The following is a 115,343-nucleotide window of genomic DNA, read 5'->3' as shown; positions in this document are numbered from 1 at the left end:
AGGTTATCGAAGCCTATTTGGGACAGGAGGCGTAAGGCTATGCTGAAGGTACAAGGAATCAACGTTTATTATGGGGCCATTCACGCGCTGAAGGAGCTTAGCATCGAAGTCCGGCAAGGAGAAATTGTGACGCTGATCGGTGCCAATGGTGCCGGCAAATCTACGCTGCTTAAGACACTTTCGGGGCTGCTTAAGCCGAAGACGGGCAGCATCAACTTTCTGGACAAATCAATCACCGGCCAAAGTGTTCAGGCGATTGTCAAGGAGGGCTTGATTCATTGTCCCGAAGGCCGGCGCGTATTCGCTAATATGTCGGTGGAGGAGAACCTGGAGCTTGGCGCTTACTTGCAGGATTCCACAAGCCTCCCGGCTGATTTTGAAAAAGTCTACACGACCTTCCCGAAGCTTTTGGAGCGTAAAAAGCAGCAGGCCGGCACCTTATCCGGCGGCGAGCAGCAAATGCTGGCTATGGGGCGGGCGCTTATGGGCCACCCTAAGCTGCTGCTTCTGGATGAACCATCCATGGGCCTGGCCCCGCTTCTGGTGCAGGATATTTTTAACATCATCAAGGAAGTAAATGCTGCCGGCACGACAGTGCTGCTGGTTGAGCAAAATGCGCATCAGGCACTAAAAATCGCCCACCGCGCTTATGTGCTGGAGACCGGGAGAGTCGTACTGGAAGGCGACGCCAAGGAATTGGCCGATTCGGAGGAAATCAAAATGGCGTATCTCGGACATTAGGGCAGCCTACATGAATCATCACAGAAACAACATATATAAAATTTAATTATTCGGGAGGCTGGGAGAAACTATGAAGAAAATTGGGGCCATTATTTTGTCGACGGTATTGATCGCGGTATTAGCTTCGGGCTGCGGCAACAACACAGAGAAGAGCGGAAACTCTGCAAGCGGCGGCAATGCCGGCGGGGACACCATCAAAATCGGTGCTGACCTTGAGCTTACAGGCGGGCAGGCTTCTTTTGGCGACTCCGCATCAAAGGGCGCGAAGCTGGCGGTGCAGCAAATCAATGACGCAGGCGGTATCCTTGGCAAGAAGCTGGAGCTCATTGTATCCGATAACGCCTCGAAATCCGAGGAAGCCACTCAGATTGCCCAAAAGCTGATCACCAATGATAAAGTGGTTACGATCATCGGAGCCTCCACATCGACGAATACTTTGGGTATCGTTCCTGTAGCCACAGAAAAGAAAATTCCGCTTGTTGCAGTGGGGGCTACCAACCCTAAGGTTACGGTTGACGAACGCACCAATAAAGTGAACGATTGGGTGTTCCGCGCGGCCTTTATCGACCCTTTCCAAGGGCAGGTTATGGCAAACTTTGCAATAGACTCCCTGAAAGCCAAAACAGCGGTAATCTACACCGATACTTCGAGTGACTATTCCAAAGGTCTGCAGAAGTTTTTTGAAGAAACCTTCAAGTCAAAGGGCGGAGAAATCCTGAGCCAGGAGTCTTACCAGCAAAAGGATTCCGACTTCAAAGCTGTGCTCACACGGATCAAAGCCGCAAACCCGGATGTTATTTATCTGCCCGGCTATTATGAAGAGGTTGGTAAAATCCTGAAGCAGGCCCGCGAGATGGGCATCACGGCTCCATTCCTGGGCGGCGATGGCTGGGATTCTCCACAGCTTGCAGAAATTGCTGGCGCAGATGCTTTGAAGGACACTTACATGTCCAATCACTATTCGCCGGAGGATACCGCTACTGAAGTCACATCCTTCGTTGACGCCTACAAAGCAGCCAATGGCGGCGCGGTGCCGGACGGTATGGCGGCCCTGGGTTATGATGCCCTGAAGCTGGTTGCCGATGCGATTTCCCGTGCGGGTGAGGCTGATCCTGCCAAGATTAAAGACGCTTTGGCAGCGACTAAGGATTTGCAGCTTGCTACCGGCAAAATTACGCTGAACGAGTCCCATGACCCGGTAAAAGCGGCTGTTGTTCTGAAATTTGTCGACGGCAAGCAAACTTTCGAAACCAAGGTTAATCCTTAAGCATTAAGCTGTGGTCTGGTTAATCTATATGCGGAGGGCTTAATGCCCTCCGTATTCCTTTGTATTGCCAACAAAAAAATCTTCAATAAAACATCTTGTCAAAATACTCAGAGTTTGATATACTCATTTTTGTTGTGACAAAGACATAATTGTTAATAAGGCTCGTTGGTCAAGGGGTTAAGACACCTCCCTTTCACGGAGGTAACATGGGTTCGAATCCCATACGAGTCACCATTTCTTCTTCGAGTTTGGGATGAGAATCCATAGGGTTCGTTGAAGCATATGCGGTAGTGGTGGAATGGCAGACACGCTATCTTGAGGGGGTAGTGGGTGTATACCCGTGGAGGTTCGAGTCCTCTCTACCGCATCCAATGACACAAAGCCACTCCTAATCAGAGTATTCCATCTGATAGGGGTGGCTTTTTTGGTATGTAGCAGGGATGGATAAGCTGGAGCCCGCTTAATGCTCCAGCGCTGCGGCGTATTTGGGGTATAATTGCCGGATGCAGTCCGGGCAGATATCATGGGTGAATTGCAGGGAGAGCTGGTGCTGCAGGAAATGCTCAAGCGTGATCCATTCCTCTTGGGCGCTCCGGACCGACTTGCAGGAAGCGCAGATTGGTATGAGAGGATGATACGTTGTGCTCAGGCGGGTGCCGGCGGCGGCTCTAACCGGTTGAATATGGCCTCTTCCGGCGGCAGGACCGGCATCATGGAGGGAGAGGACAAGGTTCCTGCCTTGTGCGGGCTGCTCTGTCAGAAGCGGAAATATGTCCAGCCGGACTGCCCTGCTGCCTTTATTGGCCGTCCTAACCACCAGCTCGGAGCTGGAAATCAAGCGCTCGCCCTCTACAATGTCCTGAAGCGTCTCACTCAGCGCCGCAGTCATACCCGGATAGGCAATAAGCTCTTGAAACACCTCTAAGATATTGCCGCCAATCCATTCAGTGTCAGGGGAAAGGCCATAGAACTGGCTGTATTCGAGCCAACTGGCGCTGGCATACAGAATAACTCCATTGCTGTCCGTAACGAGTAGGTTACCCGGCAGCGATAGAAGGGAATGGGTTGGGGTAAAGGACAAAAGTAATCGCTCCTTGAGATCACACAGGATGAGAAGCTAGGATGGAGGCAAACCCAGAAGTTCCGAAACCTGGCGCCTGTACCGTTCTGCTTTGCGTGTGCCGTGAATCAGGTTGGAGAGGCGATAAGGCGGGATTCCGTAAATCTCGCAAAATTTTTTCTGATCCAGATGCAGTTCCGTCAGCCGCTGTTTGACTGCCCAGCCGTAGGGGGTAATAGGACGTTTGCTGTTCACAAGGGCTCACCTCTTATCGACTATCCAGCCGTATGTTATAATGGGATAAGGAATAATAATAGTTAATTATATACTTTTTTACGTCATTTTTCAATAATAATTACGCAAATAAGTGTTTTTTAATTAAGTGGAGGGGTGGTTGACCGATGAAGTCCATATATGAGCGAATTGAATACCTGATTAAGCAAAAGGGAATAACCAAGAAATCCTTTTGTGAGCAACTGAATATCAGCACTGGAAATATGGGAGATTGGAAGCGGGGCAAGTCTACACCGGGAACACACAAGCTGATCGAGATCGGGGCTTTTTTCCATGTGAGTCTGGACTGGCTGATCTTGGGCAAGAAGACACCTGATATGGTGCGTGAAGGCTCGGAAGATTATTTTTTTGGTCAAATGCGGCAATTGAATTGCCAAACTGAAGACTTGCTGACTGAAGAGCAGAATTTCATTAAGGAATATATCGCTTTTACCCAATACCGCAAGCAAAAAGAATCAGAAGAAAATTCTTAAACGGGCCGCTTTACTTTTGGCGGCAAACGTTTTATAATATTGAATGTTGGACTCAAACAATGCTTCAATGAAATTAAACACCGCGCGGTAGTGGTGGAATGGCAGACACGCTATCTTGAGGGGGTAGTGGGTGTATACCCGTGGAGGTTCGAGTCCTCTCTACCGCATCATATGCAAAAAGCAAAAACCCTTGATGATTCAAGGGTTTTTGCTTTTTTTATTAGACGATGCTGATGAAATGTTGGCGGGAAGCAAATTAAGGCGGAATTCACAGCGATTTTGGCCACATAGCTTGTACGCTGCTAACCTTTACGCACCTTCACTAATCTGTAAAGCATAAGCGAAAGAACACCTTAAACTATCGAACTTATAGGTCATCATATGTGATTAACTCAACACTAGACTGCTTAAGCCACGCTCTGGTGTGGAGATCGCACAGCATATCAACTTCCAGAGGTCTCGGGATCGTAAGCGACGAATTTTTCAATATATAGCCGTCTAAATAACCTGGATGGCAGATAAACATGATGTAATCATAATTGTCTGTATCCGCCAGCCCTTTTTTCAATGCTTCGAAAGGTTCGTAGTCTGGCTTCATGGAATCCATACTGACTTTCACTTGTTTATTATTGATCTTTATCGAGCCTTCCAGTGAGAAAGGAGAATATTTCAGCCCATATTTGCCGGAGACGATTTCTAAGCCCCGAAAAAAATTTTTACTGGCAACAGCATGTCCTTCGAAATATCGCGGCTTATGCCCAGTAAGCTCAATAAATTTTTTATATTGAGCTTCGATCTCCAAAATAACCTCATCGAGAACAACAAAATCCTCCTTTGCCTCCCGATATTCCTTTGAAGATTTGAACTCACCGTTCTCATTAATAAGACTTTTAATCCGCGAAGGATCTGTCAAGGGTTTTCCTATACATATATTGGTATGCTGGCCTAAGCAAACTTTCGTGCCTTTCAAAAGACTCAATCCATGTTCAACTGTGGGCATGTTGGTCATGACCCCTACACTTCCGATAATTCCTTCTAGTACACTTTTAGCAATACCGTAATTTACGCCTTCTGAGTAGCCCAAATCATCAGCCCGAGCTAGTAATTTTTTCATAAAACCCCTCCTTGAATGATTGTGCGGACGTTATGGGTGTTATTACAAATCCATAATCTTCTCTGGAGGATTCTTAACGCCCAGATTTATGACAGGATCGTTTGGATAGTTATCAGAGTTTGTTACAATAATGGCTGTATTGGATGAGTAACCTGCGGCTTCTATTTCATCAAGAGAGAATTTTATGTCAGTATGGGTTATGTCTTACGTTGAGAAGTTTTTTAAGAAATACTTGCCGAGTGTTCTCAAAACTATTTTTGCACCATCACTCACAATTTTTGGTTATGCTGCCTATTTCGCTTATTGTATTAGGGCCTGCGGGTTCTTTTATCGGCAATTACATTTCTAAGGCTCTTCTAGGGCTTGGGAATATTGGCGCAGGATTTATTGCTGTAGCTATTATTGCAGCACTTTGGCAGTTCCTGGTTATGAGCGGAATGCACATTGTTAAGTTCGGTTTCCTTTGGATATAGTTGTTCAATATCATAAGAGAATAGCATCTGCATCTTCTTAAACTTCCTAAGTCGGATTACGGCGAAGTTAATATGATCTGAAAGACCAACTAGAATATTGGGATTTAGCGGAGACATTAAGCATTTACGAGCCTGATCGACAATAAGTGCTGTTACTTCAAGAATATTTTCCGGGATGTCCCCAATAAGGTCGTAAAACCTCTGGTCCACCCGATAGAATGTCATGTTAATTACACTTAAATCGGTAATTTCATAAGGTGTCGCCGGAAACCCGATTCCTTTGCCAAAAGCAATTAGCTCTTTATTGTTACCATCCAGACAAATTGCTACATTGTTATTGATTTTTTTAGTCACCTTCATGAGATTAACCCCTAAAATGTAATAATAAAACAAAAAAATCCCTTTAAGGCATACCTAATAATTCAGGTAATGCCTCAAAAAGACTTATCTCAGTGAGTAACAATCCTTATAAGGATTTATATGTTAACGCTTTCTTCATAGTATCATAAGTACTTTGACCGGGCAAGACGTATTATTATGAATTATTCCAATAACAGGAGTGATAGTAGAAAAGATAAGCCTCCCCGATTTGTCTTTATCAAACTTAATGAGCAATTGCCCTTATTAACAGTGTTTCTGCTGCTCACGTATGCGTCAAACCCGTCTCCGTAGCGCTAGGCGTATAGTTTGCAAAAAAAGATACCCTTCGCAATCGGCAAAGCACCGTGCGTGAAGAGTATCTTTTGGCATATTGTGGCCCGAGGTCAGCCCAGCAGCTTGGCGATATCTGCTTCAATCTGATCCGGGGTGGTTTGCGGGGCAAAACGCTTCAGCACTCGGCCCTCCTGGTCCACCAGAAACTTGGTGAAGTTCCATTTGACGCTTTTCGAGCCCAGGACGCCCGGCGCTTCCTTGGACAGATATTTGAAGAGCGGATGCGCTTCGTCGCCTTTGACATCAATTTTTTCATACATAGGAAAGGTTACACCGTAGTTGATCTCGCAGAATTCGGCGATGTCCTCACTGTCCCCAGGCTCCTGTCCGGCAAACTGATTGCTCGGAAAGCCCAGCACTTCAAAACCGCGGTCCTTGAATTTATCGTACACTTCTTGAAGACCTTTATACTGGGGTGTAAATCCGCACTTGCTGGCTGTATTCACGACGAGCAGCACTTTGCCTTTGTACTTAGATAGTGTTTCTTCCTGGCCCCGCAGGGTGTTTACTTCAAAATCATAAATACTCATGAATAATACCTCCCGAACATATATTTATAACAATTTAATTGTACACCATTTATTCCAAGAATCAAGCCGCTGACTTATGAAAATATTGAAGCCTGACGAAGGCTATAGGGGGATGTTCCTGGGAATAATGTCTAAATAGAGACAGGGAAATAAGGAAGAATAATAAATAGCTGGCAGGAGAGCGTGCTTTGGTTGACATCACCCCTAAAATTCTTTACTATGTCTAAGTATCTGTTAATGTCGGGTGTGCTATTTACTACCAAAAATTTAAATAATGGGTGATGAAGATGTCTTATAGACCGAATATTACGAATGTGACCAAGGCCAGCAGCAATGATAAGGAAGGATTATACGAGTTCATTGTTAAGCTCGCTGACGGAACGGAGTGCCGCGCGTTCTACAATCGGTTTCCGGAATGGAAAATGACGAACATCAGCCGCCTGCTCAAGACGCCTTGTCCGGTTTGCCGCAAAGATTTTATCTGTAAATGCATGGAAGCCTTCACCGCTGATTTCGAAGGGCAAATGATCGGGAATGAATGGATTGACAAGGCGATTGCCGAATAATTAAATGGACGGACTACGATGGCGCGGGGGCTTATCCCGCGTTTTTGTTTTTTTAAGAGGGCGCTCAGGGATATACTATGATTATCGGAAAGGGGTGGGACAGTGGAGGAAGAACGGATTACAGCTATAGAGGGCAAGTCCGTTGTGCTGATTGATGGGGTGTGTCATCTGTGCCAGGGGCTGGTCCGGTTCATACTTCCGCGTGATCCCAAGGGCAGATTCCTGTTCGCCCCTTTGCAAAGTCAGATTTCCCGTGAGCTGATGCTTGAAAATGGGCTTGTGCCCGGGGGACTGAGTACGGTAGTGCTGCTGGAGAACGGAGTGTGCTATACGGAGTCTGCTGCAGTGCTGCGGATAGCCCGCGGGCTGCGTTTTCCGTGGCCGGCTGTGTATGTGTTCATCATTGTACCCCGCCCGCTGCGTGACTCCCTGTACAGGTTCGTTGCCAGGAACCGTTACCGCTGGTTTGGCCGTGATGAGCAGTGCCTGGTGCCGACACCGGAGATCCGGCGGAGGTTTCTGTGAGAAGCATGAATGAAAAAACAGCAGCAGACCCCGGTTTGGGGCCTGCTGCTTGTTTTTTGGCGGGAAAAAGATAAGTCTGTTTTACTTGGTCAATGCTTCAGCATTGAGGGTATAGGTCTGTACCAGCTTCCACTTGCCGTCCGCTGATTTTTTCAGCGTTGTGACGGTTTCGGAACGGTAATCGTTGAACTGCGGCCCTTTTAGCTTTTTAACTGTGAGGACAGCATATATTGCGGCTTCATCGGCCGAATAGCTAATGATCTTGGGGGATTCTACCTTCGTCTCTAGATCATAGGTTTGGAAGATTTGCTTATAGATCTGTTTGCTCTGCTCGTAGGCTGGGGAGGTTTCGTCAATGGTGGACAGCATGCCGTCCAGGTCTTCTTTGTTGGTATAATCCGTGTTGGCTTGCAGCACAGCCTTGATTTGATCCTCATCCGCTTTTGGAACTGTAATATCCGCTTTCAGCATAGCATCCGGGAGGATATATTGGGTTCCCTTGATTTGTATGCTGCTGATCAGCCAGCCGGAGTTGTCTGCATTCCTGGTAAGCGAGTATACATATTCCGATTTCGAGTTCAGCATGAAGGGGCCGCTGACTTTATCTGTTGTTTCAATGGTATGTACGGTCGCTTCCTTGGCTTGCACATCAATAATGTCCATCTGGACAATCGCTGTGGTAGTACTGAAGGTACTCATCTGCTGCTTGAGCTGTGGACCGGCTGCGGCAAGCGGTGATTTCGGATCAATGAGGCTGATGAAGCCTTCGGAATCGCCCTTGTTGGAGTAGGTGACGTATTTGTCAAAAAGCTCGGCAATCCCCTTGGTGTCCGCGCTGCTCTGATTGCTTTTGATTTCAACGGTGTTCGCTGCCGCATTCCAGGTGACGCTGTTTCCTGTCGCTTCGCTGACAAAACGCAGAGGCACGTAAGTGACATTGTTGATCATTTTGGGAGCGGTTGCGAGTTGCTTAACGGTTCCGTTCACGCTCGCTTTTTTGCTGCCAAGCTGTAGTGTGATCGTCAGGCCTTCCTTTGCTGCTGTAATGGTGTTTGTTTTGGCGTTCCACACCAGGTTCAGCCCCAGTTTCTCAAAAATGGGCCGCATCGGAATGAGGATGGAGTCGTGATCTTTAACCGGTGCATTGGTAGTAAGGTTCAGCTTCTGCTGATCAATCTGGACTGTGATGGGCCGTTCTGCGGCGGCTGCCGAAAGACTGATGACACCGGACAAGGTGAGGACGGCAAGAAAACCAGGTACTAGCTTCATGATGAGATGCTCCTTTATTATGATCTTGTTCCAGGAAAATAATGGACTTATGAATTATACAGGGAAGTGACGGATAATGGAAGCTGCGTACGGATATATTACTGGGTGGAACGAAGCTCCGAAAATAACAATTTGAAAAAAGCTATTGCTGTGCTCTTATATATATGCTACTATAGCTGTAAATTATAGGAATAGTAACGGAAGCACCGTTCAATGACCGTATCTCACGGTTATTGGCGGTGCTTTTTTGCTGTCTTTTTATGGAGAAAGGAGAGGATTACATGGCGGCAAGGATCGTGCTCGCGGTGCGGGAGAGTCAATATATTGAGCCATTACTGCATTACATCCACCATAACGAGTATGGCAGAATGCTGCGGATCACGGCGTTTAGCCGGATGGATACCTTTGTGGAATTTATGAAGGGAGAGGAGATTCCCGATGCGGTTGTAGGCGACTCCGCTTTTATCGAGGCTTGGCTCGTGGAAGGTAGAAGCACGGTTCCGTGGGCGGTTCTGAGCGAAGCGGGAGAGGTTCCCGGCAAGCAGGACGGGAGCCTGGCGGGCGGTCAGGTTATTGCCAAATACCAATCGCTGCCGTCACTGCTGGAGTCCATACTCCGGCTATGCGATGTGAAGCGGAGCAGGACGGCTTCCATTCCCAAGGAAGAGACGCTGCTCCTCGGGGTGGTCTCGGCCAGCGGAGGCAGCGGCAAAACCACACTTGCGCTGAATCTGGCCAAGCAGCTTGGAGGGCTGGGATTGTCTGTTTTTTATCTGAATCTGGAAAGTGTGGACAGCAGCGGATTGGTAATGCGGATGCCGCCTGGGGATTCACCCGGGCTGGAACGTCTGCTGTATGAGCTGAAGGCAAGCGTGGGAGAGGAGGGTGAGGCCCGGCCGGACAGGCTTGCACTGGAAAGATATGCTGTGCGGCAGGACAGCCTGCGGAGCGATTCCTTCAGGCCTGTAGAGAATTTCAAGGAAATGCTCCAGATGTCGCTTGCGGATACGCTGGATCTATTAGAACGGTTGTCTGCAGGAGGACGTTATGATGTCGTAATTGTGGATACCGGTAGCATTGAGGAGGAGCGGGCTCAGGCTGTTTTGCAAAGATGCGGTATTCTGCTGTGGGTGCTCAGGAATGATGAGGCCAGCCTGTATAAGACGGCTAGGTGGCTCGGACATTGCGGCAATCCGAATTCGGGCAAGCTGCAGGAGGTGCCGGACAAGAGCAGGTTTGTTATGAATTTTGCAGCAGACTCAGCCTATGACAGAGCACTGCCTGCGGGAATCAGGATTGATGCCGTCCTGCCTTACATCCCATCCTGGTCGCTGCCGCACCACGGGGAGCTAAGTCTGAATTCACCGCAATTCGTGGCTGGGGTGTTGCAGCTCTGCGCGGAAATCATTGAGCCGGCGCTGCCGCGTGTTTTTACCGGGGAGTCTGTATGAATGAAGAAATCTTCAGAGCGCTGCGCAGCGATATCCGGTCAGGGCTTGATGTTACCTCTGCCGTGGGGAACCGCGAGCTTACCGCTCATATTGAGCGGACGATTCTGGAGCGCGACAGTCTGCGGTATTTAACTGCCCAGGAGAAGCATGAACTGGTCAAGAAGCTGTTCGATTCCTTCCGTGGACTGGATGTGCTGCAGCCGCTGGTGGATAATCCGGCCATCACCGAGATTATGATCAACAGTCATGAGGAGATTTTTGTCGAGGAGGACGGACATATCCGCCGGTTGCCGCTGGCTTTCGAGTCCAGAAGCAGGCTGGAGGATATTATACAGTCCGTGGTCTCCGGTGTGAACCGTGTGGTGAACGACTCTTCGCCAATCGTGGATGCCCGGCTGAAGGACGGCTCCCGCGTCAATATCGTGCTGCCGCCGGTTGCACTTAAAGGGCCGGCGATGACGATCCGCAAATTTCCCGAAACGCCGATGACGATGAGTGAGCTGATCCGCCGTGAGGCGTTAAGCGGGGAAGCGGCGGAGCTGCTGCAAATATTGGTGGCGGCCAAATATAACATTTTTATCAGCGGGGGCACCGGCTCGGGTAAGACAACCTTTCTGAACGCCTTGTCCCAGTTCATTCCGCCGCAGGAGCGGGTCATTACCGTAGAGGACTCCGCCGAGCTGCAGATTGTCACCGTGCCGAACCTCGTCTCGCTGGAGACGAGAAATGCCAATACGGAAGGACGAGGCGAGATTACCATCCGGGACCTGATTCGCTCCTCGCTGCGCATGCGCCCCAACCGCATTGTGGTCGGGGAAGTCAGGGGGGCGGAATGCCTTGATATGCTTCAGGCGATGAATACCGGACATGATGGGAGCTTATCGACAGGCCATTCTAATAGTGCACGGGATATGCTCAGCCGTCTGGAAACGATGGTGCTGAGTGCAGCCGATTTGCCGGTTGCGGTGGTCCGCCAGCAGATTGGCTCGGCGATAGATATTTTCGTGCATTTGTCGCGGTTGCGGGACCGTTCACGACGGGTGATGGAAATCTGTGAGGTCATAGGTTTGCAGGACGGGGAGGTGGCGCTGAGTCCGCTGTATGAGTTCCGGGAAACGGGGGAGCGGGAAGGGCGGGTACAGGGCGGTCTTGTCACCTGCGGGAATCCGCTGATGCATGACGGCAAGCTAAAGATGGCCGGGGTTCACGGCTATCCGTTGTCCCAATTTAATACCGGACTTCAGATGAAGGAGGAGGGGGTGATCTGATTATCTTGAACAAGAAAACGCAGCGTTCGCGGAAAGCTAAAGGAGGATTTTTTGCTCGTAAGGGCAGGCACGAAGGCGCCCAAGCAGCGGAGGCTGCCCGTACTATTGGGGGTCAGGTGCAATTGCCGGACTATACAGTGTATACGTTAACCTCGATACAAAGCATCCTATCATTGCTGGCAGGCGGGGTACTGCTCTGGGGGATTGGTTATCTTTTCTACCATAATGTTCTACTATCTCTGCTGCTGGTCCCGGGCGGGGCCTATGCGCCGCGATTGCTGCGCGACTATCTGCTCCGCAGGCGCCGTGCCGCACTCAATCTGCAATTTAAGATGACTTTGTTCTCACTTTCTTCTTCGCTGTCTGCCGGCCGTTCCGTCGAGAATGCTTTTCGTGAAGCGGTACAGGACCTGCTCATGCTCGACCCTGAAGGGGGCAGCGATATGATCTTTGAGCTGAATATTATCTGCGCACGCATGGAGTACGGTCAGCCGGTGGAAGAAGCGCTGCATGATTTCAGCAAACGGGCCGGCATGGACGATGTTGAACGGTTCGCGGACGTATTCTCTGTCTGCAAGCGGACAGGAGGCGACCTGGTGGAAATCGTGCGCCGGACCTCGGCAATTATCGGGGAGAAGCTAGATATTCAGCAGGACATCGCCGTCAGTATCGCCCAGAAGAAATTCGAAGCCAAGGCTCTGCTGGTCTCGCCGCTTGTTATGGTAGCTTTTATGAGTCTGACGGCAGGGGATTACATGCAACCGATGTATACCGGTGCGGGAATTGCAATCTCCACGCTGGCACTCGGCAGCTTGTTTCTATGTTACCGCTGGACCTCCAAGATCATGGACATACCACTGTGAAGGAGGTGACAAGATGATATGGGTATGCGGCGCCATCACGCTGGCGCTCACACTCGGCTGGGTGCTCCTGCGTCTGAAATGTGGCAACCGGTATGCCGGGCTGCGGGAACTCCGGGTGGAAGGGCTGCGGCTTCGCAGGCTTGGCGAGCCTATTCTCTTGCTGATAGAGAGAGGGAAGCTCGGCAATTATGTTCCATCGGTAATGTTCAGAATTCAGCGCTCGCTGCAGCGGACTTATGGAAACCGCCACAGCGCAGAGAGGACGCTCCTTTTCATGGGGGAGATGTTCAGCTACAGTTGGCTGTTGCTGGTGGCTGGCAGCACACTCACAATGTTCAGCGGGGAGAAGGCCGGGATTCTCCTTGGCGCCGTGCTGGCGGCAATTCTTCCGGTTGCGCTGGTCAACGATTTGCATAAGAAGGTGAGGCTGCGGGAGCAGAATATCTTGCTGGAGCTGCCGGAGCTGTTGAACAGCATTGTGCTGCTGGTGGGTGCGGGAGAGACGGTGCAGCGGGCGATTGTCCGCTGTGTGGACAGCCGCAAAGAAGACAGCCCACATCCGCTGTATAAGGAGCTGCGAACAATGACCGGTGAATGGGAGAGCGGCTATTCGTTTCAGCAGGCGTTTGAGAATTTCAGCAAGCGCTGTGCGGTGCAGGAGGTGTCGCTGTTCACGACTACAGTACTCCTTAATTACCGCAGGGGTGGTGCAGACTTTGTGTTATCGCTGCGCGATCTTTCACGGATGCTGTGGGAGAAACGGAAGGCGATCAGCCGGACGCGCGGGGAGCAGGCTTCCTCGAAGCTGGTTTTCCCGATGGTGGTTATCTTTTTAATTGTAATAGTGCTGGTGGGAACACCGGCGTTCATGATGCTAAAAATGTAGGAGGATGAAACTGATGATGAATTCAATGGTTGTAGAAGCTGCAAAGGGCTTTTGGAAGGATGAAGAAGGGCTGGGTACGCTGGAGATGATCCTGATTATTGCGGTGTTGATTGCGGTAGTGCTGGTATTCCGTGAGGAGATTGTAAAGGTAGTCAAATCCTTGATCAGCACTGCGGGAGACAAGAGTCAGGAAGTATTTGAGTGATTTCACTTCAAAAGGATGAAGGCAGCTTTACCATTGAAGCCTCTATGCTGCTGCCGATCATCATGTTCATCACTATGCTGCTGCTGTTCTTCTGTCTGTACAGCTATCAGAGGTCGATGCTGCTGCAGGTGGCTTCAGCCGCCACTGAACGCGCAGCCTACAACTGGGATAACAGCAACAAGGCGCAAGAGGGCTCTTTTGCCATGGGACAATATGATTCCCTTTACTGGCGGATTGGCGAGGATGGCTTGCTGTCTTCCTTGTTCGGTGTGGGTGCGGATAACGGTAGCGTGACAGTAACACTGCCTGCTGCCGCAGATGAAGGTGCATTGCCCGCAGTTAAGCTTCAGCGTTCTTCCGGGATGGTTTCGGCCAATATGCCTGGGGAGATGAAGTACACCTACAGTCTCACAGGCCGGAAGGTAAGCGCGGAGCTGAAGAAGGTTCTGAAGTTACCTGTTCTGGACGATCTGCTGGCGGACAAGGCTGTTCCTGAGGTGACTGCCCAGTCTGTGGTTGCCGAGCCAGTGGAATTCATTCGTACCGTAGACCTGATGCGTTATTATGGCGCCAAATTCAAGGGCGGTGCGCAGGACGCCAAGTCAGGGACAGGTATGGAGAAGAAAAATGCCGCTATGATGATGACCAAGCTGAAGTAATCAAATGAAACTGCATACGGCAGATGGGAAGAGTCGCGGGGTAGAAGAATTGCAGCGGGAAACTGCGAGGAAAGGAGGTGGATGTGGTGTGAAGCTAGAGGGGAGCTATGACGGACCGGGAAGACGCAAGAAAAAAGGGAGTTTGACTATTATAGGTCGGGTTAGCAAAAGACAACTTGGCAGAAGGCAGGGGAACGGAAACCTGATCAACAGGATCTGGAATTATCGCTGGGATCATTGCTGGATTCATAGTTGGATGTACAAGACAGAAGGCTCAGTCTCTATATTTCTGATTATGGTACTAGCTTTTGTATTTCTGTTCAGTGCTGTGCTGATTGATTATGCGCGGATTGCCGCTGTGAATGTGCAGGAGGAGCGATTGGCGAGGGCTGGTGTCCGTTCAGTGCTGTCTTCATACGATATTGAACTCAAGGACAAGTATGGCCTGTTTGCCTTCGGTGGCAATGACGGCGACCAGCTATTGGCCGGAGTGCTGAATGACAATCTTTATGAGGGCGGGCGCGGCGATGCTTTTAATCTGCTGCCGTTGAAGCTGGATTCCTCATCGCTTAGCTGGAGCCGTCCGCTTGGCAGCTATGATATCTTTCGCCGGCAAATCGTTGAGGAGATGAAATACAAGGCGCCGATTGATTTTGCCCTGGAGCTGGCCGGGAAGTTCAAGCCGCTGTCTGCGGCTATGGGAGAGGCTTCACGGACAACGAAGCTGCTTAGTAAGCTCCAGCCCTTATATGATGAGCGCGAGGAAGCGCTGGATCTGATGCTGAAGCGGCGGAAGCAGGCTGCGGAGAGCGGAAAAGCGCTGCAGGAGCTGATCATGAATCCTTCCGGCGACAGCATTGGGTCTATCGCGGTGGGAGATATCGCTTCGGCTGCGGATATCCCGGCTATGTACAACGATTATGTCGGCAAATATTATGCCGATTTGTATCGTGATGAAGACGAGTCTGCACAGTATGGAAGTATTCTGGCACTTTTTTCACAGCAATCCGCTGAGCTGATTTCGCGGATTCCCGCTGCTCTGTCTGATTTTCAAGAAGAACACGGCCAACTCATTGAGGATGCAGGGGCTGCGCTTGAGCAGGTCAAAATCTTGAATGCTCAAATGAAGAGCTTATTAGAGCAGTCTAGGAACAACGGACCGGATGATGCGAGGGATGCCGCGCGGGACTGGGATATCCCGGACCGTACAGATGAGCTGAGCGCCGATCCCATTAAGAAGCTGCGGGAACAGGAGGATTCACTTATTCTCACGGACAGTGATATCAGTACGATGGAGAATAACTTATCTGCACAGAAGGGAGCTGCGCAGGCGGTGGGGCCGGCGGTGTCCGGGCTGCCTGGGAGCTTGGGGGCAGCAACGGGTTATAATGCGGAGCGTTCTCTTATGGTTAGCGGTGTTCTGGCCGCTTCGCAAGCTATAAGCAGCTACATACGGAATTATTGGAACAATGGGACGGTCATTGCGGCCGAAGCCGCTCAGATCGAAGCGCATCGCACATCGGACAGCCAGCGTAAACAGATTGAGCAGGAGGCCAAGGGGAAGCTCGGCGATGCCATGAAGCTGCTGGACCAAATCCGCGGGCTGAGCGACAGCGCCGGAGAAGCCATGAAGCGGTATCAGACGCTGCGCCAATATTATGAGGAGAACCTTGCTTTTAACAGTGGATTGGACCAGAAAGCAGCCGCAGAACCCGCAAGCACAAATCCATATACTGCAGGAAGTTCATCTATGAGCAAAATGGACGGTCTCTACGCTGCAATGGGTGATGTGCTGGAGGGGGCCAGGGACAGGCTGTTTCAGACCGAATATTCGGCGCTGTATTTTCCCGCCTTTGATCCATTGCGATTAAGCGGCTTAGCTACAGGCTCAATAAATGAAGCAGTAAGCATGCTCGCAGATCAGCTTGATCCGAATGCCCAGGAGCTGGAGTACATCCTGTATGGTTTCTATAATCCCGGCGGAAATATAGCGGCAGCTTATGGGGAGATTTTTGCCACGCGTCTGGCTATACGAACTATGGAGGGTCTTTCAGAAAAGGCTGCACTGGGCAATCCGCTGTTAATCTTGGCTGCGGCGCTGCTATACGGAGTCGAGCAGGCGGTACAGGATATGCTGCTGTTATGCAAGGATGGCGAGATTCCAATCTCTAAATACATACCCGTCAAGCTGAGCTATCGGGATTACCTGCGACTGTTCCTGGTGCTGCATGGAGACGGCGATGTGCAGTTGTCGCGGATGCTGGCCTTGATCCGGCTGAATACCGGCAGCAATCCGAATGAGAAGTTCACCTATGCGGCAGCAGATATCAGAATGGCAACTTCGTTATGGTTTTTGCCGGGCGTGGTGAAGCTGCTCGATTACAGTGCAGGTCTTCCCGGTGATGTGCAGGGCAAGCTGTATTACCGGGCAGTGAAAGCCGATTTCTCTTATTAGCATGGGGGTGAACGCAGTGGGGAACCGGTACCGGAAGCGAAAGAAGGCAAAAGATGAAGGCAGCATGGTAGTGGAAGCTGCTATGGTTCTCCCCATGTTCCTGCTGTTTGTACTGTTTCTAATCTTCATCGTACAGATGACCTTATATTCCACCGCTTTGCAGAGCACCGCTTCGGATACGGTTAAAGTGATCTCCACTCACATGTACCCTGCTGCACTTGCTGCACAGAAATGGGGAGCAAAGGGGGATGGAGGCGATGATGGGAAGGCTGCGCCAGGTGGGATGGGGGACGGTACCGCCGCTGGAACTTCGGGTATTGCCGGGAGCGGAGGTTCTGGCGGAAATAAGGATACTGAGGCTGCTGGAGGTGCAGGTCCGGGTTCAGGCAGTTGGAGCATTCCAAGGCTGTCGATTGAGCAGTGGAGTGAGAGCTACGTGGCAGACCTCCCGAAGCCTCTGGATGAATGGGTCAAGTCTGCCGTACAGAAGGGCGAGGCTCCATTGCAGAAGCTGCAGGCGGAAGCGTCACAGTCCGCGCTGGATTTAGCGCTGAAGCCTGTAATGAAGCCTTATCTTGCATCGGACTGGCTGCAATATGACCGCATTCATGTCTCCAATGTGATGATACCGGAGCTGAAGGAGGGCTCCCGTCCATATTTTGGGCTGGTGGTGAGCTATGAGCTGCCGATGAAGGTGCCTTTTCTGAATCAGAGTATTGTGCTGGAGGCTAGTGCGGTTGAACGTTTGTGGATTGGAAATACCAACGCGACAGGTAATGAAGGCGGGGATGGAGGAGCTCAGGAGGAGAACAGTTCCATTGTCATTCTGGAGAAGCCGAATCCGGGGGTGGCCAATCATCAGGGCAGGATTCGGGTCAAAATCCCGCCGAATGCTTCCGCCAATCTGTCGATCTTCTATAAGAGCGGCCAGAGTACGGCCAAATATTTGGGCTGGAAGCAGGCAGATGCGAACGGATATATCGAATGGGAATGGAAAATCGGAGTGAACACTACGCCGGGCTCATGGCCATTTGTGATTCGCCTGGACGACGGGACCACGCTTGAAGCAACTTTTACAGTAGTGAAATGAATTTGGCGGAAGAAGGGGCATGTTAATGGCGGTATGGGCATTTTGGGGCTGCCTGCCGTTCCTGGCAGTGGCGTTAATTACGGATATCCGCTATATGCGGATACCGAACTGGATCACTCTGACCGCGCTGCTTGCCGGAGTGCTTGTGCAGGGCCTGATGAAAGGGTGGCACGGCGTACTATTTTCCCTCTGCGGCGCAATTGCGGGGTTCCTGCTGCTGCTGATCATGCATCTTATCGGTGCGGTTGGGGCTGGGGATGTTAAGCTTTTTGCGGGAATCGGGGCCTGGACGGGAATATTGTTTACACTGCAGGTTACGGTATATTCTGTGTTATTTGGTGCAGTGATCGGCTGGATCATTGTTCTGACCAGGCGGGAAACCGGAAGACGCATAAGGGGGATCATCAGCCGGACAGCAGGATTTCTGTTGCTTCGCGATCTTCGTTTATTTAAGCAGGGAAACGGCAGTGAGCTGTTGAGGTTTCCTTTTATGCTGGCGGTTGTTCCAGGGTTTATCTGTGCTTATTTGTATCTATAAGGGAGGTGATGGTTATTGTTCGGATTGAGCCGTGATTTTGTGCAGCAGGACGGGTTCTCGTTGCTGCTTAGCAAATCTGAAGGATTGCGTGCGGAGGACCTCAATATGGTTCAGGCCCGCATGCTGATGAATACCGGCATTCCGCATCATCTGCGGCTGCTGCTCAGAGAAATTGACTTGCAGGTAACCTTGGAGTATTCGCTGTCCCGCCGGAAAATGCTCAGCCATCTTTTGAAAAGTGAAAAGCTTAGCCTGACGGATCTCTTCGGACTGCTGCTGCAAATTGCTGTAGGGATGGAAGAGGGACAGCTATATATGCTTCGGGCGGAGCAGTATGCGCTGCATGAGGACTACATTTTTATTGAAGGACCTCTTCGCGGCGGCAAGGTATTTCTCACTTATCTCCCTCTACTGTCTGCCGAATCTGCCGTGCGTCCTGGAGATTCACTGAAGTCATTGATTATGGTGCTTATGTCGTCCGTAAGTGAACTCTCCGGTGATGGTGTGCAGAGGCTGCTGCAATACTGTGGTGGAGAGGAGTTCACTCCGACAGGGTTAAAGGAGCTGTTGGCGGAGCTGCTGACAGACGGTGACGGAGCACCAAGGTATAGGGGGGCTGTTGAGCCTGCGTCAAACCTCCCCATGCCGTCAGTGTCTTTGTCAACAGAAGGGGGAGTCCGGGAGCGGAACAATTTATCCGCAGGGAGTGAACCGGCTAACCCAGAGAGGGGGAAATTAGAGCTGGGCAACGGAAACGCGGCTGGTGAAGCTCAGAGTCAGGCTTCTTGGATGAACAGTTATCCGAGACTGAGGTTAAGAGAAGAGGAGCCGCAGCCGCAAGCGGACGAACTAGGTTCCGAGAGCCCTGTCTCCACTGAACCGTCTGGGAACAGAACCTATGTTGTGCTTGGTGGTGTTCTGGTTGACGCGTTATTATGGAAGTTTCTTTATTTGAACAATCCTAAGCCGCTTTGGCTGGTGGTCTGTGGAGCAGTGACGCTGGCGCTCGCAGTTCTCTGCTGGCTGGTATGGAGCGGACGAATGGTGTTTGGAAGCGTCAAAGCTGAAGAAGACGCAGAAGGTGAGGCGGAGGATAAGAGATGGGTGAATCATAGGGCGCTGGAATGGGATTTTGGCCGGAATGTCGCAGCTCCTGCTAGTGCAACTAGTACCGTAGCTGGTACTCTAGCTGGCACTCCGATTGCGCCAAGAGCCGCTCAGAAACCTGATGCTCTGGTTACCGGCGGTGCTCAAGCCATACGTTCTAAAGGTGATGCAGAAGTACGCAGCCAGCCTGCAAAAGCATCTATGCCAGTCCCTGTAGAGGCAACGACGCTGCTGACACGGAATCAGCCCTCCGAGAATGAGCGGGATAAGGAGAAAACATGCCGGGCGGGTCCATACCTTGAAAGGGTCCAGAAAGACGAAGACGGCAGTCCGGAAAAAATCGAATTGAACCGCCCCAGCTTTCTCATTGGCCGCTCACCTGAGGTAGCGCAGTATGTTGAAAAATCCGAGGGGGCATCCAGAGTGCATGCCGAAATCCTCAAGGGTCCAGGGGGATATATCCTGAAGGATCTGGACTCCAGAAACGGAACACTTTTTCAGGGAGAGGCAATGATTCCATACAAGGAGTATCCGCTGACGGAAGGGGCCGAATTCACCATTGTAAAAGGCAGCTACACGTTCCATTCAGCCTAAGATTTGGTGTTACTTCGCTCTCAAATGCTCCAGCGCCGGCTGGAGGGTTGAATAGGTGAAAGTAAAGCCGTGGTCCAGCGCTTTGGCAGGGAGCACACGCTGACCCTTCAGCAGGATTTCCGACAGCTCGCCTACGGCTGCTGTAAGCAGAAAGCCTGGTAGTGGGAACCAATGTGGACGATGGTATACTTTGCCGATCATTCTGCCGAATTCCTCATTGGTCACGGGCTGCGGAGCCGTTGCATTAACCGGGCCCTCGATTCCGGGAGTTTGCACACAGAAATCAATCAGCCGGACTATATCGGCGATGTCAATCCAGGACAGCCACTGCTTCCCGGTTCCGATGTTACCGCCAAAGCCGAGCATGTAGGGCAGCTTCATTTTGGGCAAAGCGCCGCTCTCGTTGCCAAGCACCACTCCGGTGCGCAGCTTGACCAGCCTTACTCCCGTGTAAGCTTCGTCAGCAGCGTTCTCCCATGCCTGCACGACCCCGGAAGGGAAATCCATAACATGTGCCGGAGAGCTTTCATCAAAGGCATCTGTCAGCGATGTGCCGTAAATGGCGACAGCGGAGGCCTGAATGACCACTGCGGGTTTATGCTGCAGTGCATTCAGCAGCTTGGCAGCCGCAGAAACGGTCTCAAGCCGGGATTGCATAATCGCCTTCTTGCCTTTTGGGCTCCAGCGTTGGCTGAGCGAGGCCCCGGCAAGGTTGACGATTGCATCAGCGCCTTCGGCGAGCTTCGGATTCGACGCCAGATTGTCCCATGTGAGGCAGCTAAGGCCTGGATGGGGAGAGTGGGCCTCAGGCAGCTTGCGGCCAACAACGAGGACTTGATGTCCGCCCTGCAGCCAGTATTCTGTGAGCTTGCGCCCGATAAAGCCGCTGCCGCCGCAAATTACGTATTTCATATGGTTTGCTCCTTCGGTTCAGGCCGGTCCTGAAATGATGTTGTGAGAAGTGGAATGTTTACTTGATCAGGTGCTGGTATGGAGAGTAGTCGATGCCTTTTTTTCAAGGAAGCTGACCAACTGATCCAGAAAGGCCTTCATCTCGTCGCTCCAGAGCGGACGGCTGCGCTCCACCCAGTAATTCTGCCAGTCGAGCTTCGATTTGCCATCGGCCTTCGGCAGCACCTTGAGAAATTTGCGGAACATGAAATAGCCGCCGATGGACATGCAGCCCAGCAGCAGGAAAGTCCAAAATGCGATGGAGTTCATAAACCAATGGCTCGGTGCTGTGGACAGCAGGCTTAAGCTTGATTAAATGACATGTATACACCGCCTTTGACAATGATGATTATCACAAATTTCATTCTCAGATAAAGTATAGCGCATATCCAAAGTTTTGCGAAGCGAGAGACGGCGGCAGCAGCTTGCCTAGATTTATTTTCCCGATCACGGTAGAATAGGGGTTAATTCGTGAAGGAAAGAGGGAAAAGGCATGCTGAAAATAGGTTCACATGTGTCCTGCGCGGACAAGGGTCTCCTGAGCGCGGCCAATGAAGCAAATGAATATGGTTCTACCTCATTTATGATATATACGGGGGCGCCGCAGAATACGCGCCGTAAGCCGATTGAATCCATGTACCCCGCTGAAGGAAAGCAAGCGATGAAGGAGAATGGTGTGGATGAGATTATTGTCCATGCTCCGTACATCATCAACCTGGGTTCCTATAAGGAAAGTACGTATCAATTGGCGGTTGATTTCCTGCAGGAGGAAATCCGCCGTACGCATGCGCTTGAGGTGAAGCATATTGTGCTCCATCCGGGAGCCTACACGGACAAGGATGCCGAATACGGAGTGCAGCGGATTGCGGATGGTCTGAATGAGGTGCTTGGCGGTACAGATGAAACCGAAGTGCATATTGCTCTGGAGACTATGGCCGGCAAAGGGACTGAGATCGGACGCAGCTTCGAGGAGATTGCCTCGATCATCGACAAGGTCGAGCACAACGAACGGCTGTCCATTTGCCTCGATACCTGCCACATTCATGATGCCGGATATGATATCGTCGGTGATCTCGATGGTGTGCTGCAGCAGTTCGATCAGATCATTGGCCTTAAGCGGCTGGGTGTTGTCCATGTCAACGACAGCAAAAACCCGCGCGGAGCGGGTAAAGACCGCCATACCCCAATTGGCTCAGGGTACATTGGTTTTGAGGCCATCAACAAGGTAGTTCACCACGAAGCACTGGCAGGTCTGCCATTTATTCTGGAGACTCCTTGGATTGGGAAGGATGCGAAGACGGTACGCCCGATGTACGAGGTGGAGATTGCCCTGCTGCGCGGCAATGTGGCGGAACGGTTTGGAGCAGAGTTTCTCCAGCAGGTTGAGGAGCTGCAGGCCTTTTTTGCCAAGCAGGAGCTTGATCCCCGCCGGTATGTGCTGGATGTATGGGAACTGCTCAAGAACGATGCCAAGGCCAAAAAGGCAGATCCGCGTGAACCGCTGGAACGTCTGTACGATAACGTTGCTGCTGCACAGCTTTTCCCGCAGCTTAGTGAGGAAGCGATCAATCACCGGCTTATCGCATGGCTGGCAGGCAAAGAGCTGCTCCTGAACGCTTAAGCTTAACCACAGATTGCGCTAGCAGATGAGAGGATGGACAGAGGATTATGGAATTACATGTAAAGAGAGATCATTCGTCAAACGGACAATACCCGAACCGGGCACGCATGCTCATTTCCTGTCCGGACGGACCGGGAATCGTCGCCGCTGTATCACACTTTCTGTACCAGCACGGCGCTAACATTGTGCAGTCGGATCAATACACTATGGACCCGGATGGCGGAATGTTTTTTATGAGAGTAGAGTTTGACCTGCCTAATCTGGATGAGCGGATTGATGAAGTGCGCTCTATCTTTGGCGGCGTGGCTGAGCGGTTTAAGATGAACTGGCAAATTTATAGTGTAAGCCACAAGAAACGGCTGGCAATCTTTGTCTCCAAAGAGGATCACTGTCTGGTTGAATTGCTCTGGCAATGGCAGGCCGGCGATCTGGATGCGGATATTGCCCTTGTTGTCAGCAATCATACCGATATGCAGGCGTATGTTGAATCCTTCGGCATTCCGTTCCATCATATCCCGGTTACAGCGGATACGAAGGCGGAAGCGGAGCGACGCCAGCTTGAGGTTATCGGGGCTGACATCGACGTTATTATTTTGGCGCGGTACATGCAGATTATTTCACCAGCGTTCATAGAGCATTACCGCCACCGGATCATTAATATTCATCATTCGTTCCTCCCGGCATTTGTAGGCGGCAAGCCGTATGCCCAGGCCTACCAGCGCGGGGTGAAAATTATCGGCGCCACCGCCCACTATGTGACGGAAGAGCTGGACGGCGGACCGATCATCGAGCAGGATGTGCAGCGGGTCAGCCACAGTGATGATGTGAATGAGCTGAAGCGCATCGGCCGCACGATTGAACGGGTTGTACTGGCCCGGGCGGTCAAATGGCATATTGAGGACAGAATTCTTGTCCATCACAACAAAACTGTTGTGTTTAATTAAATAGGACTATTCTCCGGTGAACATCGGCAGCCGTGCCATATCCGGCACTGTGCCTGCTGTTCACCGGAACCCTTCTCCAGCCGGGAGCCTGCTCCCTCAGTTATCCTCAAGCTGCACCGCCTCATTGATAATCTAATAATTTTCTCAACTACTACAGGTAAAAAAGCATTTTACCGGCATTTTGGCACTTTGGGCCAAGGTGTATTTTGTCATGGGTAAAAACGACATTTCAAAGGGGGTAAAAGGCTTGGCATCACAGCGGGGACATTTGTTAAGACGCAATTATTTGTTTGCTTTTCTCATTCTGATCGTCGGCTTTGGCGGATTGCTCGGCTATGATCTTTACTTCAAACCGTACGTGTTATCGCAGACTGTGGTCAAGATTAAAGCGGCTGAAGGCAGTTTTTTACCAAAAAATTATGAATTGAAGCCAAGTGACCTCTATCTGGATTCCGTTCAGACCAAGGACATCCCCTCCGGGGTGATCACGGACATCAGCCAGGTGGAGCATAAGATTACAAATGTAAATCTGACAAACGGCAGTATTTTGACGGCATCTCTTGTAGATGTCAGTGATCTGGAGCCGCAGCAGGACGAAGGAATCTTTCCTATTCCAAAGGACGCTATCTATGCGATCAACGGTTCCCTGCGCAGCAGAGACAAGGTGGATATTTATCTGGTTGACGCTGAATTGGCGAATCAGGCGCGGACTGGCGGCTACGGTTCTGCAGGTGCAGGCGGCCGATCTCCCGGTGCTGCGGGATCAACAACGGGAAGTGGTGCTGCTGGAGATGGTCCTAAGGAGCCTGCCCGCAAGGTATTCCTCACTGGTGTCACCGTGAATTATGTAAGGACCGAGGACAACAATGATGTGCTGGATTCGGAGAACGGCAACAATAACAACCGTTTCACCTCAACCGGCAAAGTGGCCGCACCCGAGCTGAAGCTGAAGAAAAGCGACGGCGAACGGCTGGGGCAATATCTGGAGCAGGGCAAGAAGCTCTGGATTGTGCGGGTCGAGTAAAAATGAAGGGAGGCGAATGATATGAAAATATTCAGTTTTGGCATGGATCAGTTGACGGTTAATGAGCTCAAGCTTGCCGGGTTCACGGTAGTTACGCAAAATGTACTGCCCGAACCTTCCCAGACACAGGGGCAGATGCTGATGGTTACGAGCGAGCAGGTTCCGGTGTCGGGACTCAGCGAACTGCGGCGTGGTTATCCGAACTCATCGTTATTGTATGTCTACCGGCAAAAGGGAGTCCGCAGCTATCAGTCCATTCATATGTTATGTGAGAGTCTGGGAATCTTCTTTATCCCACCGCGTTCGACTTCGTCGGCAATTGTGGACAAGCTGCGCTATATTCTGGAGGAGGAACGGGAGGAACGGAGCAATCTCGTCGGTTTTTTCGGTTCCGGTCCGGGGATCGGCTGTACAAGCATGGCCAAGCTGTTCGCCCGGCGGATGGCGGCGGCAGGAATGCAGGTGATTCTGCTCGGTTTAAATCTGTACGATCCCGGATACGACCGCAAGACGGCAATCAGTCTAGACAGGCTGCGCCCCCGGCTGACCGGTAAAATGCTGCAGGCTGGGGATTTTGAGGGATTGGTTAGGCAGGAGGGCTACGCCTATTTGCCGGGCAACTTCGACTATCTGAGTGTCCAGGATTATCAGGAGGAAGAGATTGAATATCTGCTTGCCAAGGCAGCCGAAGCCGCCGATGTGGTGGTTGCCGACTTCGGATCTGTTCCCGAAAGCGCAGCGTGGTATGTGGGCATGCAGAAATCGGCACTGCGTATGATTGTTACACATCCCAAGCATGAATACCGTCTTCAATCTTTAATGGAGCTTGCCGGTCATATGGATTTGCATCCGCAGGATTTTCAGTGGCTCATTAACCGCGGCAATGTGGAGGAACTAAGCTCACCCAAGAATCTGGCGCTTCGCTTCGGCAGTGAGATTTTACTTGAGCTTCCCTATTATCAGCCTTTTCAGGACAGCCTTCCACTCGGCAAAAGAGAGCTTCAGCATGTGGATGATAAGGTCCACGCACTGCTGGTAGCACTGGGCCTGGCGCCGGAAGCTCGAAAGAAGGGGATTTTCCAGTGATTGAATACCAGGAAGAAGTATGGCGCAATAGGCCGAACGCAGCGCAAGACCAGCGGGAAGGAGCTGTGCAGGAAGCTGATCTGGAGCCGTTAAGGCTGCCTGGTCCTAACGATAGCTCCCTTCTGTTCTCGCTTAAGCAAAGCGTACTGCGGACCAGCAGGCCGGGTAAGGATGATTTTTACGGCTTTCTGCAAAAAATGAAAAATGATATGAACGCCGAGCTGGAGCGGGAGGACGAAGGGTACTTCGAGCTTAATGCCAAAGCATTGATCGGCGATCCGCAGTCAGTCAGTTTTTTTATGAACGAGATCGAGAAGTATTTGCGCAAAACACCGTTTACCGGCAAGGTGCCGGAGGCGTATGGTACAGCGGCGGAGGCGCTTTTCCACGAATGGAAGGGCTTTGGGCCTGCCTACCGCTGGTTCACCGACCGTGCTTACAGTGAGTCTACCGGGCTGCAGATGATCGGACGGCAGATTTTTTACAACCATCGCGGCAAATTTGTAGTTTATCCCTACGAAATGCCTTCGCTGGACCGGGTGGAGCAGCTCAAACGCTCCTTACTCAAAAGCGATCCCAATAAGAAGCTCAACAAGGACAATCCTTCCGTAGAATTCAAAATGGATGATCCGCTCTGGCCGGGCCGCTTCATCCGTCTCGCAATTTGGGTTTCCCCCAGGGTCTGGGAAGGCTTCACGACAATCTCGCTGCGGCGGCAGGTGGTGGAATTTCTCGATCTGGAGGATCAAGCCGGTACGGAGTGCATCCCTGCAGAAGCTATTGAGCTGATCCGCGCACTGTCGGGTACATTCCGCAATACGATTATTGCCGGGGCAGTCGGCTCGGGCAAGACTACCTTTGCCAACACGGTTGTCGGTGAACAGCTTCTCGGCTCCTCTTCCTGCATGGGTGTGGTGATGATTGAGAAGCATCCGGAGTCGATTTTGCCATATCAGATCAAGGGCCATCGAATTATCCCGATTCAGGCTGCCAACGAAGAGCTGATGGAGGTTGGGGTGGAGTCGCTGCGGCATGATCCGAACATTCTTTATATGACAGAAATGCGTTACAACGAATGGGAGTTCTATTTGTGGAGCGGTGAAAAGGGCTATGACGGTATTACGGGAACCTTTCACACGGTGGATTCGGAGGATATTCCTTATCAGGGGGCTTTTGCGGTATCGACACGGATCGGCGGCAGTCTGAAGGGGCATCTGATCTCTGCACTCAAATCCTGTGAGCTGGTGTTTATTCTTGAAAGTGTCGCAGACGGGAAAAAGCGGCTGGCGCGGATCTCCGAGGTGTATTATGACGAAGCTGCAAACTCGGTATTTGCCAATGATCTGATGCGCTGGGAGGAAGAACAATCCGCTTGGACCTATAATGACAAGCTGACAGCCGGACTCATGCGGAAGATGAACAAGAAAAATCCCCGGTCCTCACGCGTGCTGCTACAGGAGCTTGGGCATTTGGCTGCGCTGAAGCCGATGGTAGAGCCGCTCAAGGAGAGTCTCAAATCAAAGATTGTACTGAATGAATGAAGGGGGAGAAGGGATGGAGCTGTTATTTTATATGCTTCGGGTTGCCTTTCATTTATTGATTGCGGGTGGCCTGTGGCTGCTGGTGAAGCCGCTGATTGAAAGGCACTTGCGGCAGCTTGGGCAGAAGATCGACCTGGGGATGAGCCTCAGGATCAGTCTTTTTGGCAAAAAGGTCAGCAGCAATAAGAAAAGGAGGTGGCTGTACCGGCACTTGGATGATTTGCTGTATTTCGTCCACCGTAAATATGAACCGGGCATCAGCGTGATGCGCTTTTCCATTCGCACCCTATTTTTGTTCAGCGCTATTTTTATCTCAGGACTGCTGACCTTAAGAGAGCTGCCGGGGCATTTGAGCTTCAGTAATCCTTTTTTGGAAGGAATCAGCTTCGATGACCGGCTTCCGGTTCAGGGCGCTTGGCGGTTCCCGCTCTTTGTGGCAATGATTGCGGCGAGTGTCCCTTATCTTCGGCTGAGGTATGGCTATACACAGAGGAAGGTACGCGGAAGCTATGATTTGCTGGATGTAATTAAAATAGCGGCCAAATTCACGCATCTGTCGGTGGATTCGATTTTGTCCAAAACTGCTGACCTTTTGACGGAGGAAAATGTGCTGAAGACTGCTCTCAGGCTAATGGGGGCGGCGTTTGCTAATTACAGCAATGAACGGGAGCTTACCTATGAGGCGGAGCGCTTTGCGCGGGCAATCGGGACTACCTTTGCCGTGGAGTTCGTGTCAGATTTGTTGTACTGCGAGAAAGAAGGCACACGTTACCTGAAGAATACCCTCATGATGCTGAGCCGCTCAATGGAGCAGCAGCGGGAGACAATTCTGACGGTAAAGGCAGGAAGCAGGGATGCTATCAGCCTGGGGTTATACGGTAACCTGGTCGTGCTGGTGTCGTCAGTCGGAACATTTATTTATATGCTGAAGCCCGATGTCTATTTCAAGCTGCAGTTTCAGACAAGTGTCGGCTTAACTTTTTTGATGGTAATTATTTCAGGGCTGTTCATCTCTTTCATGATCAGTACCATACTCGCCAGGCCAAAACTGGACTACCACTAAGGTGATGAATTATGGATAGACTTTTACTTTTGATTGCCGTTCTGGGACTTGTGTATCTCTCATTACTGGTTTTTGTGAGCAGCAGCACCAGACAGGAGCGTTATATGCTTCGGCTGGGGGCAAGGTGGAAAATACTCGGAGAACGTATGCATAATGAACGGCTCCAGCAATTGCTACATAACAGCGGCCTAACCATTTCTGCCGGTAAAATCACTTTGTTCCGTTATTCCGCAGCGCTCATTTATGTAATGATTCAGGCTATAGGAGACTTCCTGCGTTCCGCACCTTTTTCTATCTACGATCTGCTTGTGGGTGTTCTGATTCTGATCCTCACCAGTCCGCTGAAATATCTCCCGCTGGGCTGGCTGCTGGCCTGGCTGCATCAGAAAACGCTCATTCAAAAAGACGGCGAGCTAATCTCCTTCATCCGGCTCTACGAGAACAATCGGCTGCGCAAGCGGGGATATATGCAGTTTGGCGCTTTCTGTGCGGGAACGGCCAGTCATTTCAGCTACATCCGCCAGGATCTGTACGAGCTGTCTGAACGGGCGGTGGATGAAGGGAACGAGCGGGCAATTGAATGGTTCTGCGGCAAATTTCCGGACGATCATGCCTTCATAAATGACATCCGCTCGATTCTGCTGGCCACGGAGGGCATGGACGATGATACGGAAGCGGCGAATTATTTGCGGGAGCAGGGCAAAATCATCACCAAAATTTCCAGTGACCAGTATCTGAAAAAATGGTCCTTTATCGGCGACGTGTCGACGATTATCAACGTCATTCCTTCTATTGCCACCTTCCTGATGATCGTATCGCTGGCGATGCAGTACATTTTGCTGATTAAAGGAAATTTTAACGGTGTGGGAATGTTCCAATGAGTGTTGGTAAATGCATTGTCTGAAATTTTTGTTGTATTCAAGAATCAAATAAAAATATAAAATGAAAAGGGAGAAATTAACAATGAAAAAAGACGCTATTTCTGCTGGATTGTTCATCGCTATCGGGTTCCTGTGTGTTGCCATCGTAATTGCCATTTTGATTCCGCTCGTACGGGATGTCATTAACGCCGCAGATGACAACAAACCGACTATACCTGGAGTGAGTATGATTCAGCCACTGGAGTCTGGCACATCGACTGTATCCGTTCAAACGTTGTCCCATACAGCGGGCTAATCGCCATGAAAAAAGATTCAATCTCAGTTGCCCTGTTTCTGGCTATTGGTTTTGTGATTGCCGGGATATTCATCGCGGCGGCAACCCATATTATCGGCAGCAGCCAGGATGATATTATCACACATACCAAACAAGTCGAGCAGTACTAAAAGGAGGATTCTGCTAGTGAAAGCTACTGTCCTCCGGGCATTATTTATGTGGCTCGTCTTGTTCATTATCCTGCAGCCGATTTTTACTTATATTGATTATTTGCTCGATCTGCAGGTCAAAGCCAACACATCGTATATCACGCAAAAAGCGGCAACAGAGGGGATGGTCACAGCTTCAATGAGAAGTGAGGTGATCTCTAACCTGAAGGCTGTAGGATTTCCTGAGGCGTCCATTCAAATCACGAGCAGTACGGAAACGGTACAAGAACGCAAGCAGCGGATGGATGTATATATCTCAGCACCGCGCTTGAATCTGTTTCCTTACAATTTCTCGGGTGTGACCCAGCCGGCGCGTTATTACGGACACGGATCTATCATGAGCGAGTATCTCGACTGACTAAGGGATGAACCATCTATGGATTATATTATTAAGCTAGGGTTTGTGCTATTGATCTTCGTCTACTCCTGGTTTTTTCAGATTCAAAATCAGGAGTGGGACACGCTGCGCAGCATGCTGAAGGATGCCAATAACATTGCTGTACACGATGCATCGCAGGCGCTTAATGAGGCCGCCCGGACACAAGGCCGTCTGATCATTGACCCCGCTGAAGCTTTTGCCACCTTCCGGCAATCCCTTCAGGCGAATCTGGGACTGGACGACGGCCTGTCCCCCCTGGCGGGCAGCAGACTCCAAACTCAAGTTAAAATCATTAAGTTCGATATTGTCGATCAATCCAGCGGAGTTGCTTTTCCTTTTCTCTATGAAGACAGCAAGTATGGCATCACCAAATACATACAAGGCCCTTCCGTTATTGCCGTCATCGAGACGGCCCACCCCGTACTGATTGCACGCGCAAAGGTGCAAGAGGCTATTATCGTGCCTGCCGTGCAAGAGTATAAAATGAATGATTAAGAGAATGAGAAGTTAAATACTAACTACTAGGGAGAATTCGAACATGAAAAAAACAATAATGATGAAGTCAATTCTGGCAGCAACGATGTTACTTAGTGTAGTGGTGGGACAGGGGAGTATCTCGCACGCAACCGCGGCTTCTCCTTCGGCGACCGCCGCGCCGGTTATGCGGGATAATCTCTCGAAGTACGGTCTAAAAAAAGACATAGAGCTGCCAGTGACGGTAACAGCCGGGGGGCTGAGTTATACGCTGGAGAAGATTCTGATCTATGATACGAAGTCTTCGACGGCTCAGGGGCTGATTAAGAAGTATGGGTACAAAGGTACAGAGCAGTCTAAATATTTTATTTGGACAAAAATCACTATCGTCAATCAAAGCGGAAAAACTGTACAGCAAAATGTAAAAGATTTAAGCGATAAGTGGAGAATTAATTTTGGAGAAGATGCATGGACGAGCACGCCATATAAATTCTTCGAAAAAACAAATAGTACGGAGGCATTATGGGACTGGAGTCTTTTACCTGGAAAACAGCTAACTACTTATCAGGGGTATGCGTATAATGGCGAATTTAAATGGTTTGTGATTTGGGTAGACAATAAGAATACTTCCGGAGAAAAGTATGTTGTGAACAAGAAGGAACAGCAATGAAGAAGGGTGTTTTGCTAACATTTCTAATAACTGCAATACTCGTTGGCACATTGATTCCTTCTTTAGCTTACTCGGCGCAAAACCCAAGTATAAAATCCATATCAGCAGCAGTTCCTATTACCATGGGACTGACTGGATCAGGAAATGCGGCCAAGAGTTTTCTTATGGACTTGCCAAATGGAGTTTCCGCTTCATCAATAAAAACCAATACATTGAAGTACTCAGGTAACAACACTGTGATAGATGCTATCACTATTGAAAGTGGAAAGATTAAACTCAATTTGAAGGGGAATGAAAAGACCGAAAATTTTATTGTTAAAGGAACGGATGGATCTATTGATAAAGATTTCATTACTGTTCCCGGAAACTCTATTTGGAGGTATGCAGATGGCCGCCGATGGCAAATTAATGATTATGATCAGAACAAGGATATCAATACATCTAAAGATAAACCTGCTACAGATTGGAATACTCCTTCCGAGGTTCCACCTAAAGTAGTTGTCACTACCAAAGCATTGCCCGATGACCCTAGCACTGCAAATTGGTACAGAAATGACGGTAACGGAAGCTACCAAGTGGACTACAGTGATGTAATTCAATCCAGTATAAAACCTATCCCTGGAAAATTACAGGGTGATACAGGGGAGGCGAAAGTAAAAAACGGGAAGTTCGTTGTGACATACACGGTCCCTTCAATTCATGTTAGACCTGAAGAAATACCTGACTATTTTAAAGGTGGATGGGCAACAGGACGTTTGTATTTTATTTCACTACCTTATCATTTCACTGGAAGCGCAAAAGTAACCTCCTATAGCTACGCCGGCACGGTAACCTTTGACTATACACTTCCGACTGAACCGACCTTAACTGGAAGTGTGGCTGTGCTGGAACCAAACCCCAATCCGGCAAAGTTCGAGGGAAAGGACGTTGCCGTGAAGCTCTCCTTAAAAGGCGAGCTTGAGGCTTATCAAAATTCATCTAACATCGAAGAATGGATATTTTATGCGAAGGAGAAAGGTGTAGACAGTACACTGCAGCAAAAGAAAAATTATAGTAAAACGCTTAGCAGCAATACACAGTTTGATTTCACAATCCCCAAGGGACGATTGGAAAATACCGAGAGCTACAAACAAAATTATACTTTGACTGTTACAGTACGCTTTACAAAGCCGGTAGCGACAAAGAATGGTACGATAACCTCTCTGCAGGAGTCGTTCAATGCTGTTGTGGAAGTCTACAAAAAAGAACCAACGATAATAAATCCGCCAAATCCTACACCTCCCGCGATTGAAGGAAAGCCTCCTGTAGCCGTAATCATGGCTCCGACGACCGTGAAGGCGGGGGAAGAGTTTATGATCAGCGGCGGCGGATCTTATGACCCTGACCCGGGGGGGAAGATTGTGACCTATAATTGGGATACTCCACGGGCAGTGGAACCTATTAAAGGCTCTTCGGGCATGACCTGGTATCAAACTAATGTGCTAGGAACGAACGGCATCAGCCTGCAGGTTGTCGATAATGACGGCATGACGGACTCCACGGGGGCGTTCATTGAAGTCATCGAGCCACTTCCCGTAGCGGGACTTAGACTTACTGGCAGCACTAAACAGAACCGCAAAGTCACATTGACCAGCATCAGTAAAAGTCCGAAATATTATCCATTAGTCGACTCCAAAACGAAGATCACCATTTCAGCAGTTTCTGGAGGAGCAAACAGTGACATTAAATATTCAGGAACCTTAAGCGGCATTACGACCAAAGATGTGCTATTCCGGCAACCTGGCGTCTATAAGGCAACGATTTATGTAGAGAACACCGAAGGGTACTCGGATACCTCGTCGGTTACTTTTACCATTATTCCTGACGAACCGCCAACTATTCTGTTCTCGATGCAGTCCACCGCCTATCGTGATCCCCAAAATGGAAACAAGGCATCCATTTACATCGAAGACCTATCGTTTACGCCTGACATTGATCTGATCGCCCGCAGATTATGGCAATACCGTTATGACTCGGATAGTGACGGAAGCTTTGAAGATGAATCCTGGGTAACATTTAGTGACGGAAATCTGGATCATCTCAATCTGGTGGTCAGTGAGGTTGGGAGATACGAGGTTCGTGTGACAGAAACTGAAGAGTTTGGCCAGCCGACGATCGACCCATTTGTTACGGCTGCGGACCGCAGGTCTGCAGATTCCTATAGCAGCGCAGCTCAGCCTGTTTCCGAACGAATCGTAGAGGTGCTCAATCGGGGACCTCAAGGCGACTGGACATGGTAAGGGGAGGGGCAAAAAGAATCATGAAGATCATGCGTAAAAGTCTGCAAGTGTTTCTGTGCTTGACGTTGTTATTATCTCTTGAATTGAATTTTTTAAAAGTTGAAAAAGTTCAAGCGCTCGATACTAACATCGTAGAGTTTATGGATATTGAGGTTCCTGCACTTGATGCATGGGGGGCTTTTGACAAGACAGACCCTACGTGGTGGATGGTGGCACAGTGGATGGAGCTTAGTGATTTCTCTTTGCACGTAAAAAGAGAGCCATATACTATCCAAAACATTCGCTTTAATAAAGTGACTCAAACTATGAGCTATGACATTCCGAAGGTTCCAAATTACGAAGTGACAGTAACTCGGAGTTTCGCTAGGTTGGCTGCCGCAGACCCTTCGTATGCAAGTCAGCCTTATGAAGTGTATTCTGTTTCCGGTATGCATGACCCGACCTTTTACGGTCCCGGAAAGTATGGTGAAGAGTCAAGAGATGCTGTGCCGGACTATAATGAAGCGCGTTATACTATCGACTCTTATTATCCAGATATGAATGTATACCCTTGGAAACTTGGACCTAATATGTGGTATGGGCATTATACCGGAACAACAAACATCACTGGCCGTTCGGTTAATGTGGCGCCGTATGACCAATATTCCATAGGTATTATCGGGGTACCCACTTATTTGGAATTCAATGATGTTTATTCTGCGCCTATGGGGTTCGCAGTCAGTTGGTGGAGAGAATTTAAGGCGGTGGACTATCATAAATGGCCCCTGATTCAGAACTCTGCGCCTACGCTTTCATTAACTACACAGAATAATGCGACCATTCAAAATGAAGAGGGAGCTAATGTTCTGAATGTTGAAGGATACGCACAGGACCCCAATAACGACGACCTTAACGTCATCGTAGAAGTGCCAAATGTCTATTACCGGAAAGTAAAAGTAACCAGTACCTTATCGCCACATTATTTTTCCATTCCGATTGATGCGATAGCGGATTCATTGTCGCCCGGAACTTATCCGGTTAAGGTTTCGGTGGTTGATCCATACAACAAAAAAGCAGAGGGCAGTTTAACCTTTAATGTCGTGATAAGGCTCAAGAACAAGGCTTTTGTGCTGGTCAATGATCCTGTACAACTGGCTAACACGTATACGGATTACGAAAATGATCCGATGTATGCTATCCGTTACCGCTATGAACATGATCCATACTTTTTTGACAACTCCATGGGGATTATTTCGGACAGCGGGCTTTGGCGTTCAGGGCTCTATCCGTCTTTTCCGTACAGTGGTTTATATAGCGCCTATTTTCAACTCAAAGATAGTCCTAAGAACGATAACCGTTTTGACAAGTACCGCGTCTGGGGGCCGGATAACATGTCCTCCATGGTATTTAATGTCCATCGGAAACCGATAGCTCTCTTTATGGCTAAGCTCGTAAACGGCAGTCTGCAGCTTACCGACAGTTCGTATGATCTGGACCATGCCTCAAGTCCAACCAAAGGGATTTCTACTTGGCAGTGGCAATACAAAAAAACGGAATCTGAAGTATGGACGGAGGGACGGCCGCCTGCGCATCTGCCGACCAATGACCAATACACTATACGTCTACGTGTGAGGGACGTGGATGGAGTAAATGGTCTTGGAGTGTGGAGTGATTGGTGTCAGCGTACCGTAGGCAGCGCCGGCAATCTGCCGCCAGTGGCTATGTTTACCGCCGATCCAAACATTGTATCCTACCGCAAAGCGACGACAATTACAGATAAATCCTTTGATCCGGATAATGATCCTCTGGATATTTACAATTGGAGAATCATTAAAAATGGAACACAGCAGGTTTGGTCCTCATATGGCGGAACTGTAGCACCACCGAATATTGCCGCCTATGGCGTGGGCACTTATGTAGTCACGCTGCAAGTACATGATAACCGGGGGTTGTGGTCAACACCGTACAGTCAGTCGGTACAGGTCATGAATCATCCGCCGGCGGCTGCTTTTAATATGCCTAGCGAAGTGTACAGGGACACGGTGATTACTATGGATAACCAAACGCCTGATCCGGATGAAGATGGAGATGGCCTGTCGTATACCTGGAATGCGCGGCTTAATGGGGGCGTTTACTATTACAACGGAAGCAACCGGAATCAGGTTATGACAATCACCGATCTGATCCAGCGCAGTGGAATAAGCCCAACAACAGCGGTATCCACCGGTTGGGAAATGCGGCTGACGGCTTCCGATGGTGCTCTAAGCTCTAATGCAACCCATACCTTTACAGTACTGAATCATATTCCTGTCGCTGCAATTAGCGGTCCATCAGAGGTTGCCCAGTATAATATCGTTCCGTACAACTCTGCCGATATGGACGATGATCCTTCCGATATATCCAGTCTGCGATATTACTGGAGAGTAACGGACAGTGAGGGACTGATCCATTTGTACAATACACAAAACATAAAGATGGAGTTTATTGAACCTGGAGTGTATACCATTGAACACTGGGTTGTGGATCAGGTTGGCGGCAAGTCAAATGTTGCTGTAGTCAATGTTAACGTTACCAAGAATCTGGGTCCTTCCCTGATGCTGACTGCACCTGCAGGTACTCAGGCAGAGCCTACCGTACTGGATGCTGAACGCCAAGGCGACCCACTGATTCGTTGGGGCTACACAGATCCGGAGAATGATCCGCAAGAAAAATATCGTTTGGAGTTTTTTGACTCGAACGGCCTACTTGTTAAATCAGTAGAGAATCCCGACCCAACTGGATTACTGCGCCAGTATCAAGTTCCAAACGGAACCTTTGAACGCTTCAAAACCTTTACGCTTTACGGCCGGGCCTTTTCCAAACAATCCTGGTCCGACATCTCCAACGACAAAGCTTTCATCATCGACAATCCACCGAAACCAGGTTTTACCCTGATCACCGATACCGGCCGCAATGCCGCAGCGGTACCGATCTACCGGACGGATGTATTGCAGATCCAGAGCACCGCATCGGATGCCGATGTGCCGAAAGGCGACAGCATCACCCATCAATATTTTCTGAAGCCTTCAAATGGGACGGAGGGACTCATCAGCACGTTGAGTGCATTTACCAAGCAATTCAATACAAATGGGACTTTTACCCTGCGGCAGGTGGTCACGGATTCATTGGGACTGTACCGTGAGCTTACCCAAACCATTACGGTAGTGAACCGCATTCCAACAGTGAATATCACGTATCCAACCAGCACCAGTCAGTCGAACCCGACAATCGCCAGCACCTTGACTCCGGTCATTAAGTGGGATTATCAGGATGAAGACGGAGATCAGCAGCAGCGGTATAAAGTGCGGATCATCAACCTGACAACTGGAGCGGTTACGGTACAGTCCGGCGAGCAGACCTCGAGCGTCAAGCAATGGCAGATTCCGGTCAGTGCCCTGGTGGAGAACCAAAAGTATGCAGTGGAAGTAGAGGTGTACGACGGCTTCGATTGGAGCAGTGTGTCACCGCGTAAATATTTCATGGTGAATCTGCTCTCGGTGAAGGGGGGAGTTCAGCATACGGCAGAATGGAACGGAAACCGTCAGGCCTACAATTTGAACAAAAGCGGGAATGCTGAGAGCCCGCGGGGCTACAACGTGTATTGGGCGGGCGAACGATTTGTGCTTCAAGCGAATGCAACAGGTCTGCCGGATACGATTGAAGTGGCGATGGACGGAGGGTACACTACAAAGCTAAGTCCAACGGACAGCAAGAAGACGGTTTGGACCGGCGAGCTGTATGATTCCTCTTTTGACAAGCTGCCTGATGGTCCTGTTACATTTACTTTTACCGCGAGGAATGAATACAACGTCAAAACAGACGCGGTGAAGGTGACTATTTTGGGAGATTGGACCGAATATTTTCAGAGCCACCGGGTGAAATAAAAGAATTCAAGATAGGCGGAAGGAGGCTTGTCTCTCAGACGACTTCTTCTGTCCTTTCTTTGTTCAATCCCTTCATCCCGTGGGTTCTGTGCATGTAGTAGGAGAGCTTGCCGCTGAAGATTTTATGAGCATACAGGGAGGATGCAAAATCTTCCGGCGTTACGAAGCAAGAGGGCTTGGCTACCGGATGAACGGCGGACTTTTCGAATACCGAAGCGACAAAATGGGAGCAGAAATAAGCGTCCTCCCGGTCGATTTTCACATTCAGCAAAACTCCGATTAAGCCTAACAGATGGTACTTGTAGCGGTCCTGATGCTGCATCATGCCCTTCACGTGATTATACATCTTCTCGTATTCCGGTTTACTCACTCTGAGCTGATAGATTGCGCAGTCTGCACTGCTGTAAAACGGATGAACAAAGTCCTCACGGATCAGACCGGCTAAGAAAGGATTGTAAGCTTTTTTGCGCCCGAAGCTGTATACTTCACGCAGTTCGTTGTCAAAGGCAATAGAGGCGTGATTGAGTTCAGCTTTGGTGAACCATTTTATGAGTCCGCTAAAGGCAGTTCCCGTTCCGGTAAGAACGATGTAGATATTTTGATTTGGAGTCATCGGTAAAATTCCTTTCTTCACTAAAGTAATCCCATTTTACTGTATATTCCAGCGCTGCAAAACAAACTTTAGTCTTATCCGGCAACTGGACCAAAGGCTAAGTTAGTGCCTGGACCTATGTAGATATTTTTCTGGAATAAATATGTATAAATCGGGTGCAAGACGCAAAATATAAGCTGTTCGAACGTCAGGTTTACAAAAACAATTGATAATGCTTCCACATTAGTGATACAATAATAGTCAAAATGACATTCTTGATTTAGAGGAGGCTTATTTTAATGACTGAACAGGCAAAAGATCAAGCAATCCACAAAGAAGAAAACTCTACGGTGGACAATCTGGCCATTACCACGATCCGCACACTAGCAATTGATGCCATTGAAAAAGCGAATTCCGGACATCCAGGAATGCCGATGGGTTCAGCGCCGATGGGCTACCAGTTGTTTGCTAAGACGATGATTCATAACCCGGATCACCCTACGTGGGTCAACCGTGACCGTTTTGTGCTATCCGCAGGACATGGCTCGATGCTTCTGTACGGCTTGCTGCACCTTAGCGGCTATGATCTGCCAATGGAAGAATTGAAGCAATTCCGCCAATGGGGAAGTCTGACACCGGGTCATCCGGAGGTCGGTCACACCGCAGGTGTTGATGCTACCACAGGTCCGCTTGGACAAGGGATTGGTATGGCGGTAGGGATGGCTATGGCTGAGGCTCAGCTTGGCGCTACCTACAATAAAGGTGGACATAACGTAATTGACCACTATACGTACGCCATCTGCGGCGACGGCGATTTAATGGAAGGAATTTCTTCCGAATCCGCTTCGCTTGCGGGTCATTTAAAGCTCGGCAAACTGATTGTAATGTACGATTCGAATGATATTTCCCTGGACGGCAAGCTGAATCTGGCTTTCTCCGAGAATGTAGCCAAACGTTTTGAAGCTTATGGCTGGCAGGTTCTGCGTGTAGAAGACGGCAACGATCTTCCTGCACTGGGCAAAGCTATTGCCGAAGCACAAGCTGAGAGCGGCAAACCGACACTGATCGAAGTGAAGACAGTCATCGGCTACGGCAGCCCGAACAAACAGGGTAAAGGCGGTCATGGCGGTACTCACGGTTCCCCTCTGGGAGCTGAGGAAGCCAAGCTGACGAAGAATTTCTACAAATGGGTATACGAGGAAAACTTCTACGTGCCTGATGAAGTCCGCGCTCTTTTTGCTGACGTGAAGGAAAAAGGCATTGCGGCGAACAAAGCTTGGGACGAACAATTTGCTGCTTATAAAAAGGCTTATCCTGAGCTTGCCGCACAGCTCGAAACAGCATTGAACGGCGGGCTTCCTGCAGGCTGGGATGCTAATCTCCCATTCTATAAAGTTGAAGACAAGGCGCTGTCCACACGTGTTGCCTCCGGTAATGCCCTGAACGGCCTTACTGCCGGCGTTCCACAATTGGTGGGCGGTTCCGCCGACCTGGAAAGCTCCACAATGACGCATCTGAATGGCTTGGAACAGTTCACACCGGATTCTTATGACGGCCGCAACATTTATTTTGGCGTTCGTGAATTTGGTATGGCTGCGGCTATGAACGGGATTGCCCTCCACAGCGGTCTCAAAGTATTCGGCGGTACCTTCTTCGTATTCACGGACTACCTGCGTCCAGCGGTTCGCCTGGCTTCTATCATGAAGCTGCCGGTAACCTATGTGCTTACGCATGACAGTATCGCTGTCGGTGAAGACGGCCCTACCCATGAGCCGATTGAACAGCTTGCTTCCCTGCGCATCATTCCGGGTCTTACGGTTATCCGTCCGGCTGACGGCAACGAAACCTCTGCAGCCTGGGCCTACGCGATGGAAAATACAGCAAATCCGGTAGCACTGGTGCTGACCCGCCAAAACCTGCCGATCCTGGCAGGAACCGTAGACGGTGTGCGTGAGAACATCAAACGCGGCGGTTACGTGGTTTCCGATTCCAAGAACGGAACACCGCAAGCGCAAATCATTGCTACAGGCTCCGAGGTTCAACTGGCTGTGAAAGCTCAAGCTGCCCTTGCCGAAGAAGGTATTGATGTCCGTGTTATCAGCTTGCCAAGCTGGGATCTGTTCGAGAAACAGGATAAAGCTTACCGTGATTCCGTCATCCTGCCTGAAGTCAAAGCACGTCTGGCTATTGAAATGGCGCAAACCTTCGGTTGGGAACGTTACACAGGCGATCAAGGCGATATCCTTGGCATCACCACGTTCGGCGCTTCCGCACCTGGCGATACTGTAATTAAAGAATATGGCTTCACTGTAGAAAATGTAGTCAGCCGTGTGAAAGCCCTGCTATAATAGACGAATTAAAGACAAGGGGGAGAAATAAGCACATGAGTCAGTTCACCAACGCGACAATTCAAAAAGCAGCTAACATTTACTACGATGGAAAAGTTACCAGCCGTACGGTTTTTTTGCAGGACGGTACCAAGGTGACGCTTGGCATTATGCTGCCTGGAGTGTATGAATTCGGCACGGAAGGCCCCGAGACTATGGAAATTCTGTCCGGTGATCTTAAGGTGCTGCTTCCCGGTACAGACGTGTGGAAAGAAATTAAAGGAACAGAAACCTTCCACGTTCCCGGCAACTCCAAGTTTGCGCTGGAAGTATTCGCTTTAACTGATTATTGCTGTTCTTACCCGGTTTTGTAATTCAAGCAAAGAGATGTCCCGGCAGCTTCGGCAGTCGGGACATTTTTTATATTTACTTAAACTTCCATTATTAAGTCGGAATACCTAACGATACTATAAAAAAATGAATCTGCTATATAATATCATTGACGATAATAGGCACATTTTCATATACTTCCACTATCTGATTGAGAGGCTGGCATGCCTCAAGCAGATAGAATGGGAGATGGAAGATGATAAAGTCACCGTTTAGCAAGGAAATACATAAGCACTATCTATTCTTTTTAAGTATTATGCTGCTAGTATCTTTATTTGTGACTACGGGATCTGTACAGGCATCGGCAAACATTGTGAACCCCAATCAGGTATATTCCTACAATGTAATGCAAAGGGATATTGAGAGATTAGCGAAGGAATATCCCGACCTGGTATCTTATCAATCTTTGGGGCAGACCGCATATGGACGGCAACTGTGGGCGGTGAAGCTGGGCAGAGGAGAATCCGTGCTGTTTCTGAACGGTTCTCATCATGCCAGAGAGTGGATGACCAGTTCATTGCTGATGAAAATGATTGATTCGTATGCTCAGACCTACTACAGCAATGGAAAAATCGCTGACTACAACGTACGCAGTTTACTGGATGAAGTCAGCATTTGGATCGTTCCGATGGTAAACCCGGACGGTGTAACCTTGTCCCAACAAGGCACGGCAGGATTGCCGGCGAACCTGGCCAAAACACTGCGTCAATATAATGGGAACAGCACAAACTTTTCCCGTTGGAAAGCAAATATGCAGGGAATTGACCTTAACCGTCAATATCCGGCGAAATGGGACACAATTAAGTATGCCACTACATATCCTTGGTACCAGAATTATAAGGGCAAGCAGCCGGGGCAAGCTGCTGAAGTGCAGATGATGATGGATTTTACGCGTAAGATTGATCCGGAGGTTACAATTTCCTACCACAGCTCCGGCGAAATTATCTTTTGGCACTTTAATACTTTGAACAGCAATCTGACCCGCGATAAATCCATGGCCCGGGCAATTGGCTACCTGACGGGCTACTCTCTTGTGAATCCGGAGAAAAACCCTTCGGGAGGCGGATATAAGGATTGGTTCATTCAAGAGTATGGCCGTCCCGGGTTTACTATTGAAATCGCAAACTATGCCGGGGAGAGCAGTGTTCCGTTAAGACAGTTCAACCGGATCTGGTCTGAGAACAAGGAGGTAGGGCTTTACTCCGCGAAGCAATCCTATTCCTTGTGGCTGAACAAGCAGAAGCTTCAGTATCTTCAACAATCCATGAGTCTGCTGGCTGGAACGGATCTCTATACGAAAGTAGGGGCTACAGCCGGGGGGGCGAATCTACAGCCGCAGAAGCTTCAAGTTATTGCACAAAAGGGTGACTGGTATCAGGTTCAAGCAGATAAAGGACTGGGGTGGATTCATCCGTCACCGGGAAAGCTGGCAACAGTCGAGGATATCACGGCGACTGCTGAATTGAAGGGAAGCACACCCGCCTATAAATATCCGGATGCTTTCGCTCCTAAGGTGACCGTGCTCGCTCCGCAAACCGTCAAGGTATCGGGAAAGTGGGGAACCTGGCTGCTGGCCTCCACTCCAAACGGCAATTGGTGGATCGACGGACGAAAGATAGAGCTTAAGTGGCCGATAGAGGAAACAGTGCCAAGTACAACAACAGATGCTGAAACAACCGGAGCGACACAGCCTGAACCTGCCAATACTACAAATAATAATGCCAATACTACCAATACTCCGTAATAAGCAATACAACCAGCTAATGGATTACTTTAAGAAGGTACTGGAAGTGCTATTGCAGCTCTTCCCCTGTTGGAATTCATTAGCATGGCTTAAAGAGGTCCCGCCTTATGGCGGGGCTTCTTTGTGTTGTGAAACGTTGTGTGCCAAAAAGAGCTTGCCCTTTCATGAGTTGTTTGCTATTCTGAATAAGAACAAACGTTTGTTAATTGGATTTATAAGTAAGTGTAGTGTTGTTTGGATGCCCTCGGCGGATAGCTCTGAGAGGAGTGGAATTGTGCTGTATTCTGATTCATACATTACCTTTAATTACGAAGTGGCCGGAGAGGGAAGGCCAATACTGATTATACACGGAAACGGTCCGGATCATCGGATGATGAGGGGCTGTATGGAGCCTTTGTTTTTGCCGCAAGACCGATATAGAAGAATATATGTTGACTTGCCGGGAATGGGGAAATCACCTGCTCCTGATTGGATTACCTCGTCAGATGATATGCTGCGGGCCGTGGAGATGATGATTGAAGCACTGATTCCGGGTGAACGATTCATTCTTATAGGGCAATCCTATGGCGGCTACCTGGTAAGAGGGCTAATGAGGAACTATGCCGGATTAATAGATGGCGTATTTCTGCTGTGTCCTTGCGTCATTGCCGAACCTTCGCAGAGAGAGCTGCCGCCGCACCAAGTGATGGAGTGCGATGCTGAATTGCTGAAAGAGCTGAGTGCAGCGGACAGGGAGGAATTCACCTCAATTGCGGTGGTACAGAACAGAAGGATCTGGGAACGGTACAGCCGTGAGATCATTAGGGGTTTGCAACTTGCCGATGAAGATTTCATGCAGCGGGTACGAGCGGACGGCGGGTATGCCTTCAGCTTTGCTGTGGATGCGTTGCCTCCCTTTGACAAGCCCAGCCTAATTTTGACGGGACGGCAGGATTCAATGACAGGATTTAAGGACGCCTGGAAGCTGCTTGATACATACACGCACGCGACTTTTGCCGTATTGGACCGTGCCGGACACAATCTTCATTTGGAGCAGGAAGGTCATCTGGGCGTGATGGCAAGAGAGTGGCTCGACAGAGTGGGCCTGGTGACTTAAGGGCGCGCCTCTTCAGTTATTCGTTCATATTGAATGAGTGCTTCGCCGCTCTGGGCATCATGAACCTCCGCAATTTGGACAAAACCCTGCTTTTTATAAAAGTGGTGGTTTCTCACCGCCCATGACGGTGTATCTAGCGTCCATTTCTGCGCGCTGGAGAAGGTGCTGAACAGGAAAAGGAAGGCCTCCTGCCCGTAGCCGCGGTTCTGATAGTTAGGGTCGATGTAGATGCGGCCCAGATGGCATTCTTCCTTGTTCTCAGAAGGAAAGAGAATCATTCCACCGATAATAACATCATTCTCAAGCAACTTGTAATACTGCCCTGACATCATCATTTCACTCTGCCAGGAACTTGATCCGTATCCCGGAGGGCCGTCTTCGAGTTTGTTCTGATACTGCTGGGCGTCGTGATCAAAAGTTCTTTTTTGTACCTCTGCCAACCTGGAGGCATCCTGCGGATTGGCTAGCTGAATGGATAACATGCGTATTTCCTCCTTGGTATTCTGTGGTATTTTATGTAATTGAACCACTATTAGTTGTTCGGAAAAGAACGGCGAAATCCTGCATGAGCCAATGCCTGTATTCACAATAAAAGACGCAGCCGGAAGCTTCGGCCGCGCCTATATCAGTTGAACGTAAGATAATACAATACGGCTCAGCAGCATCTATTCCTTGCTTGTGTTCTTCCCGATCTTCTGGCCAATCCAGTCTTCATAGGTTTTGACTACCGCAGACAGGTCTTCGTCGCCGTAGCCATGGTTAAAGCCGGTTTGGAACATGCTTTTGGCCAGGCCAAGCATTGGTGAAGGTACGCCTGTAGAATCGCTGAGCGAGGAGGCCAGCTTCAGATCCTTCAGCATCAGCGCCAGGGAGAACTGGTTGCTGAAATCATCGTCGATAATTTTACGGCCTTTGAGCTCGGCCTGTTTGCTTCCGGCAGAGCCGTTCTGCACCAGCTCCAGGAACTTGTCTGCCGGAACACCGGATTTCACGGCAATGGAGAAGCCTTCGGCCAGAGCGACGTTATGAATGCCGACCATGGCGTTATGAGCAAGCTTGGCAACGGCTCCGCTGCCGTTTTCGCCCATATGCAGCAACAATCTGCCCATAGCGTCGAAGATATCGCGGTGTTCCTCAATGACAGAGGCATTGCCGCCGACCATGAATACCAGTGTACCGTCAATGGCCGCCGGTTTGCTGCCGGTAACAGGAGCGTCCAGGAATTTGCCGCCGCGTTCCTCTACGGCCGCCGCAATTTCCCGTACTAAGCCGGGAGAAATGGTGCTGGAATCAATAATGACTGCCCCCGGCTTCATAGCGTTCAGGATACCGTTATCGCCGTAGAATACTTCACGGATTGAATCATCATTGCTGATCATGGTAATAATAACATCCTTGTCTTCAGCAGCACTTTGTGGAGTTGCGGCGACCAGCGCGCCTTCCGCTGCCAGCGGCTCGCTTTTTGACGCCGTGCGGTTGTACACCGTAACCTGAAATCCGCTGTGCAGCAGGTTGGAAGCCATTGGCGCTCCCATTGTTCCGAGTCCGATAAAGCCGATCTGTTTCATTCTATTTCCACCTTCGCTCTTTGAGATACCTAATAGAATTTGAACCTTAGATTGTCTGAGTCCAGCTTCTTCAGGGATGCTTTTCTACATTCTATCACGGCACCCGGGCATGTTCCACAGAAGCGGACTTTTGTTCTCACAGCAAACGCTTCCAAGAAACTTCCGAAAACATGGTCCTAAAGCCCGGGATATGCGCTAAGACCTTGCCAGTCAAGGAAAATTAAAGTATCCTAGATTATAAAGTTGTAACAAACGGTGTCAAATCTAAAGAGATACACAGGAGGTTACCATTACCGATGTCCAAAAAGATTAATTTTGACTACACCAAAGCCCTTTCCTTCTTCAGCCAGCATGAGATTGATTATCTGGCCGCTCCGGTGAAGCTGGCTCACGAGCAGCTCCACAACAAGAGTGGCGCAGGCTCCGATTACCTTGGCTGGATTGATCTGCCAACCGCGTATGACAAGGAAGAGTTCGCCCGCATCCAGCAGGCCGCCAAGAAGATCCAGAGCGATTCCGATGTGCTTATCGTTATCGGTATCGGAGGCTCTTATCTGGGAGCACGCGCAGCGATTGAGGCGCTCTCGCATTCCTTCTACAATAACCTTACTAAGGACCAGCGCAAGACACCGGAAATTTATTTTGCCGGCAACAATATCAGCTCGACGTACATCACGCATTTGCTTGATCTGGTAGAGGGCAAGGATTTCTCCGTGAATGTGATCTCCAAATCGGGAACAACCACCGAACCTGCCATTGCCTTCCGTATCTTCCGCGCAGCGCTGGAGAAGAAATACGGCAAGGAAGAAGCACGCAAGCGTATTTACGCTACTACGGACAAGGAGAAGGGCGCTCTCAAGAAGCTGGCAAATGAAGAAGGCTATGAGTCGTTCATTATTCCTGACGATGTAGGCGGACGTTATTCTGTGCTGACTCCGGTAGGACTTCTGCCAATCGCCGTAGCGGGAATTAACATTGAAGAAATGATGCAAGGGGCTGCAGCCGCAGCCGATGAGTTCAACAATCCTGATGTGGCTACGAACCAAAGCTATCAATATGCTGCTGTTCGTAACGCTTTGTACCGCAAAGGCAAAACAACGGAAATTCTCGTCAACTACGAGCCTTCCCTGCACTTTGTATCCGAATGGTGGAAGCAATTGTACGGCGAAAGCGAAGGCAAAGATTTCAAAGGCATCTACCCTGCCTCCGTTGATTTCTCCACAGATCTTCACTCCATGGGTCAATTTATCCAGGAGGGCAACCGTAACATCTTCGAAACGGTTATCCAGGTGGATCAAGTACAGCATCATGTGTCCATTGAGAATGATCCGGACGATCTGGACGGTCTGAACTTCTTGACCGGTAAGACAATGGATTTTGTCAACAAAAAGGCTTTCCAGGGGACAATGCTGGCACACACAGACGGACAGGTGCCGAACCTGATCGTCACGATTCCAGACCAAACACCTTATACCTTCGGTTACCTGGTTTATTTCTTTGAAAAAGCCTGCGGTATCAGCGGATACCTGATGGGCGTTAACCCGTTCGACCAACCGGGCGTAGAAGCATACAAGAAAAACATGTTCGCACTGCTTGGCAAACCGGGCTACGAAAAAGAAAAAGCAGAACTGGAAGCCAGACTTAACGAGTAGCATAGCAAACATCGCAGATCATTCATACTAATACTAATGTAACTCACCAGGGAGCAGTCCATAGGTAATCCAATACCGCGGGCTGCTCCTAATATATATCAAGTTATTATATGGAAATAAGGACTGGAATAATGATGCTGGAACAATACCGGACGGTGCGTTCTCCCGGTTCCCGGGAAGTCGTAATCCGTAAGTCACGCTTCATTGGGCATGTCATGCCGGTGGAGAACGAAGAAGAAGCGGTGCAATTTATCGAAGACATCAAGAAGCAGCATTGGAACGCCACGCATAACTGCTCTGCTTATATGATTGGTGAGCGGGATGAGATCCAGAGACAGTCGGATGACGGGGAACCGAGTGGAACGGCCGGTAAACCGATCTTGGAGGTAATCCGCAGCCAGAACGTTAAAAATGTCGCAATTGTCGTCACCCGTTATTTTGGTGGCATTATGCTGGGCGCAGGCGGTCTGATCCGGGCGTATACGGATGGCGCTGTACTGGCACTTGAGGCTGGAGAAGTAATCACCCGTGTGCTTAGGCGAGAGGTATTTGTGGAGCTTGACTATACCTGGCTGGGCAAGGTTGAGAACGAGCTAAGGGGAAGAGGCATAAAGACCGGTGAAACTTTGTTTACAGATAAAGTTACGCTGCTGTGTCTCCCGCGTAATGAGGAAGGCGACACATTTATGGCATGGATAACGGATCTTACCCAGGGGCAAGCGCTGGTTACAGAAGGGCGGCGGCTTTACTACAGCGAAGGGGAATAAGATATGGCAAGAAGAGCAGTGGAGCAGGAGTTGTCGAGGGAAAGAATATTGGAAGCGGCCAGGCATCTCTTTATAACCAAAGGATACCGGGCGATTTCGATGCGCAGCATTGGTCAGCATTTGGGATACAGCCATGGCTCGCTCTATTATCATTTCAAGGAAAAGGCGGAGTTGTTCTACGCCATTGTAGTCGAGGATTTCAATCATGTAGCCGCACTGCTTAATCAAGTTATGAATACTCCCCCTGAACAGGGAATGACCCGGGTAGAGCAGCTAATTATGGAGTTTATCCGCTTTGGGCTGGATCATCCTTATCAGTATGAAATTATGTTCATGATCCGCGATGAAGAACTGCTTGCTTACTGTCGTGCGGAACAGGGACGATGTTTTGAGTTGTTCGCAAGTATTGTGCGTTCTCACATGAAGGATGAGGGTTATGTATCAGAGGACTGGCAGAGCATACCGTTAACGTTGTTCTTGTCGGCTCACGGATTTATCTCTTATTATATCCAGGATAAAGTTTCGTTCGAGGATGTTAAGCAGGCTGCAGTAATGCATGTCAAAGTACTAAGCCGCAGTTTATAATTTCGGTGTTTTTTTATCGTTTCTCGGTTTAGCGCGTTGCATTGGTATAACTTTGAACGGTGAAAGTATGAAAGAGACTATAATTTTGTATAGTATGCGGCTCTGCTGGAATTGGCAGGGCCGCAATTGTTTGTGGCATTTACCCCTGAATAATCTTCAGATAACATTGACGGCGTCTTGGCCCGTCGAATTCACAGAAGTATATGCCCTGCCAGCGGCCCAGCAGCAGGGCGCCCTCATGAATGATGATGCTTTGGGAAGGACCGGCGGTGATGGATTTCAAATGTGCTGCAGTATTGCCTTCGGCATGGCGGTATTTGGGATGCTCCCACGGATAGACCTCGTCCAGTCGCATCAGCACATCATGCTTCACGTCGGGATCAGCATTTTCGTTGATGGCTATTCCTGCAGTGGTATGCGGACAATAGACGACGAGGATGCCATTCTGTACCCCGCACTTTTTAACATAGGAAATGACTTCGCGGGTGATGTCCCGCAGCTCATCCCGTTTGCTGGTAGTAATCTCCATAGTATGCAGCATAATGTATTCCCCTCTCTGTACAGTAAATATACCATAAGTTTATCCCAAATCGAACGAAAGTAATTGACGGAAGTAAGCGGCTTTGGTAAAGTAGTGATAACTTTAAACCAAGTATATTAATAGGAATAATTATGGCTGTAAAGGCGAGTATACCGACCGGTAAGCCGGAGGTGGGGGGATTGATTCTTGAATACGCTGCTTAGACACAAGGGCTGGACCTGGGGATTCCGCACGACGATCCTGCTTTATTTTGTACTATTGATCGTTCTGCCGATACTTGGCGTCTATTACAACTCATTTTCGCTTGGCTTTGGCAGCTTTGTCGAGAGCATTAGCGACCCGATTGCCTGGAAATCGGTAGTGCTTACTTTGAAGCTGGCGGTTATGGCTACAGTCATTAATGTGCTGCTTGGCACGATGATTGCCTGGGTGCTTATCCGGTATCGGTTTCCCGGCAAGGCACTGCTGAACAGCTTGGTGGACCTGCCTTTTGCGTTGCCGACGGCGGTGGGCGGGCTGATGATTCTGCTGCTGCTTGGTCCGGGCAGTCTGATCGGCAGTCTGGCGGAATCCTTGGGTTTCGAAATTGTGTTCCACCAGCCGGCGATTGTGATTGCGATGATCTTTGTAACCTTTCCTTTTGTCATACGGGCGGTGCAGCCACTGCTTGAAGAGCTCGATCCTTCCGAGGAAGAAGCGGCTTATACGATGGGAGCGGGGCGCAGCCGGGTATTCCGGCAGATAATTTTGCCTTCTATGGCACCTGGGATGATTAGCGGCGGTATGCTGGCATTCTCACGGGCGCTGGCTGAATTCGGAGCTGTTGTGCTGGTAGCCGGGAACATTCCTGGCCGCACGCTTGTATCCTCTGTTTTTATTTTCGGTGAAGTTGAAAGTGACAATCCGGTGGGGGCTGCGGGGGTCTCCATTATTCTGTTAACCTTGTCCTTTGTCATTCTCTGGCTGATTAATATGCTGCAGATGCGGGGGAGAAGAGCATGAGAAGATTATGGATTGGACTCACTTACCTTGTATTTTTCCTTCTGATCGCCGCACCGCTGGGGAAAATGACGATTGGCGCATTCAGCGAAGGCCTTGGCGGGTTCTGGGATGCCTTGACCCGGCCGGAGGCGCTGCACGCACTGATGATGACCGGATTCGTTGTGGTAGTGGTGACACTGCTGAACACGTTGTTCGGCATTATGCTGGCACTGTATCTGGTGCGGGCAAATTGGCTGGGCAGCCGGGTCAAAAGCCTGCTGAACAGCATCGTTGATTTGCCTTATGCCGTATCGCCGGTTATTGGCGGGCTGATGATCGTTCTGCTGCTCGGTCCGGACAGTGCGCTGGGTGCTGTGTTCGAGCAAATCGGGCTGAAGATTGTGTATGCTTTTCCGGGAATGGTCATTGCCACACTCTTTGTGACTTTCCCGCTGATGGTGCGCGAGGTGATGCCGGTGCTGCAGGAAATCGGCTCGCAGCAGGAGGAGGCGGCCTCGACGCTGGGGGCGTACGGCTGGACTACCTTTTGGAAGGTAACCTGGCCTTCAATCCGCTGGGCAGTGATTTACGGTGTGATCCTGACGGTTGCGCGCTCGCTGGGTGAATTCGGGGCGGTGCTGGTCGTCTCGGGCAACATCATGAACAAAACCCAGACTGCAACCACGCTGGTGTATCAGGATGTCGAGAATTTCAATGTAACGGCTGCGGGCGGTGTAGCGCTGGTGCTGGCTGCATTCTCCGCAGGTCTGCTGCTGCTTATGGAATGGAGCAAAAGAAGAAAGGAAGTGCACTGATATGCATGTGGAAGTCCGGGGACTCGATAAGCATTTTGGAGATTTTCATGCGGTGAAGGACGTTAATTTCGGCATTACCAAAGGCCATCTCATTGGACTGCTTGGCCCAAGCGGCGGCGGCAAAACCTCGATTCTGCGCATGCTGGCGGGGCTGGAGACACCGGACAGCGGGGAGATTATTTTTCATGGCAAGACGGTGAATCATCTTCCGCCGCAGGAGCGCGAGATCGGCTTTGTGTTCCAGAACTATGCGCTCTTTAAGCACATGACTGTATATGAGAATATTGCGTTTGGACTGAAGATCAAAAAAGCCAATAAAAGCACAATCCAGAACCGTGTAGCGGAGCTTGTGGAGCTTACGGGACTGAAGGGCTTTGAGAAGCGTTATCCGCATCAGCTCTCGGGTGGGCAGCGGCAGCGGGTTGCTTTTGCCCGGGCGCTTGCACCACAGCCGCAGCTTCTGCTGCTGGATGAGCCGTTCGCGGCGATTGATGCCAAGATCCGCCAGGAGCTGCGTTCCTGGCTGCGCGAGCTGATTGAACGCGTGGGGATCACCTCTATTTTCGTAACCCATGACCAGGATGAAGCGATTGAGGTAGCCGATGAGATCATGATCATTAATCAGGGACGCCTGGAGCAGAAGGGCACACCTTGGGACATCTATAAAGAGCCGAAGACGCCGTTCGTGGCCACCTTCATCGGGGAGTCGACTCTGATCGAGAGCGCCTCGGAGCTGAAGGGCTTTAAGAATGCAGGCGGCGGCAAGCCGACCAAAGCACTGATCCGGCCGGAATATATCGAGGTAGGACATTTGCACGAATTCAAAATGGCGTCAGCAACGGAGCAGGGCATCGTGAAGCATCTGCATTTCCGCGGCAGCGAATGGCTGGTAGAGGTGGAAGTGAACGGACATAAGCTGGTGACCTACCGCTCTCTGGAGAAGGAGACTCTTACACCGGGTCAGGAAATCGCTGTGCTTGTTCACCGTGCTTATCTGTTCAACGATGAACGGAGCTGGATTCAAGAGAACGGCTTGAAGGAAGATCCAATGCCAGTATTTATTTAATAATAGAGGATGTGTGTCCGGGATGAGGCTTTTCAAAAGGAGCAGACAACTGCACGGCTGGCTGGCTGTCCTAATGCTGGCAATGCTCGCGCTGGCTGTGGCCGGTTGCGGGAATGGGAGTGACAACGCAGCGGCGGCCAAGAGTCCGCAGCAAGGCGATCTGACGCTTGTCATTGGAGCCTACAGTGTGGCGAAGGACGCCATGGGTGAAATTCTGCCCCTGTTCGCGGCGGACTGGAAGGCCAAAACCGGACAGAGCATCTCGTTTCAGCAGTCCTATGAGGCTTCGGGTACCCAGGCGCGGGCGATTGCCGGCGGATTTGAAGCGGATGTAACCTTACTGGCGATGGAAGGCGATGTCGATAAGCTGGTTAAGGCGGGGCTTGTAGACAAAACCTGGAGAGACCGGGGCCAGAACGGGATGGTCACCCGCTCGGTGGTGGCGCTGGGCACACGGGAAGGCAATCCGAAGAACATTCATGATTTCGCCGATCTGGCGAAGCCGGGAGTGAAGGTGCTCTATCCCAATCCGAAGACCTCCGGCGGAGCGCAATGGGACATCAACGCCATTTATGGAGCGGGTCTGAAGCTGTCCAAGGAGCAGAAGGGGGAGAAGGACCCTGCTGCTGCCAAAGCTTTTTTGGAGAGCGTGCATGCCAATGTGGAGTCACTGGACAAAAGCGGGCGGGCTTCAATGGCGGCTTTTGAATACGGTGTGGGCGATGTCATTGTTACCTATGAGAATGAGCTGCTGGCTCGGATCACCAAAGGGGTGAAGTATGAGGTCATTATCCCGAAGGATACGATCCTGATTGAGAATCCGGCGGCGGTGGTGGATAAATATGCTGATGAGCATGGAACCCGCCAGGCAGCAGAGGCGCTGGTTAATTTCCTGACTACGCCGCAGGCGCAGGAGGTTTTCGCTAAATACGGGTTCCGTCCTGTAGATAAGAGGGTCTATGCGGAGCATAAGGACCGTTATCCCGTTCCTGCGGGGCTGTTCGATATCAATTACCTCGGCGGCTGGGATAAGGTGCGCTCCACACTGTATTCCAAGCGGGGAATCTGGTATCAGGTGCTGGCCGGGATTAATTGAAGGATGGGGCATGTGTAGCTGTAGCGGAATGAAATGAAATTGCCATCGGTAAAAGAGTTGCTTCATCGGCAGGTATTACTGCGGACGGGGCAGCTCTCTATTGTTTGTCTGCGTTCGCGGACCTGATCTATAATGAAAAGGTATATCTATATATGTTGAACTAAAGAAAATAATAAAGGGCCGAAGTTACGGCTAGGCCCAAATATGAAAAACTAAAGTTCAACTTATATACATCCGCAACGGCAAAAGGGAGAGCTTGCTTATGGACACATTGGTGTTTTTGGGGACTGGGGATGCTATGGGCGTACCCCGGGTGTACTGTAGCTGTGAGACTTGTATGGAGGCAAGAAGCGGCGGGCAAAATATTCGGCTGCGCTCCTCTGTGCTCATAGATAACGGCAGCGATTTCTGGGCGATTGACTGCGGTCCCGACTGGCGGCGGCAGATGGAAATGCAGGGACGGCGCAGCATGCGCAGGCTGCTGGTGACGCATGCCCATTTCGATCATATCGGCGGACTGCCGGAATGGGCGGATAGCTGCCGCTGGCTGGGGTGTAGGGGCGAGCTGTACGCACCAGCGGAGGTAATTCCTGTTATACAGCGGCAATATCCGTGGCTTGTCAGCCACATGGATATGATTCCTTGCGATGACGGACTTGTTCTTGACGGCTGGGAGATTAACACCTGGCGGGTCAACCACGGCAAGAACGGATATTCTTACGCCTACCGGCTGGAGAAGAATGGCTACGCCTGGGTCTATTGCCCGGACTCCATTTCCCTGGGACCGGAGGAGACGAAGCACATGCACGGAGCGGAGCTGCTGGTGCTGGGGACGAGCTTTTACTATGAATCGGCAGAGCTGTCCACCCGTTCTGTCTATGATATGACGGAGGCGGCGGAGCTGCTGAAGGTTGTACGTCCGCACCGGGCCGTGTACACGCATATGTCGCATGATGTGGATTTGCGAAAAGACTACATTTTGCCGGGAAATGTTACGCTCGCGGTAACGGGGATGCAGCTTCAGCTTGGTCATGAGGCACCTTAGACAGGAGTCGTCAAAAGAAATCCTAATCCGAACAGGAGGCTTAATACTACTATGAAATCCGAATCCATTATCCCGCTTATGCTTGATTTTCCCGAGAGCTTCGAGACTGAACGTTTGCTGGTGCGTGCTCCGCTGTGGGGAGATGGGGCAGCGGTGAACGAGGCGATCGGGGAGAGTCTGGAGGAGCTGAAGCCGTGGATGCCTTTTGCCCAAAGTATGCCGTCCCTTACGGACTCCGAGCAATTCGTCAGGGAGTCGCGGCTGAATTTCCTCAAGCGCACACAGTTGAACATGCTTATCTTTCACAAAACAGACGGGAAGTTTATCGGATGCAGCGGTCTGCATCATGTGGACTGGGACGCCCGCTGTTTTGAGACCGGATATTGGATCAGAACCTCTTGCGCAGGCAAGGGATACATAACCGAGGCGGTGAACGGGGTTGTGGAGTTTGCCATCCGGGAGCTTGAAGCGAACCGGATCGAGATCCGCTGCAGCGGGCGTAATGCCAAAAGCGCTGCCGTTGCCGAGCGCGCGGGCTTTACGCTGGATGGCATCCTGCGGCTCAGCACCCGCGGTATGGACGGGGAATTGCATGACTCGAAGGTGTATGCGAAGGTGCGGGGAATTGAATTTTAGAGGAGAATGATGTTTTAACAGAATTCCCAAGCTTGACAGCGGGTTTCCGGTTAGTGGAGACCCGCTGTTTTTTTTGCACTTTTTGGAAAATTTGCAAGAACCCAAAAATGATCGGATCAAGCCGTCATTTAACCCATAACCCCAGCATAGTGTATAGTAATTCATTCAGCCATAGGGGATGGAGGAATATGTCCGATGGGAGATTTGCTTGGCAAATTATTTGAGCAGCATGAGCTGACTAAGGAAGAAATGATTTATTTCCTTAAGCATTTGACTCCTGATCTCAAGTATCGGTTGTTTGATTTGGCGGTGCAAACCCGGAAAAAGTTTTATAATGAAAGCGTTTTTATGCGGGGGTTGATTGAATTTTCAAACTTCTGCAAACAAGATTGCCTGTACTGCGGCCTGCGCAGATCGAACTCCAGAGCGGAGCGTTACCGGCTGACGGAGGAAGAGATTCTGGAGTGTGCGGCAGAGGGGTACCGTCTCGGCTATCGTTCGTTTGTTTTACAGAGCGGAGAGGATTGTTATTTCACGGAAGAACGGATGATCTCCTTAGTCAAGAACATGAAGGCACAGTATCCTGATGCGGCAATTACCTTGTCGATTGGTGAGCGAAGCGAAGCCTTTTATCGTGCGCTTTTTGATGCAGGGACTGACCGTTACTTGCTTCGGCATGAGGCGGCTTCACGTTCGCTGTACCAAGCTTTGCATCCGGGGATGTCGTATGACAACCGTGTGAACTGCCTGTGGACGCTCAAAAAAATGGGCTATCAGGTGGGAGCCGGGTTCATGGTAGGACTTCCGGGTCAGACCTGTGAGCATCTTGCAGAGGATCTGCTGTTTCTGAAGGAGCTCCACCCGGAGATGATCGGCATCGGACCCTTCATCCCGCATAGCGCAACTCCTCTAAAGGCTGCTCAAGGCGGAACCGTTGAAGACACGCTCGTGATGATTGCTATGGCAAGACTGCTTATTCCGGATGCGTTGATGCCTGCTACCACGGCAATGGGGTCTCTTGATAGAGAAGGTAGAGAGAAGGCGCTTTTGGCGGGAAGCAATGTAGTTATGCCTATTCTATCCCCCTTGAAGGTCCGCGAGAAATATGCCCTCTATGAGAACAAGATTTGTATGGGAGACGAAGCTGCACGCTGCAGGAGCTGTATCGAAATGAGAATCGCAGCCGCCGGATTTAAGATTGAACTCAGCAGAGGGGATCACTGCAGCTTCATTACGCACACCTGATAAAAGCGAATGCTGCGGATATCATTTTTTAGTATTGCAAGTGAATAATTTCACGTTTTATTGTCTGACAAAGCTTTAAGGAGGAGATTTAATGTCTACTTTGCCGAAAATGAATGCGCTTGGCTTTTACGAAATCCGTCTTGAATCCATCGGCGGACTTGGAGCCAACCTTGCAGGTAAAATGCTTGCCGAGACCGGCGCACTTGAGCTTGGATTCAATGCAGCCAACTTCTCGTCTTACGGCTCGGAGAAAAAGGGCACGCCCATCAAAACCTTTGTCCGCTTCTGCGACCCGGAGGTTGAGATAAGGGACCACAGTCCAATCGAAGAGCCGCATCTGGTGGCGGTTTTTCATGAAGCCCTCTATAAGACGGTTAACGTGGTTAGCGGCATGCAGCCGGATGGAGTTGTTCTGGTTAATACCACGCGGGACTTCGACGATGTGCGGGCAGACCTGAAGCTTGAATACGGTACGGTTGCTTTGGTGGATGCCATGGGGATCGCCGTTGAAGAGAAAACGAAAGTAAATACCTCGATGCTTGGCGCGATGTTCCGTATCTGCGGCTTCCTTGATCCCGAAGCCATGCGCAAGGTAATCCGCAGAACCTTTGAGAAGAAATATCCGCATCTGGTGGAGCCGAACATCCGCACCTTCGACCGCGGCTACAATGAAGTGAAATTTAAAACATACGAGGTGCCGGCAGGCACTGAAGCGGCTCCTTTTATCCGCGCGAAATCTCCGTTTGGTTATGCGACACAGCTCCCAGGCGGCGTGATTATGGCTCAGGGCAACAGTACGCTCAAGGATTTGAGCGGCTCGCGTGCAGGCCTGCTGCCTGTGCTGGATACTGAATCATGCATTAGCTGCGCGGCCTGCGACAATGTGTGCCCTGACAATTGTTTTGTCTGGGAGGAAGGCGAAGACAAGCGTGGACGGCCACAGCAATTCCTGCTCGGCATCGACTATCAATACTGTAAAGGCTGCCTGAAATGCATCGAAGTATGCCCGACAGAAGCCCTCACCAGTATCCGGGAAGAGGTTGGTTTTGCCGAACAGCATCGTGTAGCCCAAGTGTTCAAGTAATGGAAAGGGAGGATATGACCATGTCGATTAGTGAAAATACACAAGCAAAGACAGTACCGGCTGAGCAGGTTACCTGCTTCGAATCCGGCAATGAAATGGCGGCTACCGCTGCCGCTCAGATCAATTACCACATCATGGGTTACTTTCCGATAACGCCTTCTACGGAAGTGGCCCAATACCTGGACCAGATGAAAGCCAGGGGGCAGCACGATATTGAGCTGATCGCAGCGGATGGCGAGCATGGTTCTGCCGGGATATGCTACGGTGCCGCTATGGCGGGTGCGCGCGTCATCAATGCAACCAGCTCCCAAGGTTTCCTGTATATGCTGGAGCAGCTCCCCACCCAGTCTGGAACACGTTTCCCGATGGTGCTGAACCTCGTTACCCGTGCTGTCAGCGGACCGCTGGATATTCGCGGAGACCACTCTGACTTGTACTATGGTCTTAATACCGGGTGGGTCATCCTGACGGCCAGTACACCGCAAGCGGTATATGACATGAACATCCTGGCACTCAAAATTGCCGAGCATTCTAAGGTGCGTCTGCCCGTGATCGTTGCTTATGACGGCTTCTTCACCTCCCACCAAAAACGCAAGGTTCAATACTTCAAAGAGAACGGGGTCGTTCAGAATTTCGTCGGTCCAAATCCCAACCACAATTATCCGAATGTCTCAGATCCTTCACGTCCGGTAACCATTGGTGCGCATATGGGCGGCGATGACCTCCTGAATAACCACTATCAGTTATCCGAAGCGCTGGAAAAAGCGGGTGAAGTCTATGAGGAAGTCGCGCGGGAGTATGCTCTATTGTCCGGGCGCGAGTATCCGGTTCTCGACCTGTATCGCATGGAGGATGCTGAAGTAGCAGTGTTCCTGCTGAACTCGGCAGGGGAATCCGCCAAGGATACCGTTGACGCCCTTCGTGCCAAAGGGATCAAAGCAGGGCTGGTTCGTCCGAACATTATCCGTCCGTTCCCGGCGGAACAATTGCGCCAAGCTCTTAAGAACGTCAAGGCGCTGCTTGTCGGTGAACGTGCGGACTCCTATGGCGCCAAGGGCGGCAATCTCACCCACGAAATCCGCTCGGCACTTCAAGTAGATCCGGATAATAAGACGATCATTCTTTCCCGCATCTTTGGTCTCGGCGGCAAGGATTTCTATGCGGATGATGCAGAAGCATTCTTTAAATTGGCTATAGATGCGGCAGAAAAGGGGTATGCCGCGAAGCCTTTTGACTATCATGGCCACTACCCCGGGGACGCCAAGGATGCGCTTGCTCCGGTTCATGAACCGCTGCATGGCGGTGCTTACAAGAGCGGCCTCATCCAAGTCACGCCAAGTGAAGATACCGGTCTGCTGAAGGTTAAGCTTCCGCCGCTCCGGCAACTGACTGCCAAGCCGCATCGGCTGGCTCCCGGACATGGCGCCTGCCCCGGCTGCGGCGCACTCTCTGCACTGGAGCTGTTCTTCAAAGGAATCGAAGGCGACATGGTGGTCCTGTTCCAAACGGGCTGTGCGTATGTTGTAACCGCAAGCTATCCGTATTCCTCGCACAACCAGACCTTCGTACACAACCTGTTCCAGAACGGCGCAGCTACCTTGGCCGGTATGGTTGATGCCTTCTATGAATTGAAGCGCCGCGGCGAAGTTCAGGTGAGCGACGATGTTACCTTCATCATGGTCTCCGGCGACGGGGGAATGGATATCGGGATGGGCGCAACTATAGGTGCGGCACTTCGCAACCACAAGATGATCATCCTTGAATACGATAACGAGGGTTACATGAACACCGGATCACAATTGTCTTACTCCACGCCAGTAGGTCACTTGACCAGCACCTCGGGGGTGGGGAAAACGCAAAAGGGCAAGAAGGGCCATCACAAGGATACAGCGCAAATTCTGGCGGCCTGCAACATTCCCTATGTGTTCACCGCTGCTGAATCGAGCCCGCAGGATATGCTGCAAAAAGCAGCCAAAGCCCAGTGGTACGCCAATAACGTGGGTACGGCTTACGGCAAGCTTCTCTGCGCCTGCCCGCTGAACTGGAGAACCTCTGACCATAGCGGCCATGACCTGGTGAAGGCGGCTGTTGATTCCTGCTTCTTCCCGCTGTATGAAATTGAGCAGGGCATCACGAGTATCACCTACAACCCGGAACTGAAGGGTAAACGCATCCCGGCAGTGGAATGGCTGAAGGGAATGGGTAAAACCAAACATTTGCTCAAGGATGAAGAGCTGCTGCAAAGCTTCGAAGCCGAAATCGAGCGCCGCTGGAGCAGGCTGAAGCTCAAACACGAGAATTCATTGCTCTAAGATTCTGTGGAGGCCGACAGGTAAAGGCTTCGGCCTCTTCCCCCTAACTGAAAATCATTCTCAATACATTATATTGGAATTTCCGCAAAAGATGCTGCATTCTTCAATACTAAGCCCAAATCTTTACTTTGAGTGGAGGGAGCGTTCTTAATGGAACATCAACAGGTCAAGAGCTGCGGAGGCGTAGCCGAAGCTGACGAGAAGCTGATGAAGGTACAGTCGGCAATCACGCAGTTCAAAATGCTCAAGGGGGCGCTGATTCCAGTGCTCCACGAAATTCAGGATATCTACGGCTATCTGCCGGAGCATGTGCTCCAGATCGTGTCCACAGAGCTTAACTTGCCCATGAGTGAAATCTATGGGGTGGCGTCGTTTTATCATTTCTTCTCACTTACTCCTAAAGGGGAGAATGTAATCCATGTGTGCCTCGGGACAGCTTGTTATATCAAAGGCGCACAAGGTGTGCTTGACCGTCTGAGCACCGAGCTTAAAGTGCCTGTACAGGGAACCACAGAGAACAACAAATTCACACTTGAAGCGACCCGCTGCCTGGGGGCCTGCGGCCTTGCGCCTGTCATGACCATTGGCGAGAAGGTGCATGGACGGCTGGCTCCTAACAGCATTCCAAAAATTCTGAAGGAATATAAATGATGATCTTGCGCCTTATGCGCATTTGATACGGGAGGTATGGGCATGAAGCTGTTAACGGATCTTGATGCAATCAAAACACTCACGCAAGGTCGTCTCAGCAACCGGAAAATCACGGGAGAAACCGCTGATTCCATCAAGTTCAGATCCGTAATGGTGTGTGGGGGGACGGGGTGCACATCGTCGGATTCCAATACAATCATCGCTGAATTGAACCAGGAAATAGCAAAACACGGCATTCAGGAACAGGTGGAGGTCGTGCGTACAGGCTGCTTCGGCCTATGCGAGCTTGGCCCGGTTGTCATCGTATACCCGGAAGGGATTTTTTACAGCCGCGTCGAGGTTAAGGATATTGCGAAGCTGGTCGAAGAGCATCTGCTTCAAGGCAAACCGTATGAGAAGAAAATTTACGAGAAGACCAGACAGGGCGGCGGACTCCTGAACTTTGAAGAAACTGAATTTTACAAAAAACAAGTACGGATTGCCCTGCACAACTGCGGTGTCATTGACCCGGAAAATATTGATGAGTATATCGGAAGCAGCGGCTATAAAGCGCTGGACCAGGTGCTGAAGACCATGAGCCGCCAAGAGGTCATTGATACGGTTAAGCAGTCCGGTCTCCGGGGGCGAGGCGGCGGCGGCTTCAACACGGGGCTGAAGTGGGAATTCGCGGCGAAGCAGGATAAGAAGCAGAAGTACGTCATTTGTAATGCGGACGAAGGCGACCCGGGGGCTTTTATGGACCGCTCAATTCTCGAAGGCAACCCGCATTCTGTAATTGAAGCGATGGCTATTGCCGGTTATGCCATTGGTTCAAATCAAGGTTTTATCTACGTTCGTGCAGAGTATCCCATCGCTGTCCAGCGTTTTATGAAAGCGCTTGACCAAGCCCGTGAGTATGGGCTGCTCGGTGATAATATCCTTGGAACCGGCTTTGCCTTCAACATTGATGTGCGGCTGGGGGCCGGAGCTTTTGTCTGCGGTGAGGAAACAGCTTTGATCCACTCGATTGAAGGCCACCGGGGGATGCCGACGCCCAAACCGCCTTTCCCGGCCGTAGAAGGCCTGTGGGGTCAGCCGACGATTATCAACAATGTGGAGACGCTGGCTAATGTCGCTCAAATTATTCTTCACGGTGCCCGGTGGTATGCAAGCATCGGAACCGAGAAGTCTAAAGGCACTAAAGTATTTGCTCTGGGCGGAAAGGTCGTGAACACCGGCCTGGTTGAAGTGCCCATGGGCATAACTCTGCGTGAGGTTATTTTTGAGATTGGCGGCGGGATTCCGGGCGGCAAAAAATTCAAGGCGGTCCAAACCGGTGGTCCATCCGGCGGCTGTCTGACGGAAGAGCATCTGGACTGCACGATAGATTTTGACACACTGACCAGTCTGGGGTCGATGATGGGCTCCGGCGGCATGATCATCATGGACGAAGATACCTGTATGGTTGACGTTGCAAGGTTCTACCTGGATTTCACACGCGATGAATCCTGCGGTAAATGTACGCCCTGCCGCATAGGTACGAAACGTCTGCTTGAATTGCTCGATAAGATCACGGGAGGCAAAGGTTGTATTGAGGATCTGGAGAAGCTTGAGGACCTCTCGGTCCAGATCAAGAATGCATCTCTGTGTGCGTTAGGCCAGACTGCGCCCAACCCGGTATTGTCTACGATTAAATATTTTCGTGAAGAGTACATGGCCCATATTGCCGACAACAAATGTCCGGCTGGCGTCTGTAAATCCCTGATTTCTTATCAAATTGATCCTGAGCTATGCCGGGGCTGCAGCCTCTGCGCGAAAAAATGCCCGAACGATGCGATCTCCGGCGAAATGAAGGAACCGTTTGTCATCGACACGGCGGCCTGCATCAAGTGTGGTGTCTGCTTCGATGTATGCAAATTCAAAGCCGTAGCGATAGTCTGACGAGGGGAGTGATCAAGTTGGATACCATTAAAATCATGATTGACGGCATCGAGGCGGAGGTTGCCAAAGGGACAACGGTTCTCGAAGCAGCCCGTGATCAGGGCATTCATATTCCAACTCTGTGTTATTTGAAAGGGATCAACCATTCTTCAAGCTGCCGGGTATGCGTGGTTGAAGCCGGCCCAAGGCTTATTGCTTCCTGTACGCTGATCGCGGAGGAGGGCATGAACATTCGGACGAACACCAGGAAGGTCCGGGATGCCCGGAGAACTTCCGTCGAGCTGCTATTGTCCGACCATAACCAGGAATGTCTCAGTTGCTCCCGCAGCGGGGGCTGTGAGCTGCAAGCCGTCTCCAGTGATCTCAATATCCGCAAAGTGACTTACACCGGTGAAAAATCGAGCCAGGAGAAGGACTACACTTCCCCGGCCATTCTTCGTGACGCATCCAAATGTATTCTTTGCGGCCGCTGTGTCGGGGCTTGCAGTACTGTGCAGACGGTGGGGGCGATCAGCTTCGCCAGGCGCGGTTTTGATACGATGATCTCGACCGCCTTCGGCCGCCCGCTTGCGGATTCAACCTGTGTCAACTGCGGCCAGTGCATTATGACTTGTCCCGTAGGCGCGCTTAGCGAGCACGAGAGCATCAATGAGGTGTGGAATGATCTCGCAGATCCAGGCAAATATGTGGTGGTACAGACAGCGCCTGCTGTACGTGTTGCCCTTGGCGAGGAATTCGGGATGCCCGTGGGGACACGCCTGACCGGTAAAATGGTTGCTGCCCTGCGGAAGCTGGGCTTCGATAAAGTGTTCGACACGAACTTTGCCGCGGACCTGACGATTATGGAAGAAGGCACGGAGCTGATCTCCCGCCTTACCAGCGGACAGAACCTGCCGCTTATGACATCCTGCTGTCCAGGCTGGGTTAAATTTATGGAGCATAATTTCCCGGATATGCTGGATAACCTGTCCACCTGCAAATCCCCGCATGAAATGGAAGGGGCAATGGTGAAGTCCTTTTTTGCCAATAAAATGGGAATTGATCCGCACAATATTGTCGTTGTCTCGATCATGCCTTGTACCGCCAAGAAGTTCGAGGGTGCGCGGGAAGAGCTGTCGCATGAAGGACTGCAGGATGTTGACCGGGTACTGACGACCCGCGAGCTTGCGGGAATGATCAAAGAAGCGGGGATTGACTTTGTTAACCTGAAGGATGAAGCGTTCGACAATCCGATTGGCGAGGGCTCCGGTGCGGGCGTTATTTTCGGGGCGACCGGCGGTGTCGCAGAAGCTGCGCTTCGTACGGTGTTCGAGGTCCTCTCGGGCAAGGAGCTGGATACCATCGAATACACGGCTGTCCGGGGCATGGATGGAATCAGGGAAAATATAATTGAGCTGCCTAACGGCCGGAAGATTCGGACGGCTGTCGCTCATGGTCTCGGCAATGCGCGCACACTGATGGAAGCGATTAAACGCGGAGAACAAAGCTATGAATTCATCGAAGTAATGGCCTGCCCCGGCGGCTGCATTACGGGGGGCGGTCAGCCGATTGTGGATGCAAGGACCTCTGAACGGATTGATATTAAGGCGGAACGGGCCAAGGCCATTTACACGGAGGATGAGGCCCAAACGGTCCGCAAATCACACCACAATCCTTATATAAAAGCCCTTTATGAAGAGTTCCTGGGTGCGCCGAACAGTCACCTTGCACATGAACTGCTGCACACACATTATGTGACGCGCTCCAGGTTCTAAACCTATGCTTCCGTACCACAAAACATTGAGGAGGCTGACGAAGTTGCGGAAAGATTGGGAACCCGCTGATTTTATCAATGACGAGGAGATCCTGTTCAGTCTGGCAGAAGCCAAGGTGAAGGCAGGCGACGAGACCTATGTCCAGTCCATTTTAGAAAAAGCAAGGGCGTGCAAGGGACTTACCCACCGGGAAGCAGCCGTGCTTCTTGAGGTTACAGATACAGACGTGCTTGATAGCATTAACCGCTCTGCGAAGGTCATTAAAGAGAAAATTTACGGCAACCGTATTGTATTGTTCGCTCCATTATATATAAGCAACTACTGCGTCAATAATTGCGAGTACTGCGGCTATAAACACAGCAACAAGGATTTCCAGCGGCGGAAGCTCAGTATGGATGAATTAGCGGATGAAGTCTGCGTGCTGCAGGAATTAGGCCACAAGCGGCTTGTTGTTGAAGCGGGAGAAGATCCGCTAGCCTGTGACATTGATTATGTCGTGGAGTCGATCAAGACGATTTATTCCGTAAAAGTGGATAATGGCAGCATCCGCCGCGTGAACATTAACATTGCAGCTACTACAATCGAGGATTACACGAAGCTTAGGGATGCGGAGATCGGAACCTATATTTTATTTCAGGAGACGTATCACAGACCCACCTATGCTGCGCTGCATCACGAGGGACCCAAGCGGGATTACGACTGGCATACTACGGCCATGGACCGCGCTCAAATGGGCGGAATTGATGATGTGGGCGTTGGCGTTCTCTACGGCCTGTATGACTACAAGTACGATACAGTCGCTATGCTGATGCATGCCGAGCACCTGGAGGAGAGGTTTGGTGTTGGTCCCCATACGGTATCTGTTCCCAGGCTGCGTGAGGCGGCAGGTGTAAATTTGGAAACGTACCCGCATTTGGTGAAGGATGAGGATTTCAAGAAGCTGGTTGCCGTTCTGCGGTTGGCGGTTCCCTATGCCGGAATGATTCTCTCCACCCGCGAAGAGCCGTCATTCCGTGACGAGGTGATCAAGCTGGGGATTTCCCAGGTGAGTGCAGGCTCCAGTACGGGGGTCGGCGGATACATGGAGACCAGGAAGGGAACCGCAGGCCAGCCAAAAGAGAAGCCTCAGTTCGAAGTAAGCGATCATCGTTCGCCGGAGGAGATTATCCGTGGACTGTGCCAGGATGGGTATGTTCCCAGCTATTGCACAGCCTGCTACCGGGAAGGGCGTACAGGCGACCGCTTCATGAGACTTGCCAAATCCGGGCAAATTCATAATGTGTGCCAGCCGAACTCTCTTTTAACATTTAAGGAGTACTTGCTTGATTATGCGGACGAAGAGACCCGTATCTTGGGGGAAGAGATCATTCGCAGGGGCCTTGATGATATTCCGAAGGAAGCTGCGAGAAAAGCGACCATTATTCGGCTCCAGCGCATTGAAAATGGCGAACGGGATTTACGTTTCTAAAATCGTATCATAAGGAGAGAAACGTTATGCAATTTACACCACAATCCAACAAAATGCATATCGCTGTGTTGGGCAGAAGAAATGCCGGGAAATCCAGTCTGATTAACGCGCTCACAGCGAAAAAAACCTTGCTCGTCAGCGATGAGCCGGGAACGACAACCGAACCGGTCTTTCAATATCTGGAGATCAAAAATATAGGGACTGCTATCATCGTAGATACGGCCGGAATTGATGACCCGGACCTCTTCCGGGTGCAAAAGACGAGAGAGGTTATGGATTTAACCGATCTGGGGATGATGATTTTCTCCGATGAGCCGGGCGACTACAAGCTGGAGAAGGAATGGGTCCGCGAGCTGGCTAACCGGAATATTCCTGTCATCGGGGTCATTGCCAAAACCGACGATCATTATGCAGATATTGACTCGCTGAAGACAGAGCTTAACATCCCCTTCGTGAAGCTAAGCGTCAAGCGGAACTCCAACCTGGGAAGCCTGCGCCATGCTATGAGCGCCTATGCTCCTGCCGAGTTTGAACGCAACAGCATTGTGGGAGACTTGATCAACCCTGGCGATCTGGTGGTCATGGTGATGCCTGAGATGATCCCTGCGCCTAAATACCGGCTGGTCGCCTCGCAGCAGCAAATTCTCCGCGATCTGCTGGATCATCACGCTATGGCAGTATCTGTCACCGAAGAAGAGCTGCCGGAGCTGCTCGCGCGTTTGAACAAGTCGCCTAATCTTGTGATTACAGATTCGCAGGTATTTGACAAAGTGAACGAGATTATCCCGGCGGGTGTGCCATTGACCACCTTTGCGATTCTGATGGCGCGGTTTAAGGGCGATTTGGAAACCTTTGTAGCCGGGGCCGGGATGATATCCACCCTGAAGCCTGGAGACAAGGTCCTTCTGTCGGAGGCCTGCATCCATCACCCGCATAACGGAGAAATCGACCGGATGCTGGTTAAGGCCAAGCTTCAGGAAATGGCTGGCGGCGTTCTGGATATCACGACAAGTGTGGGTCCTGATTTCCCTGAAGACATCTCCAGGTATAAGCTGATCGTACACTGCGGAGGCTGTATCTTTAATCGCAAGCAGCTAATGATGCGGCTGCAGAGCTCGGGCGTGCAGGGCGTGCCGATTACCAACTATGGCATCGCTTTTGCCTATTTCCGCGGCATTCTGCCGCGTGTGCTGGAAGTGCTGCAGGTTAAAGCTTGAGTGGGAGAGATGGAACAATCGCGGAAATCCCCCCGTATTGAACGGGATGCATTGGGCGCAAGGGAGGTACCGGCGGCTGCTTATTATGGTATTCATACGGCGCGGGCGATGGACAATTTTCCGGTAAGCGGCAGAACGGTTAACCCTCATTTGCTCCATAGCATGATAACAGTGAAGAAAGCAGCGGCGCTGGCTCATTTGAAGCTGAATACCTATCCGGCGGCCATTGCCCTGGCGATTGTGCAGGCCTGTGATGAGCTTCTGGCAGGGGCCTATAAAGAGCAATTTACGGTAGATGCTCTGCAGGGCGGCGCCGGGACATCCACGAACATGAATGTGAACGAGGTTATCGCGAACCGTGCGATTGAGCTTTTGGGTGGAGAACGCGGGGACTACTCGCGGGTACATCCGCTGGATCACGTCAACTGCTGCCAATCCACCAATGATGTCTATCCATCAGCACTAAGAATGGCTGCGATCGGTCTGGTCCGGCGGTTAAGCCAAGCTTTTGCGTCCTTGCAGGAAGCGTTGCAGGAGAAAGAACAGGCCTTCGCAGATGTGCTCAAGCTGGGCCGTACGGAGCTTATGGATGCTTTGCCGATGATGGCAGGGCAAGGCTTCGGTGCCTACGCCAAAGCAATCGCCCGGGACCGGTGGCGGCTGTACAAGGCGGAGGAACGGCTTAGGGAGATCAACATTGGGGGCACAGCAATTGGAACAGGGCTCAATGCCCCGGTGAAATATACGTTTTATATCACCGATATTTTGCAGGATTTAACCGGATATGGTCTGGCGCGAAGCGAATATCCGATGGACCTCACGCAGAATATGGATGTTCTCGCTGAAGTGTCCGGACTGCTCAAGGCTGCCGCCATTAATCTTATGAAAATATCGGGCGATCTGCGCCTTCTGGCAAGCGGTCCGGCCGGAGGCTTCGGGGAGCTTGAACTGCCCGCTGTTCAGGCGGGCTCCTCAATTATGCCGGGCAAAGTAAATCCGGTGATGGCGGAAATGACAGGAATTGTGGCTATGCGTGTCATCGCCAATGATACAGCCGTAACAATGGCGGCAGCCGGGGGCGAGCTGGAGCTTAATGCGTTTATGCCGCTGATCGCGGATGCGCTTTTGGAATCCTTGGAGATTATGGCGAATGCCGTAAGGCTGTTCGAGGAGCGCTGTGTCCGCGGCATCCGCATGAATGAGGCTCGGTGTCGGGAGACAGTTGTCCATTCCTCCGCTCTGGCCGCCGCACTAATTAGCCACATCGGTTATGAGAAAAGTACAGAGGTCGCCAGGCAAGCGCGGCAAGAAGGCAAATCTGTACGGCAGGTGCTGATGGAGGCCCGGCTGCTCCCGGAGGCTGACATTGATCAAATTCTGAATCCCTATCAAGTGACCAAACCGGGCGTGCCCGGAAAATAAGTACAGATCGGTGTTAACCCGTCAAGGGAAGGAGAGAGCCGCATGAGTGTGAATGATACCCCCCGCTCCAGCCGCTTGCATATCGCCATATTCGGCAGGAGCAACGCCGGGAAATCCAGCCTGATCAACGCGATAACAAAACAGGATGCCGCAGTTGTGTCACCCGTTAAAGGAACAACAACAGATCCCGTATATAAAGCAATGGAACTGCTTCCCCTCGGGCCGGTTGTATTTATTGATACGGCTGGCTTGGATGAGGCGGGAGTGCTCGGGGAGCTGCGAAAACAGAAGACGCTTGAGGTTCTTAGCAAGTCTGACATGGCCCTGATCGTCATTGACGCGGCCTGCGGTGTAACTCCATTTGACCGGCAAATTACTGAGACCGTCCGAAGCAGGGGCATCCCCGCTATTGTTATTTTAAATAAAATAGATTTGTTAGCGGACAAGGAATCATCTCATGCTGAAGACCTTGCAGCTCTTGTTAACAGGACTGAGGAGGAATTAGGCTGTAAGGTGATCCCTGTATCCGCCGTGGAGCGGCAGGGGATAAGCGACCTCATGAAGGCGCTGATTGCGGCTGTACCGGACAATGACGATAAATTCCGCATTATCGGGGATCTGGTCACTCCGGGCGATTTGGTAGTACTGGTGGTGCCGATTGACAAAGCTGCGCCCAAAGGCAGGCTCATTCTTCCGCAGCAGCAGACGATCCGTGACCTGCTGGAGAGTGATGCCATTGCGGTGGTTACCAAGGAATTCGAGCTGAAGGAAACCTTGGAGAGCCTGGGCAAGAAGCCGCGGCTGGTGGTCACGGATTCACAGGTATTCCTGAAGGTTGCGGCAGACACGCCAAAAGACATTCCGCTCACCTCTTTCTCCATCCTGTTTGCCCGGCACAAAGGCAAGCTTGACGAGATGGTAAAAGGCGCGCGCGCGATCGACCGGCTGCAGGACGGCGACAAAGTGCTGATTGCCGAAGCTTGTACACATCATCAGCAGCCAGATGATATCGGCAAGGTGAAGATACCGCGCTGGATTCGCCAGGCTACGGGAAAACAGCTTCAATTCGATGTTGTGAACGGAATGAAGTTCCCGGAGCATGTGAAGGACTACTCGCTTATCGTCCATTGCGGCGGTTGTATGATGAACCGCAGGCAGATGCTCTGGCGGGTGGAGCAAGCTCTTGAGGCTGGAGTCCCCATCGTCAATTATGGCGTTGCGATTGCCTATGTTCAGGGCATTCTGGAGAGGGCGATTTCTCCGTTTCCGCTGGCCCGTATGGCCTGGGAGGCAAGCATGCCGCAGGAGTGAGTTGGTAGCTATACACGGCTAAGTCCACGGGCAAGAAGGATACTTCTTGGGTGGGCTTTTTCTTTGTGTAGAGGGTTAGGTAGGGAGTAAATAAAAGAATAAAGAGGCCTATGCGGCCTCTCATGATTAACAATATGAAGTGAAAAAAGTAAGCAATAGTGGGAAAAAGTATCATTAATTCACTCGAATCAAGCGCTAAGTCATGATTTACTCTGAAATAGGTGTACAGATTCCACTTTGCTTAAGAAAGAATGAATTTATCAATCGCGTATTTCACGCCGTCCTCGTTGTTGCTGAGGGTGACGAAGTCGGCAATTTCCTTCAGCGCCGGAATGGCGTTAGCCATAGCAACGCCAAGACCGGCGGCTTCCAGCATTTCATGGTCGTTCCAGGAGTCACCGACGGCGATGGTTTCGGACAGGTCGCAGCCGAAATGCGCTGCCAGGAATTCGAGCGCGAGGCCTTTGGTACCTTCATGGTGCATGATCTCCAGGAAATGCGGCTTGGATTTCGTAATGTGCACGGAATCGCCCAGCAGCTCACGCAGAATTGGCGCCAGCTCATCCAGGAATGCGGGATCGTCGATGATCAGCATTTTTGGTGTTTTTTGCGGGACAAGCTTTTCCCAATCCGGCTCAATATAGTAACGGGTTCCGTTGAGCGTGGAGTAGTCGATCAGCTTTTGGTTCTCTTCGCGTGCGTAGAGCTTGTCATCAATATAAGTTTGCAGGTGCAGATTATGCTCCACACAATAGTTGAACAGCTTGCGAACGGCATCCTGCGGCACATAACGCTCGTACAGCACCTTTTCATCCATCAGGTTCTTCACAAGTGCGCCCTGGTAAGTAATAATCGGCACATTCAGTCCGGTCTGACGGGCAATGGCCTGGGCCGATGCATAAGCGCGTCCGGTGGCAAGTGTAACTACAACGCCTGCGGCTACAGCCTGTTCAAGCGCTGTTTGTGTTGCCGGGGTTACTTCCTTCTCATCATTAATTAAAGTGTCATCAATATCAATTGCAATCAATTTGTACATTTGAGTTCTCTCCTTTTTCTCTATAGCTGCATGGTGTGCCTGCCTTGTATTCAGGCTTCATTCTCTTGAGCTGCCCGGTCAGGCGCGGGACTGAGCTCGGCAATAAGCATTGCCGCAAGAATGCACAGACAGCCCAGCGCTGCGGCGGTGCCAAGCGTTTCCCCGCCAAGGAGCAGCCCGGTCAGGGCGGCAAACACCGGCTCGGTAGCGTAAATAACCGCCACCCGCGATGGTGTGGTGTATTTCTGGCATGCCGTCTGAATCCAGAAGGCAAAAGCGCTCGTTGGCCCGATGGATACCAGCAGCGCCCACAGCACATCGGGCTTCAGAATCAGTGATCCGCTGTGCGCAAGCGGGGCGGGGCCGTCTACGAGCAGGGAGGCGGCTACGCTGAGCAGCCCGACAAAGGCAAGCTGCAGCGTCGCGAGCGGCAGCGCAGGATAACGCGGAGCATATACGCCGGTATATGCAACCTGCAGTGCAAAGGCGACAGCACAGAGCAGCACCAGTGCATCGCCTTGGTTCAGGGACAGCGCGGAGCCGGTGAAGGTGAGCAGGTAGAGGCCTGCCACCGCAAGTCCTGCGCTGAACCAGGTATACCGGGAGATGGCGGTCTTCAGCAGAGCCAGTGCCAGGAAGGGGACAAGCACCACCGACAGTCCGGTAATAAATCCCGTGTTCGAGGTGGTGGTATAGAGCAGTCCCATCGTCTGGAAGCCGTAGCCCAGAAACAGAAAAAGACCCAGCAGCAGGGCATGGATTACCATGCGCCGGCTCATCTTCTTCCATTCCCGGCGGTAAAAAACGGCGGTGATCAGCGCCAGCAGCACGGCGGCACCCGTAAACCGGATGCCGTTGAAGGCGAGCGGCGGCAGCACCTTGACCGCGCTTTGCACAATCAGAAACGTACAGCCCCACATCATCGCCACCAGCAGCAGACTGAAATCGGCGATTCGGGAGCGGTTCACCACGGTCATCCTTTCTTAAATCAGGGCAGCATGCAGGCCAACTGAAGTTGTCCAAATTGTATCTTAAAACAGTGGGGAGGACAAGACGAAACTGCTGGGCAGGCCGTCTGCCAAAGGTTTCAGCATTCGAATGACAACCAAAGACTGGACAAAAAAGGCAACCCTTGGTATACTTCGGAAACCGCACACTTGTTCTCATATTGAAATCAACTCTTACATCTTAGAAAGGAGCGGGTACACCATGATGGGCAAATCCCATTTAATCATCAGCACCGGGATAACCCTATCCGCCATGAGCCTGCTCGGCTATGACATTACGATTCCGGCAGTCGCCGTAGCGGGGCTTAGCGCCCTGCTGCCTGATATCGACGAGCCGAATTCGCTGCTGGTGCGCAAGGCCGTGCCGGAATTCCTGCTGCGAATCCTGCAGATGGGACTCATTGGGACGGCCATTTATCTTTATTTTGCCGGGGTCGCCTCACCGCCCTGGAATATTGCGCTGGCGCTGCTGGTTGGGAGCGTGTCCTTCCTGCCCGGCCGCAGGCTGCGGCATCTGGTAATGCTGCTGCTGGCCCTGGCGCTGTTCGCGTTCGCGGATGCTTATGATCCCTGGAACTACATTGCCGCCTGTGTGCTGGTAGTTTCCTCGATTGTACCGCATCGCGGACTTACGCATACGCTGTACGGCGTGGCCGGCTGGAGCGTCTTGCTCTATTTTGCCTCGCTTGGCATGGATGACGGCGGCAGCCTGTGGATTGCCGGAGGCATGTCCTACGCGCTGCATCTGCTGGCCGATGCCTTGACCCAGCGCGGGATCACGCCGCTGCCTCCGCTCCCCTTCAAGCTGCGGCTGAAGCTGATGAGCACCGGGACGAAGAAGGGCAGCGCGGTGGAGAAGGTCTGCATTGTGCTCACACTCGCACTCGCCTTGTATGTATTTGTGCTCACCGCTTGAGAAGAACAAAAAAGTGAATTGCATCATCGAAGGCTCCCCGCTGCTTGCAGTTTGGAGCTTTTTGCTTTTTTATGATTATTTTTACTGCGGCCGCTGCGATTGTGAAGGAAAATGATAAAAAACACTGATACGCATGAAGCTCAGGCCTCAACGGTTCTTCATATTCCCGCTCGGACCTATGCGGTGTGGTTGCGGATTCCGTTCGGAGAATACTTCTGTAACAGGTGCAACGCATTAAGGCCTACCGCTGCGGATTGCCGCCGGTAAGCCTTATGCTGAGGGTAACTTATGCGGAAGGAGGCGCTATTCCTCCAGGAAGATCAGACCGATGAAATCCTCCGGCTCGATGCGGCCAAAATAATGCTTCAGATCAAGTCCGGACAGTGCCGCTCTGACCTCGGCGTCTTCGTAACGTTTGCCGCGCAGCGCGTTCTCTACGTCCGCCACATCGCCGACGCCGAAGAAGTCGCCGTAGATTTTGATCTCCTGAATGAGAGAATCTTCAATATCCATGCGGATATCGACAAGCCCTGCCGGGAATTTGCGGGTGTGCTTCACATTGCTTTTCGGTGACAGGCCATAGTTCCAATCCCAATTCCGGTAATGCTCCTCTGAGATTTCGTTGATCCGCACCCAGTCCTCCTGGGTCAGCTTGTACTGTGGAACCTCGGAAGGCTCCATGCCAAAGATGGAACGCAGCAGCCCTTCGCGGAACTGTTCAATTGTCATATCGGTACCGAGCAGCTCCTTGATGTTGGCGACACGGCTGCGTACGGATTTGGTGCTCTTCGATTTGAATTTCTCCGGGTTCACGTTCAGGGAAGCCTGCACATCGTCCAGATTGAGGTTGAACATCAGTGTGCCGTGGCTGAACATGCGTCCGCGCGTAGAGAACTGGGCGTTGCCGGAGATTTTTTGCTCACCGACCTGCAGGTCATTGCGTCCGCTCAGCTCGGCATTCACACCCATACCCTGCAAATAGTCGATCACCGGCTGGGTGAATTTCAGAAAGTTATGGAAAGACTGTCCGTCGTCCTTGGTAATGAAGCTGAAGTTGAGATTGCCCAGATCGTGATACACGGCCCCGCCGCCGGACAACCGCCGCACTACTTGAATGTTGTGGTCCTTCACATATTCCTGGTTGATTTCTTCAATGGTGTTCTGGTGTTTCCCGATGATAATGGACGGGCTGTTGATATAAAAAAGCAGATAGCTTTCGTCCATAGGCAGATGCTTCAGGGCAAATTCCTCAATTGCCAGATTGACCGATGCGTCTGTGATTCCTGTGTTATCAATAAAAAGCATAGTGAATTCCTCCGCTTAGACATGATTGAATACGGGTTCTATTCTAAACCAAAAGCTGGGTTTGTACAAAAGAAACGACGGTTCGCGGGCAAAGCACTGCCTGAAACGGGCAGAATGGCTTGACTTGCCGGGGCCTTGAGGATTGACGTATTTCCGGCAATGAGTCAATAATGGGGTCAATGAGCCATATATGACTATAGAGCAGAAGAAGCAGAGGGGGTGTAGGCATGCTTGAAAAATACGGCCACGGCGGCGATCTGCTGACAGCGGCGGAATTGTACGGGGGTGGCAGCGGCGTGGCCTTTCTTGATTTCAGCGCCAATATCAACCCGCTTGGACCGCCGCCCGGCGTGCTGGAGCTGCTGCGGGATTCATTACCTGCGATAACGGCTTATCCCGACCCCGGTCACCGCAGGCTGAAGTCTCTGCTGGCAGAGAGCCTGGGAATTCATGGGGATTGGATTACTGTGGGCAACGGGGCCGCCGAGTCTATGGCGCTGCTGCTGCTGGCTGCAGCTCCCCGCAGGGTGGGCGTTGTCGAGCCTTGCTTCTCTGAGTACCGGCAGCTATCGGAGCAGTTCGGTGCGGAGGTGGTGTCCGTTCAGGGAACGCAGGAGCAGGATTACCGGGCAAGCGTGGAGCAGATTGCCGGGCTGATGGAGCAGGTGGAGCTGCTGTTCCTTGGACAGCCGAACAATCCGAACGGCGTCCAGTATGCGCTGGACGACCTGCGGCTGCTGGCACAGCAGGCGGAGCGCTGCGGCACGGTGCTGGCAGTGGATGAAGCGTTCATCGACTTCATCCCCGAAGAGCGGCGGCAATCGCTGCTGCCGGAGCTTGGGGTCTACCGGCATACGGTGCTGATCCGCTCGATGACGAAGTTCTTTGCCATTCCGGGGCTGCGGCTCGGCTACACCATCGCAGCCCCGGAGCTTGCCGCGGCCATGACCGGCAAGCAGGTGTCCTGGAGCGTGAACGGCCTGGCTCTGCTGGCCGGGGAAGCCTGCCTGCGCAGCGGGCGCGATTATGAGGAGCGCACGCGCGGGCTGATTGCCGCAGAGCGCGCAGCGCTGCGGCAGGGTCTTAAGCGGCTCGGCTGCGAGGTGCCGCCGGGCGAAGCGAACTTCCTGCTGCTGGGCCTGCCCGCGCCTTGGAGCGCTGCGGCCCTGCAGGAGAAGCTGGGGCGCAGCGGCATTCTGGTGCGGAGCTGCGCCATGTATCCCGGCCTGGGGCCGGGGCACATCCGCGTCGCCGTCAAAGGCCGCGAGGACAACGCCCGCCTCCTCCGTCAGATGGAGAAGACGCTGCGGGCGGGAATGGGAGAAGCTTGAAAGGGCTTGGAGCATCAAAGTGAGGCAGAGTATGAGAGAAAGTAGTGGAAGCGTAGGTCTAGCTCTAGGTCTAGTTCTACCCCTCAAAGGGTAGGTGGAATTAGTAAAACTAATTTGCTGGAATCCGTGTTAGTAACTATCGTTAATTGATCCTGTGAGTGGAGAGTGATCCTGTGGGCAAAGTACAACTTCCTTTTAAGCTTGGCGAAGGTCTGACGACGTATTATTCTGTCATCTGGCCCGGGCTGGTGCTCGAATGGAAGAAGGATCATCTGCTGCTGGAATTCCCGGCTGAAGCAGATGGGCTTTCGAGTGCCGTGTACGGTGGAGGGATGGTCCGGCTGAAGCGGGCGGTGAACCAGTTCGTCAGCCGTGATTATGAGTGCAGCAATCCGGTGCGCGATATGGAAAATAAATTGCAGGAATGGGGATACCCGCTGGAGGGCTGCGCAGGGCTGATGACGGCAGTGCCGCTTACGCACGCCGCCGTCGCGGAAGAGGACACCGGCTCGGCGGGGATTTTCTGCTGCGTGACCGCAGCTTCCGGCAATGCCGCGCGCGCCGGGGTAGAACGCAGCGTGCTGGCGGCTTACCGCCCTGGCACGATTAACATCATGCTGGGCATTGACGGCCGCCTGACTCCGTCCGCGATGGTCAATGCCGTAATGACAGCAGCCGAAGCGAAGGCTGCCGCTCTGGCTGATCTCGGGGTCACCGATCCCGAGAATGGCCTGATTGCCACCGGCACAACGACCGATGCGCTCGTGCTGGCGGTAAGCGGAAGCCGCCGCTACCGGGCGGAGCATGTCTACGCCGGAACCGCCACCGACCTCGGCGGGGCCATTGGCCGCCTGGTGTACGCCGCTGTAACGGCCAGCCTCGCTTCGGTGAAGGCGGCCGGGCCGGTTAAGCCGCACAACCCGTTCACCGTGCCGGAGCCGGCGGGTTCTGCACCAGACCCGGCCCCGGCTGCATCCCCGCAGCCAATGAGCGGCCAAACCAAGCCGCTGCCGGGTGAAGTCCGGTGACACTCGCCATAATATTGATTGCAGCCTATGTGCTGGACCGGATTATCGGCGATCCGCAGAGTCTGCCGCATCCGGTGGTGCTGATGGGAAAGGCAGTTTCTACTATTGAGCGGTTGATCCGCCGCTTTTGCTCGCAGCCGCGCGCTCTGAAACGCGCGGGGGTGCTGCTGCCGCTGCTCGTAGCAGGCGGAGCCTGGGTGCTGACAGCCGCGCTGGTGTGGCTGCTGTCCCGGGTCTCGCCCTGGCTGGCCTGGGCGGCCGAGATCTGGCTGATCTCGACCACCATTGCCTCCAAGGGACTGAGGGATGCCGGGATGGCCGTGTACGCGGAGCTGCGCAAAGGCGATATCCCGGCGGCCCGCAAGGCGGTCGGCATGATCGTCGGCCGCGACACTACAAAGCTGGACAGCCCGGAAATCGTCCGCGGCACGGTGGAGACCGTAGCGGAGAATATCGTCGATGCGATTATATCTCCGCTGTTCTTTGCTCTGCTGGGCGGAGCGCCGCTGGCGATGGCTTACCGTGCCGTGAACACGCTCGATTCTATGGTCGGCTACAAAAACGACAAATACCGCGACCTCGGCTGGGCCTCCGCCCGGCTCGATGATGTGGCAAATTACATACCGGCGCGGATAACAGCGCTGCTGTTAGTCTTCAGTGCCCGGCTGCTGCGGCTGAACTGGCGGAGCTGCTGGCGTATGGTGCGGCGCGATGCCCGCCTGCATCCCAGCCCGAACAGCGGCTATCCCGAATCGGCGGTCGCCGGAGCACTCGGTATCCGCCTGGGCGGAGAAAATGTGTACCACGGCGTGGCTTCCTTTCGCGCCTACATGGGTGATCCCCTGCGGACTATGGAGCCGGAGGATATCATCCTTGCCTCACGGCTGATGCTGCGCTCTTCTGCCCTATTTGTCTGCCTGTGTGCAGCGGGAGCCTTACTGTGGCACGGGATCGGAGGTTGAGTGGTGTGGGAGAGGATTGGACAGTCGCGCAGGCGCCCGCACAGAATGCACAGAAGGTAGAGCTGGAGCTGGTGCTTGTCCGCCACGGGCATACGCAGTGGAACAGGGAACGCCGTTATCTGGGCAGCACGGATCTGCCGCTGCTGCCGGAGGAACGGGGGAAGCTGGTAACACTGGGAGAACAGCCAGAATTGACGGAAAGCTTCTGGCGTGTATATTGCAGTGATTTGCTCCGGTGCCGGGAGACTTTGTCCAGCATCGCTCCTTCGCTGGAGGATGAAGCCATCTATGATTCCCGTTTACGGGAGACTTGTTTCGGTGAGTGGGAAGGCTGCACTTATGAGCAACTGAAGAATGTTCCACAGTACAGAAGCTGGATAGATGATCCTGCGGCAGTGACGCCGCCGGGTGGAGAGGCCTGGGGGGCTTTTGCTGCCAGGTTGGAGCATTTCTTGAGCGACCTGGTTCAGGAGGCCGAAGCCGGGCTGCTGACGTGGAATGCCGTCGAATGCCGTGAAGAACCGCTGAAGCTGCGCGTGCTGATCGTAACGCATGGCGGTGTCATCCGCCAATGGCTGGCTAAGGCTGAGCCCGGTGTAACGTTCCAGGCCGCGGCAGCACCGCCACCGGGAACGGCGACGGTGCTGACCCTGCTGTGGCAGGCGGGCATTGACCGGAGTGGAGGCGTGAATTTATGCTGCCCTTTTCCCCGAAGGCAATAACAGCGCCGGAATGAAGGAGACCACGGCAAAACCGATTGACCACCAGAAGGCCGTATTATAGGCCCCGGCAATGGTGAGGACATCGGAGGCGGCGTGACCCGAAAGCTGATGTGAAATGACGGTGGCCAGGACGGCTGCACCGAAGGCTCCCCCGATGGTCTGAAAGATTCTCAGCGCAATGCTGGCATCGGCAACCTGATCCTTGCGCAGTCCCACATAGGCGGATACCATGACCGGAATAAGCAGTCCGTTCAGCGCCGCTCCCCGCAAAATCAGGGCGGCTGCGAGCCATATTTGATTAGTTTCAGGGCCGGCAAAGGCAAACGGCAGTGTGGAAACAATGGTTACCGCGAGACTTAAGATCACGATGAGCCGTGAACCGATGCGGTCAGACAGGCCGCCGATCCAGCTCCGGGTCAATAACATCCCGATTCCTTGCGGAATGAGCAGGATTCCGGTAAACAGCACACTTTCACCCCGTACCTGCTGATAGTATAATGGCAGAAGCAGCAGGGCTCCGTTCATAACCATGCCGGCAAGAAACACCGTAGCATTCGAAGCGGAGAAGATCCTTGATTTGAACAATCGAAGATCAAGCAGCGGTGTTTGGTTGGTGCGCAGCGCGTAGACAATAAACGCGGCCATGAGCACGAGACCGAGCACCAGCGGAACCGTCACTTCTGCGCTGTCTAAGCCGCCGTATTTGCTGATTTGTGCAATGCCGTAAATCAGCAGGGTGAATGCGGGGGACAGCAGCAGGAGGCCCGTAAGATCGAGCGGCTGTTTGCGCTCAGATGGCTTATCTGCCGGAATTCCCCGCCAGGCCATCCAAAGGGCGATTAAGGTAATTGGGATATTTACGTAGAAGATCCAGCGCCAGCTAAGGCCGTTGATAATTAATCCGCCCAGTACCGGTCCGAGAATCGGTCCCAGCAGGGTAGGAATGCCGATAATCGACACGACACGGCCAAGGCTTTTGCCCGCAGACTGGACAAGTACAGTTTGCAGCGTGGGAATCAATATGCCCGCGCCAACGCCCTGCACCAGCCGGAAGGCGATTAGACTGCCCGGATTCCAGGCCAGCGCGCAAAGAACGGAACCGGCTAAAAATACGGCGAGTGAGAATATATACACTCTTTTACCGCCAAAGCGGTTGACAGCCCAGCCTGAGACTGGTATGGCTATTCCCATGGTCAGGACATACCCGGTAATCACCCATTGGATAACGGAAACGGTGCTGCCCAGGTCCTGGGTAAGCGTCTTGATGGCAACATTGACCATGGTTGAGTCAAAAAGCGGTGCAAGCGCACCGAATACCAGAATAAGCGCTACTTTAAGGACAGCAGGGTCGATTTTTTCTTTTTGGGGTTTCCCAGCCGCCGCAGCAGATGTGTTTTTTACCATGAAAAATACTCCTCTCCTATCTATATAAGGTACGGTACGAACCGTACCTTTTGTGAATAAGATAGTTCAATTTCACTTGAAATGCAAGGATAATTTTATGGAAATATTGAAGGGGGGAATTGTGATGGCCGGGAAAAAGAAGAACGCTTCTACTGAAAATACAGGCGCGGAGGAGCAAACCACTGGCGGGCGTAGGCGCGGTGATGTCTTGGAGAATGCCATTTTGCAGGCTGCCTGGGATGAATGGAATGAAGTTGGATATATCCGTCTGACAATGGAGAATATCGCACTGCGGGCAAAAACCAATAAAAACGCGATATACCGCCGCTGGCAGAGCAAAGCTGAAATTGTCGCAGCCGCGATAGGCAAACATTTGGTGAAGCCGGAGGTCATTGGAGCTATGCCGGATACCGGCGATTTGCGCAGTGATATGCTTGCTCTGCTACACGGAATTGTGAAGCCGATGCAAACCATCGGCGCTGAGACCATTCATGGTCTGATGACCGAATTTTACGGGGGGAATCTTATCGCATCCCTGCCGGAAATGATGCAAGACCAGACTGATAATAAGCTTACGGCAGCTATCGGAGCCATTCTTCAAAATGCGGAGAAACGGGGGGAGATCAAGCTGGAAAACGTGAGTCCCCGGGTCATTTCCCTTCCTGCGAACCTGCTGGTGTATGAAGTTCTTACCACCCATGAGCCAGTAGCGGATACCACGATTACAGGGATCATCGACGACATATTTATGCCGCTTGTCCGGCTGAAGAAGTGATTCCAGCGATAGCTGCAGTTCAAAGAACCACGCCGGGAAGAAAATTCCGGGACTGTGGTTCTTTTTTTACGGAGAAGACTGTGACATGATAGCTATGGGGGCGATTGAAGCATGTTCAAGGATTTCAGGCTGATTGCCGGTCGGCCGGTATATATTCAGGTCAAGGATTACATGAAGCAGCTTATCATCAAGGGCGCCCTCCAGGGGAATCAAAAGCTGCCGTCCACACGCGAGCTCAGCCTCCTGCTGAACGTAAGCCGCAACTCGGTCATCTCCGCCTATGCGGGGCTTGAGGATGACGGTTTTGCCTACGCGGTGCGGGGGCAGGGAAGTTATGTATCGCCTGCCGCCACCCAGATGGAGCCGGAAGCCTCCGGGTGGACCCTGATCTGGAAAGAACGGTTAAGCAGTACGGCGAAGCTGGCCGAGGAACTGGATATTATGAAGCGCGGGATTCGCGCAGAGAAGGGTACGATTTCTTTTACCAGCATTGCGCCCGATGAAAGTCTGTTCGATCTGGACAATGTGAAGCGGGCGTTTCTTACGCGTATGTCGGTGGAGGGCAATGTTCTGCTGAACTATGGCTATGCCAAAGGGTATAAGCCTTTAATAGACTATCTGCGGCAATATATGGAGCATAAGGGCGTGGACACACGCGGCAAGGATTTTCTGATTACGAACGGATTCACGGAAGGCTTTGATGTGGTGCTGTCCGCGCTTGGCCGCAAGGCCGGGGCGGTGCTCTGCGAGAATCCGACGCATCATACGGCGATTAAGAATATGAAGCTGCACGGTTTTGAAATAACCGGTGTGGCCATGGAGCGGGACGGCATCCACTTGGGGGAGCTGAAGCAGGCGCTCCAGCAGCGTGAATATGATTGTGCGTATTTTGTTCCTTCCTACCACAACCCTACGGGTATCGTCATGTCCCCCGAGAAAAGACAGCGTCTGATGAAGCTGATGACGGAGTACAAGGTGCCCGTGATCGAGGACGGCTTCAACGAGGAGCTGCGGTACTCGGGCTCGCATGTAGCCCCTCTGATTGCGGCGGCGGGCGGCGGGAACAGCGTGATTTATCTGGGGAGCTTCTCCAAGGTGCTGTTCCCCGGACTGCGGGTAGGCTGGGTGCTGGCGGATCAGGAGCTGATTTATTATCTGGAGAGCGTCAAGCGGGCGCGCTGCATTCACACCTCGACGCTGGATCAATCCATTTTGTATCAATACCTGCTGGGCGGCAATCTGGAGAAATACCTGAAGCGGGCCAGAATGGAATATAAACGCAAATACGAGCTGACCCTGGCTTGCTGCAAGGAATACATTCCTTATGCCTCAATCACCGGGGACGGCGGCCTGCATCTTTTTGTAACGTTTGAAGAGGGCTTCAGCACGAGAGAGCTCCTGGCGGCATGCCGGAAGCAGGGGGTTATTTTTACGGCGGGAGATATCTTTTATACGAACGGGCAAGGCCAGAATACGCTGCGGCTGGGCTTTTCCAGAGTGGCAGATGAGAATATCCGCAAGGGCATTGAGATTATCGGGAGAACAGCACGGCAACTATTGGGATGAAGAGGGGTTTTGGGGATGATAAAAGTAGGCGTGATTATGGGTGGAGTATCCTCTGAATATGAGGTGTCGCTGAATACGGGCAGAGAAATGCTGAAGCACCTGGACCGCAGCAAATATGAGGGCGTGCCGGTGGTCATCCATTCAAGGGAAGAGCTGATTGAAGGGGTAAAAGGTCTGGACTTTGCGCTGCTGGCCCTCCACGGCGCCTATGGCGAGGACGGAACGGTGCAGGGAACGCTGGAAACACTGGGCATTCCTTATTCCGGAAGCGGTGTGCTCGCCAGCAGCCTGTGCATGGATAAGCATCTGACCAAAACCGTTCTCGCCAGCAAAGGTGTTCACACCCCGGCCTGGCTGTGTCTGGACCGTATGGAGGATTTATCGCTGGACGCGGTGGAACGTCTCGGGTATCCGGTAATGGTCAAACCGAATTCGGGCGGCTCCAGCATCGGGATGACCAAGGTGAACAGCAGCGCGGAGCTGCGGAGTGCGGTGGAGAAGGCTTTTGCCGTTGACCGTTCGGTGCTGATTGAAGGCTACACCGTTGGCGAGGAGATTACCTGCCCGATTCTCGGGGGAACGCTGCTGCCCATCATTGGCATCCGTTCGCTCGGGGCAGACTGGTTCGATTACAACGCCAAATATGAGCTGGGCGGAGCGGAGGAACGGGTAATCCAGCTTCCTGCCGGGCTTGAAGACCGGGTGCGCGCGGCGGCTCTGGCCTGCTACCAGGCGCTCAGATGCACGGTGTACGCACGGGTGGATATGCTGGTAAAGGACGGCGTTCCTTATGTGCTTGAGGTGAACACACTGCCGGGCATGACCGAAACCAGCCTGCTGCCGAGAAGCGCGCTTGCGGCCGGATATACCTTCAGCGGGCTGCTGGACGAAATTATCTCCGGCTCGCTTGGGGAACGGCGGGGGACGGTGGCACAAGAAAAGCAAGGAGTGATCAGCTATGGATAAGCAGCATACATCCCTGATGATGGACAGGAGCACTCTGCCAAGTGAGCAGATTGCTCCGCGTGTAAGGGAGATTGCGCCTTCCGGTATCCGCGCTTTTTTTGATCTCACTGCCGGTAACAACGACATTATATCGCTTGGTGTTGGCGAACCGGATTTCACCACGCCTGAGCATGTGAGGGCAGCTTGTGTCCGCGCCTTGAACCGGGGGGAGACGATGTACACCCCCAATGCCGGGATGCCGGAGCTGCGGGAGGAGATTGCCCGCTACCAGCAGATGAGCTTCGGACTATCCTATGATCCCATGAATGAGGTGATGGTAACGGTGGGCAGCAGTGAAGCGCTGGATCTTGCGCTGCGCGCATTCACTGCTCCGGGGGATGAAATTATCATCCCGGCTCCAAGCTACATTGCGTATTCTCCTATAGCTTATATCAACGGAGGAACGCTGATGGAGGTCGAAGCAAGCGCGGAGCAGGGCTTCAAGCTGACCGCCGACGCGCTGCGTGCAGCGATCACACCGCGCTCCAAGCTGCTGATGGTGAACTTCCCGAATAATCCTACGGGGGCCGTAATGTCTTATGAGGACTGGCTTCCCATTGCCGAAATTGTAAAAGAGAACCATCTGATTGTGCTGTCCGATGAAATCTATGCCGAGCTGACCTATGACAGCAGACATGTCAGCATCGCCTCACTGCCCGGAATGAAGGAGCGGACGATTGTGATCAGCGGCTTCTCCAAAGCCTTTGCCATGACCGGGTGGCGGGTCGGTTATGCCTGCGGGAACCGCGAGCTGCTCGCTGCGATGCTGAAAATCCATCAATACACCGCCATGTGTGCGCCCGTGCTGGGACAGATTGCGGCAATCGAATCGCTTCGTCATGCGCTGCCGGACAAGGACCGCATGAAGGAATGCTTCAGACAGCGCCGCTCGCTGTTCGTTGAAGGGCTAAGATCCATCGGGCTGCATTGTCATGAGCCGCAGGGGGCGTTTTACGCTTTTCCTTCCATCGCGCATACCGGCATGAAATCGGAGGAATTTGCGCTCTGCCTGCTGCGGGAAGCGGGAGTTGCCGCTGTGCCGGGACATGTGTTCGGAACGGGCGGGGAAGGTCATATCCGCTGCTCCTACGCGGCTTCCACGGCGAAGCTGACAGAAGCGCTGGAGCGGATGGAAGGCTTCATGAAGGTAAAAATGTAATTGTAAGATCATTCTCAATCCCCTATAATCCTTAAGGAAGAAATAGGGAGATGTGACGAAATAGCTGGCGCAGCGGAGGGCCCTCTTCTTCAGAGAAGGGGGCCTTCGCTGTATTTTCGCAGTAGCTGCATTGGAGAAGACAACTGAAAGATAAAGTAAGAACAAACAGGAGGCTATATTATGATTTCAGCTATAAAAGAAATAACCGGGCGGATTGCTCCGCCGGATGACCAAGCCGCAGCGCGGGCGGTGCTCCGCCTGAACAGTCTGACCAAGCCGCCGGGAAGCCTCGGGCGGCTGGAAGCGCTGGCTGTCCGGCTTGCCGGCATCTCTGGGACAGAGCAGCCCAGCTATGGGAAACGCACCGTTGTGGTAATGGCTGCCGATCACGGCGTTTGCACGGAAGGCGTCAGCGCCTTTCCGCAGGAGGTTACGGTGCAGATGGCTTACAATTTCCTGAGCGGCGGAGCAGCGGTTAATGTGCTGGCCCGCCAAGGCGGGGCAAACGTGCAGTTCGTGGATATCGGCATCAATGCGGAGCTTGAGCACCCGGATTTAATTAACCGGAAGGTGCGGCGCGGGACGGACAATATGGCGGTGGGACCGGCAATGAGCCGGGAAGAGGCTGCTCAGGCGATCCTGGTCGGGGTGGACGTGGCCCGGGAAGCGGTGAAGAGCGGGACGGAGATTTTTATTACCGGTGAAATGGGAATCGGCAATACTACGGCGAGCGCGGCGGTTCTATGCGCACTGGAGGGCATCTCGCCGGAGGCTGCTGCCGGACGCGGAACAGGAATTGACAATGAACGGCTCCGGCACAAGATTGAAGTCGTAGCGCGTGCGCTGCGGGTGAACGCTCCCGATCCGTCAGACCCGATTGATGTGCTGTCCAAGGTGGGGGGACTTGAAATTGCCGGACTTGCCGGACTCATTCTTGGAGCGGCTGCGGCCCGCGTTCCCGTCATTCTCGACGGCTTCATCTCCGGGGCGGCCGCGCTGGTGGCGAAGGCGCTTGCGCCGGAATCCGTGAATTATATGATCGCCTCGCATGTGTCGGATGAGCGGGGCCATAAGCTGATGCTGGACAAGCTTGGACTGGAGGCGCTGCTTGATCTTGGACTGCGCCTGGGCGAAGGCACGGGGGGCGCGCTTTGTCTCCACTTGATTGAGGCGGTCAGCCGCGTCATGACAGAAATGGCGACCTTCGAAAGTGCCGGCGTTTCCGGAGCTGAGGGGAAATGAGCATCCTTGTAACCGGGGGCGCACGCAGTGGAAAAAGCAGCTTCGCCGAGCGCCTAATCCTCTCCCTGGCGGATCAGGCGGTGTATGTGGCTACCGGACAAGCCTTTGATGAGGAGATGAAGGCGCGGATTGCCACGCACCGCAAGCTTCGCGAAGAGGGCGGCGGCGCCTGGGAGACGCTGGAGGAGCCGCATGATCTGCCGGCGCTTCTGGACCGGCTCTCCGGGGGCACAGCCGTGCTTGTGGATTGCCTGACACTGTGGCTCTCCAATGTGCTGCTGGCTGTGGAGGACCAGGAGGACAGACAAGAACGGGTAGAGCAGGAAATTGCCCGCCTGGAGCAGAGCGTATCGTCCTTTCAGGGGACGCTGGTGCTGGTGACGAACGAGGTGGGCGACGGGATAGTGCCCGAATATGCGCTTGGCCGGCTGTACCGTGATTTGGCCGGCCGGATGAACGCCCTGCTTGCCCGGATTAGCGGGCAGGTCTTTCTGGTTACCGCAGGCATTCCGATTGAGCTGAAGAGCAGGGAGTATCTGTTATGAGTGTGCGGGGGGATGCTGCCGCTGCCTTTCAGTTCCTGTCGCGTTTTCCGGTCAAGGGCGACGCGGATTTCTCGCCTGAGCTGCTGCAGCGCAGCGTGGTATACTATCCGCTCGTTGGCGCAGCCATCGGTCTGAGCGCGGCGCTCGGCGCAGGTATTGCAGCCTGGCTGCTGCCAGCCTGGCCTGCCGCTGTGATCACGCTCATCCTGTGGGTGGCGCTGACCGGCGGCCTGCATCTCGACGGCTGGATGGACAGCGCCGACGCGCTGCTCAGCTACCGCACGCGCGAGCGGATGCTGGAGATCATGAAGGACAGCCGCGTAGGGGCCATGGGAGTGCTGGCCTGCGTGCTGCTCCTGCTGCTGAAGGCCTCGCTGCTGGCGGCACTCATCGAAGGTGGCTCCTACGCGGAGCTGCCGCTGCTTCTGCTGCCGCCGGTCTGGAGCCGCTGGTACATGGTGCGGGCCATGGCCCGCTTCCCGCTCGCCCGCGGCAAAGAAGGGCTGGCCGCCAGCTTCGGCGGGCTGCCTGCCCGGCAGGAGCGGCGCACGTGGCTGCTGGCCGCGCTGCTCACGCTGGCCGCGGCCGCCGCGCCGCTGGCGCTTGGCGCGGGAAGCGCCTGGCCGCAGATGCTGGCTGCGGCCATCCTGGCGCCGGTCGCCGCGCTGGCCTGCGGCACGCTTGCGGCGCGGCGGATCAACAGCCGGCTCGGCGGGCTCACCGGCGATGTGTACGGCGCGCTGAACGAGCTGCTGGAGGTGTTGCTCCTGCTTCTGCTGGTGCTGCTACAGGTTAACCTGTAGCGCGCCAACCCGAGCCGGGTACCCCCGGCTCCTTCAAATAACAACTGCTTCGCCAGTAGTCCGGCAGCAGGAAGAAAGCGAGGAGGCTTGGCATGGAAGAACAAGCCGCAACAAGACAGATTAGGCCGCAGCCTGCGCCTGTGCTGATGATTCAGGGAACGGCCTCGGATGTCGGCAAGAGCCTGGTGACCGCAGCGATTGGGCGGATCATGACCCGGGACGGCTACCGCGCGGCCCCCTTCAAGTCGCAGAACATGGCCCTCAATTCCTATGTCACCGAGGACGGCAAGGAGATTGGCCGTGCCCAGGGTATGCAGGCTGAGGCATTCGGCATTACTGCCACCACGGACATGAATCCGATACTGCTGAAGCCCTCGGGTGAGCAGAGTGCGCAAATCGTAGTTCATGGCGTGCCGCATGCGGCGCTTAGCGCGCGGGAATACCGGGAGAAATTCCTCCCGGAAGCCAAAGACACGGTGATGGAAGCGCTCGGGCGGCTGCGGGAGAAGTATGATGCCGTACTGATGGAAGGGGCTGGAAGTCCGGCTGAAATCAATCTCAAGGCCCGGGATATCGTCAATATGAATCTGGCGGGCTGGGCGGACGCTCCGGTGCTGCTGGTTGCAGATATTGACAGAGGCGGTGTGTTTGCCTTCCTGGTAGGGACACTGGAGCTGCTGGAGCCGCATGAGCGGGCTAGGGTCAAAGGCTTCATTATCAATAAATTCCGCGGCGACCTGTCGCTGCTGCAGCCCGGACTCGACTGGCTGGAGCAGCGCACAGGCATACCGGTGCTTGGGGTTCTGCCTTTTCTGCCGCGCCTGCGGATCGAAGCTGAGGATTCCGTAGTTCTGGAAGGAGCCTCGGGGCGGCTGCGCGCAGAGCCTGGCAAAGAACTGGATATCGCGGTCATCCGCTATCCGAGAATTTCCAACTTCACAGACTTTGATCCGCTGGCGGACGAGCCGGACACTGCTGTGCGTTATGTGACTACCGCAGACGAGCTGGGTATACCGGATGCCATCATCCTGCCGGGAACCAAGAATACGGCGGCCGACCTGGATTACCTGAGGGAGCAGGGTTTTCCTGAAGTGATTGCCGCCGCGCTGAAGCAGGGAACGGTACAGCTCGCCGGAATCTGCGGAGGGTACCAGATGCTGGGCCGAAAGCTGCTTGATCCTTTTGCCGTAGAAAGTGCTGAGCCTGGAGAGAGGGAAGGGCTTGGGTATTTGCCGCTGTCCACCTCCTTCCTGCAAGAGAAAACCACGGTGCGTGTAAGCGGCAAGCTGGCTCAGGAGCATCCCCTGCCATTGGCAGAGCCGGCTGCCGGACAGGCGGCAGGAATCTCCGTTGAAGGGTATGAGATCCATATGGGAACGACCACAAACCACAATTCCACAGCCGTTAGAAGCCTCTTTATGCTGCACGGACCGGAAGGAGAACTGACACCCGAAGGCTGGGGAACGCCGGACGGCCGGATCTGGGGAACCTATCTGCACGGATTGTTCCATAATGATGGGCTACGCAGAGTCTGGCTTAACGGTCTGAGGTTATCCAAAGGACTTGCGCCCCTCGCAAACACCTTCTCGTCTGAAGCCCTCCGTGAGCAGGAGTTTGACCGGCTGGCGGATGCGGTGAGTGCGAATCTTGACATGGATGGCATTTATGGGATCATGGGGTTAACGCGAAAAGGGGGCTGAGCATGGTCATAGCAATTCTGTTGTTCATTGTTGCCGGTCTGGCCGAAATCGGCGGCGGTTATCTGGTCTGGCTGTGGCTGCGGGAATCGCGGCCGCTTTGGTACGGGGTGGCAGGAGCGCTGATTCTGGTTGCCTATGGCATCATTCCGACCCTGCAGAAATTTCCTTCCTTCGGCAGAGTGTATGCGGCCTATGGCGGTGTATTCATTGTGCTGGCTGTGCTGTGGGGCTGGCTTGTGGATAAAAAAACGCCGGATCTCTACGACTGGATCGGAGCCGGCATTTGTGTAATCGGCGTGTCGGTGATTCTGTGGGCGCCAAGATCGTGAGCAGCAAAGCGGCAGACTCTTTGGCTCCGCTGCCGCTGCGGTTTTCCGCCGCAATTGTATCCTCAGGGTGCTGGACAGCGGCTTGACTGATGCAACTACAAAAAACGGGTGCCGTCCTTCATCAGGAACGGCACCCGTTTTTGCTTGAGCAGCGTATTCGCGCCGGTTAAATCTTGAACTGCTGCACAGCCTTCTGCAGCTTCACAGCCTGCTCATACAGATGCTCTACAGTCCGGGCATGGACTTCCAGTTCCTGACGCTGGCGTGAGGAGTTGCCGGTAAGCGTATCTGCATTCTCCTGCGACTTCGCAGTAATCTGGGCGGTTTCTTCCACTGAGGCGCTGACCTCCTCGGTTCCGGCCGAGATTTGCTGTGTAGCAGCGGATACGGACTGAATGCTGTGATTGATGCTCTGAATAAGCACAAGCAGATGACCAAAGGCATTTCCGGCTTCCGCCGCTTTATCGACTCCCGAAGCAACCTCCGAGTTCACGTGGTTCATCTCTTCGACCGAGCGGTTCATGTCCTCCTGCAGGCTAAGCAGGAATTCACGGATCTGCTCATTGGATTCCTTGGATTGCTCGGACAGCTTGCGGACCTCTCCGGCAACTACAGCGAAGCCGCGGCCATGCTCACCGGCGCGTGCCGCTTCGATGGAAGCGTTAAGCGAGAGCATTTGAATCTGCTTCGTAATTTCTGTGATTCCCTGAACAACCTCACCGATTTGCAGGGAGCGTTCATTCATAATCCGGAACTGCTCCACTGATTTCACTGAAGCTTGCTGCACCTGGCGCATTTGATCTACAGCGCTTTGCGCAATTTCATTGCCGCCGCTAGCTTCTTCGGAGGCTTCACTGATCTGCTCGGTGACTTCTCCAGCCGCCGAAGCGATATGCTGGATGCCGATGTTGATTTCATCCATTGCCCGGGAATTATCCTGGGCACTGTTGGCAATGGAGGTGCTGCCTCTGCCGATTTCCACAACCGATAAGGTGGACTGCTCGGCCATCTCGTTCAGAATATCGGTACGCTCCTTCAGATCATTGGAATCCGCAACCACGACGCTGGAGGTATCCAGAACATGGCTGATCATTTCCTTAAGCCGCTGGCTCATGGTCCGGAAGCTCTCTGCGAGCTGTCCGACTTCGTCACTGCCCTTGATCTCAAGCTGCTGGGTGAAATCGCCTTCGGCCAGCTTGTTGCTGTAAGCTGCGAGCTGTGTAAGCGGGCGGGTAATCCTGCGGCTCATCAGCATGGCTGCGCTCAGACCCACCACCAGCACGAGCACTGTAATTCCGGCACTGGTCCAGAGAATGCTTTTCATTTTATCTTCGACAAAACCGACATCCGAACTAACTCCGATGACCATCGTTGAGCCGGGAACTCCAACATACGCGGTCTTATGTACGCCATGACTGTCATTATAAATTTCGCTCAAACCGGCCCTGCCCTTGGAGGCTTGCACCATGGCAGGCTGTGCTTCAATGCTCTCGTCGGCCTTGAGCTGTGCTCCTTGATCTGCGGCAAGCACGGTAGCTTTGCCTTCCTGCAGATTAATGAGGAAGATTGTCTCTACATCATGCTGTTTTCTTTTATCCTGAAAATAGGATTCGAGCGTGGTTCTTGACTGTTCGTTTTTGCCCAGCGTCTGCTGGGCGCGCGTCGCATTCATATTTTTATAGATATCCTGGGCTGCGGCAGTCAGAATCTTGTTGATCTGCGGCATTACGTAGCTGTTGATCGTATTGACGGAGATGAAATAAAAGCTGGTACTCAGTAAAGTAGACGACAGCAACAGAACGACGAACAGCAAAAGCGTAAATTTACGGCTGATTGATTTCTTGAATTGAAGCATATCATTCTCTCCTTTATCATTGAATGCATTCTCCCATGCCAGTGCTTATATGCCAGGCAAGCAGCAATATACTCCAAGGGTGTAGGTCATATATCAAGCTATTGTTCCGGGAATGTGACTGATAACTATTCTATAGAATTAACCCCCGGTTGAATAGTGAAAATTTAATTAATAGCGCAGAATTTTCAGAAAAAAATGAAGAATTGACGAATACTTTACCTGTTTTGCGAAAAAATAAGATCATGTCATATATTCTTGAAAATTGAAATTTTCATAGCATGTTAGCTTCTCTTGTGGTAGAGTAGTAATGTTTTGGTCCAAACACCTGAACGCCGCGGTTCGTAACCATCCCGCGTAAACAAAACTAGGGGGATTGTGAAATACATGTTCAATTTGCTTTGGGGTATTTTATTTGTTGTGGTCAATTTTGGTTTCTATTTGCTCTGCTACCGGCTGTTCGGTAAAAAAGGGCTGTACGCCTGGGTCGGCGTTGCAACGGTTATCGCCAACATTCAGGTAGCCAAAACAATCGCCCTGCCGTTGGATATCGTTATGACACTGGGCAATACGATGTACGTCACGCTGTATATGACCAGTGATTTGCTGAATGAGAAATACGGGCGTGCAGAGGCGCGGAATGCGGTATGGTTTGGTTTTTTCACTCTGCTGATGACTACAGTGATCATGCAGATGGTGCTGAAGTTCGAGCCGCAGGAAACGGATATCGCCCAATCCTCGCTGCAGACCATTTTCGGTCTGATGCCTCGGCTTGCGCTGGGCAGCCTTACCGCTTATTTTGTCAGCCAGTTTCTCGACGTACGTCTGTACGCCTGGATTCGGGGTTACTATGGAAGTCCGCGCCAGATGTGGATTCGCTCCAATGGCAGCACGATGGTCAGCTCTTTTGTGGATACGCTGATTTTCTGCACCATTGCGTTTGCCGGAACCTACGATTTGCGGGTATGGACGGAGATTCTGCTGACCACCTATATCGTGAAATTCCTCTTGACCGGGGCCGCAACGCCGATTCTGTATCTGGCCCGCTCCTTCCGGTTTGCGGAGGATGAACAGAAGGCTCAGCAAGCTTCGGATCATCATAGCGTTACACCTATGTAAAAACACACAAAAAGCAGCAGTCCGCCCCGGCAGGGGCAGGCTGCTGCTTTTTGTGTGTGATACAGACAAGTTATAAAGGCAAAGGCAGCTTATGTAAAACTGTCGGTTACTTAGCCCCGCCTATAAATGCAATACCGTCAGCTCTTTCGGAAAGCTTGTCAGCGTCTGCGGGCCTTCAGCCGTAATGAATACGTCATCTTCGATACGCACTCCGCCGAGATTCGGCACATAAATTCCCGGCTCTATGGTAAATACATTGCCGTTCTCGATGATGTCCTCATTCAACCCGTGAAGAGAAGGGTACTCATGCGTGTCCATGCCAAGGCCGTGTCCGACCCGGTGCATGAAATAAGCGCCGTAGCCGGCAGCTTCAATAACTTCCCGCGCTGCGCGGTCTACAGAGCCGAACGTTGCCCCCGCCCGGGAAGCGGCAATGCCGGCTTCATTGGCAGCAAGTACCGTATGGTAGATTTCGGCCAGCTTGGGGTCCGCTTCTTCTACGGCGAAGGTGCGGGTAATGTCGGAGGCATAACCTGCGGCATATACGCCCAGATCGAACATCAGGAAATCTCCCGGCTGGATAATGCGGTCACCCGGCACACCGTGCGGCAGGGCAGTTTTCGGACCGGAGAGCACCATAGTGTCGAAGGAGGGGCCGGCGGCTCCGACCTTTTTCATCAGATATTCCAGCTCGGCGACCAGCTCGATTTCGGTTACCCCAGCTTTGACATGCGTAAGCCCGCGGCGGAGAACCTCCTCCACCAGCTCGGCGGCATGCTTCATCCGGCTGACTTCTTCTGGTGTCTTCTTGGCGCGCATGGCCCGCAGCAGATGGCCGATATCATTGAAGCTCTCTGCAGGAACCGCCGCCGCCAGTTGCTCGTAGCGGCTCACGGAGAAATGCTCCTTCTCAATGCCAATCGTTCCCGGCTTCGTGCCGCCGAAACAAGCTTTTAGCAGCTCGTAAGGATTGTCCGTATCGCTGTGCGTCAGAATCTTGGTTACCTCTGAGGCGGCATGTGCCGCTTCAGCGTCCAGCGCCGGAACAATCAATACCGGCTCCTCGCCGCGAATCAGCAGCAGTCCCAGAAAACGCTCATGCGGATTGCTGGCGAACCCGGTCAAATAATACACATGCTTCGGATCGGTGACGAGCAGCGCATCCAGGCCCCCGCCCGCCATTCCTTGCTCCAAGGTGGATAAAGCTTCATTCATTTCAGTAATTCCCCTTTCGGATTCACGTTACAAAGCAACGTTTTCATTATAGATCATAACCCGGCAGGGTGCACGTACAGGCAGCGGGAAGCTGCCGGTTGGGCTCTGCCCTCCGATGCTGCTGAATCTGACCTGCGTACAATTTAGATAAAATCATGCACTTATTTGCATGTTTATGAAGTCCTACAACTGAAGTCCTACCTTTATTCTGGGGATACTGGCGAATTGTAACAAAATATCTTTTTTTACGATAAAATATGAGATTTTATTACAGGAATTGATTGACATCAACTAGGTCCTTGGGTAGGATTCCACTATGTCTATCTAAATTTGACAATTCTGCTGGGGGAAAAGTCATGGGTAGAATAATACTATCATGAGGAAAAGGAGACAGCTATGTATTCAAAAAGGTTGAGAAGTACAGTTTCGTTATTGCTGGTTTTCATGTTGTCCTTTATGGGTGTGCTGGAGGTATCGGCGGCATCCTTGAAAGCGGGGGTGGTGTCCTCCGAGAAGACGCTGGACGGTAATCAAAAGATCTCCGTGAACAGTGTGCTGGATGTTACCTATGGAGATTATAAGACACTTAATTCAGTAAAGTTCTCACTTCTTAAGGATGGGAATGAAGTAGCCAGTCAGACGAAGTGGAAAAACCAGGCAGAACGTCTGACTGCGGCAGATTCAGTGTACTCGGTTTATTATTCCAACATGTCTTTTGAGGGGCTGAAAGCAGGGGAAGAATACACTTTGCAGGCAGAGTATCAGGGACAGACGGGGAAGGTTGTTACAGATCCCCAGAGCATTAAAGTTCCTGCTTCAACAAAAATTCAAGTTGTCGTAGAACGTATAGCAAAAGATTCGGATACATACGTGGAAGCCGCTGCCGGGGAAGTCCGCAGTGATGATAAGAGCATTAGAGTCTCGTTCTTAAGCAATGGGGTGCCGCTGGCAAACGAGAGAATTGAAGTACGGGCGTATGCTAAATATTATAATAGCTTTGTCACCGATACATCGGGTCAGATTGAACTGGTCGGCAAAGCGAATTTCCCATTGGTTGATTCTGTACTGATCCTTTCCGTCAAGTCAGGAACGGATAACTATGAAGTCACGCCTCTGTATATTACGGACAAGCAGCAGGCAGGGACGTATACAGCAGCTATCCGTTACCTTGATAAGGAAGGTAATCTGATGCGCCAGAGCTATGACAATATGAGCTCGCCAAATGGCATTGTTCAAAGAATTGGTGTGTCTGGACTGGATGTTCTGGTGCTAAAAACAGCCGGAGTGTCGGGCGATTACAAAACACTTATTAAAGCTGTGAACAATGAATCATATATGTTCCATACGAGCCAATCGGCGCTTTATTCCGCTGTAGACGGAAGCCATCTTGCTATTATCCAGAATGGCAGTGATTACAGCCGCCTGAACCTTCAGTACTCTTGGGATGGATCGCCTTTAGAGGTGAAATCTATTTCTATTACCACAAATAATCACTATAAACAGCACAGCAGCTCAAATATTTTCCAGGACATAGCTGCAAATGTTATCTACGTTAAGAAAGGCCTGGAATATGATATCGCTGCCGTTGCAGCCATTCCTGGGACTAGCGGCAGGGTTGTTTTGCATCATCAAGTAAAGCCGGATGAATCGGTTAATACCATAGAATATGCAGCCAAGTCTGAGGACTTTAGTGCACTGAAGCTTCAGGTGCCGGATCGCGGACAAGGTCAAGGGCAGGTAAAGGTATCCTTTTTAAATAACAAATTGAACTACAACCAGGCCAGCGTATCTGTGCCGTCGGCAGATTCTACCTTGTACGTTCACAAAGGGGAAGAAATTCACCGCCTGACCGCGACAACAACAGTCGGAAATGCGGGCAACAGCAGCTACACGAATCAGGTTGTTCTGAAATCCTTCTTCACCCCGACAGACAATGAGTATTCCCTTAAGGCTGGAAGCAGCTACAATTCGCAGATTATTCTGAAAGTGCTGGGCTCCAATTATTATGCTCAGGATGAAATCCGCAACCAGATCGTTCTGGGCGAGAATGTGGAATTGCGCGTGGTTATGTCCGACGAGAATCAGAATGCTGTTGATTTGAACGGCAACTACAGACTTCAGATTCTGGATGCAGACGGAGCTATCGTTGAAGAGAACTCGCTGTATTGGACAACTGAAGAAAAGGATGGCCTCCTCAAACGCGTCGACAAACGGGAATGGAAACCTGCGAAGTCTGGAGACTATAAAGTCCAATTCCTCCCTTACGTCTATCAGACTGGCGGATATGTGAAGGGCGAGGTTCTTGCTGAAGCCGAGCTGCGGGTTTTACCGAAGCAAGAGCTGGAAGTGGAAATCCGCGATAAAGCCGGTAAGCTGGTTGACTTGGTGAACAAACCTTATCTAACAGTTGATCAGGCCGGAAAGATTACCTTCACCGTACGTGAACATACAACTGGGGCTGTAGGCAAAGCTCTGCCGGGCGTGAAAATTACACGTTATGGCAAAGAAGTGGGAGTGACCGATGCGGAGGGGCAGTTCACGCTCCCGGCCAGCGAAAGCTCCTATCTCGGAGAATTTCTCTTCGAAAAATCCGACTACCTGTCCAAAACAGTATCGGTTGCCGTTATTGATCCAAAATTGCAATCTGTAATACGGGTCCGCGGGCTGGATAAGCCGGAAGGAGAGTATGCCGGCGGGGTGCCGCTGGATTACGCCTACGTGCAGGCTAGAATCAAGAAAAGCGACGGCACTACTATTGATCAATCCCAGTATATCAACATTGACGATCAGCAGGCTTTTCTGATTGTAGAAGCACCTTCGGTTGTCGGTGTAGACTTCATGCGTTATAACCGCAGCAACATGGGAGTTGAATCCAAATACGGATACTACATGTACGGTTCCGTGCAAACAGCGCCGGGCAAGGAATATTCACTGGTGCTTGATGCAAGAAATGCTCTCCAAGAGGTAAGCAAAGTCAATCTTACAGAGTATATGGAGGAGTTATCTCTTATCCGTAAAGGCTTGTCCGGCGTGGATTATGTTCCTTACGTAATTGACAGTAACAAAAGTGACGAGAACTATTTCTACGCTACTGAGGGCACCTACAGCGTATTGGCCCATACGAACGGAGACACTTTTATTTATCGTGATAATGTAGTGGTTGCCGCAGGGGATAATACTTGGATCTATAATGATTCCGCTAGCGATCTGGCTACGGTGGTTGCACCGGAATCAGGAAGCATCTACACTGTGGATTACATTACAGCAGATCAATCGAAGCTTAGAGGTTATGCTTACGATGCAACACAGGTTCAGTTGACGCCTGGCGAAGTTATTGTGAATTTGGACCAGATGATCGGCAGCCTGGAATACCAATATAATATCCGCTTAACAGGAAATACGCTTACAGCAGGAACATTCACCGAGCTGAGTCCCGGTGCAATTGCCGGACTGGATATCGTTGGGCTGAAGAATGGAAAATTGGTCCGCAGCAGCTCCTACAACTGGCTGAAGGTTGGATTGGTTGATACAGCAGGCAATGCAATCGGCCAACTGTCCAAACCAAGAATCCTGGTTACCAGCTATGGTTCATCCAGCGGTCATACCACGATTAATCCGGAGGCCGGTTCTTACATCATTGAAGATGAAGCGGGGAACAAGCTGTATGAAGGAAGCTCATTAAGCTATCCAATGAATGCCTCCGTAATGTTGAAGGACGGAAGTTATGTAATTAAAGCAAACATTACTATCAATGGACAGAGTTATACCCTGAACAAGAAATTCGTATTGGAAACGAAAGAGGGTACAGTAGTAGATCCGGGAACCACTCCTCCGGGTGAAGATTTGGATCATGGCGGAAGTACACCTGGAAACGGAACGAATCCCGGAAACGGAACGAACCCAGGCAGCGGCAGCGATGGCCCGGGCAGCGGTACAGTTACGGCTCCAACACCAACCCCGGCGCCGAATGCAAGCGTAAATGAACAGAACACCAAGCTTCAGGATTTGGTGAAGAGTACAGCCGGAACACCGGCAGAACGGGCGGCGGCAGCTCAGAGCGCACTGAGCAGCATTGCTAATTCGCTCAAATCCGTAACAACGCCTCAAGAAGCTGAGAAGAACAGCAAGAGCCTGTCCCAAGCCTTGGACAGCGCCGCCCAATTGCTCGCAACCATTCAAGATCCGGCTGAGAAGCAGAAGATCGTCAGCTCCATCAATGAGCTTGTAGGCAGTGCTCCTTATGTGCTGAATCATCTGGACAGCGGCGAGAAGGCCGTTGCCTTTGCACAGACGCTGATACAGAATGCGGCAGCAGTGTTGAACAACGCACAGGGCGTCGCTGCGGCGGATATCCAGCAAATCAAGAATGGTGTGGTGTCATCCAGCCAGGCAGCCCTGAACAAAGCGGGCGAAGTAACGATTGCCAAGGAAAATGTGAGCGTAGAAGGGAACTCCGTCTCCTCGCAATTGACAGAAGATTTGGTCAGCAAACAGATTGAAGCCTCCAAGAAAGCTCTGGCTGCTGTATCGGAGGAGCTGACCTCCAAGCTCGGTGCGGGTCTGGCCAGTGAACTCAAAGTTTCCTTGACTGTAGAGATTCCTCCGGTCGGTGCAGGCGTGAACAAGCTGAACACCTCGCTCCCATCGGAGATTCTGACAATGATCCAAAACAATGGCGTCGATGGACTCAAGCTGCAGATGGGTAAAACGGCATTTACCATTGAGCCGGACACATTCGGCCCTGTGGAAGCCGGGCAGAAGATTACTCTTGCGGCGGAAGTAGTAGAGAATGCCGTGATCGGCAAGCCAAGCCAGGCGGAGCCGCTGGCTACTCTGCCGGTGATGGAATTCAGTGCAACGGTAGGAGATAAAGCCGTTAAAAGCTTCGAGAAACCAATCAACGTGACCTTCGATGTCTCCGCAATTGATACATCGAAATACACAGCAGCGAATCTTGAGAATCTCACGGTTTATGTGCTGAATGAGACAAGCCTGACCTGGGAAGCGGTTGGCGGCAAATATGATCCGGTTACCCAGACCGTGAGTGCGCCGCGAGGACACTTCAGCCGTTATACTGTAATGCTCGGAACAGGAACCTTCACGGATGTAGCGCAGAACCACTGGGCTGTGAAGGAAATCAACTACCTGTTGACCAAAGGGATTGTAGATCAAACCGGGAAGTTTAATCCTTCGGACAAGGTAACCCGTGCACAGTTTGCTGCCTGGATTTCCAGAGCCTACGGTCTGGATGGCTCGGGACTGACCCTGCCATTCAAAGATATCGCGGCTGGGAGCTCCGGCTACAATGAAATTGCCGCTGCGTATGCAGCAGGAATTATCACAGGCAAATCCGCTTCGGTTTTCGACCCTGCGGCTACAATTACCCGTCAGGAGATTGCCACGATGCTGGCACGCGCCCTTACTCTCTATAACGGAGCGAAGAACGTTGCCGATCCCGGGAACGTGAACGCAGCCTTCACCGATGGCGGTAAAATTGCCAAGTGGGCAGCAGCAGGCGTTGCTTTGACCAAGAGCACGAAGCTGTTTGGAGGTTTTGAGGACGGTACGTTCCGTCCGGCACAAACGGCAACCAAAGCAGAAGCAGCCGCTCTGATCTACAGACTGTATCAACTGAAGTAAAATTAACTGTTTCATAACCCCGGAGGGCTGGCCTGACCGTAGATATCATTCTATGGCAGGCCAGCCTTTTGTGTCCGGCAGTCCTGCAGGCTTTTCATAATCCCCTGTAATGATGTACTCTATAATCATATGACTACGGGCAGGATCAACATGTAAGCAGGGGGAATACAGCATGGTGTGGCAAGATTACAGTATAGAAGATGCGGCAGCCGGGGATTTGGCGGCTATAGTGGATATTTATAACTCGACGGTAGCCGGACGGATGGTGACTGCCGATCTGGAGCCGGTGAGCGTCGAGGACAGAGAGAAGTGGTTCCAGGAGCATAACAGCCATCACAGGCCGCTGTGGGTACTCAAAAAAGACGGCGAAATCGCCGCCTGGTTCAGCTTTCAGTCCTTTTACGGCCGACCGGCCTATAACGGCACCGCCGAGATCAGTGTCTATGTAAGTGAAAAATTCCGCGGCACAGGGGCAGGAAGGCTGCTGCTGACCAAAGCGCTTGCAGAATGCCCGCGCCTTGGACTGCAGAATCTGGTGGGTTTTGTATTTGGCCATAATGAGCCAAGTCTGTTGCTGCTGCGGAAGTTTGGTTTTGAAGAGTGGGGCTGTTTACCGGGCGTTGCCGAAATGGATGGGGTGCTGCGTGATCTGGTGATTGTTGGCCGCAAGCTTTAATGTGTGCGGAGGATACTCCGGGACAGTGACAGATCACTGGCCTTGCTTATGTTGGGGAGACGGCTCAGGCTGGCAGTCTTCCTCCGTAATCCATGAATCCGACCACATCTGCAGGTCACGGATGACCGATTCCAGCGCGCGGCCTTTATCCGTTAAGGAATATTGTATTCTTACAGGTGTCTCGGGAAATACCTCGCGGTGGACAATGCCCTCCTGTTCGAGTTCCTTGAGCCGCTCGGAGAGCAGTCTGCCGCTGACCGGGAGCGCGGCTTCGATGACGCTGAACCGCTGGGGTCCCTGGAGAAGCTGATAGATGATTAAGCCCGTCCAGCGCCGGCCGATGATATCCATGCTTTTTTGTAACCGTGGACACAAATCTGTAGATTTCATAAGGCTCACCTCTTACAGATCATTATAAACGAAAAGGCTCTGCACTAAAACAAATTTGAAATATATAAGCTGAAGTCCAAACATTCTCCGCAGTTACGACTAATGCCCAAAATATTAAAAGAACTATATAAATTGAACTTGAAAAATCAACAAAAAGGCAGGAGTGACGGAGGAGAAGTTTGGAACTGTAGGAGCGGTAGCAGCCCGAAGTCCAAACATTCTCCGCAGTTACGACTAATGCCCGAAATATAAAAAAGAACTATATAAATTGAACTTGAAAAATCAACAAAAAGGCTGGAGTGACGGAGGGGAAGTTTGGAACTGTAGGAGCGCTAGCGTCCGCCTTTGTATTCAGATGTTATCCGCTTAAGCGGTATAATAAAAAACATCTGAATACAACAGCGGCCGGAAGTCCAAACATTCTCCGTAGTTACGATTAGAGCCGATTTTCCGATTTTATCATTTGATTTATATAGATCCCCCACCCCCGAAAGGATGATTAACAGTGGCTAAAAAGAAAAAAACAACCCCTGCGCCGCGCCCGGCGGCTGCGGATGCTCCGGCAACCTTGAAGGATCTGCTGAGCAGCGATGTGCTGGATAAGCTGAAGGCGCAGTCCGATGCGCTGAAGGCTGAAGAGAACGGCAAAAAAGAGGCCGCCAGAAAGGCGGCAGAGGACCAGCGCAAGGCGGAGCAGAAACGTCTGGACAATGATTTTGCCCATTTGCTGGAGAACAGCAGCCAGGATTGGCACAAATTTAAATAATTGCTTTTCCATTAAAAGGGTTGACATAAAGCAGGAACGCCGTTTATTATTGGATTTATCGAAATTAGAAGGGAGGCCGATGGGTCATGATTGGAAATTTACAGCTTACAACCGCATATGGAAGATCTGATCTGATCGGCCCCGTCCGGGAAACATGATGTGCACCGACCTGTTCTGTTGAAGCTTAACAGTATGGGTATGCCCGCGTGATGAATACTGGCTTGAGGCTGGTTTTTAGAACACGCTTAGCAAGGTTAGGAGCCGTGGATCAGATCATGATCTGCGGCTTTTTTGCGTGCAAATTTTATTCACTCCACACATTTACAATTTACACTTAGAAGGGAATTGAACAACAGTTATGAATATGCAGCACACGGGCGATTATGAGGCCCGCTATAAACATGAGCTTGCCCTGCCGGGCGGCGATCTGAAGGTTTACGCCAGTGAGCAGTTGTTTGCTTCGCTGGATTATAAAGTACTGGAGATGGCCAACAACAATCTGCAAATCCCGAATATCGAATACATGAGCTACACCCCGGATGTGCATGTTGGCGTCGGAACCTGCATCGGCACTACGGCGGTGTGGGATGCCGCTGACGGCTATGTGTCTCCGTCCATCGTTGGCAGCGATATTGGCTGCGGCATGCGCGTGCATCTGACCACGCTCCACAAGGACGATCTCCGCGAGGTGAAGCTGCGCCGGAAGCTGGTGCGGGCCATCGAGAGATACCTGCCGATGGAGCAGCAGCAGCGCGGGCACTACAGCGATATCCGGCTGGAGAACATCGTCCGCAAGGGGCTGCACGGACTGCCGAACAAATATGTGCCGGACAGCTATACGCCGAAGAAGTCGAGCGCTCTGTCACATGTTGAGATCAGCAGGCTTAATTTTGATGAGGACATTCTCAATGAGCTTCCGGAAATGGCCTGGCACCGGGGGCACCGGCAGCTTGGAACGCTGGGCGGAGGCAATCACTTCGTGGAGATTCAGGCGATTGAAGTCGCCGAGGAGCAGCAGGAACTGGCGGCAGCCTGGGGGCTGCACGACGGGCAGGTTGCCGTGATGATTCATTCCGGCTCCCGGGCCTGGGGAGGCATGATCAACCAGTTCTGCACACCGGCCTTTGCAAAGGTGATGGGCCAGCTCGGGCTGGGCAGCGCCGATCCGCGCCTGATCTATGCGCCGCTTGCACATCCGCAGGCGCAGCGTTATGTTAATCTGATGTACTCCGCGCTGAATTATGCGGTGGTGAACCGCCATCTGATCGCGTATGCGGTCCGCGAAGGTTTCCGTGATGTGTTCGGACCGAAATGCGAGATGCGTACGCTCTACGATTTGATGCACAATTATGCCTGGATGGAGCAGACTGCTTCCGGGGCCAAGTTCGTGCACCGCAAAGGAGCAACGCGTGCGCTGCCCGCCGGACATCCTGACAATCCGCGCCCCTATGCCGCTACCGGACATCCGGCGCTGATTCCAGGCTCAATGGGCACTGCCTCGTACATTATGGTCGGCCAGCCCGGCGGGGAAGAGAATTATTATTCCATCTGTCATGGTGCGGGCCGCATCCGCTCACGCTCAGCCACGAAACGGCTGGTGAGCGTCAATGATTTTTCCAAATCGCTTAAGGTAGGCAAAGAGGATGAGATCGTTGTCAACCAGCATTCTCTGGAAGCCATCATTGACGAATCGCCTCAAGCCTATAAGAATGTAGATGAGATCATAGAAAGCGTTACGGGGGCGGGGCTTGCTGCCGTTGTGGCCAAATGCAAGCCGCTCGCAGCGATAAAGGGGACCAAGTAACTATGGAGAAGGAGTACAAGAAACAGACTGTCATTTACGAATACGACGAGAACACAACCGGTATGATCAAAGGCTATGATGCCTACGCACGTCTGGTGAACGGAATTCTTGAAGCTTTGTACACCCGTTACGGCGTCCGTTATGAGCTGTATGCCAGTGATGATCCCAACAGTGAATATTGGAAGCTGCTGCAGGACGATGTGCAGAGCGGGCATTCCGGTGTAGAGCATGTGGCACGGATTTTTGATCTCCTGGAGGACCGGACGTTTGTGTATGAGGATGACAAGGAGCAGCCGGAATACAGCATCCACCTGTCGATCCGCAACAACGTGCTGGCCTATCCTGAGATGGGCGTGGCCCTGGCGCGTGTCCCGGTATTTCAGGAGAATGGAATCAACTTTCAGGACTATGTATTTGCCGCCTCCGACGGGCAGCTTCAGGGTTTTCTGGGCAATGTGCGCAAGCGGCAGCGGGAGCAGAATATCAACAAGGTGACGGTCTTTACAGACAGGCGCAACGGGATTTACCGTGAGGATGAGCCGATTACACGTTCTGTCGGACGCGAGGATGTGGTGCTGGTGCCAGCCATCAAAAAGGAAATTTACCGCTCGCTCGACCAATTTTTCGATTCAGACCGCAGCTTCTATGTTACCTATGATATTCCCTACAAAAGAGGGATTCTGCTCTACGGGCATCCGGGCAACGGCAAGACCACACTGGTTAAATCCATTGCCGGCAGTGTTCCTGGGCCTGTAGTTTATTGGCAGATTACCGAATATACGAACAGCGAATCGGTGAACGAGGTGTTTGAAGCCGCCGCAAGGCTGGCGCCGATGGTGCTGGTCATCGAGGATATCGACTCCATGCCGCAGGAGGTCAGATCCTTTTTCCTGAATACGCTGGACGGGGCTACCTCCAAGGAAGGGATTTTTCTGATCGGCACGACCAACTATCCGGACAAAATAGACCCTGGTCTCATGAACCGCGCCGGACGTTTCGACCGGGCCTATGAGATTAAAATGCCGGACGAGGAGCTGCGGCTGGAGTACCTGAAGCTGCGGGGCTTCTCCGCTTTTGCCGGTGAAGAGGGTGTTGTTACAGCGGCGCGTCTAACCGCAGACTTCTCCTTGACACAGCTCGGCGAGCTGTATGTCAGCGCGGCGCTGGAATGGCATGAGAACGGCCGGGCCGATGTCGAGGCGCTTGTGCGCGGCATGCGCGGCGAGCTGGACAAAGGGCGCAAGCGGGAATGGATGAAGGAGGCTTCATCCACGATTGGATTTTATTGATTGCTGCAGGTAAGCGGAGTATATAAGGGGAGCTGGCCGGCTCCCCTTGTTGCATTTCCAATCCCTCATTGAGCGCCTCACTTGCTTCTCCCCCATGCACATCGTACAATTAGCTAACAATCAATATTCTCAGGTATGCGATAAATATTCATGATTTTACGGGTTAGGAGCTGAAGCAGATGAAGGTAGGAGTAGTATCGGATACGCACCTCTCCAGCAGTGCCAAAGGGCTGCCATCCGTGCTTATTGAGGAATTCCGCAAGGTGGATAAGATTTTGCATCTGGGCGATTGGGTGTCTCTGGAGATTTATGACCTGCTGGCGGAGCTTGCTCCGGTGGAGGGAATTGCCGGCAATAATGACGGCGCGGAGATTATCCGGCGGCTTGGGGAGCGCAAGATTATTACGCTGGAAGGCGTGCGCATCGGGATGATTCATGGGCATGCGCCGTACTCCCGCAAGGGAACTGACGGAAATGCACTGCTCGCTTTTGAAGGTGAGGATGTGGATTGCATTCTGTTCGGCCACTCCCATCAGCCGCTGATGCGCAAGGAGAACGGCATTCTGCTGTTCAATCCCGGCTCTCCTACGGACAAGCGGCGGGAGAAGCAATATTCCTTCGGTCTGATGGATATTGAAGAGGGTAAGATCAGCGCCCGTCATGTGTTCTATGATTCCAGGGAATAGGAGCGTTCATGTGAATACAAGCAATAATAAGCTGGCGGTATTTTGGGATTTGGATGATACGCTGTACGATCATTTGGTGCCGTTCCGGGAAGCTGTCCGCGAAGTGCTGCAGCCCGACGAGAGCATGCTGAATTATGCGGATCTGTTCTACAAGGTAAGGTATCACAGTGATTTGCTCTGGCCGCAGTATTTGCGGGGAGAGCTGGCGCTGGAGGAGACGCGGGTGCTGCGGCTGGAGCTGGCTTTTGCCGAATACGGGCTGAAGCTGAACCGCGAGCAGGCGGCAAAAGTCCAGGCGTCGTACATTGGCCGTCAATACAGCATTGAAATGATTGAGGGTGTGGCCGAGCAGCTTAAGCGTTTCATCTCTCTGGGGCATAAGGTAGGCATCATTACGAACGGCCCGCAGGAGCATCAGATGAACAAGCTGCGCGGACTTGGCATAGATAAGCTGATTCCTGAGGAGATGATCTTCATCTCGGACGCCGTAGGGCTGGCGAAGCCGGACCCGGCAATCTTTGCCCATGTGAATAAGGTAACCGGAACAACAGCGGAGCAGTCAATTTATGTCGGGGATACGTGGGACAATGATGTAGTTGGTGCGCTTGCGGCAGGCTGGAGGGTAATCTGGTATAACCCCCGCGGCCGGCAGCCGGGAACGGATCATCAGCCGAGTTATATTTTCACGAACTACCGGGAATTCAGTGAACTTCCTATAATTTAATCTTATGTGCGGCAAAAAGAACGGCGGAGCTTAGGCTCCGCCGTTCTTTTAGTGCTCTACAGGTTAAAATATAAGAAATTATATGTTTCACGCTTCCCGGCAGTATTATTTAGTTAGCAAAAGTGTACGTAGGATCGGTAAGCTGCAGTCTGTCCCGAATTCCTGAGGTGGCATAAATCTTGTTGTCGTCGGTAATAAAGAAGGCATCGACCTTCTCCGGCAGGGATTCAATGTATTTCATGCCGTCTTCGAGGCCCATCAGGAACACGCCGGTAGACAGGGCATCCGCATCCGTTGCGTTAGGACTCATAATCGTAATGCTTTTCAGCCCGTTCTGGGAAGGAAAACCTGTGCGCGGATCAAGAATGTGGTGATAACGCACCCCGTCCTGCATGAAGAAACGTTCGTACACGCCGGAAGCGTCGATGACCTCACCCGAAATCTTGATCGTTCCAAGCTGGGTGCCGCGGCTCTGGTCAGGGTCCTGCAGGCCGATGTTCCACGGCGAGCCGTTAGGCTTATTGCCAAGCGCAATAATGCTGCTGCCCCCAAGGTTAATCATCGCACTGTCCAGTCCCTGCTCCTTCAAATAATCCGCAATGCGGTCAGCCGCATATCCCTTGCCGATCCCGCCCATATCCAGCACCATGCCTGCTTTGGCCAGCTTGACCGTCTTCGCTTTGTCATCCACAATAACATCCTTATAATTGGTCAGGGCTTTGACTTTGTCGATTTCCGCCTGGGGAGGAACATGATCTCCACCGCTGCCGATATTCCAGAGGTCCACGAGAGGTCCGATTGTCGGATCGAACAGCCCATCCATTTCCGCCGCGTATTTCAGCGATTGCTTGACAATATCCAGCGTTTCGTCAGAGACAGCCACGGCTTCTTTACCGGCAGCCTGGTTTACAGCATACAGTTCTCCGTCCTGCTTGGTGCGGCTAAATTCTTTATCCATTCGCTCCAGCATTTGCTGGATGTGATCCATATTTTTTTGCGTCGCCTTCTCGCCGAATACCTTGATATTCACTATTGTGTCATAGATATAAAAGGTCTGCTCCAGGGATTTCGTTCCCCCGTCTGTTGATACCTTTGCGCCGCTGGCGGTTTCAGCCGGACTGCTGCTGCTGTTGTTCTTATTGCTGCTGCAGGCTGTGACCGCAAGAGCGCTGACAAGAACGAGAGTGAGCAGGATAAGCGCCGATTTTTTGTTCTTAAACATGTTCCACCATCCATAAAGTTAGTTTCTTGATCACATCCTTCTTATCATAACCCAGACAAGCTGGTAATGGATACTTAATTCATGACATTTTGGCATAAGTCCTCTATACGCTTTGTATAAGCTCCGCATAAGTTCCATGATTTAAGTAAAAATTTAATTAAAATGTTTGTCATATCTCCGCAGACGTGGTAAATTGATTTATGACCGAGTGACCAAAAATAAAATTTAGTCAATTTTAACTGTCAGAAAGGAGAATGAAGCATGTCCATTGACCGCAAATCGTTAATTCTGCAGGCGGCGACGCAGTCCTTTGTACAGTTCGGCTATAAAGCTACAACGATGGATCAGGTATCCAAGATCGCAAATGTGGGCAAAGGCACGATTTATACCTTTTTCAAAAACAAGGATGAGCTGTTCGCCGAAATTCTGGACAAGGCTTCCCAGGAGCTGACTTCGGTCATGAGTCGTCTGGCGGCGGAAGATCACACGTTTATCCAGAAGCTCTTCAATCTGCTGGACTCCATCCTGGAATTCCGTTCTGATCATGAACTATTCATCAAGCTGGCTCAGGAGGTGCGGGATATCGGTACGGTCCAGGCGCTGGAAGGGGTCAAGCGGATGGAGAAATATGCGCTGGATTTCCTGCGGCAGCAGATCGAGCTGGCAATCAGCCGGGGAGAAGCGAAACCTTGTGATCCAAGTGTCGCTGCGTTTATGATTCTTCGTCTGTATCTGGCGCTGACCACGGAATGGAACAAAGAGCACGAGCCGCTGGACAAAAGCCGCATTAAGGAGCATATGATTCTGTTTATTTCTAATGGTATTCTCGCATAGAATCCTAGCGTTCCAGCCTGTGAGGGCTATTTTTTTCCAATCATAATGATTGGTTGTGAAAAAATTTTCATAAATTTGCAAAATGTAATAAGAGTCGAAGCGACGGAGGGGAAGTTTGGAACTCCCCAAATATAAAAGGTGTGTGGGCAATAAGAGCGATTAATGTGTTTGTGCAGGATTTGAAAATGCTCGTGAGCAAACCGATGCTGTTGCTCACTTTACTCGGCGTAGCGGCGTTGCCGATGCTGTACAGCGGTTTTCTCGTGGAAGGCTCCTGGGACCCTTACGGAAATACCGGCAAGCTGCCTGTTGCTGTTGTTAATCTGGACCAAGGTGCCAAATATGAAGGCAAAGCTATGGAAGTGGGCAAGGATTTCGTGAAGGAGCTGAAGGGCAACAGCGATTTCAAGTGGGATTTTGTCAATGCGGCGGAAGCCAAGGATGGCATGGCTCATAACCGCTATTATATGACGATTACGATTCCGGCGAATTTCTCCAAAAATGCCACAACGCTGACCGAGGAGCACCCGGTGCAGGCTGAGATTGTCTTCGAGCCGAACAGCGACTACAACTTTGTAGCCGGTCAGATCGGCAGCAGTGCGATGAACAAGCTGAAGGCGAAGCTGTCCACACAAATTACGGCGGCGTATACCCGCAGCATGTTCGAGCAGGTGGATACGATCTCTGAAGGCCTTGGCGATGCGGGCAGCGGGGCAACGAAGCTGAGTGACGGAGCAGGCAAGCTGAACGAAGGTCTGTCTACGCTGAAAAGCAACCTGAACAAGCTTGCCGGCGGTACCACTGAGCTGAAAAGCGGACTGAAGCTGCTGCACAATGGAGCGGGCAGCCTGAATCAGGGTTCAGGGACAGTAACGCAGGGAGCAACAGACCTGGCAAGCGGTTTAAGCAAGCTGTCCAAGGCGGGGCAGCAGCTCCAGGACGGCGCTGTGAAGTCGCAGAGCGGCGCAGCGCAGCTTGAGCAGGGCTTGCAGTCCTCGAAGGCGGGCAGCAGCCAGCTTAAGGAGGGACTAACGGCTTCCGAGGCGGCCAGCGGTCAGTTGGCCACCGGTGCAGAGCAGGTGGCCAAAGGGCTGGAGCAGATGATGGCGGCGACCCCCGGACTGGAGAATGAGCAGTTCAAGCAATTGCTGGCGGCAAGCCAGCAGGTTGCCGCAGGCAGCCAGCAACTGCATGCCGGACAGGAGCAATTGCTGGCTGGCAGCACGAAGCTGGACCAGGGACAGCAGCAATTGGCTCTAGGCGCCGCGCAGCTATCGGATGGCGGCGAGAAGCTGGCCGCAGGGCTGACGGCCTTCGGCCAGAAGCTGAGCGATGCCGCTGCGGGCGGCAGCAAGCTGGCAACTGGAGCAGCGGCACTGAACAGCGGTGCCGGGAAGCTGGAGCAAGGGCTGAGCAAGCTGGCCGGAGGTGTGGACGGTCTGTCGCAAGGGGCAGGCAAGCTCACGGATGGCGCAGGTGAACTGAAAGACGGTGCGGACAAGCTGACCAGCGGCAGCAGCGAATTGGCGCAGAAGCTGACCGATGCCGCAGCCACAACCTCTGAGGTGAAATCGGGCGACGACACAGTGAATATGTTCGCCGAGCCGGTGAAGCTGACGGAGAAAACCGATTATAAGCTGGATCACTACGGGCGCGGGATTGCGCCGTACTTCCTGTCGCTTGCACTATTTATGGGCGCACTCGTCTTTACGACTGTGTTCTCCTTGCGTGAATCCAGTGTGCCGGGGGCAACGCCGATGGGCAGATTTGTCAGCCGGACACTGACTTTTGTGCTGGTGAGTGTCCTTCAATCTGTACTGGCCGATATCATATTATTGTATGGTCTTAAGCTGGAGGTGCAGAGTGTACCGCTCTTCTATGCATTCACTCTGCTTGTCAGCTTCACTTTCACGATGATTGTTCAGGCACTGGTGACCTGGCTGGATAACCCGGGACGTTTCCTGGCAATTGTGCTGATGATCTTCCAACTGACCTCAAGTGCGGGCACGTTCCCGCTGGAGCTACTGCCGCAATGGATGCAGAAGGTGAATCCTTGGCTGCCAATGACGCACAGCATCGTCGGTTATAAAGCGATTGTCGCCAGCGGCGACTACGCGTTGATGAGGCAGCAAATTGTTTATTTGCTTAGTTATGCAGTGGTCTTCCTGGCACTGACTGCACTGTATTTCCTGCGTCAGACCAAACGCACGGCTAGCGTAACCCAAGAGGTAACGGCATAATTTTATACTTCATATGCAGGAGCCCGGTTATACAAGTAAAACCCGCTTCCCCTTCTGGGGAGCGGGTTTTTGGCTTGTCACACCGTAACACGGCAAGGTTAGTCCAGCATAAACTCACGGTATTTGTTCTTGCGGGGATTCAGCACAAAGAGGATGCCGCTGACGTAGCCCGAGACTGCATTGAAGTTGCGCTTAAGTGTGGCTTTGCCTGTTAGATAGGTCAGCGTCCACAGCAGGGCGGCGTAATTCTTCACCGGTGCTTTGCGCAAATTCAGCAGATAATAATGATTGACCGCAGTTGCCCGCGCCACCCGGCCCGCCTTGTCGCGCGAGCTTGGAGATTCATGGTGGGTAATCTTCATATCGGGATTGATGACGAGCTTGCCGTATTTGCTGGCCAAATGGCACATATAAATATCGTCAGCCACCGCATAGCTCGTCATCCACGGGTAAGGCTTCATATCCTTCAGTGCGGAAGCCCGGAAAGACATATTGCAGCCATGAAAGAAATCCGTTTCGAACGTATTCTCCGTCTCGCTCCAGAGCAAATAGGAGCCTGCCAGTGTGCTGGCTGACAGCCTGCCGGGGGAACCCGACATTTGAAAGGTCAGTCTTCCGAGCCATTTGCCGGATCTGCTGCTGGCAAGGCCTCTGGCAATGCCGCCAACACCGACAATAGACTTGTCCTCAGCGTAGGTGTCTAGCATCCGGCGGATATACAGCGGATCATCCAGCTCGGCGTCATCGTCAAAGGTGAGCAGAATGTCTCCGTCAATAAGTCCCAGCGCTTCATAGCGGGAGAGCCAGACACCGGGTTTGGTTTTACGGTAATACCGCAGCTCTGCCTGTGGCATCTGTGCCAGCACCCTGCGGAAATAATCCAGGACATTATTCTCAATGTCACCGTCGTCAACAATCAGCAGCTCAATTGAGACATCTTCCAGTTCCGTCTGTCTGCCGATAGACTCAATGCACAGCTTAAGATCCTTGATCCGGTTGCGGGTGGGAATTACGATAGAGACATCATGCATGCCTGCTGACTCCTTCCGGGACGCCCCAAGCGTCCGCTTAACGGGAATATAATGCACCGAAAGTTCTTGTTGCTCTAAGTTTACCCCCTCCTCAGGTAGGCCGTATATACCACTTTCGTTTACTTTTTTTTATAGCGTTTGCGATTATAATGATTAGGAAATTAGTTGCATTTGATTTTAAGTAATATGAACTATTTTAACAAAACTTTAAGCCTATGCTTCCTGGGTCAGTTTTTTATCGAAGCTGATACAGAAAGTAGATGCTAAAAAACTTTAAGGAGGAGACGTTATGCATGTCGGGATCTTTATGCATACCAATTACTTTGAAGATTTCTTCGTAAAAGGGCTGGGTCTCAGTGAAGAGGAATATGTAAGCTCGTATCATAATGATTTCTCATTTGACTATGCGCGTCTCTTACATACAAAAGGTATCCGCACCACCATCTATAATTTCACCCGGTCCGGCAATGAGGTCCGCACCTACCAGCATGGAATTGTAGACTGTACAATAAAATTTATTCCTGTGGGGAAACTATACAAATCGTATTGCCTTATCCCGCTATCCCACCGCACACCCGTTGGCAAATTTATCTCCCAATATGTATCCACCATCCAGAAGAACTTAGGTGAGATTCTGCGCGCGGATGGCATCAGCCTGATCTATGCCCAGGAGTATGCCTCCGGCCGTTTTGAACGGCTGGCTTCAACCGCCAAGCAATTGAACATCCCTATTATTGCCGCATATCATGGAGGCAGCATTCATAAATGGATATTGCCGATCAAGAAGCATACGCTGCACAAGGCGGCTTTTCTTACCACCCTTAATGAGGATGAGCAGAACAGCATGGTCGGCCATTTCCCGAAGATCGCGGAGCGAATCCGGCTGCTGCCCAACTTTGTGAATTCCGGAGTGTTTTACCGGCGGGATAAGGAGCAGGCGCTGGCGGCGCTTGGCCTGGACCCGGAATACCGCTATGTCATAACCGTTGGCCGGCTGTTTGAGCACCAGAAAGGCCATTCCCTGCTGGTTCAGGCTGCTGAGCAACTGAAGCACATTCCGGGTCTAAGGATCTTGATCGCCGGCGGCGGGCCGGATGAGCAGAGTCTCAAGGCACTAATTGCGGATAAAGGTCTGGAGGATCGCATAATTCTGCTCGGTACCATCCGCGACAAGGAGATATTAGCCAGCTATTACAGCGTATCCGAGTTTTTTGTCCTGCCTTCACGTTATGAGGGCTTGCCGCTTGTTATCCTGGAAGCCGGAGCCTGTGGTCTGCCGACGGTTGCTTTTAATGTAATGGGCGTACGTGGGCTGGTGAAGCATGGGGTGAACGGTCTGCTCGCGGAAGGACTGGACCCGGCTGCGCTTGCCGCCTCAATGGATATGATGCTGGGAAATCCCGCTTTACGCGCAGAGATGGGGGAAGCCGCTTTGCAGATTGTCCGCTCCGATTATTCGGAGGAAATCATCGGGGCTAGGCTGTACAATCTGCTGCAGGAGAGCCTTGGGCTGGAGCCTTTGGCAATACCATTGATCGGAGACGGCTTCACCAAGAAGCTGAGCACCCCGCACTAGTACATCAGGCCCCACGAACAGAATCATCTCCTAACCGGAAGAGGAGGCACGCTTGCAACGGACTGAACAGCTCTTAGTTCCACTGGAAGTCCTTTTTCCGCAAGTGAACGGACTCCAGAGCCGTTATGGTCGGACCTTCATCCTACATGTACCTGCCGAAGAGGTGATAAGCGCTTTACGGTCCGTTCGCCCTGCTCAATATATCCCTTTCGGGAAAATAACGGCTTTACGGTCCATAAGGATCAGGAGGATGGATAGGACGAATCCCTCTCTCCCTGAACCCCAAAGGCTCTGTCCTAAGCCACAGCTTTAGAACTGATGCTGTACTAAGCTGCGCTTTACAGTAACCTGTTAATCAGCTCATCCAGTCTCTGAAATCTAAGGAGAATGAGACAGCTTACTCACTTAGCTTTTCGCTTGCCGCCAATTTCCTCCGATTTGTAAATGAGGGTTGGCGGCACTCTGCTTGTTCGGGGTGAATATATTTGTAATTTTCGGTTTTTAACTATATAATCGTAAGTGAGATATAAATAGTTACTTAACTTTAGGAGGTTAATCCATGAGAATAGATGTGTGGTCTGATAATGCTTGTCCGTTCTGTTATATCGGCAAAAGACGGCTGGAGAACGCGCTGAGCCAGTTCGAAGGCCGCGACAAGGTGGAGGTGGTATTCCGCAGCTTCCAGCTTGATCCGAGTGCCCCGGCGCATGCCACTCAGGATGTCCATGATATGCTGGCGGCCAAATACGGAATGACCCGTGAGAAGGCGGTTGCGATGAATGCCCAATTGACTGAGCAAGCCAAAGGGGTCGATTTGGAGTTCAACTTTGACAGCGTGCAGCATACGAACACCTTTGACAGCCATCGCCTGAGTCACTATGCGGCGGCCAAAGGCAAAGGCCCCGAGATGTCCGAACGGCTGCTGCGAGCCTATTTCACCGATGGGCATAATTTGGCCGACCACCAAGAGCTGGCTTCTATGGCTGCTGAGGTTGGGCTGGATGCGGCAGATGTAGCGGCGATGCTGGAAACAGACGCCTATGCGGATAAGGTGAGAGCCGATATTGCCCAAGGCGAGCGTCTCAATGTTACCGGCGTACCTTTCTTCGTCTTCAACAATAAATATGCCGTGTCCGGCGCACAGCCGGGTCCGGTATTCTCTGAGGTACTGGATACAGTGTGGGCAGAAGAACACAGTGCACCGGTGCTTCAGACTATCGGCCAGCCAAAAGCCAAGGCAGCAGATGCCGAGGGCTGCGATGACGGGTCCTGCAGTATCTAACCAAGCCTAATGGGCAGCCATGTCTTGTTACATGCAGCAAGCCGCTCCCCTTGAGTAGTTCAAGGGAGAGCGGCTTTTTTTACCTCATTATTAACGGAACGAAGTCACAAAGCTGCTGAACAGCGTCCGCACATCATATTGATATTGCTTGATCGGCTCAACCGGAAGGCCAATGTCAAACAGCGTGTATACGGCGATCCGGGCCGCTCTTACGGAATATTCTTCAGTGAAGACGACATCGTCCGGGATTTCGCAATATTGGCTGATAAAAGCCAGATTGGTGGAGCCTGCCGGCACGACCTTCGGTCTGTCGCTGTTCAGTCTTGGCATGAACTGGGAGGTGATGTACGGCATCATACAAGGGATACAGTTGGCGGTCGCCATGATCTCTTCCTTATGTTCTTCAAAATGAAGGTGTCCGATCAGCTCCTGCATGATTTCTTCCCCGGTACAGTCGCACATTCTCTTCTTCACGAAATCGCCGACCTTGTCGGGATACAGCCCGTAACCCCAGAAGACTCTGACATGCTCCGGCTGGTTGCGGAAATGCGGCTGGAAGGCCAGCACAACGGACATGAACCAGCTTGAATCCTTAAAGGTTACAAGAGCGCCTGTACCGGCACGGTTGCGTGTGAATTTTTCCATCAGGTCAAAGAATTTCGAATCCTGGAAAGTAACGGTGAACGATTCCCATTTGGATTCATCCACATGATCGTCGAACGAGGAGGGATTGCCGAGACCCGGTTTTTTGGCGGCAATGTTCTCCCACAGCTTCCATGAGCTGCCTTTGCCGTTCAGATGCGGAGCGGTTGTCATGGAGCCAAGGCTGGAGCCTTCGGTCATGGAGCCGTTCGTAACGATAACGCGGTCTTCTTCGCCAATTTCAATGACATCTGGAACCCCTTGACGCAGCACATGCATCTTTGTAACAGTAATGCCGTCGCCGTCCTTGAAGTCCAGATCGGTGACGGTGCATTTCAAGGTGAAATCTACGCCGAATGGCTCCAGATACTTATGCAGCGGCAGAATAATCGAGTCGTATTGGTTAAATGGTGTGCGCGTTACACCCTCAAGCGTCTGGATTCGCGGGAATTCATGCATGAAGCGGAGCATGTATCTTTTGAATTCAACTGCGCTATGCCAAGGCTGGAAGGCAAAGGTCGTTGCCCACATGTACCAGAAACTGGTCTGAAAAAAATGCGGGCCGAACCAGTCATTGATCCGCGCTTTGCCCATAGCTTCTTCAGGTGTGATGATCAGTTTGCCCATCGCCAGACGGTCCGCCATATCGAAGCCCATCGACAGCACATCTTCGACTTCGCCATTGCGGTTGATCAGGCGGGCATTGGAATGTGTGGGATTGGCGTTGTCGAATTCTGTAATTTCTTCCCGCACAGTTTTCCCCGGATGGTCGATAGAAGGGATAGTGCCGAGAAGCTCCCATAAATTCTCATAGGTTTCGTCGTTCAGCATCCGTCCGCCGCGGATGATATAGCCGTGCTCGCTGCTGCCTGCGCCGTCGTTGCTGCCGCCGAGAATTTTCATCTCTTCAATAATGTGAATGTTCTGTCCGGGAAAGTCACAGTCTCTGACGAGGTATGCCGCTCCCGCAAGGGATGCAATTCCGCCGCCGACAAAATATACCTGGCTGTTACCGTACTCTTTTTTCACAACTGTCGCCTCCATAGGGTTGATGATTACTGTTGCTGTCCCTAATGTAATCCAAGGCTTGCGCAGAAGGTATGATCAAAAGTCCGGGAATGTAAGAAAATTGGTCACTTGAGGCAATGTGTATGGTTTTATGACAAGGTTTGTGGAAATAAACCTGTGACAGATGAATAGAAAAAAAGCTGCGCAATCCGTAGATCACGACAGCTTGTCCTCGTATTTATGCAGCGCTTTCGCAAAATTTCCTTCAATCAGCACATTGAGCTGTTCGATGATATGCTTGGGCTGCTCCTTCATTCCGTTCCGCATCCACTGGATTACAAGTCCGGTAAAAGCCAGCGTATAGAAATTGGCGATAAACCGCTTGTCCTCGGAGCTCACCTCCATGCCGGACGCAAGCTCTTGAATAACCCCCATAATGAGCTCATTGGTGACTTCGTAAAGGTAGGCATCGAGATGGGTCCGCCCAAGCGAGTTCAGCGTGTTATAGCAAAAGGCTTTATTGGACTCAATGTAGCAGAAGATCCTGTAAAAGCCATCCGTCCACGTGCTGTAGCTGCGGTACTGGGCAACGCTCTCTACGGCTTCGGTCCGGTAAATCCAGCCCAGCAGGTCAAAAATATCCTGAAAATGATAATAAAACGTCTGCCGGTTCAGCCCGCAATCATCCACCAGATGCTTGACGGAGATTTTGTTCAGCGGGGTATGCTCCATCAGAGATTTTAGCGAATGGGCAAGGGCTTTTTTGGTCAGAAAGGAATTGGACATAGGCGATCACCTCAACATGTAATCCTGGGTATGACGTAACGACGTACCTGGTCTGTCGCGGGAATGCTAACCTTGCTTACGCTGGTGTCTGATCAGCAGATAGATGCCCTCAGCAATTAGACCGGCCGCAAAACCACCTACCGTGAATATTGCAAAAGAGAGAAAGCCCGCCAGATCCTCCCAGCCCGACATATCCCGGTAGGTGTAGGTGAACATAAGAATCAGCCCGATAAGGAGGCCTGCCGTGGTAATTAGCCATACGAGCTTTGCACCGAACCAGCCGAAGCCGTTCACAATGACGGAGACCGCCAGGGCAAGTACAGCAAATCGCACCATAATCGAAAGGCTGAACTCATTATCCAGCAGAACGAACCGGTCCAGCACGAGCAGCAGCCACAGAATCAATGCGTAAAGAAGAATCCAGGCAGTCCAGCGCTTGCTTTTGGCTGATGGCAGGAAGCTCATGATCCATTCACCCCGATTTAGGTTATATTTCCTCCAGCTCCTCGGCACTCTGGAGCAGAAAGTTCAGAAGGTTCGGAATATCCTCCATTTGCTCTTCGTTAATTTGTCTTTTGAACCGCAGCTCGATGCAGTTATTATACGTGTCTGTCTCCTGGCCATACAGAAAGCTCAGCGATTGCACCGGCAGCAGCTCCGGTCCCCAGATTGCGGCGAGAATGTGCTCAATGGCCGGACACTGCACCTCAGCATCTTCAACCTCCATATAAAAGCGCAGCAGGAGATTACAGCCGGGGTCACTGTCCGGAGTCTCCAGTATTTCGTCGCTCAGCTCTTTTACCGAAGACAGCAGAATTACCTCGGAAGTCACATTTCTGCCGTGAACCCGTTTGAAGGACAAGCTGAATTCACGGGACATCAGCGCAAGGTCGAGCTTATCGGAACGGTCCGTCACAACAAGGATTCCATCCAGATTATCGTAGTCGTAGATTTGGTTCTCAAAAGCAATTTTAATGTTGTCAAAGACAGTAGGATGGAAC

103 protein-coding genes, 3 tRNA genes, 1 pseudogene and 1 riboswitch (2 of these 108 only partly in view) are annotated in these 115,343 nt (G+C 51.9%); of the genes and pseudogenes, 82 read left to right on the top strand and 25 right to left on the bottom strand.

Annotated features, from left to right (window positions below):
• The 5 genes from B212_RS0120730 to B212_RS0120710 form a co-directional block, all read left to right on the top strand.
• A protein-coding gene (locus B212_RS0120730; protein WP_019912965.1) for an ABC transporter ATP-binding protein crosses the window boundary here: on the top strand, window positions 1–35 show its final stretch. It extends 748 nt beyond the left edge of the window; 35 of the gene's 783 nt are visible here — the last part of the coding sequence; the start codon falls outside the window, past its left edge; its stop codon occupies window positions 33–35.
• Between the two features lie 4 nt (window positions 36–39).
• The gene (locus tag B212_RS0120725; RefSeq protein ID WP_019912962.1) at window positions 40–741 is read left to right on the top strand and encodes an ABC transporter ATP-binding protein; all 702 of its coding nucleotides are present in this window, start codon (window positions 40–42) and stop codon (window positions 739–741) included.
• 70 nt (window positions 742–811) lie between these two features.
• Window positions 812–2,008 (top strand): ABC transporter substrate-binding protein, encoded by a 1,197-nt coding sequence (locus tag B212_RS0120720; RefSeq protein ID WP_019912961.1) that lies wholly within the window; start codon window positions 812–814, stop codon window positions 2,006–2,008.
• Between the two features lie 159 nt (window positions 2,009–2,167).
• Window positions 2,168–2,242 (top strand) — tRNA-Glu (locus B212_RS0120715).
• Window positions 2,243–2,292: 50 nt separating this feature from the next.
• Window positions 2,293–2,375 (top strand) — tRNA-Leu (locus B212_RS0120710).
• 93 nt (window positions 2,376–2,468) lie between these two features.
• Here the strand turns inward: B212_RS0120710 and B212_RS0120705 are convergent.
• Window positions 2,469–3,089, bottom strand: coding sequence for a PAS domain-containing protein (locus B212_RS0120705; protein WP_019912960.1), 621 nt, complete (start codon window positions 3,087–3,089; stop codon window positions 2,469–2,471).
• 36 nt (window positions 3,090–3,125) lie between these two features.
• Window positions 3,126–3,323: a hypothetical protein gene (locus B212_RS0120700; RefSeq protein ID WP_019912959.1), complete on the bottom strand. Its 198-nt coding sequence runs from the start codon at window positions 3,321–3,323 to the stop codon at window positions 3,126–3,128.
• 146 nt (window positions 3,324–3,469) lie between these two features.
• Here B212_RS0120700 and B212_RS0120695 point away from each other — a divergent pair, with 146 nt between their 5' ends.
• Both B212_RS0120695 and B212_RS0120690 read left to right on the top strand, forming a co-directional pair.
• Window positions 3,470–3,835: a helix-turn-helix domain-containing protein gene (locus tag B212_RS0120695; RefSeq protein ID WP_019912958.1), complete on the top strand. Its 366-nt coding sequence runs from the start codon at window positions 3,470–3,472 to the stop codon at window positions 3,833–3,835.
• A gap of 84 nt (window positions 3,836–3,919) precedes the next feature.
• Window positions 3,920–4,002 (top strand) — tRNA-Leu (locus B212_RS0120690).
• A 200-nt stretch (window positions 4,003–4,202) separates the two neighbouring features.
• Here the strand turns inward: B212_RS0120690 and B212_RS0120685 are convergent.
• The 3 genes from B212_RS0120685 to B212_RS0120675 form a co-directional block, all read right to left on the bottom strand.
• Window positions 4,203–4,949: a ChbG/HpnK family deacetylase gene (locus B212_RS0120685; protein WP_019912957.1), complete on the bottom strand. Its 747-nt coding sequence runs from the start codon at window positions 4,947–4,949 to the stop codon at window positions 4,203–4,205.
• A 356-nt stretch (window positions 4,950–5,305) separates the two neighbouring features.
• Window positions 5,306–5,782 carry a CAT RNA binding domain-containing protein gene (locus B212_RS32025; RefSeq protein WP_019912956.1) on the bottom strand — a complete coding sequence of 159 codons (477 nt, stop codon included), beginning with the start codon at window positions 5,780–5,782 and terminating at the stop codon, window positions 5,306–5,308.
• A 404-nt stretch (window positions 5,783–6,186) separates the two neighbouring features.
• Window positions 6,187–6,666 (bottom strand): glutathione peroxidase, encoded by a 480-nt coding sequence (locus tag B212_RS0120675; protein ID WP_019912954.1) that lies wholly within the window; start codon window positions 6,664–6,666, stop codon window positions 6,187–6,189.
• Between the two features lie 287 nt (window positions 6,667–6,953).
• On the opposite strand from B212_RS0120675, the gene B212_RS0120670 reads away from it, so the two are divergent.
• Both B212_RS0120670 and B212_RS0120665 read left to right on the top strand, forming a co-directional pair.
• The gene (locus B212_RS0120670) at window positions 6,954–7,232 is read left to right on the top strand and encodes a hypothetical protein (RefSeq protein ID WP_019912953.1); all 279 of its coding nucleotides are present in this window, start codon (window positions 6,954–6,956) and stop codon (window positions 7,230–7,232) included.
• 102 nt (window positions 7,233–7,334) lie between these two features.
• A complete protein-coding gene (locus tag B212_RS0120665; protein WP_019912952.1) occupies window positions 7,335–7,757 on the top strand; it encodes a thiol-disulfide oxidoreductase DCC family protein in 423 nt (140 codons plus the stop codon).
• A gap of 81 nt (window positions 7,758–7,838) precedes the next feature.
• Here the strand turns inward: B212_RS0120665 and B212_RS33305 are convergent, their stop codons facing one another.
• Entirely contained in the window at window positions 7,839–9,026 is a 1,188-nt protein-coding gene (locus B212_RS33305) for a copper amine oxidase N-terminal domain-containing protein (RefSeq protein ID WP_019912951.1), read from the bottom strand.
• Between the two features lie 281 nt (window positions 9,027–9,307).
• Here B212_RS33305 and B212_RS0120655 point away from each other — a divergent pair, with 281 nt between their 5' ends.
• From B212_RS0120655 to B212_RS0120610, 10 genes are all read left to right on the top strand, one after another.
• Window positions 9,308–10,477 (top strand): hypothetical protein, encoded by a 1,170-nt coding sequence (locus B212_RS0120655; RefSeq protein WP_019912950.1) that lies wholly within the window; start codon window positions 9,308–9,310, stop codon window positions 10,475–10,477.
• The gene (locus tag B212_RS0120650) at window positions 10,474–11,745 is read left to right on the top strand and encodes a CpaF family protein (RefSeq protein WP_019912949.1); all 1,272 of its coding nucleotides are present in this window, start codon (window positions 10,474–10,476) and stop codon (window positions 11,743–11,745) included. The genes B212_RS0120655 and B212_RS0120650 overlap by 4 nt, the downstream gene beginning before the upstream one ends.
• A gap of 5 nt (window positions 11,746–11,750) precedes the next feature.
• Window positions 11,751–12,608, top strand: coding sequence for a type II secretion system F family protein (locus B212_RS0120645; RefSeq protein ID WP_019912948.1), 858 nt, complete (start codon window positions 11,751–11,753; stop codon window positions 12,606–12,608).
• 13 nt (window positions 12,609–12,621) lie between these two features.
• Window positions 12,622–13,494, top strand: coding sequence for a type II secretion system F family protein (locus B212_RS0120640; RefSeq protein ID WP_019912947.1), 873 nt, complete (start codon window positions 12,622–12,624; stop codon window positions 13,492–13,494).
• Window positions 13,495–13,507: 13 nt separating this feature from the next.
• Window positions 13,508–13,699 carry a Flp1 family type IVb pilin gene (locus tag B212_RS0120635; RefSeq protein ID WP_019912946.1) on the top strand — a complete coding sequence of 64 codons (192 nt, stop codon included), beginning with the start codon at window positions 13,508–13,510 and terminating at the stop codon, window positions 13,697–13,699.
• The gene (locus B212_RS0120630; RefSeq protein ID WP_019912945.1) at window positions 13,696–14,358 is read left to right on the top strand and encodes a TadE/TadG family type IV pilus assembly protein; all 663 of its coding nucleotides are present in this window, start codon (window positions 13,696–13,698) and stop codon (window positions 14,356–14,358) included. Before B212_RS0120635 ends, B212_RS0120630 begins: the two co-directional genes overlap by 4 nt.
• 88 nt (window positions 14,359–14,446) lie before the next feature.
• Window positions 14,447–16,813 carry a hypothetical protein gene (locus tag B212_RS0120625; RefSeq protein WP_019912943.1) on the top strand — a complete coding sequence of 789 codons (2,367 nt, stop codon included), beginning with the start codon at window positions 14,447–14,449 and terminating at the stop codon, window positions 16,811–16,813.
• Between the two features lie 16 nt (window positions 16,814–16,829).
• Window positions 16,830–17,903 (top strand): TadE/TadG family type IV pilus assembly protein, encoded by a 1,074-nt coding sequence (locus B212_RS0120620; RefSeq protein ID WP_019912942.1) that lies wholly within the window; start codon window positions 16,830–16,832, stop codon window positions 17,901–17,903.
• Window positions 17,904–17,928: 25 nt separating this feature from the next.
• Window positions 17,929–18,441: an A24 family peptidase gene (locus B212_RS0120615; RefSeq protein WP_019912941.1), complete on the top strand. Its 513-nt coding sequence runs from the start codon at window positions 17,929–17,931 to the stop codon at window positions 18,439–18,441.
• A 15-nt stretch (window positions 18,442–18,456) separates the two neighbouring features.
• Window positions 18,457–20,142, top strand: a complete 1,686-nt coding sequence (locus tag B212_RS0120610; protein WP_019912940.1) for a DUF6382 domain-containing protein — start codon at window positions 18,457–18,459, stop codon at window positions 20,140–20,142.
• Window positions 20,143–20,151: 9 nt separating this feature from the next.
• Here B212_RS0120610 and B212_RS0120605 read toward each other — a convergent pair whose 3' ends face one another.
• Both B212_RS0120605 and B212_RS32015 read right to left on the bottom strand, forming a co-directional pair.
• Entirely contained in the window at window positions 20,152–21,054 is a 903-nt protein-coding gene (locus tag B212_RS0120605; protein WP_019912939.1) for a TIGR01777 family oxidoreductase, read from the bottom strand.
• 114 nt (window positions 21,055–21,168) lie between these two features.
• Window positions 21,169–21,363 (bottom strand): annotated as a pseudogene (locus tag B212_RS32015) (DUF2621 family protein); the annotation flags it as partial.
• Window positions 21,364–21,586: 223 nt separating this feature from the next.
• Here B212_RS32015 and B212_RS0120595 point away from each other — a divergent pair.
• The 14 genes from B212_RS0120595 (at window position 21,587) to B212_RS0120530 (ending at window position 37,440) form a co-directional block, all read left to right on the top strand.
• Window positions 21,587–22,714: a deoxyribonuclease IV gene (locus tag B212_RS0120595; RefSeq protein WP_019912937.1), complete on the top strand. Its 1,128-nt coding sequence runs from the start codon at window positions 21,587–21,589 to the stop codon at window positions 22,712–22,714.
• 47 nt (window positions 22,715–22,761) lie between these two features.
• Window positions 22,762–23,658: a formyltetrahydrofolate deformylase gene (gene purU, locus B212_RS0120590; protein ID WP_019912936.1), complete on the top strand. Its 897-nt coding sequence runs from the start codon at window positions 22,762–22,764 to the stop codon at window positions 23,656–23,658.
• 247 nt (window positions 23,659–23,905) lie between these two features.
• Window positions 23,906–24,682, top strand: coding sequence for an SAF domain-containing protein (locus B212_RS0120585; protein WP_019912935.1), 777 nt, complete (start codon window positions 23,906–23,908; stop codon window positions 24,680–24,682).
• Between the two features lie 21 nt (window positions 24,683–24,703).
• Window positions 24,704–25,768, top strand: coding sequence for a hypothetical protein (locus B212_RS0120580; protein WP_019912934.1), 1,065 nt, complete (start codon window positions 24,704–24,706; stop codon window positions 25,766–25,768).
• Window positions 25,765–27,309 carry an ATPase, T2SS/T4P/T4SS family gene (locus B212_RS0120575; RefSeq protein ID WP_019912933.1) on the top strand — a complete coding sequence of 515 codons (1,545 nt, stop codon included), beginning with the start codon at window positions 25,765–25,767 and terminating at the stop codon, window positions 27,307–27,309. Before B212_RS0120580 ends, B212_RS0120575 begins: the two co-directional genes overlap by 4 nt.
• Before the next feature lie 13 nt (window positions 27,310–27,322).
• A complete protein-coding gene (locus B212_RS0120570; RefSeq protein ID WP_036668365.1) occupies window positions 27,323–28,372 on the top strand; it encodes a hypothetical protein in 1,050 nt (349 codons plus the stop codon).
• 11 nt (window positions 28,373–28,383) lie between these two features.
• Window positions 28,384–29,253 carry a hypothetical protein gene (locus B212_RS0120565; RefSeq protein WP_019912931.1) on the top strand — a complete coding sequence of 290 codons (870 nt, stop codon included), beginning with the start codon at window positions 28,384–28,386 and terminating at the stop codon, window positions 29,251–29,253.
• An 82-nt stretch (window positions 29,254–29,335) separates the two neighbouring features.
• Window positions 29,336–29,548, top strand: a complete 213-nt coding sequence (locus tag B212_RS0120560) for a hypothetical protein (protein ID WP_019912929.1) — start codon at window positions 29,336–29,338, stop codon at window positions 29,546–29,548.
• Window positions 29,549–29,553: 5 nt separating this feature from the next.
• Window positions 29,554–29,697 (top strand): hypothetical protein, encoded by a 144-nt coding sequence (locus B212_RS34630; protein WP_019912928.1) that lies wholly within the window; start codon window positions 29,554–29,556, stop codon window positions 29,695–29,697.
• A 16-nt stretch (window positions 29,698–29,713) separates the two neighbouring features.
• Window positions 29,714–30,094, top strand: coding sequence for a hypothetical protein (locus tag B212_RS0120550; RefSeq protein ID WP_019912927.1), 381 nt, complete (start codon window positions 29,714–29,716; stop codon window positions 30,092–30,094).
• 18 nt (window positions 30,095–30,112) lie between these two features.
• Window positions 30,113–30,610, top strand: a complete 498-nt coding sequence (locus B212_RS0120545; protein ID WP_019912926.1) for a hypothetical protein — start codon at window positions 30,113–30,115, stop codon at window positions 30,608–30,610.
• Between the two features lie 43 nt (window positions 30,611–30,653).
• The gene (locus B212_RS0120540) at window positions 30,654–31,259 is read left to right on the top strand and encodes a hypothetical protein (RefSeq protein ID WP_019912925.1); all 606 of its coding nucleotides are present in this window, start codon (window positions 30,654–30,656) and stop codon (window positions 31,257–31,259) included.
• Window positions 31,256–33,538: a hypothetical protein gene (locus tag B212_RS0120535; RefSeq protein ID WP_019912924.1), complete on the top strand. Its 2,283-nt coding sequence runs from the start codon at window positions 31,256–31,258 to the stop codon at window positions 33,536–33,538. The genes B212_RS0120540 and B212_RS0120535 overlap by 4 nt, the downstream gene beginning before the upstream one ends.
• Before the next feature lie 20 nt (window positions 33,539–33,558).
• Window positions 33,559–37,440: a glycoside hydrolase family 78 protein gene (locus tag B212_RS0120530; RefSeq protein ID WP_019912923.1), complete on the top strand. Its 3,882-nt coding sequence runs from the start codon at window positions 33,559–33,561 to the stop codon at window positions 37,438–37,440.
• 34 nt (window positions 37,441–37,474) lie between these two features.
• Here B212_RS0120530 and B212_RS0120525 read toward each other — a convergent pair whose 3' ends face one another.
• Window positions 37,475–38,053, bottom strand: coding sequence for a hypothetical protein (locus B212_RS0120525; protein ID WP_019912922.1), 579 nt, complete (start codon window positions 38,051–38,053; stop codon window positions 37,475–37,477).
• 278 nt (window positions 38,054–38,331) lie between these two features.
• Here B212_RS0120525 and tkt point away from each other — a divergent pair, with 278 nt between their 5' ends.
• The 4 genes from tkt (at window position 38,332) to B212_RS0120505 (ending at window position 43,589) form a co-directional block, all read left to right on the top strand.
• A complete protein-coding gene (gene tkt / locus B212_RS0120520) occupies window positions 38,332–40,380 on the top strand; it encodes a transketolase (protein ID WP_019912921.1) in 2,049 nt (682 codons plus the stop codon).
• Window positions 40,381–40,415: 35 nt separating this feature from the next.
• Complete coding sequence (ppnP, locus tag B212_RS0120515) at window positions 40,416–40,733, top strand: pyrimidine/purine nucleoside phosphorylase (protein ID WP_019912920.1); 318 nt, start codon at window positions 40,416–40,418, stop codon at window positions 40,731–40,733.
• 212 nt (window positions 40,734–40,945) lie between these two features.
• Window positions 40,946–42,493: a M14 family metallopeptidase gene (locus B212_RS32010; RefSeq protein ID WP_019912919.1), complete on the top strand. Its 1,548-nt coding sequence runs from the start codon at window positions 40,946–40,948 to the stop codon at window positions 42,491–42,493.
• 238 nt (window positions 42,494–42,731) lie between these two features.
• Window positions 42,732–43,589 (top strand): alpha/beta fold hydrolase, encoded by an 858-nt coding sequence (locus B212_RS0120505; RefSeq protein ID WP_156830172.1) that lies wholly within the window; start codon window positions 42,732–42,734, stop codon window positions 43,587–43,589.
• Here B212_RS0120505 and B212_RS32005 read toward each other — a convergent pair.
• Window positions 43,586–44,071: a GNAT family N-acetyltransferase gene (locus tag B212_RS32005; protein WP_019912916.1), complete on the bottom strand. Its 486-nt coding sequence runs from the start codon at window positions 44,069–44,071 to the stop codon at window positions 43,586–43,588. The two genes, B212_RS0120505 and B212_RS32005, sit on opposite strands and share 4 nt — an antisense overlap.
• 183 nt (window positions 44,072–44,254) lie before the next feature.
• Window positions 44,255–45,157, bottom strand: coding sequence for an NAD(P)-dependent oxidoreductase (locus tag B212_RS0120495; protein WP_019912915.1), 903 nt, complete (start codon window positions 45,155–45,157; stop codon window positions 44,255–44,257).
• Between the two features lie 296 nt (window positions 45,158–45,453).
• Between B212_RS0120495 and B212_RS0120490 the strand changes: the two genes are divergently transcribed.
• From B212_RS0120490 to B212_RS0120480, 3 genes are all read left to right on the top strand, one after another.
• The gene (locus B212_RS0120490) at window positions 45,454–46,809 is read left to right on the top strand and encodes a glucose-6-phosphate isomerase (protein WP_019912914.1); all 1,356 of its coding nucleotides are present in this window, start codon (window positions 45,454–45,456) and stop codon (window positions 46,807–46,809) included.
• Window positions 46,810–46,943: 134 nt separating this feature from the next.
• A complete protein-coding gene (locus B212_RS0120485; protein ID WP_028530961.1) occupies window positions 46,944–47,576 on the top strand; it encodes a YigZ family protein in 633 nt (210 codons plus the stop codon).
• Between the two features lie 3 nt (window positions 47,577–47,579).
• The gene (locus tag B212_RS0120480; RefSeq protein ID WP_019912912.1) at window positions 47,580–48,161 is read left to right on the top strand and encodes a TetR/AcrR family transcriptional regulator; all 582 of its coding nucleotides are present in this window, start codon (window positions 47,580–47,582) and stop codon (window positions 48,159–48,161) included.
• Between the two features lie 139 nt (window positions 48,162–48,300).
• On the opposite strand, the gene B212_RS0120475 is transcribed toward B212_RS0120480, so the two are convergent.
• Window positions 48,301–48,702 (bottom strand): secondary thiamine-phosphate synthase enzyme YjbQ, encoded by a 402-nt coding sequence (locus tag B212_RS0120475; RefSeq protein ID WP_019912911.1) that lies wholly within the window; start codon window positions 48,700–48,702, stop codon window positions 48,301–48,303.
• Between the two features lie 186 nt (window positions 48,703–48,888).
• Between B212_RS0120475 and cysT the strand changes: the two genes are divergently transcribed.
• The 16 genes from cysT to hydF (B212_RS0120395) all read left to right on the top strand — a co-directional run bounded on the left by cysT (window position 48,889) and on the right by hydF (B212_RS0120395) (window position 68,725).
• Complete coding sequence (gene cysT / locus B212_RS0120470) at window positions 48,889–49,704, top strand: sulfate ABC transporter permease subunit CysT (protein ID WP_019912910.1); 816 nt, start codon at window positions 48,889–48,891, stop codon at window positions 49,702–49,704.
• Entirely contained in the window at window positions 49,701–50,498 is a 798-nt protein-coding gene (locus B212_RS0120465) for a sulfate ABC transporter permease subunit (protein ID WP_019912909.1), read from the top strand. The genes cysT and B212_RS0120465 overlap by 4 nt, the downstream gene beginning before the upstream one ends.
• Window position 50,499: 1 nt before the next feature.
• Entirely contained in the window at window positions 50,500–51,564 is a 1,065-nt protein-coding gene (locus B212_RS0120460; protein ID WP_019912908.1) for a sulfate/molybdate ABC transporter ATP-binding protein, read from the top strand.
• 22 nt (window positions 51,565–51,586) lie between these two features.
• Complete coding sequence (locus tag B212_RS0120455) at window positions 51,587–52,660, top strand: sulfate ABC transporter substrate-binding protein (RefSeq protein WP_019912907.1); 1,074 nt, start codon at window positions 51,587–51,589, stop codon at window positions 52,658–52,660.
• A gap of 262 nt (window positions 52,661–52,922) precedes the next feature.
• Window positions 52,923–53,705 (top strand): MBL fold metallo-hydrolase, encoded by a 783-nt coding sequence (locus B212_RS0120450; RefSeq protein WP_028530960.1) that lies wholly within the window; start codon window positions 52,923–52,925, stop codon window positions 53,703–53,705.
• A 51-nt stretch (window positions 53,706–53,756) separates the two neighbouring features.
• On the top strand, window positions 53,757–54,341 hold the full coding sequence (locus B212_RS0120445) for a GNAT family N-acetyltransferase (protein WP_019912905.1): 585 nt from the start codon (window positions 53,757–53,759) through the stop codon (window positions 54,339–54,341).
• 195 nt (window positions 54,342–54,536) lie between these two features.
• Window positions 54,537–55,586 (top strand): [FeFe] hydrogenase H-cluster radical SAM maturase HydE, encoded by a 1,050-nt coding sequence (hydE, locus tag B212_RS0120440; protein ID WP_019912903.1) that lies wholly within the window; start codon window positions 54,537–54,539, stop codon window positions 55,584–55,586.
• Window positions 55,587–55,677: 91 nt separating this feature from the next.
• On the top strand, window positions 55,678–56,670 hold the full coding sequence (locus B212_RS0120435; protein ID WP_019912902.1) for a 2-oxoacid:acceptor oxidoreductase family protein: 993 nt from the start codon (window positions 55,678–55,680) through the stop codon (window positions 56,668–56,670).
• A 20-nt stretch (window positions 56,671–56,690) separates the two neighbouring features.
• Window positions 56,691–58,982 carry a thiamine pyrophosphate-dependent enzyme gene (locus B212_RS0120430; RefSeq protein ID WP_019912901.1) on the top strand — a complete coding sequence of 764 codons (2,292 nt, stop codon included), beginning with the start codon at window positions 56,691–56,693 and terminating at the stop codon, window positions 58,980–58,982.
• Window positions 58,983–59,132: 150 nt separating this feature from the next.
• On the top strand, window positions 59,133–59,633 hold the full coding sequence (locus tag B212_RS0120425; RefSeq protein ID WP_019912900.1) for an NADH-quinone oxidoreductase subunit NuoE family protein: 501 nt from the start codon (window positions 59,133–59,135) through the stop codon (window positions 59,631–59,633).
• A gap of 42 nt (window positions 59,634–59,675) precedes the next feature.
• Complete coding sequence (gene nuoF, locus B212_RS0120420) at window positions 59,676–61,553, top strand: NADH-quinone oxidoreductase subunit NuoF (protein WP_019912899.1); 1,878 nt, start codon at window positions 59,676–59,678, stop codon at window positions 61,551–61,553.
• A gap of 17 nt (window positions 61,554–61,570) precedes the next feature.
• Window positions 61,571–63,307 carry an NADH-dependent [FeFe] hydrogenase, group A6 gene (locus B212_RS0120415; RefSeq protein WP_019912898.1) on the top strand — a complete coding sequence of 579 codons (1,737 nt, stop codon included), beginning with the start codon at window positions 61,571–61,573 and terminating at the stop codon, window positions 63,305–63,307.
• 4 nt (window positions 63,308–63,311) lie between these two features.
• On the top strand, window positions 63,312–64,775 hold the full coding sequence (gene hydG, locus B212_RS0120410) for a [FeFe] hydrogenase H-cluster radical SAM maturase HydG (protein WP_442950103.1): 1,464 nt from the start codon (window positions 63,312–63,314) through the stop codon (window positions 64,773–64,775).
• A 26-nt stretch (window positions 64,776–64,801) separates the two neighbouring features.
• Window positions 64,802–65,992: a [FeFe] hydrogenase H-cluster maturation GTPase HydF gene (gene hydF, locus B212_RS0120405; RefSeq protein WP_019912896.1), complete on the top strand. Its 1,191-nt coding sequence runs from the start codon at window positions 64,802–64,804 to the stop codon at window positions 65,990–65,992.
• 9 nt (window positions 65,993–66,001) lie between these two features.
• Complete coding sequence (locus tag B212_RS0120400) at window positions 66,002–67,414, top strand: aspartate ammonia-lyase (RefSeq protein WP_019912895.1); 1,413 nt, start codon at window positions 66,002–66,004, stop codon at window positions 67,412–67,414.
• Between the two features lie 42 nt (window positions 67,415–67,456).
• Window positions 67,457–68,725 (top strand): [FeFe] hydrogenase H-cluster maturation GTPase HydF, encoded by a 1,269-nt coding sequence (gene hydF / locus B212_RS0120395; RefSeq protein WP_019912894.1) that lies wholly within the window; start codon window positions 67,457–67,459, stop codon window positions 68,723–68,725.
• Between the two features lie 241 nt (window positions 68,726–68,966).
• Here hydF (B212_RS0120395) and B212_RS0120390 read toward each other — a convergent pair whose 3' ends face one another.
• Both B212_RS0120390 and B212_RS0120385 read right to left on the bottom strand, forming a co-directional pair.
• The gene (locus tag B212_RS0120390; protein WP_019912893.1) at window positions 68,967–69,761 is read right to left on the bottom strand and encodes a Cof-type HAD-IIB family hydrolase; all 795 of its coding nucleotides are present in this window, start codon (window positions 69,759–69,761) and stop codon (window positions 68,967–68,969) included.
• 50 nt (window positions 69,762–69,811) lie between these two features.
• Entirely contained in the window at window positions 69,812–70,729 is a 918-nt protein-coding gene (locus B212_RS0120385) for a DMT family transporter (protein WP_019912891.1), read from the bottom strand.
• A gap of 241 nt (window positions 70,730–70,970) precedes the next feature.
• Here B212_RS0120385 and B212_RS0120380 point away from each other — a divergent pair, with 241 nt between their 5' ends.
• Window positions 70,971–71,684 (top strand): metal-dependent hydrolase, encoded by a 714-nt coding sequence (locus B212_RS0120380; protein WP_019912890.1) that lies wholly within the window; start codon window positions 70,971–70,973, stop codon window positions 71,682–71,684.
• A gap of 303 nt (window positions 71,685–71,987) precedes the next feature.
• Here B212_RS0120380 and B212_RS0120375 read toward each other — a convergent pair whose 3' ends face one another.
• Entirely contained in the window at window positions 71,988–72,989 is a 1,002-nt protein-coding gene (locus B212_RS0120375; protein ID WP_019912889.1) for a lipoate--protein ligase, read from the bottom strand.
• A gap of 227 nt (window positions 72,990–73,216) precedes the next feature.
• On the opposite strand from B212_RS0120375, the gene cobD reads away from it, so the two are divergent.
• The 4 genes from cobD (at window position 73,217) to B212_RS32000 (ending at window position 77,032) form a co-directional block, all read left to right on the top strand.
• Window positions 73,217–74,320: a threonine-phosphate decarboxylase CobD gene (cobD, locus tag B212_RS0120370; RefSeq protein WP_019912888.1), complete on the top strand. Its 1,104-nt coding sequence runs from the start codon at window positions 73,217–73,219 to the stop codon at window positions 74,318–74,320.
• Between the two features lie 173 nt (window positions 74,321–74,493).
• Window positions 74,494–75,348, top strand: coding sequence for an adenosylcobinamide amidohydrolase (locus tag B212_RS0120365; protein WP_019912887.1), 855 nt, complete (start codon window positions 74,494–74,496; stop codon window positions 75,346–75,348).
• Complete coding sequence (gene cbiB / locus B212_RS0120360; RefSeq protein ID WP_019912886.1) at window positions 75,345–76,310, top strand: adenosylcobinamide-phosphate synthase CbiB; 966 nt, start codon at window positions 75,345–75,347, stop codon at window positions 76,308–76,310. Before B212_RS0120365 ends, cbiB begins: the two co-directional genes overlap by 4 nt.
• Window positions 76,311–76,315: 5 nt before the next feature.
• Window positions 76,316–77,032 carry a histidine phosphatase family protein gene (locus B212_RS32000; protein WP_019912885.1) on the top strand — a complete coding sequence of 239 codons (717 nt, stop codon included), beginning with the start codon at window positions 76,316–76,318 and terminating at the stop codon, window positions 77,030–77,032.
• On the opposite strand, the gene B212_RS0120350 is transcribed toward B212_RS32000, so the two are convergent.
• Window positions 77,003–78,436 (bottom strand): MDR family MFS transporter, encoded by a 1,434-nt coding sequence (locus B212_RS0120350; RefSeq protein WP_019912884.1) that lies wholly within the window; start codon window positions 78,434–78,436, stop codon window positions 77,003–77,005. The two genes, B212_RS32000 and B212_RS0120350, sit on opposite strands and share 30 nt — an antisense overlap.
• 124 nt (window positions 78,437–78,560) lie before the next feature.
• Between B212_RS0120350 and B212_RS0120345 the strand changes: the two genes are divergently transcribed.
• From B212_RS0120345 to B212_RS0120305, 9 genes are all read left to right on the top strand, one after another.
• Window positions 78,561–79,211 carry a TetR/AcrR family transcriptional regulator gene (locus tag B212_RS0120345; protein ID WP_019912883.1) on the top strand — a complete coding sequence of 217 codons (651 nt, stop codon included), beginning with the start codon at window positions 78,561–78,563 and terminating at the stop codon, window positions 79,209–79,211.
• 111 nt (window positions 79,212–79,322) lie between these two features.
• A complete protein-coding gene (locus B212_RS0120340) occupies window positions 79,323–80,777 on the top strand; it encodes an aminotransferase-like domain-containing protein (protein ID WP_019912882.1) in 1,455 nt (484 codons plus the stop codon).
• Window positions 80,778–80,792: 15 nt separating this feature from the next.
• A complete protein-coding gene (locus tag B212_RS0120335) occupies window positions 80,793–81,743 on the top strand; it encodes a D-alanine--D-alanine ligase (RefSeq protein ID WP_019912881.1) in 951 nt (316 codons plus the stop codon).
• Entirely contained in the window at window positions 81,736–82,941 is a 1,206-nt protein-coding gene (locus tag B212_RS0120330; protein ID WP_019912880.1) for an aminotransferase class I/II-fold pyridoxal phosphate-dependent enzyme, read from the top strand. Before B212_RS0120335 ends, B212_RS0120330 begins: the two co-directional genes overlap by 8 nt.
• Before the next feature lie 180 nt (window positions 82,942–83,121).
• The gene (gene cobT / locus B212_RS0120325) at window positions 83,122–84,183 is read left to right on the top strand and encodes a nicotinate-nucleotide--dimethylbenzimidazole phosphoribosyltransferase (protein WP_019912879.1); all 1,062 of its coding nucleotides are present in this window, start codon (window positions 83,122–83,124) and stop codon (window positions 84,181–84,183) included.
• Window positions 84,180–84,728, top strand: a complete 549-nt coding sequence (gene cobU / locus B212_RS0120320) for a bifunctional adenosylcobinamide kinase/adenosylcobinamide-phosphate guanylyltransferase (protein WP_019912878.1) — start codon at window positions 84,180–84,182, stop codon at window positions 84,726–84,728. Before cobT ends, cobU begins: the two co-directional genes overlap by 4 nt.
• Window positions 84,725–85,531, top strand: coding sequence for an adenosylcobinamide-GDP ribazoletransferase (gene cobS / locus B212_RS0120315; protein ID WP_019912877.1), 807 nt, complete (start codon window positions 84,725–84,727; stop codon window positions 85,529–85,531). Before cobU ends, cobS begins: the two co-directional genes overlap by 4 nt.
• A gap of 92 nt (window positions 85,532–85,623) precedes the next feature.
• Window positions 85,624–87,231, top strand: coding sequence for a cobyric acid synthase (locus tag B212_RS0120310; RefSeq protein WP_019912876.1), 1,608 nt, complete (start codon window positions 85,624–85,626; stop codon window positions 87,229–87,231).
• Between the two features lie 2 nt (window positions 87,232–87,233).
• Entirely contained in the window at window positions 87,234–87,560 is a 327-nt protein-coding gene (locus B212_RS0120305) for a YnfA family protein (protein WP_019912875.1), read from the top strand.
• 166 nt (window positions 87,561–87,726) lie between these two features.
• On the opposite strand, the gene B212_RS0120300 is transcribed toward B212_RS0120305, so the two are convergent.
• Window positions 87,727–89,415, bottom strand: coding sequence for a methyl-accepting chemotaxis protein (locus B212_RS0120300; protein ID WP_019912874.1), 1,689 nt, complete (start codon window positions 89,413–89,415; stop codon window positions 87,727–87,729).
• Window positions 89,416–89,743: 328 nt separating this feature from the next.
• Window positions 89,744–89,789: riboswitch (PreQ1 riboswitch) on the top strand.
• Window positions 89,790–89,799: 10 nt separating this feature from the next.
• Here B212_RS0120300 and B212_RS0120295 point away from each other — a divergent pair.
• The gene (locus B212_RS0120295) at window positions 89,800–90,531 is read left to right on the top strand and encodes a queuosine precursor transporter (RefSeq protein WP_019912873.1); all 732 of its coding nucleotides are present in this window, start codon (window positions 89,800–89,802) and stop codon (window positions 90,529–90,531) included.
• A 120-nt stretch (window positions 90,532–90,651) separates the two neighbouring features.
• On the opposite strand, the gene B212_RS0120290 is transcribed toward B212_RS0120295, so the two are convergent.
• The gene (locus B212_RS0120290; RefSeq protein WP_019912872.1) at window positions 90,652–91,746 is read right to left on the bottom strand and encodes a M24 family metallopeptidase; all 1,095 of its coding nucleotides are present in this window, start codon (window positions 91,744–91,746) and stop codon (window positions 90,652–90,654) included.
• Between the two features lie 396 nt (window positions 91,747–92,142).
• Between B212_RS0120290 and B212_RS0120285 the strand changes: the two genes are divergently transcribed.
• Both B212_RS0120285 and B212_RS0120280 read left to right on the top strand, forming a co-directional pair.
• Window positions 92,143–97,386 carry an S-layer homology domain-containing protein gene (locus tag B212_RS0120285; protein ID WP_019912871.1) on the top strand — a complete coding sequence of 1,748 codons (5,244 nt, stop codon included), beginning with the start codon at window positions 92,143–92,145 and terminating at the stop codon, window positions 97,384–97,386.
• Between the two features lie 172 nt (window positions 97,387–97,558).
• Entirely contained in the window at window positions 97,559–98,062 is a 504-nt protein-coding gene (locus B212_RS0120280) for a GNAT family N-acetyltransferase (protein WP_019912870.1), read from the top strand.
• Between the two features lie 33 nt (window positions 98,063–98,095).
• On the opposite strand, the gene B212_RS0120275 is transcribed toward B212_RS0120280, so the two are convergent.
• Window positions 98,096–98,452: a winged helix-turn-helix transcriptional regulator gene (locus tag B212_RS0120275; RefSeq protein ID WP_019912869.1), complete on the bottom strand. Its 357-nt coding sequence runs from the start codon at window positions 98,450–98,452 to the stop codon at window positions 98,096–98,098.
• A gap of 505 nt (window positions 98,453–98,957) precedes the next feature.
• On the opposite strand from B212_RS0120275, the gene B212_RS0120270 reads away from it, so the two are divergent.
• The 5 genes from B212_RS0120270 (at window position 98,958) to B212_RS0120250 (ending at window position 103,721) form a co-directional block, all read left to right on the top strand.
• Entirely contained in the window at window positions 98,958–99,218 is a 261-nt protein-coding gene (locus tag B212_RS0120270; RefSeq protein WP_019912868.1) for a YqkE family protein, read from the top strand.
• Window positions 99,219–99,576: 358 nt separating this feature from the next.
• Window positions 99,577–101,022: an RtcB family protein gene (locus B212_RS0120265; protein ID WP_019912867.1), complete on the top strand. Its 1,446-nt coding sequence runs from the start codon at window positions 99,577–99,579 to the stop codon at window positions 101,020–101,022.
• 2 nt (window positions 101,023–101,024) lie between these two features.
• Window positions 101,025–102,311, top strand: coding sequence for an AAA family ATPase (locus B212_RS0120260; RefSeq protein ID WP_019912866.1), 1,287 nt, complete (start codon window positions 101,025–101,027; stop codon window positions 102,309–102,311).
• Between the two features lie 179 nt (window positions 102,312–102,490).
• Window positions 102,491–102,997, top strand: a complete 507-nt coding sequence (locus B212_RS0120255) for a metallophosphoesterase family protein (protein WP_019912863.1) — start codon at window positions 102,491–102,493, stop codon at window positions 102,995–102,997.
• Window positions 102,998–103,007: 10 nt separating this feature from the next.
• Window positions 103,008–103,721 (top strand): HAD family hydrolase, encoded by a 714-nt coding sequence (locus B212_RS0120250; RefSeq protein WP_019912862.1) that lies wholly within the window; start codon window positions 103,008–103,010, stop codon window positions 103,719–103,721.
• Between the two features lie 109 nt (window positions 103,722–103,830).
• Here B212_RS0120250 and B212_RS0120245 read toward each other — a convergent pair whose 3' ends face one another.
• A complete protein-coding gene (locus tag B212_RS0120245; RefSeq protein WP_019912861.1) occupies window positions 103,831–104,943 on the bottom strand; it encodes an FAD:protein FMN transferase in 1,113 nt (370 codons plus the stop codon).
• 261 nt (window positions 104,944–105,204) lie between these two features.
• Here B212_RS0120245 and B212_RS0120240 point away from each other — a divergent pair, with 261 nt between their 5' ends.
• Complete coding sequence (locus tag B212_RS0120240) at window positions 105,205–105,777, top strand: TetR/AcrR family transcriptional regulator (protein WP_019912860.1); 573 nt, start codon at window positions 105,205–105,207, stop codon at window positions 105,775–105,777.
• 185 nt (window positions 105,778–105,962) lie between these two features.
• Window positions 105,963–108,017, top strand: a complete 2,055-nt coding sequence (locus B212_RS0120235) for a YhgE/Pip domain-containing protein (RefSeq protein WP_084673421.1) — start codon at window positions 105,963–105,965, stop codon at window positions 108,015–108,017.
• Between the two features lie 98 nt (window positions 108,018–108,115).
• Here the strand turns inward: B212_RS0120235 and B212_RS0120230 are convergent, their stop codons facing one another.
• A complete protein-coding gene (locus B212_RS0120230; RefSeq protein WP_028530952.1) occupies window positions 108,116–109,048 on the bottom strand; it encodes a glycosyltransferase in 933 nt (310 codons plus the stop codon).
• A gap of 289 nt (window positions 109,049–109,337) precedes the next feature.
• Here B212_RS0120230 and B212_RS0120225 point away from each other — a divergent pair, with 289 nt between their 5' ends.
• Together B212_RS0120225 and B212_RS0120220 are read left to right on the top strand one after the other, a co-directional pair.
• Complete coding sequence (locus tag B212_RS0120225) at window positions 109,338–110,624, top strand: glycosyltransferase family 4 protein (protein WP_019912857.1); 1,287 nt, start codon at window positions 109,338–109,340, stop codon at window positions 110,622–110,624.
• Window positions 110,625–111,183: 559 nt separating this feature from the next.
• Window positions 111,184–111,906 carry a DsbA family oxidoreductase gene (locus B212_RS0120220; protein ID WP_019912856.1) on the top strand — a complete coding sequence of 241 codons (723 nt, stop codon included), beginning with the start codon at window positions 111,184–111,186 and terminating at the stop codon, window positions 111,904–111,906.
• Window positions 111,907–111,996: 90 nt separating this feature from the next.
• Here B212_RS0120220 and B212_RS0120215 read toward each other — a convergent pair whose 3' ends face one another.
• The 4 genes from B212_RS0120215 to B212_RS0120200 form a co-directional block, all read right to left on the bottom strand.
• Window positions 111,997–113,577, bottom strand: coding sequence for an oleate hydratase (locus B212_RS0120215; RefSeq protein WP_019912855.1), 1,581 nt, complete (start codon window positions 113,575–113,577; stop codon window positions 111,997–111,999).
• 195 nt (window positions 113,578–113,772) lie between these two features.
• Window positions 113,773–114,342 (bottom strand): dihydroxyacetone kinase transcriptional activator DhaS, encoded by a 570-nt coding sequence (gene dhaS / locus B212_RS0120210; RefSeq protein ID WP_019912854.1) that lies wholly within the window; start codon window positions 114,340–114,342, stop codon window positions 113,773–113,775.
• 66 nt (window positions 114,343–114,408) lie between these two features.
• Window positions 114,409–114,807, bottom strand: coding sequence for a hypothetical protein (locus B212_RS0120205; protein WP_019912851.1), 399 nt, complete (start codon window positions 114,805–114,807; stop codon window positions 114,409–114,411).
• A 22-nt stretch (window positions 114,808–114,829) separates the two neighbouring features.
• A protein-coding gene (locus B212_RS0120200; protein WP_019912850.1) for a hypothetical protein crosses the window boundary here: on the bottom strand, window positions 114,830–115,343 show its 3' portion. The gene runs 2 nt beyond the window's last position; only the last 514 of its 516 coding nucleotides appear in the window; the start codon is cut by the window's right edge — 1 of its three bases falls inside, at window position 115,343; it ends in the stop codon at window positions 114,830–114,832.

Origin of the sequence: Paenibacillus sp. HW567 (genome assembly GCF_000374185.1) — a bacterium.
Classification (GTDB): Bacteria; Bacillota; Bacilli; order Paenibacillales; family Paenibacillaceae; genus Paenibacillus_AQ.
Note: the sequence above shows the minus strand (reverse complement) of the source record. Positions and strands in the feature narration are given on the sequence as shown.

What these genes read in the sequence shown, in the direction of transcription:
- B212_RS0120435 (WP_019912902.1), top strand. Translation starts at nt 55,678, where the DNA reads ATGTCTACTTTGCCGAAAATGAATGCGCTTGGCTTTTACGAAATCCGT.
- B212_RS0120650 (WP_019912949.1), top strand. Translation starts at nt 10,474, where the DNA reads ATGAATGAAGAAATCTTCAGAGCGCTGCGCAGCGATATCCGGTCAGGG.
- B212_RS0120595 (WP_019912937.1), top strand. Translation starts at nt 21,587, where the DNA reads ATGCTGAAAATAGGTTCACATGTGTCCTGCGCGGACAAGGGTCTCCTG.
- B212_RS0120430 (WP_019912901.1), top strand. Translation starts at nt 56,691, where the DNA reads ATGTCGATTAGTGAAAATACACAAGCAAAGACAGTACCGGCTGAGCAG.
- B212_RS0120490 (WP_019912914.1), top strand. Translation starts at nt 45,454, where the DNA reads ATGTCCAAAAAGATTAATTTTGACTACACCAAAGCCCTTTCCTTCTTC.
- B212_RS0120295 (WP_019912873.1), top strand. Translation starts at nt 89,800, where the DNA reads ATGTTCAATTTGCTTTGGGGTATTTTATTTGTTGTGGTCAATTTTGGT.
- B212_RS0120535 (WP_019912924.1), top strand. Translation starts at nt 31,256, where the DNA reads ATGAAGAAGGGTGTTTTGCTAACATTTCTAATAACTGCAATACTCGTT.
- tkt (WP_019912921.1), top strand. Translation starts at nt 38,332, where the DNA reads ATGACTGAACAGGCAAAAGATCAAGCAATCCACAAAGAAGAAAACTCT.
- hydG (WP_442950103.1), top strand. Translation starts at nt 63,312, where the DNA reads ATGCTTCCGTACCACAAAACATTGAGGAGGCTGACGAAGTTGCGGAAA.
- B212_RS0120525 (WP_019912922.1), bottom strand. Translation starts at nt 38,053, where the DNA reads ATGACTCCAAATCAAAATATCTACATCGTTCTTACCGGAACGGGAACT.
- B212_RS0120540 (WP_019912925.1), top strand. Translation starts at nt 30,654, where the DNA reads ATGAAAAAAACAATAATGATGAAGTCAATTCTGGCAGCAACGATGTTA.
- B212_RS0120425 (WP_019912900.1), top strand. Translation starts at nt 59,133, where the DNA reads ATGGAACATCAACAGGTCAAGAGCTGCGGAGGCGTAGCCGAAGCTGAC.
- B212_RS0120265 (WP_019912867.1), top strand. Translation starts at nt 99,577, where the DNA reads ATGAATATGCAGCACACGGGCGATTATGAGGCCCGCTATAAACATGAG.
- B212_RS0120465 (WP_019912909.1), top strand. Translation starts at nt 49,701, where the DNA reads ATGAGAAGATTATGGATTGGACTCACTTACCTTGTATTTTTCCTTCTG.
- hydE (WP_019912903.1), top strand. Translation starts at nt 54,537, where the DNA reads ATGGGAGATTTGCTTGGCAAATTATTTGAGCAGCATGAGCTGACTAAG.
- cobD (WP_019912888.1), top strand. Translation starts at nt 73,217, where the DNA reads ATGCTTGAAAAATACGGCCACGGCGGCGATCTGCTGACAGCGGCGGAA.
- B212_RS0120400 (WP_019912895.1), top strand. Translation starts at nt 66,002, where the DNA reads ATGGAACAATCGCGGAAATCCCCCCGTATTGAACGGGATGCATTGGGC.
- B212_RS0120345 (WP_019912883.1), top strand. Translation starts at nt 78,561, where the DNA reads ATGGCCGGGAAAAAGAAGAACGCTTCTACTGAAAATACAGGCGCGGAG.
- B212_RS0120720 (WP_019912961.1), top strand. Translation starts at nt 812, where the DNA reads ATGAAGAAAATTGGGGCCATTATTTTGTCGACGGTATTGATCGCGGTA.
- B212_RS0120290 (WP_019912872.1), bottom strand. Translation starts at nt 91,746, where the DNA reads ATGAATGAAGCTTTATCCACCTTGGAGCAAGGAATGGCGGGCGGGGGC.
- B212_RS0120245 (WP_019912861.1), bottom strand. Translation starts at nt 104,943, where the DNA reads ATGTTTAAGAACAAAAAATCGGCGCTTATCCTGCTCACTCTCGTTCTT.
- B212_RS0120275 (WP_019912869.1), bottom strand. Translation starts at nt 98,452, where the DNA reads ATGAAATCTACAGATTTGTGTCCACGGTTACAAAAAAGCATGGATATC.
- B212_RS0120455 (WP_019912907.1), top strand. Translation starts at nt 51,587, where the DNA reads ATGAGGCTTTTCAAAAGGAGCAGACAACTGCACGGCTGGCTGGCTGTC.
- B212_RS0120445 (WP_019912905.1), top strand. Translation starts at nt 53,757, where the DNA reads ATGAAATCCGAATCCATTATCCCGCTTATGCTTGATTTTCCCGAGAGC.
- B212_RS0120460 (WP_019912908.1), top strand. Translation starts at nt 50,500, where the DNA reads ATGCATGTGGAAGTCCGGGGACTCGATAAGCATTTTGGAGATTTTCAT.
- B212_RS0120485 (WP_028530961.1), top strand. Translation starts at nt 46,944, where the DNA reads ATGCTGGAACAATACCGGACGGTGCGTTCTCCCGGTTCCCGGGAAGTC.
- B212_RS0120635 (WP_019912946.1), top strand. Translation starts at nt 13,508, where the DNA reads ATGATGAATTCAATGGTTGTAGAAGCTGCAAAGGGCTTTTGGAAGGAT.
- B212_RS0120240 (WP_019912860.1), top strand. Translation starts at nt 105,205, where the DNA reads ATGTCCATTGACCGCAAATCGTTAATTCTGCAGGCGGCGACGCAGTCC.
- B212_RS0120675 (WP_019912954.1), bottom strand. Translation starts at nt 6,666, where the DNA reads ATGAGTATTTATGATTTTGAAGTAAACACCCTGCGGGGCCAGGAAGAA.
- B212_RS0120220 (WP_019912856.1), top strand. Translation starts at nt 111,184, where the DNA reads ATGAGAATAGATGTGTGGTCTGATAATGCTTGTCCGTTCTGTTATATC.
- B212_RS0120670 (WP_019912953.1), top strand. Translation starts at nt 6,954, where the DNA reads ATGTCTTATAGACCGAATATTACGAATGTGACCAAGGCCAGCAGCAAT.
- B212_RS32005 (WP_019912916.1), bottom strand. Translation starts at nt 44,071, where the DNA reads ATGTTATCCATTCAGCTAGCCAATCCGCAGGATGCCTCCAGGTTGGCA.
- B212_RS0120475 (WP_019912911.1), bottom strand. Translation starts at nt 48,702, where the DNA reads ATGCTGCATACTATGGAGATTACTACCAGCAAACGGGATGAGCTGCGG.
- B212_RS0120350 (WP_019912884.1), bottom strand. Translation starts at nt 78,436, where the DNA reads ATGGTAAAAAACACATCTGCTGCGGCGGCTGGGAAACCCCAAAAAGAA.
- B212_RS34630 (WP_019912928.1), top strand. Translation starts at nt 29,554, where the DNA reads ATGAAAAAAGATTCAATCTCAGTTGCCCTGTTTCTGGCTATTGGTTTT.
- B212_RS0120480 (WP_019912912.1), top strand. Translation starts at nt 47,580, where the DNA reads ATGGCAAGAAGAGCAGTGGAGCAGGAGTTGTCGAGGGAAAGAATATTG.
- dhaS (WP_019912854.1), bottom strand. Translation starts at nt 114,342, where the DNA reads ATGTCCAATTCCTTTCTGACCAAAAAAGCCCTTGCCCATTCGCTAAAA.
- B212_RS0120565 (WP_019912931.1), top strand. Translation starts at nt 28,384, where the DNA reads ATGGATAGACTTTTACTTTTGATTGCCGTTCTGGGACTTGTGTATCTC.
- hydF (WP_019912896.1), top strand. Translation starts at nt 64,802, where the DNA reads ATGCAATTTACACCACAATCCAACAAAATGCATATCGCTGTGTTGGGC.
- cobS (WP_019912877.1), top strand. Translation starts at nt 84,725, where the DNA reads ATGAGTGTGCGGGGGGATGCTGCCGCTGCCTTTCAGTTCCTGTCGCGT.
- hydF (WP_019912894.1), top strand. Translation starts at nt 67,457, where the DNA reads ATGAGTGTGAATGATACCCCCCGCTCCAGCCGCTTGCATATCGCCATA.
- B212_RS0120285 (WP_019912871.1), top strand. Translation starts at nt 92,143, where the DNA reads ATGTATTCAAAAAGGTTGAGAAGTACAGTTTCGTTATTGCTGGTTTTC.
- purU (WP_019912936.1), top strand. Translation starts at nt 22,762, where the DNA reads ATGGAATTACATGTAAAGAGAGATCATTCGTCAAACGGACAATACCCG.
- B212_RS0120335 (WP_019912881.1), top strand. Translation starts at nt 80,793, where the DNA reads ATGATAAAAGTAGGCGTGATTATGGGTGGAGTATCCTCTGAATATGAG.
- B212_RS0120260 (WP_019912866.1), top strand. Translation starts at nt 101,025, where the DNA reads ATGGAGAAGGAGTACAAGAAACAGACTGTCATTTACGAATACGACGAG.
- B212_RS0120530 (WP_019912923.1), top strand. Translation starts at nt 33,559, where the DNA reads ATGAAGATCATGCGTAAAAGTCTGCAAGTGTTTCTGTGCTTGACGTTG.
- B212_RS0120255 (WP_019912863.1), top strand. Translation starts at nt 102,491, where the DNA reads ATGAAGGTAGGAGTAGTATCGGATACGCACCTCTCCAGCAGTGCCAAA.
- B212_RS32025 (WP_019912956.1), bottom strand. Translation starts at nt 5,782, where the DNA reads ATGAAGGTGACTAAAAAAATCAATAACAATGTAGCAATTTGTCTGGAT.
- B212_RS0120685 (WP_019912957.1), bottom strand. Translation starts at nt 4,949, where the DNA reads ATGAAAAAATTACTAGCTCGGGCTGATGATTTGGGCTACTCAGAAGGC.
- ppnP (WP_019912920.1), top strand. Translation starts at nt 40,416, where the DNA reads ATGAGTCAGTTCACCAACGCGACAATTCAAAAAGCAGCTAACATTTAC.
- nuoF (WP_019912899.1), top strand. Translation starts at nt 59,676, where the DNA reads ATGAAGCTGTTAACGGATCTTGATGCAATCAAAACACTCACGCAAGGT.
- B212_RS0120340 (WP_019912882.1), top strand. Translation starts at nt 79,323, where the DNA reads ATGTTCAAGGATTTCAGGCTGATTGCCGGTCGGCCGGTATATATTCAG.
- B212_RS0120330 (WP_019912880.1), top strand. Translation starts at nt 81,736, where the DNA reads ATGGATAAGCAGCATACATCCCTGATGATGGACAGGAGCACTCTGCCA.
- B212_RS0120205 (WP_019912851.1), bottom strand. Translation starts at nt 114,807, where the DNA reads ATGAGCTTCCTGCCATCAGCCAAAAGCAAGCGCTGGACTGCCTGGATT.
- cobU (WP_019912878.1), top strand. Translation starts at nt 84,180, where the DNA reads ATGAGCATCCTTGTAACCGGGGGCGCACGCAGTGGAAAAAGCAGCTTC.
- B212_RS0120640 (WP_019912947.1), top strand. Translation starts at nt 12,622, where the DNA reads ATGATATGGGTATGCGGCGCCATCACGCTGGCGCTCACACTCGGCTGG.
- B212_RS0120545 (WP_019912926.1), top strand. Translation starts at nt 30,113, where the DNA reads ATGGATTATATTATTAAGCTAGGGTTTGTGCTATTGATCTTCGTCTAC.
- B212_RS0120505 (WP_156830172.1), top strand. Translation starts at nt 42,732, where the DNA reads ATGCCCTCGGCGGATAGCTCTGAGAGGAGTGGAATTGTGCTGTATTCT.
- B212_RS32010 (WP_019912919.1), top strand. Translation starts at nt 40,946, where the DNA reads ATGATAAAGTCACCGTTTAGCAAGGAAATACATAAGCACTATCTATTC.
- B212_RS0120605 (WP_019912939.1), bottom strand. Translation starts at nt 21,054, where the DNA reads ATGAAATACGTAATTTGCGGCGGCAGCGGCTTTATCGGGCGCAAGCTC.
- B212_RS0120495 (WP_019912915.1), bottom strand. Translation starts at nt 45,157, where the DNA reads ATGAAACAGATCGGCTTTATCGGACTCGGAACAATGGGAGCGCCAATG.
- B212_RS0120570 (WP_036668365.1), top strand. Translation starts at nt 27,323, where the DNA reads ATGGAGCTGTTATTTTATATGCTTCGGGTTGCCTTTCATTTATTGATT.
- B212_RS0120300 (WP_019912874.1), bottom strand. Translation starts at nt 89,415, where the DNA reads ATGCTTCAATTCAAGAAATCAATCAGCCGTAAATTTACGCTTTTGCTG.
- B212_RS0120230 (WP_028530952.1), bottom strand. Translation starts at nt 109,048, where the DNA reads ATGCATGATGTCTCTATCGTAATTCCCACCCGCAACCGGATCAAGGAT.
- B212_RS0120225 (WP_019912857.1), top strand. Translation starts at nt 109,338, where the DNA reads ATGCATGTCGGGATCTTTATGCATACCAATTACTTTGAAGATTTCTTC.
- B212_RS33305 (WP_019912951.1), bottom strand. Translation starts at nt 9,026, where the DNA reads ATGAAGCTAGTACCTGGTTTTCTTGCCGTCCTCACCTTGTCCGGTGTC.
- B212_RS0120560 (WP_019912929.1), top strand. Translation starts at nt 29,336, where the DNA reads ATGAAAAAAGACGCTATTTCTGCTGGATTGTTCATCGCTATCGGGTTC.
- cobT (WP_019912879.1), top strand. Translation starts at nt 83,122, where the DNA reads ATGATTTCAGCTATAAAAGAAATAACCGGGCGGATTGCTCCGCCGGAT.
- B212_RS0120375 (WP_019912889.1), bottom strand. Translation starts at nt 72,989, where the DNA reads ATGCTTTTTATTGATAACACAGGAATCACAGACGCATCGGTCAATCTG.
- B212_RS0120725 (WP_019912962.1), top strand. Translation starts at nt 40, where the DNA reads ATGCTGAAGGTACAAGGAATCAACGTTTATTATGGGGCCATTCACGCG.
- B212_RS0120450 (WP_028530960.1), top strand. Translation starts at nt 52,923, where the DNA reads ATGGACACATTGGTGTTTTTGGGGACTGGGGATGCTATGGGCGTACCC.
- B212_RS0120390 (WP_019912893.1), bottom strand. Translation starts at nt 69,761, where the DNA reads ATGTACAAATTGATTGCAATTGATATTGATGACACTTTAATTAATGAT.
- B212_RS0120655 (WP_019912950.1), top strand. Translation starts at nt 9,308, where the DNA reads ATGGCGGCAAGGATCGTGCTCGCGGTGCGGGAGAGTCAATATATTGAG.
- B212_RS0120695 (WP_019912958.1), top strand. Translation starts at nt 3,470, where the DNA reads ATGAAGTCCATATATGAGCGAATTGAATACCTGATTAAGCAAAAGGGA.
- B212_RS0120305 (WP_019912875.1), top strand. Translation starts at nt 87,234, where the DNA reads ATGGTCATAGCAATTCTGTTGTTCATTGTTGCCGGTCTGGCCGAAATC.
- B212_RS0120380 (WP_019912890.1), top strand. Translation starts at nt 70,971, where the DNA reads ATGATGGGCAAATCCCATTTAATCATCAGCACCGGGATAACCCTATCC.
- B212_RS0120280 (WP_019912870.1), top strand. Translation starts at nt 97,559, where the DNA reads ATGGTGTGGCAAGATTACAGTATAGAAGATGCGGCAGCCGGGGATTTG.
- B212_RS0120580 (WP_019912934.1), top strand. Translation starts at nt 24,704, where the DNA reads ATGAAAATATTCAGTTTTGGCATGGATCAGTTGACGGTTAATGAGCTC.
- B212_RS0120235 (WP_084673421.1), top strand. Translation starts at nt 105,963, where the DNA reads ATGCTCGTGAGCAAACCGATGCTGTTGCTCACTTTACTCGGCGTAGCG.
- B212_RS0120310 (WP_019912876.1), top strand. Translation starts at nt 85,624, where the DNA reads ATGGAAGAACAAGCCGCAACAAGACAGATTAGGCCGCAGCCTGCGCCT.
- B212_RS0120615 (WP_019912941.1), top strand. Translation starts at nt 17,929, where the DNA reads ATGGCGGTATGGGCATTTTGGGGCTGCCTGCCGTTCCTGGCAGTGGCG.